A 113,027-nucleotide genomic window follows, 5' to 3' on the forward strand; every position below is an offset into this window, starting at 1 on the left:
ACACGACAACCCGGTGTATCAAATCTGAAGTGCCGATGCCGGCGGAAACTGTATCAATTCCGGAGTGCCGTTGACACAGGGCAGGTCAACGTTAGATTGCGTTGGTTCTTTGGTCCTTCGCGTCTCATGTCAGTCTAGCTTTTCGCGGCGTGTCCCCTCAGAATAGCGCGATATTTTGCGGCAAGAAATGGAACTTAAACCGATGAAGAAAAGCAAGACCGCCAAAAGCATGGCCTCCGACAACGGGGCGTCCGATCTCCCCGCCGATCTCCCCGCCGATCTGCCCTCCGCCCTGCCAAGTTCTTCGACAGTCGAAGAACCTGTTGGTCCTAAAGAGGGCTACATTGTCGATTACGTCAGTGGCCGTCACGTTAAAGACTCACCCGAAGAACGGGAAGCCGTTCAGGTTTTCTCTCGGATGCTGGTGGAAGATTATGGCTACCCTTTGAGCCATATCCAGACCCGCCCGCAATTCAGAGTTAAAGCGCGTCCGAGTGACACCAAAAAGGAATACCCGGTTGACATCGCCGTCTTTACAGGCAAAGAGAAGCAGGACGACCAAGTCTACATTGTGGTCGAATGCAAAAAGAAGGACCGGAAGGACGGGCTAACTCAGTTGCAGGATTACTTGCGATTTTGTGACGCGACGCTGGGCGTATGGTTTAACGGCGCGGAAAGTCTATATCTAAAAAAGATAGAGAAATCCGGAAAAGTTTACTTCGAACAAATTCCAAACATTCCACTTTTTGGTCAACGCGTTGAGGATGTTGGCTTATTCCATAGAAAAGACCTCCGGTCGGCGACCAATCTGAAAAGCATTTTTAAGGTTATCCGGAACTATTTGGCCGCAAATGCAGTTGGAATTACCCGAGACGAAGTATTTGCACAGCAGTTGATCAATCTGATCTTCTGCAAGATATATGACGAAAAGTACACAAAGCCCGAGCAAGTGGTCAGTTTCCGCGCTGGCGTGGGCGAAGATCCTGCCGATGTTTCTACACGCATTAAGGACCTCTTCGAACACGTCAAAAACGCTATAAGGACGTGATCGAGGTTACGGATAACATTCAATTTGACCCGGTGTCCCTTACATACATCGTCGGTGCATTGCAACTATATGCTTTGTCACAATGTGAGCGTGACGCGGTCGGTGAAGCATTCGAAACATTTATCGGCCCTTCTTTGAAAGGTCCGCAAGGTCAATTTTTTACGCCGCGAAATGTCGTGAAAATGGTCGTGGACATGGTAGATCCGGGGCCGGACGATAAGATCATCGATCCGGCGTGCGGATCGGGTGGATTCTTGGTTGAGGCGCTCCGACACGTATGGTTGAAAGTCGAGGAACAGGGAGAAGCATACGAGTGGCCCGAGGCGGCGATTGAGACAGAGAAGCAAAAGGTTGCGATCGACAAATTTCGCGGCATAGATAAAGACGCCTTTCTCTCGAAGGTTGCCAAGGCGTATATGGCAATACTTGGTGACGGTCGTGGTGGCGTCTTTTGCGAAAACAGTCTCGAACAACCAAAGAACTGGAATCGAAAGACCAGGGACGGCGTGCAACTGGGAGCATTCGATGTGGTGCTTACCAATCCGCCTTTCGGCAAGAAACTAGCAATTGAAGCCGAAGAAGTGTTGGGTACCTATAATCTCGGACATGCTTGGAAGGCAGATGAAGAAGGCACTTTCGAGAAAGGCAACGTGCTCGACAAACAAGCACCGCAAATCCTGTTCATCGAACGGTGTCTGGATCTTCTTCGAGATGGGGGCAAGCTTGGCATCGTCCTGTTAGAAAGCATTTTCGGAATGCCAAAATATCGTTATGTCGTTGATTTTATTACGCGGCGAGCGAATATTTTGGCGATTGTCACTCTTCCGGAGGACCTCTTTCAGCCCAATACACACGCAAAAACTTGCGTGGTGATCGTACAGAAAACGTCGAATCCAGCCCCGCATCCAATCTTCATGTGTGATGTGAAGTGGTGCGGACACGATAGCCGTGGTAATCCAACCTGGACCTTGGACAAGGACGGCCAGCGTGTGCCGTTGGATGAAATTCCGCAGGTTGCCGCACTTTACAAGCAGGGTCCCAAGGGGAGCAAGCAAGGGACAAAGGGGAACAAACAAGGTTCAAAGGTGAGCGCATGATTTATTATTGGCAGCAGTCGTCCGCCATCCGCGACTCGATTTACATCCCAAAGTATTACAACCCGCAGTTGGTTGCGGAAGCCAATGCACTCTCGACCACCCACGACTGCGTGGCTATTTCGGAACTTATTGATGCAGGGCTTTTAACTGTCTCTACGGGAGACGAAATCGGAAAGGCCGCATATGGGACCGGAGACATCCCATTTGTACGAACCAGCGATATCGCTAATTGGGAAATCAAGAGTGCCCCAAAGCAGGGAGTGTCGCAGGGCATTTACGAGGAATACGCAGCCACGCAAGACGTCCGTGTAGGCGATATTCTTTTCGTTCGAGATGGCTCTTATTTAATCGGTAATAATTGCTTTATTACGGAAATCGATAAGGATATTCTCTATCAATCGCACGTACTGAAATTGAGACTTAAAGATGATGATTCGATGCATCCTCATCTTTTATTTCTAGCATTGAACAATCCGTTCGTCCAGCGCCAAGTGCGGTCTTTTCAATTCACAGCCGATACAATCGATACAATTGGTCGGCGTTTCTTTGATTTGATCATTCCCATTCCGCGCAACAAAAAGATACGCGAAAAACTAACGATAGAGACAGACAAAGCACTCACTGCAAGAATGGCAGGAAAAGCATTCGTAAAGCATTGTCCTAAAATGATCGAGATCGCCCTCAAAACTGGCAGTCCGTCGGCCATTACGGAATTTACGAAGCTGGAACCGGAAGATGCTGTCCATGAAATTTCCAATGAAACTATTTCTGCGGAGTTTGGCGACTTCACTGCATTTTGGCACGACTCTAATAATATAAAAAACGGTATATTTTTGCCGACATACTACAACGTCAAGATTCCTCGCGAACTCGATTCAATTAAAGAGTATTGCGATCTATACAGCGTTGCAGATCTTAAAAAGGCCGGAATCATCGAATATCACACGGGCGACGAAATCGGTAAAATGGCTTATGGTACGGGAACGATTCCCTTTTTAAGAACGAGCGATTTTTCGAATTGGGAAATAAACCACAATCCCAAACAAGGCGTCTCTGAGGAGATTTACGAAGATTACGCGGCGAAACAGGACGTTCAGGAACATGATATTCTCCTCGTGCGCGATGGTACCTACCTTGTGGGATCGTCGTGTATGATAACGTCCGAGGATCAAAAGAGCCTCTTCTGTGGCGGGTTATTTAAGTTCAGGGTATTAAAATCCCCTCTCGATCCGTTTTTGCTTCTCGGGCTTTTCAATTCTTATATTGTAAAACGCCAAATTCGTACGAAGCAGTTTACACGGGACGTTATCGACACTATCGGTAACAGAATCGACGAAGTGATTCTCCCTATACCGAAGTCTGTACAACTGCGGAACGCCATCTCGGAAAATGTTCGCAACGCTATCGAGACACGAATCTTTGCCAGGCGAGAAATAAGCCGCCTCTCGGCTGCAATTGCCTAAGCTTCATGGCTAGGAAAGCGCACTGTGTGTCGTGCGTCTTGTCTATTAACGTAACGCAAAGCATATGATGGGCGGTTGGCGGCGCCGCCCGGTCACAACAGAAGGACGATTCGCATCAGTGGGACCAACTTTTCACCGACGCTGAGATACCGCATCCGCTGCCTTGTAGTCGACTGGCGATGACAAGAAAGCCTCAATGTCAGCGACGCGCCATGCCACCGAACGCGTTCCGAGGTGCACCTGCTCCGGGAAGGTCCCGGCCTTGATGCGCTGATAGATGGTTGATCGAGACGAGCCCGTTTCGCTTTCGACTTCTGCGCGACGCATAATCGCATTAGGCGCTCGTCGAATCGGTTCCGGTCTCGTTTGTGTCACCGGAGCGGGCAGCGTTGCGCTTTGCGAAACATCGGCTGCAGCGTGCACGCTGCGGCTGGCCGTCAGGCCAAGGTCGACCGGCATCGCTGCAAGCTGATCGCCGGCTGCGCACCATTTCGCGAACGCTTCGCAGTAGCAAGCCAGCGCCGCCTCATCGACGGTGTCCAACACGCCGGGCGTCAGACATCTGCTTAGCCACGGCGGGCCAATGAGCTAGTGCCGAGGGAGATAGTCGTGCCAGTATTTTCCCGCCGGCATACCGGCCACCGTGACCCCGTTGCGTTCGATCATGACGAATGGAAGCGTCTTCATTCGATCAGTCTGCGTCGTTGTCCGCGCATGCCAGCCTCCTTTCGGTTCCGACCTGAAAAAGTTTAAAGTTTGCGGCGGAGAAGCACACGTCGGAAAAATCAAGGCAAAAACTTGCGCGGCGCGAGGGGAACGAACGGCAAGATTGGACGATGAGTCGCGTGGAACGTGCGGCGCCTCATAAACTGCTTCCAAGAATTGATCGTTCGCCTAACACTATGCCATTCTCGGCATCAGGCAGACGAACTGTCTGTCGCCCTGATGTCACCGTGCGGGATGGCGAACCGAACGATGATGGAAGTGCCACCAAATAAAAAACCGGCCTAAGCACCGGTTTTAAAGGAATTTCTTGGTGGAGCGGAGGAGGATCGAACTCCCGACCTTCGCATTGCGAATGTAAAAACATAGTCAATGTTGACAATGGATTTCCAGCATTCTTGCCTTTTATGGCACAATTTTGGCACAGTTAGTTCGAGATGACCATTTCCGTCGATGGCAACCATCACCAAAAGAGGCCCCTACCAGTGGCGTGCGCAGGTACGGCGACTCGGCTACCCGGCACAGAGTAAGACTTTCAATACGAAAGGTGAGGCGGAAGCCTGGGCCAAGATGATCGAGTCAGAAATGGCGCGCGGTATGTGGGTCAGCCGCAGTGAGGCCGAGGCTACTACGCTCTATGAGGCTCTGAGGCGCTATCAAGAGGAAATATCAACAGCCAAGAAGGGAGCGGTCCAAGAATCGTCGGTACTCAAGGTGTGTATGGGGATAGCGCTGGCGAAGCGGCCACTTGCGTCCATTCGCAGCGTCGATCTGGCGAAGCTCCGGGATGATTGGATGAAAGACTACAAACCAGCCACTGTATTGCGGCGGCTGGCTGTCCTGTCGCATGTGTTCAGCGTGGCTCGCAAGGAGTGGGGAATGGAAAGCCTCTCAAACCCCGTGGAACTGCTGCGTAAGCCACAGCCGAACAACGCTCGTACTCGTCGTCTGGTTGAGCATCGACCTCACAACGCTGACACCGTTGACCATGACGTTAGCGACGGTAGAGGCGCACAGGATGGCGAACTCGACCGAGTGGTGGCAGCCAGCGAATCCGCGCTATTGCCGTCCATTGTCTGGCTGGCAGTCGAAACCGCTATGCGTCGTGGCGAGATCGTGTCGTTGCGATGGGAGCACGTGGATCTGAAGCGCAGGGTGGCGCATCTGCCAGCGACAAAAAACGGCACAGCTCGCGACGTCCCCCTTTCCTCTCGCGCGGTTGCGGTGCTCCAAGCCCTTAGCGACAGATGCGACAGGTCCTGGGAGGCGGTCAATGGTGTCGGCGCAGACCGAACCGGCCCGATTTTTGACATTCGGAGCGACGCTGTAACCCGGGCGTTCGAAAGGGCCGTGACGCGCGCGCGGAAGCTCTACGAGGAGGAATGCCAAGAGACACGGCGAACGCCGGGAACGCGATTTCTGGTTGATCTTCGCTTCCACGACCTGCGCCACGAGGCGGCCTCTCGACTGGCGTCCATATTCCCTCTACACGAGTTGACGAAAATCACGGGCCATAAGGACCCTCGCATGTTAATGCGCTACTACCATCCCAGAGCAGAAGACCTTGCAAAGAGACTTTCGTGATGTTCGAGCCAAGGATATAGTCAGAACTGACCTATCCAACGGTGAGTGGCGACCCGCAGCAAATCCGCCACCTCGGCGGCCAGCATGCCTGACAACGTGGTCTAGTATCATGACGGATTGGAGGGTCGAAAATGGCGACAGCTGAGCAAATCAAGGCACTATTGCGTAGTCACGCAGATCGCGATGATCGGCGTTTCTACGCGGCTGCCTTGCAGGTGGCCGCCCAAGAAGCTCGCCAAGGGCACCACAAGCTCGCCTCGGACATCAAGCAGATGGTCGAGAAGTCGCAAAGCGCCGGTGGCCCGGGACTCGCGTTAGCGCGGCCGACACCACTGACGAACCAACCTAGGGGCGACCTCAAGGGACTTCTCGATCTGACGCATGCGCCTGCTCGGTTTTCCGAGCTGGTACTGAGCCATGAGGTACAAGAGCGTCTTAACCGGGTCCTCTTGGAGCAACGGCAAAAGGACAAGCTTGCTCAGTATGGGCTGCATCCTCGGCGAAAGCTGCTGTTTACAGGACCACCCGGTACCGGTAAGACCATGTCGGCTGCGGCGCTGGCAACGGAGCTAAAACTGCCGCTGTATACCATTGTGCTCGATAGTCTGATCACTCGGTTTATGGGCGAGACTGCGGCCAAGCTGCGACTTGTGTTCGACCAGATCAAGCAAACTAGAGCGGTCTATCTCTTCGACGAGTTTGACGCAATAGGAACGCAGCGTGGATCGCAAAATGATGTGGGCGAAATCCGGCGCGTGTTGAATTCATTCCTTCTTTTTGTGGAGCAAGACAGCTCTGAGAGCCTGATTGTCGCTGCGACTAATCATCCTGAGCTTTTGGATAAGGCTCTATATAGACGCTTTGACGATATCATCCGCTTCGAAAAACCGGACGAGAAGCAAACCAAGGCAATTATAGAAAATCGCCTATCAATGTTCGAAATGTCCGATCTGCATTGGGACCAGCTAACCACGGCATCCATTGGCCTGAGTGCGGCCGAGGTTACGAGGGCATGCGAAGACGCGGCGAAAGAGGCCGTACTTCACCATAGCGACCGAATTTCAACAGAACTCTTGCTTAAGGCGATTTCACAACGTCACACTGGCAAAAAATAAGGAGAAGCGATGCCAGATTGGAAGCGGCATATCTTCCTCGATGGGTTCAACTCCAATGAGGAATTTCGATCTCGCCGTACCGGACGAAATCCGGTTATCCCTCCCCAAGATCGCTTTCGGCATGGTGCCGCGCTAACAGAGCGCTACACTGCCATACTTGGTGAGTTCGATCATCGCCGGCAAGACATCGAAAATCCAATCACGGAGGATACGGGCGTATTCATTGAGATTACTTCCGCTCCTGGCGTCAAACTGCCCTTGGACAGCCTCGACACAAGAGACTTTAAACTCCATGCTTGCAAAGAAGTCGGCGATGCCGAGGTTGCCGTAATTTTCGTTCCCGAAACACGACGCGATGTTTTTCTACGCAAGCTCACGCAATACCTCAATCCGGAAAAGGATAGCGGCAGCGGCCCGCGCAACCATAATCTGATCGACAGTATCGCCGAGATGCGCTTGGCTGACCTCCGCGCATTCTGGACCGATGACGCGCGCCTCTTTCCTCAGGACACGAACCGAACCATATGGTGGGAATTGTGGCTGAAAAAGCGCGCGGATGAAAACCCGCAGGACGTCGCACGCCAACTCGCCGAGCGTATTGGCGGCCAGCTAGGAGCAACGTCGCTGAGCTTCTTCGACAGCATGGTCTTTTTGATAAAGGCCTCCGCTTCTCAGCTCGAACGAGCCCCCGAATTGATCGCCTCATTAGAGGAGTTACGCCGAGCAAAAGAGACTCCCAACGCCATCATTGACTCTTCGCCCAAGGAGCAGCAGCAATGGGCTGAGGGTCTTCGTCGTCGTCTGCAAATCGATGACGACGCATCGACAGCAGTAACTATTCTCGACACCGGCGTCAACTACAACCACCCCATTCTGTCAGCAGTGACAACTCGCGACGAAGCTTTGGCATGGGACCCGGCATGGCCTCACTTTGATCCGGCAAACGACCACGGATCGCGACAAGCAGGACTTGCCGCATTTGGTGACTTGCACGATGCACTCGTTAGTGCTGCTCCCATTGTTCTCACGCATCGTGTCGAATCCGGGCGCATTCTTCCCCTGGAAGGCGAAAACGATCCCGAGCTGTACGGTGCGATAACGGTGAATACGGCCGCCGCACTTGAGGAAAGGCGGCCGGACTGGAACCGTGTGTATTCGTTGGCGATTACGGCTGATTCGGATTCCGACGGAGGCCTTCCAACATCCTGGTCCGCAGAAATCGACAAGTTCACGTCGGCAGCAGAGGATGGCAGGCAAAGACTCTTTGTGGTTTCTGCTGGCAACAATCGCGCAATATCACCAGACGTTGGACCGTGGGAGCAGCTTGAGTTAGCCGAGATAGAAGATCCCGCTCAGGCGTGGAATGCGCTAACCGTAGGTGCCTATACGGAAAAGACCACGAACGATGATCCCGACTTCGACGGTTGGTCGCCGTTCGCGAGGGCTGGCGACGCTGCTCCCAGCTCCCGATCCTCAGTGAACTGGGGTTGGAGAAGGCAAGCGCCGTACAAACCCGACGTCGTTGCAGAAGGTGGAAACCGCCTGCTTTCGCCCGATGCGACTGAGGTCACAGACGCAGACGTGGTATCACTATTGACCACCTCAGGGAGGGCAGCCGGCCAACTTTTCGAGGTCACAGCAGACACGAGTGCCGCTTGCGCATTGGTTTCGCGCCAAGCGGCGATGCTAACTGCGGAATATCCGAGCTATTGGCCTGAAACCATCCGTGGCCTTCTCGCTCATTCAGCGGACTGGACTGACCGCATGTGGGAGCGATTCGGTTTACTAAACGCACGTCACAGTCCGAAAGTGGCCAAGGAGACGATGTTACGCTGCGTAGGCTATGGCGTGACGAATTTAGAGAGAGCGCGTTACAGCGCGAACCACGCCTTGACGCTCGTGGCACAGGACACATTGCGGCCCTTTACGAAGGCCGAAGACGCAACTGCGTCCACAGACCCCAAGTTAAATGAGATGCAGCTATATCGGCTACCTTGGCCGGTAGATGCTCTGCGTCAACTTCCACCGGAACTTGAGGTCAACCTTCGGGTCACGCTCTCCTATTTTATTGAGCCAAACCCCGGCAGGCGAGGATATCGCCAGCGTTACAGTTATCAGTCGCATGGCCTACGGTTTGAGGTAATTCGCCCCAATCAATCGCTCGACAATTTCCGTGCGTTCATCAATGCCAAAGCGGAACTGGAAGACTACGATGGTCCTGAAGGTGACGCTGACGGATGGCGGCTAGGCCCTCAACTGCGAACGCGCGGCTCGCTACATTCCGACGTCTGGACGGGGCCGGCTGCGGCGCTAGCGGATATGGATACGATCGCGGTCTACCCTGTCGGAGGGTGGTGGAAATACCGTACTGCTCACGAAAGGTGGCGGAACGACGTACGCTACAGCCTGATTGTGAGTATCGACGTGCCTGATGAGTCCATCGATATTTATACGGTCGTTTCCAACCTAGTAGAAACGGAAATCGAAACTTGACGCGCGTTGACGAGGCCCGCAAACCACTCGATCTGGAAGCGGCATAACGAATTCTCTCAAGCAGCACGCACCTAGCCTTCTTTGGCCTTGCGCGCTACCGCTTGGGCTACCGTCTCGCCGGGACGTAGGCCGAATAGTTCGCGGGCATTGGCCCTGGTAATGAACAGAGGAACGTCAAGGGTAGGGCCTTCGTCGTCCAGGAAGGTTGGCTCTGGCGCATCAGCCAGGTTGGCCAAAACGTTACCGCTTGCGATGGCATCTTGCTCGCTCAAGGCATTCTCCTTGAACGCGCCGGTCGTGTTCTCCGCCTTGTCGCTTGGTTGGGTGGTGGCATTGAGGTTCGATTGTTTTTCGTCGCAACTCATGGTCATGGGCGTCTTGGCTCAGTTGAAGATGGATGTTCACGGGTGCGTGATACGCAGCCACGGCCCAAAAACGTCCTTCAAGCACTGCTGACAGAGATCGATACTGATTTGGCTGCCATCCCCGAAAACGGACGTATAACCGCCCGTGAACGAGAGCGACAATTTTTCGTGCCACTCCATATCGGTGGACGCGAGGCGGCGGCTACAACGATCACAGGTAAAGGAGACGGCTTCGAGGACGGTGATGGGTTGATATTGAAGCATCGGAGCGCTCCAGATCAGTTCAAATGCGATCCGCCGTGTCGCGGTAGTCGGAAAGAAGAATAATATTCTTATTATTCTTACCAGCGTTATGCGCTACGTGCTGGTCAAACGGCTCGCCCTGGCTTGAAGGTCATCCGGCGTGGCTCTCTGTAACGATATGAAGTCACGCTCGGCCATTGTCTCGTAGGTGCCTCGAAAAGGTAGGTAGAGATCCACAACCCATGATTCACCCTCTTTTCGCCCAGCATAAGGGTGAAGAACTTCGCCATCCGGACGCTTGCGATCAAATCGCAGAACTCCTTCGTGCGGGTACGGGTATGCACACCGAGTCGCCATCATCCGTTCGACAACCTCGTGGGGAAAGCGCGGATGCTCGGAAGTATCTGCGGCGTGGATCGCCGCGCGAATCGATTCCTCGACTGTAAGGTGACAACGCGCAAAATCGTCTTCATCGAATACCTCTTCTTTGACGATATAGGGCGGGCCCTCATACCAGTGCGGATCGTCGTGGTCCAACCGGATCGCCAAGATGGTTCGGGCACCGACATCGGTACAACGCCACCACCCCGTGCAATCCATGAAGGTCAGACCGATATGAAAATCTGTGTGTTTCATGGAAGTTCCTTGCGCCGATAGCATGCTGCTTGCAGCTCAATGGCGCCGCAGCGTTTGGCGTACAGCGGTCATTGCTTCATTGAAATCTCGGTGCGTCGCGCGCCCTGTTTCGGCCTGGTAAAAGACGACCATAAACAGGTTCGCAACGGCCTCCGCCATTGTCGATAGCTCCCGAGCGGTGCTCTGGTCCATGAATTCCAAGTCCGCGAGTTGCATTGCGGCGTGATGGATAACTTGCCGCGCTTCGGTATCATGCGTAGTTGCCATGCTTCACCTCTCTAGCAGGTGTTGTTACGTGGAAGTGCCGGCCGGTTGCCGCCAGCCGGTGCGATTCCGGTTTAAGCGTCGTCTTGCACTGGACGTTTGTTGACGAAGGCAGCCACCTCATCATTGACCGGCTCGACCCGATCTGCGTCCGAACCCAGGCTATCGCCGGCGAAGCTCTCTTGACCCGCTCCGGACGCACCGCTATTGCGAATCGCTGATGCGATCTTCCCGCCCGTGGTGCTTGCGATCTGCTCTTTCGCGGACGCGGCGATGCTACTGGCCTTGTTCGCGGCGATCTGGCCCGAGCCCTTGGCGAGGTTCGCCCCCATGTCAGCCGCGAATCGACCGGCCGTGCTCATCGCCGAAGCGAAGCCGCCACTACCGCCCGATGACGACGAGGCGCCACCGACCGAGCCAGATCCACTACCACCGCCTGAGAACATGCCGCTGCCGCTCGACATGTTTTGCTGCGCGGATTGGAACGCGGCCTTGAGGGCGGAAGCGCCGCCCGCCGCACTCGATGCGCCGCCCATCACAGTTGCCCCAGCCGTGGCCGCCGCACTCGCCGTCATGGCGGCAGCAGCCATCACCGAACCAACCCCAGCGCCGCCAATCGAACCCGCACCGCCGACACCAACAACGCCGGCGATCTTCGGGGGTATCTTGCTCGTGAGATACATCAGGACGAACGCAGCGATGAGCATGATCGCCATTTCTTTGAGGTCAACGCCGACTCTCATGCTGGCGTAATACTCGTTGATGAACGTCTTGCCGATACCAATGAGCAACAGCATCACCATGAGCTCCGCCCCGATCGCCAAGACATGCTTGTAGTAGCTGATCGCGATATCTGACGTCCAGCGTGCTCCGCCAAAGCCTAGAAAGAACACCCCGCCATAAATCATGATCCACGCTGACACGAAGACCAGCAGCAGGTTCACGCCGACAATCGCAAGAACGATCATCACGACCAACGCCATGAGAAGACCTACCACGCTGTCCGTGGGCGACCAGACTGACGACTGATCCAGCGACTTGGTAAAAATGTCGTAGCCGATTTGCACGATACCTCCTGGCGTAAAGTCGGTTGACTGGCCGATGGCCTTGGCGCCGATCATCCACATCGACTTGACGATGGAATCGGCAATCGCCGGCCCGTTGGACAGGATCCACCAGAAGAAGCCGAGCACAGCGAAGAAGCGAACGATCTCCGCCAAGGCCTCCGTAATGCCGCCGTTTTTCAACGCTAGCATCCCAAACGTCCATACCATGCTGATGAGCGCCAGGCCCCAGAACAACCACGACGCGTAGCTCACCATCACGCTGCCCCACGCGCTGGCCGCGGCCTGGTATTTCCCCATCACCGAATCGACTACATTCGAATTTATTGGCGCAGCAACTACGGTTGCCGAATAGGCGAGAGCCATCGAGCCAAGCGCGAAGAGCTTGCTGCCTTTGTTGGAAAACATCGTTTTCATAGCACGACTCTCCGTCACTGGTCTTTTTTCTGCGGCTGCGACGACGCGCCGTCCCAGGTCCAGTTCTTCGGAGGTGAACTGACGATGTTGCTGCCATCACGCAATTGCTTCGCGGCCGCCGCATGCTGTGCCTCGATCTGCGCACTCTTGTCACTGCATCCTGCGAGGACACTGATCACGAAGGCCAAGATGGTGAATTTCATCGCCGGCCCTCCTTATTCAAACGTCCAGTTCTTCGGGGTCGAACTGGTGATGTTGCCGCCGTCACGAAGCTGCTGGGCCGCCGCTGCTTGCAAGGCTTCCTTGTCAGCCACATTCTCGGCGCGCGTTGCTTGCGCCGTTGCCTGCGCAGCCAACATGCCCCGGATCTGCAGGAGCTGGTTGTTTTGCGCGCTCGCGAGCTGGTTGGCCGCTTGAAGCGCCTGCATCTGCCCTTGTGCGCCAGTCGCCTGCGATTGCAGCGAACGGAGATTCGCCGCGTCCGTGACCAGCGTCTGCTGTTGCTGATCGACCGCCTTCAGGACGGCATCGTTGGCGCTCTTTTGCGCGGTCGAACCATTCGCCTGCGCATCGAGTAGCGCCTGTCGTTGCGAGTTCGAGCAGCCGCTCGACGCGAAGCACGGCGATGTGCGGTAATAGCTCACGTCCTGGTATCGCAACAGGTAGGCGTCAAGACTGCCAGCCTGATTCTTGTAGTAGCTCAACGTGTCCTGCGCTTGCAGCAGCTTGTTGATCGTCTGATTCGCTTGGTCCCACACCCAAGCGGCCGGAGCGAGCGTGTTTTGCAGCATGTTTTGATACTGCTGTAGCTGCGTCTGGTACTGCTGAATCTGCTTCTCAACAGCCGCGACGTTCTGCATCGCACTGATCGTTGTTTGCACAACGTTCGTAGCATCGATCACGGGGATGCCGGCGCGCGCCGGGACATTGAGTGCCGCTGCGATTGCGACAACCAATACCATCTTGACGGAACCTTTTGCTCTACGCATCTTGCTTCTCCTTCGATTGATTAGAGACCGCCTCATAAGCTGAACATGGGTGGTCCACGAGTCAGCCCGCTTTAGCGGCTAAAAAGCTCATGCACGCACTATCCGCGTCATGACCGCCCGCAATTCGTCCTGTGTGGCCTCGATCTTCGTCAGCAGGACGCGGATGGTGGCCGGCGCAAATCCGGCCGTTCGCGCATCGTTCGTCAGCCAGAGCTTCAGCAGGCCACCGAGGCGCCCCAGGTCGCCATTGACTCGGGCCAAGTCTTGAACGCGGGCGAGATCAAGAATGCCTCGGATCTCGTAGCCCACTCCCACGTTCCGCAAGTAGGCAGCGACGCTCAAGCCGGCCGCCGCCGCATTGCGCTTTATTGCCGCTTCTTCGTCAGGCAAGACGGGCACACGAAGGTGGCGGCCATGCTTGCGCGTCATCGTCTTTGTCTCGGCGTCCATTACTCATCCAATCCGGCCTACGCCGGCATTAAGCGGCGGTAGCCGCTGCCTCGCAGAGCAGGATTCCCGTTGAGCGCCGAAGGCACGAATAAGGGAGAGTGAAGATAGATAACCGGCCCGCCGGTTAGCTAACTTCACCTATCCTGCCCGGCATACCACCCGCTTCCGAAACGAACCGGGACCGTTCCACGATAGGCACGTCGTCGTTGATTTGCCGATTCCCTTTCGATCAATCGAAAGAACAACGCGCAAATGCTGCGTTGGCCGAAAAAAGACATGTTTTGTTCGACTCCAGGAAGGCGATGGCCGAATGCAGCAAGGTCGCTGACCATTACGGAACCGCTTGCTGCTTGCGTGTCAGTTCATTGGCATATCTGCGGAAGGCTTGGTAGCCGTAACGGATATGCCCCTCATCCACCAGCGCCTCCCAGATGCTCATTAGCGAATGCCCGTCATCGATGGCTGCTTGGACTTCGGTGCGCACGAGTAGGAAGGCCGCTCGGTTTCTCGCATTCCGTCCAATGGACTGCTTCAAGGCGCGCTCAGCAATTCGTTCCGACAGGGATTTCATGGCATCAAACCTCGTAGCCGTGCGACAACAGCACCTGAGCCAGATTGGCGCCTTCCCAACTTCCCGGGCGGCTGATCACCATGCCAGCGTCCTCAGCGAGCATTGCGAGCAACTTCGAAGGCGTCAGCTCGCCATGACTGGTGAACCCTTCCCGTAGCCTGTTCGATTGGGTGCAGCGCATCGCAAGCTCACCAAGATTCGCCGCCGTCGCGTCGGATATCTCTATCGAAATTCGCTTCGTCATGTGGCTCTCCTTGTGCTCCGATGCCGGTGTCGAAAAGGCGTGCAACTGCCTCGGTGGGAAAGTACATGCGCCGGCCGATATAGACCTTCTGGGCGTTTAGACACCGTGCCCACTCGCTCTTCGACTTGAGTAGCGCCATTCGCAAGCCTTCTGGTTTCCGGCTCAACGTGGTAGCCAGTTGCTCCAGTGTCATGACCGCGCCGTACCGCTCTTTCAAGATGTCGAACATTGAACTCACACACTTGGCTCGATTCCGATTGATGGATGTTGTTGCGTGAATTCTTGGGCAAGCGGGGATAGAATTGCAGTGCGAATAACCGGGCATTTTTTTACTAGGACTTAAAGACCTATGGCACGGCCTGCACGGAGTGAGTTAGAAAAACGGCAAGGTGGAATGCGCGCGGCCGCGTTGCTGCATGTACTCGCCGCTCGCATGGGAGCGAAGAATCCACACCAGTTCGCAGCATGCTTTGACGACAACGTCGGCACACTCACTCAGCAGTCCGGAAAATGGCGGGCCAACTTCAGCGGCGTAAAACCTCTGTCCGCACAGCAAAGAAAGCTACTGGCACGCCTTGATGCTGACGCCGATGTTCTGCATGAAGACGGGCCGGCTGCGCTATGGAAAGCGATGTGGGGGCCGCTGAACGAGTTGCAGCCGATAGTTTCCGTTGAGCTGGAAAAATGGCAGACCCTCGATATGGTGCTTGCTGAATTTGAGGCCGATCTGCTGTTGGCCGAATGGGAGCACGCGCCCCTCACCCTCGCACATTTGGCAAAAGCTGTCGCCTTGTATCGACTACATCTCGAGGTCGAGGCCATCGTTCCCCTTGGCCTTGACGGCAAGGGAATATGCAGGTGTCTGAGGCTCTGTCTGGATAACGATCAAATACAGCAGGAACTCTCCAGTCTTGGCGTTCAACACGCTGTTGATTCCGAACTGACGAGCTGGATCGTGTCCCGACCTGACATGGAGGTCGCATGGACATCGTCCCGAACGCGATGGGATGCCCTTGCGGAACGGCTGGATTGGGTCAACTGACAGGCCCAGAAATTTTAGCGGCTAAAATTCGGCGGCTTGCGTCCCTCAAATGTCAACGACATGTCTTGGAGGACAACGCTTCGATGCGGTGGAGAGTCGCATGACCGTCTAATTTTGTCCGCCAAGTCAGCGCTTCTTGACAGATGGGGGACGTGCTGAGATCGGCACAGCCGCAGCTTGCCAAAACAACGCTATCAACCTGAGAGGAAACTATGAAACTCAATCGTTCCAAGCTCGTGTACGGATTGCTCGTAATCGCCGCGACTTACAGCCTGACGGCGCACGCCGAAACGGACTACGACGGGCAATACGCTCGGAACATCGGCATCACCTATGACGTGGGCGAGAACAACTCCGTTGTCGGGAAAATCACCAACAACGCGAATCGCACCGTTTATGTCTCGGCGGAATTCAAAGGTTATGCGGCAGACGGGCACGTGAGTCAGGGTGGGGGAATCGCGATCTTTGACCACCTTGATCCCGGTGAGACTGCACGCTTTAAGAGCGGTGGTTTTTTCGAGGCGATCAAGTCGGCCAAGCTAACCAAGCTGCGCACGGTTCCTTGAGCTGTAGATTCCAATGATTGGTGTCGACGGTAACGCTGGTCCAGCCGGCGCGCGAGCTGCGCGTCGCCAACAAGATCGAGCGACGACTCGGCCGCAGCAGCGCACAACTCGGATGTTAAGGTTTATATAAAGTTAAATCGCGCGCGCGCGTTACGGTTCTTGAAACCCTTGCTGCGCAAGGCTTCTCGGGATGAGACCATCCCTAAAAGCACGAAGTAGCTCATACGTAAAAGCACGTGGTAATCCACAGCCCGGCATCCTTAAAGGCACGTGGTAATTCACAGCCGAGACCCGGATATCCACAACGGCGGGCACGCGATGTCAGCATCAGTCGGGTCTGCCGTGCTTTCGAGTATGCGCCTTCTCGCGAGCCTTGGCCGAGGTGTGAGGCAAGCCGTTCATCATGGCTGCGATCTCGGCCCGATACCCCTTCGGGCCGTTAGCGTAGAACGTCACGTTGTCAGCCTTAGGATCGTAGGCCATACGGTAGTCGGGCAACTCGCCGGATGCCGCCAACGCTTTGATGGCCGCCCGGAACTTGAAGAGCTTGTCGGCGCTGCCGCTCTTTTCGTGCAACGTGGCGATACTAGATCTCCAAGTTGGCTGATCGCCGCAGTGCTTTCGGGCCAGCTCGTAGATGCGCCGGTCCAATGGCTTGCGCAAGCGGAAGTAGCTTGGCGAAAGGGTTTTCACTTGCATGGCGTCCACGCTGCGAAACAGCCAATCTGGCAAGGTCACTTCCACGGCTACCATACGGTTGTCTCCGTCCCGCTCGATGACCTTGGCGGAATCGACCAGTCCGAAGAACCCACGTTCGCGTTTGCCTGCCGTCTCGATGTTGGTTTCGATGCGTGTACCGGTGAGGCGAGCCAGCATCTCTCCCATGCGAATATAGGCACGGCCACTGGTGTCGCGATTGGTCGAATGCAGGAAATCGTAAGCCGTGAAACGCACGGTGCGCGTGATCTCGCGACCACGGTTCTTCGCCGCGACCAATTGACTAATGCAGTAGATCCACAGATCTTTGTCGTGGATCGTCGCACAGCCATCAACTCCAGGCTTTACCGTTACCTTGGTCTCTTTTCGTTCGTACACACGTATGCGCCGGTCGCCAGCGCGCAGGGCGAAGAGCGGATGCTCCATGCTTGCCAGGTCGTCCTTCGGCGAAGCATCGAGAATGTCCGCGACGAAGAAATCGCATTGTCGGTGCCTGAGTGGTGCAAGGTGCAAATACGTCGATGCGGACGCATTGCAAGCCTCGCCCGGCGACGCCAGCGGCGTCGCTTCGACGATGAAGGCTTGCATCGCTCACACCTCAGCCGCAGCTTCGGTGGGATGGACGCTGGCTTGCTTGCGATGCTGGCTCCGCTGCCGCGCAACCTGCTCAGCCTTGGTAGGGCGGCCTCGGCGTGGTCGCAGGTCATCGGAGCAAACCGAGGCTACAGGGCGAGACAGTCCCTCGACATGGGCGGCCAACCAGTGCTCTACGTCTTCGAGACGCCAAAGCAACCGCTTGGTACTCGGTAGGCGGCAAATCGGTGGAAGTGATTGCGGATTGCGGGTCGCGTCGCTGCGGATGCTTGCGACGGATTTATGCAGATACTGCGAAAGTTGTTCTACTGTCAGGAGCGATTTCATGGGCGAACGCCTCCGATCCCGACTGGTCGATGACCAGCCAAGTCGGATGAGGTCCGCGGAACCGAGTCTTGGCCTAGACGACCTTGCGTTGCTCGACTGAGCAGCAGAGGGCCGACATCGCATCGGTCTCAAAACTTCGGCGGGGTTGTCCCCCTCGTTCGCTTGCCCGCTCTCCTGGTGCGTATCAACCTTTTGTTGAAACCGTCCTCATCCGGACCGGCGAGATACGCTCCTGGCGATTGCCCAACTGGGCATCCTTTCTTGCTCTCCCACCAATTCCGCTTATGGTGGGTGCTGCTGAATAGTCCGTGGCTCCACGCTTCGTAGATGTGAGCGGCGCTACCCGCATCCATCCTTTGCTTTTGTCTCGTAGCCGTTCTGTACGTCTTCAGCGCGCGGCAAACCCAAATTTCTCGGGCAGCCTGAGTCTACCAGCAGTGTGCGGCAGTGTCATGCAGACGTAGGAAGGCAGGGAGGGGAGGCGTTGGCACAATTTTGGCACACACGATGTGCCAAACCCTGCGGCCGAATGCAAAACAACGCACTACTTCGCAAGAGGTAGTGCGTTGTTTTTGCTGGAATAAGTGGTGGAGCGGAGGAGGATCGAACTCCCGACCTTCGCATTGCGAACGCGACGCTCTCCCAGCTGAGCTACCGCCCCAACGAATCGCGCAATTCTAGCACAAGCTTTTTTAGAATGACCACGGCCGAAACCTTCATTTCAAAGGAGCCCCGGCCAGCACCCAATCGACGACGGTACGAATATCGTCATCGCTCATCGCCGGATGGGCGGGCATTGGAATCGCGCCCCACACGCCGGAGCCGCCGTCTTTCACCTTATGTTCGAGCATCGTTTGCGCCTGCGTGTTGCCTTTGTAGCGGCTCGCAACCTGCTGGAACGACGGACCGACGAGCTTACGATCGATCGCGTGGCAGCCAAGGCATGCATTACGCTGCGCGATCTGCAGACCGCGCGGCGTTTCAGCCGCGTGCGCCGCGCCCGCCGCCGTCAACACCATCAGCGTCGACACAGCAACTACAGCACGCGCCCCAGTCTTCACACTCACGACCACCGCACGCCGCATCGCCTCAATAACGCCCCCCAAGCTTCCCAGACGCCTCACTTCACCGCCTGCGGACTACCCGGCTGCACATTCGAATTCGACACCGGCGCCGGCGGCTGCTGATCAAGCGGCTTCGCCGACACCGACGCATCTGGCACCGCCCCCGTCGTCACGCCCTCGGGCGCGGCCGCCGCCTCGGGCGACGACGCGCTCGGCGCCGATGCCGCCGCGGCCGCCGCCGCCACCGCTTCCGAAGGCTCGATGTACTGGAACACCTTGACGACCTGGCTCACCCCCGGCACGCGGCTCGCGACATTCGCACCCTGCGCGCCTTCGTCCGGCGTCACGAGGCCCATCAGATAGATCGCCCCGCCCTCCGCCACCACCTTGAAATTGTTCGCCGACAGATCCTTCTCGGCGATCAGCGCAGTCTTCACGCGCCCTTCGAGATACGTATCGTTCGTGCGCGCAGAGAAATCGATGGGCTGGCCGATGGTCAGCTCGTTGACGAGCGCATGCACGTTATTGATGCCGCGCACGATCGTCGCCGCCTTCTGCTTCGATGCTTCGTCAGGCACTTCGCCGGTCAACAGCACGCGCCGGTTGAAGACCGCCACGTTGACGTGCGACCCGTCGCCGAGAGCGTCATTGATCTGCGAGATCGCCTTCACCTGGATTTCGCGGTCTTCAGTCTGCGCGCCCAGCGTGCGCCGGTCCGTCGCGACGAGCGCGCCGCCGCCCGCGGCGGCCCCGACCGCCAGCACGCAGCCTTGCAGCGTCGCGGCAAGACCCGCAACCAGCCCCACCACGAGCGTGGTCCTCACAAGCGTACTTTTCACGCGATATGCGCTCATCAACTAGCTCTCCTTCGAAGTCACTCTTCGCCCAGCAACATCGCATCGATGCCGTCGCACAGACAGTGGATGGTCAGCAGATGCACTTCCTGAATGCGCGCGGCCTGTTCAGACGGCGCGCAGATTGAGATATCGATGTCGGTCAGCACGCCGTTCGCGTTCCCGCCGCCGCTGCCCGTCAACGCGACCACGACCATTTCCCGCTCGTGCGCGGCGTCGATCGCCGCAAGCACGTTGGCCGGATTGCCGGACGTCGTGATCGCGAGCAGCACGTCGCCGGGCTGGCCGAGCGCGCGAATCTGCCGCGCGAAGATCTCGTCGTACGCATAATTGCTGGCGAGCGCCGTGAGCACCGATGTGTCGGTTGTCAACGCAACGGCCGGAAGTCCCGGCCGTTCGCGTTGGAAGCGGCCGATCAGTCCGGCCGCGAAATGCTGAGCGGCAGCGGCCGAGCCGCCGTTGCCGCACGCGAGAATACGATTGCCGTTCGCAAGCGCGCCGAACATCGTGTCGACCGCGGCGGCAATCGGCAGCGCGAGGGTGTCCACCGCGGCAAGGTTCACTGCCGCGCTGTCGCGGAAGTGCTGTTGAATACGTTCGACTGACATCGACTCTCTATCTTGTACTGCGCGTTCTGTACTGCGCGTCTCTTGGCACCGTGCATCGGGCGGGCGTCGAGCATCGCGCGGGACCCCATACGGCGAAGTGCGCCGCGATCGCGAATTCGCCTCGCGCGCAGATTGTCGTGCGCACCCTGCGCTTGCGAGCATCAGACCGCTTTCGCGGCGCGGCGTTCGATACCCGATGCGCGTGGCGCAAGTTTAACGTACTCGCGAGGCCTATCGCGCAGCTCAACACCTCGCGCGCAGCAAATGCCTTCGGGCGCGGTGCATGCCGCCCGCGTCATACGATTGACGATTGCAGTTGCGCAGTTCAGCTATCGTCTGCTCGAAACGCATCGCGCAACCAGACAAGACGCCCCGCTTCGAAAGCGACTACGTCGAAACGGCACGCGGCGGCTTCGTGCGGATGCTGCGCGAGGTAGTACTGCGCGGCACGCACGAGCCGCTCGCGCTTATGCCGGCCGACACTCGCGGACGCGCCGCCGTAGCGCGTCCGGGCGCGCGCCCTCACTTCGACGAACACCAGCGTGCCGTCCCCGTCGCGCATCACGAGATCGATCTCGCCGCCGCGGCACATCACGTTGCGCGCGACAAAGCGCAAGCGCTGCCGCTGCAGATAGGCAAGTGCGTGCGCTTCGAATTTCGCGCCAATGCTCGCCGTGGTCGCGTTCGATCGCGCGATGCGTGCGGCGCCCGCGCGCGTGACCGCCGCCTTCCCGCCATCGGCGTGGTGGCACAATGGCGTGCTCCTTCCGTCAGTCTGCGTCTTCAGTCTCATGACCTCTCTCTCCGAACTCGCGCAACAGCAGCACTATCCGCAAGGCGCGCTATACGTGGTCGCCACGCCGATCGGCAACAGCGCCGACATCACGCTGCGCGCGCTCCACGTGCTCGGACTCGCCGATCGCATCGCCGCGGAAGACACGCGCAACACCGGTCAACTGCTCGCGCGCTACGGCATTTCGAAACCGTTGATGGCCGTGCATCAGCACAACGAGCGCGCCGCGGGCTTGCGCATCGTCGAGCATCTGCAAGCGGGCGAGCGCGTGGCATACGTGTCGGACGCGGGCACGCCCGGCATCTCGGACCCCGGCGCGAAGCTCGTCGATGCCGTGCGCGAAGCGAACCTGCCGATCGTGCCGCTGCCTGGCGCAAGCGCGCTCGCGACCGCACTCAGTGCGGCCGGCGACTGGGTCGCGACGTTCTCGTTTCTCGGCTTCCTGCCGTCGAAAACAAAGCAACGCGCGGCGCAGCTTCAGCAATTGGCCGCACACCCGCATGCGATGGTGTTTTACGAAGCGCCGCATCGAATCGTCGAAACGGTCGACGCACTAGCCGATGCATTCGGCGGCGCGCGACGTCTGCTGATTGCACGCGAGCTGACGAAATTACATGAGACGCTGCACGGTTGCACCCTGGCCGAAGGGCCAGCATGGCTCGCGGAAGACGCGAACCGTCAACGCGGCGAATTCGTGCTCGTGGTGGAAGGCGCCGCGCCGCAAGCGGCAGGCGAAAATGAACACGACGCGCTGCTCGGCATCTTGCTCGAAGAGGTATCGGTGAGCAGTGCGGCAAAGATGGCGGCCGCCATTACGGGCGCGCCGCGTAACGCGCTATACGCGCGCGCGCTGCAGCTCAAAAAAGACTAAAGGGCCGCGCGCAGCGGCCCTTCGTGCGGCAACGCGCTCAACCAAGGCGTGAGCGCGAAGACCGTCGCTTACTTCTCGACGCTTGGATTGCCGTTCGCGGCGAGCAGTTCTGCCTGCTCGACCTTGGCCTCGCTCTGCGTCAGACCCGCGATCTGCACACGCGCGGTGCCCGCGTGCTGCAAATGCAGCATCCGCGCCGCGGCAAAAGACAAATCGATCACGCGCCCGCGCACATACGGTCCGCGATCGTTGATCCGGACCACGACCGAATCGTTCGTGGCCGGATTCGTCACGCGCACGTACGAGCCGAGCGGCAGCGTGCGGTGCGCGGCCGTCAGCGCGTTCATATTGAAGCGTTCGCCATTCGCGGTGCGGCGGCCATGAAACAGCTTGCCGTACCACGATGCGCGACCCGTCTGGCGGAAGTTCCGTACATCGGGGCCGTCATCGGTCAGCGCGGACGCGTCGGCGAGCTTGCCCTCAGGGCTCGAAGCGGAGTTCGAATCCGCATCCGAAGCGGGCGCCGGCACGTTGCTGGCAGAACCATAAGCTTGCGGGGCCACGGCGGTCGCATTCTGCGTCGCTTTGGTACTGAGCGGCGCGCTGCCGACCTGATCCCCCGAGCCCGGCGGCATCGCACAGCCCGCCAGGATCGAAAAGGCAAAAAGACCCCCAATACGTCGGGTTAGCCGAGTTTTCATAAGACAAACGATGTTACAAAAGGCGAGCCACATCACGCGATTGACGGCGTGTTGTACTGTGGCCCGGGCGGCAAAGACGAGACCGCGCGCCGCGCCAATGGCACGGAACAATCAAGCCCGTACACGGCCCATTCAGGCCGCTACCGCACGGTTAGCTTTCACGTCTGACACAACCTGTCCCCGCAGGCTTTGGCCAGACCCCACACGCCGCCATCGAACATGGCTACACGTTCTTGCACCCGGACAGCGGTACGTAGGAACGGCGGCGTAGGCCCCATCCAGCGTCACGGCAGCAAGGCCGTAGCAGGCGCATCGCGCCTGGCTGGACAAGACGTGTGCATCGAAGGTTTCGATGCTCGGATTTGCCGTCTGACAACAACGGCACTTACTTGAAGGCAACGTTCATTCCGCTTTCTGACGACCATACTGCAGACGTCGAAACCGGGATTTGGTCAACCGGTGAAGGTGCGATCTTCCGCACGCAATGGGCGCATTATACCCAAAACGAAATCAAGGGTAGCGCAAGCGCACTAATCTTTACAGAATCTTTACCGTCCTTGTAAGAATGCCCGATCGCGCGAGCGCACGGCGGCTGCTCAGCGTCGGTCCGTTACGGCGGCCGATTTCAAATGGCAAGGCGCTGCGCGGCCCAAAGCAGGCCCCGGTACAATCGATTTTTTGCTCTCTGCCACGCACCCGGCGCCTTCATGAAAGTCACTCTTATTCCGGTCACGCCGTTCCGGCAGAACTGCTCACTGCTCGTTTGCGAAGCGACCGGGCGCGCCGCCCTCGTCGATCCGGGCGGCGATCTCGAGGTCATTCAGCGCGAGGTTGCGCGTCAGAACGTCAGTGTCGAAAAGGTTTTGTTGACGCACGGTCATGTCGACCACTGCGCCGGCGCAAAAACACTGGCGTCGCATTACGGCGTGCCGATCGAAGGCCCGCATCCGGACGAGCGGTTCTGGCTGGAGCAGTTGCCCGAGCAGAGCGTGCGCTTCGGCTTCCCGGCCGCCGCAGCATTCGAGCCGGACCGCTGGCTGCGCGATGGCGACTCCGCGCAGGTCGGCGCGCAGACGCTCGAGGTCTATCACTGCCCCGGGCACACGCCTGGCCACGTCGTGTTTTTCAGCCGCGCGCATCGTTTCGCGCTGGTCGGCGACGTGCTGTTTGCGGGTTCGATCGGCCGCACCGATTTTCCGCGCGGCAATCACGACGACCTCGTGAATTCGATCCGCGGCAAGCTCTGGCCGCTCGGCGACGACGTCACGTTCGTGCCCGGCCACGGCGCCACTTCGACGTTCGGCGACGAGCGCCGCACGAATCCCTATGTTGCCGACGGAGTCGGTGTATGAACGATGAGATCTATGTGAGCACCGACGTCGAAGCGGACGGCCCGATTCCGGGACCGCATTCGATGCTGAGCTTTGCGTCCGCCGCATACACAGCGGACAAGCAACTGATCGCCACCTTCTCGGCGAACCTCGAAGTGCTCGAAGGCTCGGCGCCGCACCCGGTGCAGGAAGCATGGTGGAAAACGCAGCCCGAAGCGTGGGAGGCGTGTCGCAAGGACTTGCGCCAGCCAGCCGAAGCGCTGGTCGCCTACGTCGAATGGGTCGAGGCGCTGCCCGGCAAGCCGGTGTTCGTCGCGATGCCCGCAGGCTTCGACTTCACCTTCATGTTCTGGTACATGATGCGGTTCGCGGGCCGCTGTCCTTTCTCGTGGTCCGCGCTCGATATCAAGACGCTCGCGTTCGCGATGACCGGCCTGCCGTATCGAAAGTGCATCAAACCGCGGCTGCCGAAGCACTGGTTCGACGACCTGCCGCATACGCACGTCGCGCTCGACGACGCAATCGAGCAGGGCGCGCTCTTCTGCAACATGCTGGCGGAACTGCGCGAAGCGCGCTCCGTGGCGGCGCTCGACGCCAATGATGGGGACGGCTCAGGACGAAACGCCGCCGACTAACCCGCAAATTAGACAATACGCCTCACAAACCGGCGTTTCGATTGCGTTTCGTTTTCGCGACCTCTACCATGACGGAATACGGCGACGCCAACGGAGGCCGCAGTTGACACTCGATACGTTCTCGCAAAAGATCCTGCGCCTCTTGCAACTGGACGCTCGCCGTTCCGTGCAGGAAATCTCCGACCAGGTGGGTTTGTCCAGCACGCCGTGCTGGCGCCGCATCAAGGATATGGAGCAGTCGGGCATCATTCAGCGCTATACGGCTTTGCTCGACCGGGAAAAACTCGGGCTGCACGTCTGCGCGCTCGCGCATATCCATCTGACGCGCCATACCGAAGGCGGCGTGGAACAGTTCGAACGGGAAATCGCCACGTGCCCCGAAGTGACCGAGTGCTACAGCACGACCGGCGAATCGGACTACATCCTCAAGATCGTCGCGCCCGATATCAAGGCCTACGACACGTTTCTGCACGAACGCATCTTCAAGATTCCGGCCGTCGCGCAGGTTCGTACGAGTGTCGTACTGCGCGAAATCAAGTTCGATACGCAATTGCCGCTTTGAGAATCGCTGCTTCGAGTCGCGACCGAGCGTAGCGTCGCCGGGTCGGGCAAACGCCGCGCGATTCGCGCGATGCGTCGGCCCCGTTCGCGCCCGGTCGGATGGCGTCGTGCGATCTGCCGCGGTTCGCCGCTATCGTTCGATTTCGCGTCGTGCATCGTTTGCGGCAGCATCTGCCACAGGTAAATCCAGCGCGCGTCGCGCATCGACCGTGCGCGCACCGAGCTTGCGTTGCAGATCGGTGAGATCGATGCGCGCGAGGCGGTGCGCCTCGTCTTCATGCGCGTCACCGGTCGACGCAGGCGCCAACGTCACCTCGACATCGAGCCCTGTACTCAGATAGTGAAGGTTCACCGCAACCGCTTTCAAACCGTGTTCGGCAAACGCCGTCTCGACTTGCTCCACGACGCGCTCGCGCGGCGGCAATCCGGTGGGAGGCTGCGCGACGGCGTCGTTTTCCGGATCGACGTGAATCAGCGCATCGAGCACGCGGTTGTCGGTCAGCACGCGTGCGCGCGCCGACTCCGCGATGAAGTGCCCCTCGGACACGGAAATAAACGGATCGACGAGAATATGCGCATCGACGAGTGCGAGGTCGCCCATCTTGCGCGTACGCAGCTGATGCACATCGCGCACACCGGGCGTCGATAACAGCAACGCGCGCACCTCCGCCGCGGCCGGCTCGTCGAGCGCGCGGTCGGACAGGTCCTGAAGCGCATCCCAGCCGAACGACCAGCCCATCCGCGCAACCATGAAGCCGACGATTGCCGCCGCGATCGGATCGAGCAGACGCACGCCGAACAGGCTACCCACGATGCCGAGCGCTACAACGAGCGACGATGCAGCGTCCGAGCGCGCATGCCATGCATTCGCGATCAGCATCGCCGAGCGCACGCGCTGCGCTTCGTGCAGCATGTAACGAAAGAGGCCTTCCTTCGACACCAGCACGACGACCGCGACGACGAGCGCGCTCAGGTGCACGGGTGGAATGTCCTGCAGATCGGTGAGCCGCACGCCGGCGCGCCACAGCATGCCGACGCCGACCGCGATCAGCAGGCCGCCGAGAAAAAGCGACGCGACCGTTTCGTAGCGGCTGTGGCCGTAGTTGTGATCGGCATCCGGCTCTGCGGCGCTATGGCGGTTTGCGAACAGTACGACGAAATCGGAAATCAGATCGGCCAGCGAATGGACGCCGTCGGCGATCAACGCCTGCGAATGGGCAAACACGCCAATCGCAATTTGTGCGGTCATCAATACGGTATTGAGCACGATGCTGGCGAACGTGCTCTTGCGCGCGACCTGTTGTTTCTCCGCGGGAGAGAGGGTAGTGCTCGGCGACATACGAATAGGGCAGGATTCAACCCTTTCATTCTACGCGCCGGCTCGTTCCGCGTCAGTTAAGCCGACAAAAAAATGCTTTTGAATCAGGCGGTTATCTAAACGCGAAGCATTCGTGTCACGATACGCGACGAGCATGGCGCGCGCCGTCTCCACGGCCGAACGCTTTGACAATTACTCCATTTGGATTCGGTTAATACGCGCGTGCAAACTGGCTCGTGCAAACCGGATGGGCAAAGAGATCCGTCAAAGGCGCTCGAACCGCGTGCTCATACTGCACGCGCAAACAAAAACCGCGCCTCGTTCCAACAGCGCGGTTTTGTTGTTCGCGTACCCGACAATTCGGTTACGCAAAGTTTGGCGATTATTTCTGGATCAGAAATTTTTCGCGATCCTGGCCGGCGATCCAACGCGGCGGTTTGCCGCGGCCCGACCATGTATTGCCGCTATCAGGATCGCGATACTTCGGCGCGACGCCCGTGCGCACACGCCCGGCTTTCGCATTCTTCGCACCTCGGCCGCCGCCGAGTTCCGCGAGCGTAATGCCGTAGTCGGACATTTTCTGCTTGATTTCGTTCAGCACTTCGGCATATTCACGCGCCTTCGCCTCTTCGATCTGCTTTTCAAGCTTCTCGCGCTGCGCGAGGAGTTCCTTGTAGGAAGACATAGGTTCCCTTGTCATTTGGAAAATGGACTGGCCGGTCTCGAGCCGATTTAGTCCTTTGAAGGTGATCATGCCTCGGAATTTGCAAGCGAGATTAACACAAAATACAAAGCCGCGAATAGGTGTGCGCCCAAATTATTAATTGCCATTTCCTAAATTTTCAACGAAGTGACGAAAGTAGCTCGGGCAACACCGCAGATTGACTGTTATTTTGTCAGAAAAGTTGCGTCCCAAATGAATAGATTCTGATTTTAACTGTCGAAAAATGAAACGTATTCGACCATACGGCAGGAAATCATTTCATTTTGTGAAAACTTTCCGCGAACAATCAGATCGTTTAAGCATTGCGCCGTAAATCTTCTTAACCGCCGAGGATCGCCTCAGTACAAGCCATGAATGCCGCATCAAGCGTTGCGAGTTCGGTCGCCGGAGACTCGAACGGGTGGCGCGTGCGCGCGCCGTTGATTCGAAAGTCCGCGCCGTAGCGGTCGACGCCAAGCAATGCCACGTCACTCGTGCGACGAGGATGCGCGTCGAAGCGCTCGAGCAGCGCTGCTTCTTCGTCCAATGCGAGCGGTTCGAGCGGGTCGAGTTCGCCGCCGTCTAGCCAGCCCATCATGCCGAAGCCGCCTATATAGCGGAGCCGCTCGATCGACATCGCCCAGAACGCGAAATCGCCTAGCGCGAGGTAGCGTTCGGCATCCGGTTGATAGCGCAGATAGCGGCGCACGAAGAGCGCGGATGCGTCGATCGGCTCGAACGTCCCGAGCAGGGTCACGCGTTGTGCATCGAGCACATTGCCATCCGGCGCATCGGCAACAAGAAAGCCCGCGCGCGCGTCGCCTTCGAGGTTGCGCGTATGCTCGGCAAGACGGCTCACGAGAATGGTCGGTCGATGGCGCGCATCGGGCGCGAAAGGCAGGATGGTCGGATACGGAAAGCCCTGCGGCTGACGCGAATGCGTAGCCAGCGTGCCGACCGCGACACGATGCAGCAAATCGAGCGGAGCGTGAGCGGGAATTTTCAAGGCAACCTCGGATTTTCCTCAAGCATTCGTACGCGCATACCGCGTACGAATAGCGGCTGATACGCGGTCCTCGCGCGAAACGATGTAGACAACCGATCGATATATTAGTGCGGCGATGTGTCAGCGCGGTACGGCTCGCTTCGCTAGAATCGGGACTTTGCTTTCACCGCGCTTTCCCTCCCTTCTACGACGAGACCACCTGTGTCCGACCGACCGCCCGACATCGCGATGCTTCCCGCCGCGCATCGCGATCTGCCCGTGGCCACGCGCAACCGCGCGCGCTACGCGACGATGGCCCTGTTCTTTATCGCCGGCATGATGTACGGCACGTGGGGGATTCATGTGCCCACGGTGCGCGACCGCTTTGATCTGAACCCGGCGTTGCTGTCGCTCGCGCTTTTCGCGGTGGCGGGCGGCTCGATTGCCGCAATGACGGCGAACGGTCCGTGGATCGCCCGCGCCGGCACGCGCCGCGCGTGCCTCGCCGGCGGCCTGACAATGTCGGTCTGCGCTGCGCTGATGCTGCTCGTCCCCGCGTACTGGATGCTGCTCGTCGTGCTCGCCTGCTTCGGCGCCGGCATGGCGACGCTCGATGTTGCGATGAACGCCGAAGCGAGCGCGGTCGAACAGGCGCTCGGCCGTCCGATCATGTCGGCGCTGCACGGCATGTTCAGCGTCGGCGGCATGGCGGGCGCGGCGGCCGGCGGCGCACTGCTCGCGCACGGCATGACGTCGGTCGTCCATATGCTGTTCGCGGCCGCGGTGAGCGCCGCCGTGCTGCTCGTGGCGTGCCCGTCCGTGCTGCCGCACGTGCCGCATGAGGAGCATCCGGATGCACACACCCCGCGTGCGAACCGCTGGCGCTCGCCGGCGCTCTGGGCGCTCGGCATCGTCGCGCTGATCGCATTGATCGCGGAAGGCGCGATGTACGACTGGGCGACTATCTATATGCGCGACGTCGTCGTCGCCACGCCGGCTGTCGCGAGTGCCGCGTACGCGGCGTTTTCCGGCGGCATGGCCGCGGCGCGCTTTGCCGGCGATGCGGTGCGCGCACGGTTCGGCGCGCCGCAACTCGTGATGGCAAGTGCGTCGCTCGCGTGCGTCGGGATGATCGGCGCCTTGCTGCTGCCGCATACGATCACCGCGATGACAGGCTTCACGCTGATGGGACTCGGCCTCGCCAACATGATGCCGGTGCTGTTCGCGGCAGCGGCTCGCGTCAAGGGCATTCACGCGGCCGAAGGACTGGCGCACGTCGCGGGCCTCGCCTACTTCGGCTTGCTGCTCGGGCCGGTGATTATCGGCGGCGTGGCGCAGGCGACCAACCTCACGATCGGTCTTTCAGTCGTCGCGATCTGCGCCGCGCTGATTGCGTTTGCGGGACCGAAGGTGCTGCGGCGCCTCGGTATCTGACGGCGTTGCCCGCCATGTCGCCACCGCGCGCGCGCGGCTCAACAAAAAAGGCACGCGAGCCGGAAGCCGCGTGCCTTGCATACGCCGTTCGCGCAAACGAACTGACGGTTTGACAGATGACGAACCTGCGCAAGCAGATCCGTCATCCGTCTTGTCTCTGCTCTTACATCTTGACGACGTCGAGCAGCGTCTTCTTACCGGACTTGTAGTTGTACAGCGAGATCACGCCGTGCTTGAGGTCGCCCTTCGAGTCGAACGTGGTTTCACCGATCACACCCTTGTAGTCGGTGTTCGGCATCGCGGCGAGGATCTTGGCCGGATCGGTCGAGTTCGCACGCTTCATCGCGTCGACGATGATGTACACGGCGTCATACGTGAACGGCGCATAGATCTGGATCGGCTGGCCGAAACGCTTCTCGTACTTCGCTTCGAATGCCTTGCCGCCTTCCATCTTCTCGAGCGCCATGCCCGCTTCCGAGCACACGATGTTGTCGGTCGCGTCGCCGGCGAGGTCGGCCAGCTTGTCGGTACACACGCCGTCGCCGGCCAGCACCTTCGCACGCAGGCCGAGCTGCTTCGCCTGCTTGGCGAACGGGCCGCCCGTGGCGTCCATGCCGCCGTACATGATCGCGTCGGGGTTCTCACCCTTGATCTTCGTCAGAATCGCGCGGAAATCGACAGCCTTGTCGTTCGTGGCGTCGTGCGACATCACGTTCAGGCCGAGCGACTTCGCCGTCTTCTCGAATTCGTTTGCGAGGCCCTGACCGTAAGCGGTCGAGTCGTCGACGATCGCGACGCTCTTCACCTTCAGGCCCTTCGCTGCATAGTTCGCGAGTGCCGGGCCTTGCTGCGCATCGGTCGCGACCACGCGGTACGTGGTCTTGAAGCCTTGCTGCGTGTAGGCCGGGTTCGTCGACGACGGCGAGATCTGCACGATGCCCGCGTCGCTATAAATTTTCGAAGCCGGGATCGACGTGCCGGAGTTCAGGTGACCCACCACGGCGACGACCTTGTCGTCGACGAGCTTCTGCGCAACCTGCGTGGCCGTACGCGGGTCGGCCGCGTCGTCTTGCGCATCGAGCACCAGCGTGATCTTCTGGCCGCCGATCGTGAGCCCCTTCGCGTTGATTTCCTCGACCGCGAGGCGAGCGCCGTTCTCGTTGTCCTTGCCCAGGTGTGCAATGCCGCCCGTCAACGGAGCGACGTGGCCGATCTTGACGGTCTGGTCCGCCACCGCGCCCGTCGCCAACGTCGCAAACAGCATCGCCGCAGCGCTAATCGGCAACAGCTTTTGAATCTTGATGTTCATGTAAGTCTCCAGTTTCGGTCCCAAATCAACGTAATCGCCCTTGTGCCCCGCGTCCTTCACGTGTCGCTCAAATCCCGTGGACGACTGCGCCGGATGCATCGTTATGCACTTGGCAAGCACGTCAACCAGCCTGTTTGTGGCAGGTGGTCTTCGTACCAGCGCGCAAGTGTAGGCCATCAAATTAATTTGTGGGGTTTTTTTGAGTAAGTGGGATCACTACCAATAGCGTTTATCCCACATCGTCGCCGACGCGCCGCTTTAGTCGCCGCCCAAACGCCTGCCGGCACGCGGTTTCGACTGGCTTTTCTAAAGATGCGCTTCAAAACGCCGTTAATAGACAATCGCCGCAACGTTGCCTGAACCGATGCCGGGGCGCTGCGCCGATGCGCTTAGACACACTCCGAAGCATTTGGCGATTCGTGACCAAAAACAGTGTCGTCTGTCATCCGATAATCGATAACCGGTGCTGTTTCAATCCGCTTACGGGAAAACCCGCTTTACGCGCGCCATTGCCGGCGCGGCTTTAACGGTGCCGCGCTGCCACGCTGCAGTGCGCCTCTTTTGGTGGCAAACTGGGCGCCGTTTTCGGCCAGGTTTTTGGCCCACCGCTTCGTAGAGGAGAATGAACGTGAGCGTCACTTCCCGTTGGATCGATATCCCCGCCGGCTCCGACAGTTTCGGCGCCTTTCTGGCGTTGCCCAAGAGCGGCAAAGGGCCTGCCGTCATCATCATTCAGGAAATCTTCGGCGTGAACGGCCATATTCGCGCCGTCACCGAACAATATGCGCAGGACGGCTACGTCGCCATCGCGCCGGACATTTTCTGGCGCACGCAGCCGCGCGTCGAATTGACCTACGCCGGCGCCGATCGCGACAAGGGTATCGAACTGCTGCAAAAGACGAACGTCGACCTCGCCGTTGCCGACATCGGCGCGACCGCAGCTGCGCTGCGCGCGATGCCCGAAGTGACGGGCAAGGTTGCGGCGATCGGCTACTGCTTCGGCGGCCGGCTCGCGTATCTGGCGGCCGCGCAGGGCACCGTGGACGCCGCGGTTGCGTACTACGGCGGCGGCATCCAGAACCAGCTCGAACTCGCGCCGAAGATCAAGGTGCCGATGCAGTTCCACTATGGCGAACTCGACTCGGGCATTCCGATGTCGGCAGTCGGTGAAGTGAAAGAGCGCTTCGCCGGGCGCGACGACGTGGAATTCCATATCTACCCGAACGCCGATCACGGTTTCAACTGCACCGATCGCGCAAGCTATCACCAGCATTCGGCGGCGCTTGCGCATGGCCGCACGCTTACGTTCCTCGGCGAACGTCTGTAAACACCCTCCTTCCGCTAAGCTTGTCGTCGCGGCGCGCACCACGCGCGCCGCTCATCGGGAGACGATCGAGCCGTGCAATCCGACTATCTTGCCCACGACGCAATCGGCCTTGCCGAGCTCGTCAGAAAACGCGAAGTCAGCGCGCGTGAGCTGATCGACGCCGCGATTGCACGCGCCGAAGCCACGAACCCCGCGATCAATGCGATCGTGCTGAAGGACTACGATGCGGCGCGCCGCCGCGCATCGCGCGAACGCGCCGATGGCGGCAGTCCCGATCACCTCGGCGCGGGACCGCTCGCGGGCGTTCCCTATCTGATCAAAGACCTGTTCTCGCCGGTAGCCGGGCTGCGCATGTCGCTCGGCAGCCGCCATTACCGGCACTTCGTGCCCGCCGAAGATGCGCCGCTGATTGCACGTACGCGCGCGGCCGGCCTCAATATCTTCGGCAAGACGAACACGCCCGAGATCGGGCTGATGCCTTATACGGAGCCCGAACTGTTCGGCCCGTGCCGCAATCCGTGGAGCCTCGATCACACGCCGGGCGGCTCGAGCGGCGGCGCGGCCGCGGCGGTCGCCGCCGGCATCGTGCCGCTCGCGCATGCAAGCGACGGCGGCGGCTCGATCCGCATTCCGGCATCGTGCTGCGGGCTGTTCGGGCTCAAGCCGTCGCGCGGCCGGCAACCGCTGGCGGGCGAACCGTCGCCCGGCGATATGGGCGTCGAGCACGCCGTCTCGCGCAGTGTGCGCGACAGCGCGTTGCTGCTCGATCTGACATCGGGCCGTGCCGATGTGCCGCCCGGCGCGCCGGGCACCTTTCTCGGCGCGCTGGCCGAACCGCACGGCAAGCCGCTGCATATCGCCTACGTGACGGACCCGATGTTCGCGCACACGCTATCGGCCGATGCGCGCGCCGCGCTCGACGATGCCGCGCAGCTCGCGCAGTCGCTCGGACACCGGATCGAACCGGTCTCGCTCGGCATCGACTTCAGCACCGTGCGCAGCGCGTTTCTCGCGATGTATTCCGTCAGCGCCGAGGCCGTTGTGTTCAACGCCGATCGCATCACCGGACGCAAACCGGTGCGCGACGAATTCGAAGTCTCGACGTGGACCATGGCGCACATCGGCCGCAAGTTCGGCGAACGCCTGTTGCCGGACGCGCTCGAAGAACAGCGCAAGCTGACCGCGAAGCTCACCGATCTGCTGAACCGCTTCGACGTGCTGCTGTGCGCGACGCTAGCGGCGGCGCCGATCAAGATCGGCGAAATGCAGCCGACGGCAATCGAACGAATGCAGATGCGCGTGGTGACCACGCTGCGCATCGAAGCGCTGATGAAACGGCTGCTGGCCGAGGCGGCCGACAAAGCGTTCGCATGGGCCGGGTGCACGGAAATCTTCAATATGACGGGGCAACCCGCGATGTCGGTGCCGCTTTACTGGAATGCGCGTGGACTGCCGATCGGCACGCAGTTCGCGACGCGCAGCGGCGGCGAAGCGACCTTGTTCCGGCTGGCCGCCCAACTCGAAGCGGCGCGCCCGTGGTTCAACCGGCGCCCGGCGCTGATGCCGGCCAGCGAGTAGCGCGCGGCGCAACCGCTCGCGTATGGCGTCACGCCGGCTTGCGCATCGCGTCGAGATCCGCGTGACGTCCCGCCGGCACGCACGCGATCGACACGATCGCGATACCGCTCGCGCGCGTTGCCGATGACAGCGGCTTCGACCGCGCGCGTTGTGCGTTCGCAATGCGGCCGCGATCCGAGTCTTTCCAGCCTGCACGTTTCAAACGTGGACTCGAGTGTACGAGCGCCTCATGTGTCTTCAGGCAAAAAAAACGTCCGTCGCGCGGTTCGCAACGGACGTTTTTCGAGCATCGGACGGTGACCCGGTAACCGGGCCGCACGCGCCGAATGCGGCGCTTGCGGCATGAACCGCATTGCTGCGCCGGCGCTCAGGCCTTCTTGTTGTATGCGCTGCACCAGCCTTTCGCGGCGACCTGCTTGCCGGCGAACATCGGGCAGGGCGCGAACGCATCGGTCGGTTTGCCCTGGTAGAAGCTGCAGTTGCCGCAGTCTTCGCCGGCCGTGTATTTCGCGTACTTGGCCTTGTCGACTTGCGTCGCATCGAGCTTGTAGCCAAGCGCCTGGGCAGTCGGGTCGCTTTCGGCGACCTTTGGTGCGTCGGCCAGCGCCTCGCGCGACAACGCGAGCGCCGACACGGCGCCGATACTCGTGATCAGAAACGTACGACGGGATGATTTCATGGGGACTTGCTCCGTTTATGTCTTGATCCTGATTGGTCCGCCGTTCTGTCGACAGCGGTCCCCAAGCATAACAATGAAGCCGGCGCGCGGGCGGCTTCGATGCCGGTCATAAGCGAATTGACAGCGGAGATTGCACGACGCGGAGCACGCCGCGCCGGGTACGGTGAGCGCCGCACGCAGCGTCATCCGAGGAGCACGGCCCCGCGCCCCGGTGCCTGCGACAGATGGACGCAGGCGCCGCGCCGCCTTGCTACGCGCGTCCCAGCAGTTCGCAGACGCGTTGCGCGATTGCGAGGGACGCCGTGAGCCCCGGCGACTCTATGCCGAACAGATTCACGAGGCCGCGCACGCCGTGCGCCGCCGCGCCCTGAATGAGGAAATCGGCAGCCGGCTCGCCGGGTCCGGACAGCTTCGGCCGGATGCCCGCATACGCGGGCTGCAAGGCGTGATCGGGCAGCGCCGGCCAGTACGCGCGAATCGCCGCGTAAAAGGAATCGGCGCGGCGCGGGTCGACGTCGTAGTTGATCGAATCGACCCATTCGACGTCCGGGCCGAAACGCGCCTGCCCACCGAGGTCGATGGTCAGATGCACGCCGAGTCCCGCTTCGTTCGGCATCGGATAGATGAGCCGGCTAAATGGCGCGCGCCCCGACATGCTGAAGTAGTTCCCGCGCGCGAAATAAAGCGGCGGTACATAACGTGGATTCAGGCCGCGAATCTTCCGCGCAAGCGCATTGGCATGGAGGCCCGCGCTGTTGATCACGCAGGCCGCGCCTATTGTCGTCGGCGCGGCGCCGCCGACCGTCACGACAAAGCGCCCGCTCGATGCTTCGATTGATTCGACCGGCGCATGAAATGCGATCACGGCGCCGTCGCGTTCCGCATCGCCCTGAAACGCGAGCATCAACTGATGGCTATCGACGATGCCTGTTTGCGGCGAGAACACGGCATCGACGCATTCGAGCGCGGGCTCGAGTTCCTGCGCTTCCGCACCGCTGATGCGCATGAGGTCGAGCACGCCATTTTCGCGGCCGCGCGTAAGGATGCTTTCGAGCTGCGGAATCTGGTTGCGCGCAGTCGCGACGACAAGCTTGCCGCAGCGCTGATGCGGCACGCCGCGCGCCGCACAGTATTCGTACAGCAGTTCGCGGCCGCGTACGCACAGCGCCGCCTTCTGCGAGCCGCGCGGATAGTAGATGCCCGCGTGAATGACCTCGCTATTGCGCGAGCTCGTTCCGACACCGATCGCCTCGGCCGCTTCGAGCACGATCACCTCGCGGCCACGCGCAGCGAGCGCGCGCGCCACGGCGAGACCGATCGCGCCGGCGCCGATCACCACACATTCGATTTGATCCATATTCGTATTGACGCAGCCAGTCATGCACCGCGTTTTGCCTCGTCCACCCGGTGAAGATGAAGATCGCGTACGGTCACGGCAAATTGTACGACGCCCCAGAGACGCAAAAGCCCGAAGCCGGAAACGGCTGCGGGCATGGCGATCTTCAACGCTCAACCACAACACCAGCGTTGTCGGAGTGTACGCCGTCAACGCCGCGCATGGGTGGCTCGCGTGAAGCGCATGTGTGGTTTAGCGGACCAATCCGATGATTTGCACTTCACGTGCCCGCATGCGATCGACGCATCGCGACGAGAAGCCAATCGTTTGCGCGAACGCGTGCCCGCCAATTTCGTCGATGGCGAACGCGCGACGCCGTCGCGCATGGCTCAGCTATCGCGACTCTCGCCTCAATAAACGGAATTAACCGTAGCCGCGCGAAACTCACACCGGATTCACGCCGGATTCGCCGAATCACGGCGGGTTCACCGTTGCGTCACGCGGAACGCAGCGCCCGGGGACGCTGCCGTGTTCGCCTTTCCGATCGGCGCTTCGCCACGCGAGCGCCTCAATCGCGAGCGCGAAAACCGATCGGCTTGCGCCGCGTCTGATGATCGAGCTGGATGTCGTCCGCGACGATCTCGTCGCGTCCGTCGATACGCGCGGCCCCGAAGCCGTTCAGAATCGCGCGGCGCATCGCACGCGGCGACGCGCGCTGCAACGGTTCGAGCGCCGCATCGGAAAGACACGCGGGAAAGCGCTGACCCCAGCCGTGTGCACTGCGTATCTCGTCGTAAATCGATTGCGCGATACGCCGCGCGCCGTCGCAGTCGGGCGCCGGAATTTCGTAGACGTTCATGCGGTTCAGAATCGGCTCGGGAATCGCGCGCGCGTCGTTCGCAGTAGCGATCCAGATCACGTGCCCCGCATTGATCGGAACTTCCGCGAACTCGTCGATAAAGCTTTGCGCGGTATCGTGCTCGAGCAGCGCATACAGGGCACCGAGCGGATCGTATTGCGAATCGCCGCTTGCCTTGTCGATTTCGTCGACGGCGATCACCGGGTTCGCGTAGCTGCCGTGCACGAGCGCGTCGAACACCTTGCCCGGCTTGGCGTTTTTCCATTGCGAGGACGCGCCGGACAGAATCCACCCCGCCGTGAGTGCGCCCATCGCGACGTAGTGATAAGACGTGCCGAGCATGCGCGCGAGTTGCTTCGCGAAATGCGTCTTGCCGATGCCCGGGTCGCCCAGCAGCAGGATCGGCATCAGCTCGAGCCGGTCCTCGGTTTCGATGCACAGCGCGACCTGCTTGCGCACGTCGTCGAGCGGCTCGGCGAAGTTCGGCAAGGTGCCGATCAGATCGTCGATGGACGGCATCCGGTTCGGCTTCACGCAGAACCGCAGGTTGCCGATTTTCAGCATTTTTTCGTAGGTCGCGCGCAAGGCTTCGTTCGCGCTGTCGTTCAGATCGTTGAGCGCGGCTTCGACCTGCTCGAGGTCGTACACCTTGCTGAAGGACGCTACCGCGATCTCCTGTTTGACCACTGCCGTTGTCATCGCTCACCCCGTCGTGCAAATGTTGCGCGTCAATCTTGCTCGTTGTGCGTACGGCGCCCGCCGGCCCCGTCCCAAAATCAGTGTAACGATGCGCGACCGGCTTGCAAGCCAGCAGCCACGCGGGGTTGCTGCTAATACCGCTTGAATGCGCGGGACTGCGTCACAATTTGCACAATATTGTTGCTGAACCCTGGCCGCGGATCGGGGGTCAGAGAGGTTCCCCCCATCAGGCGTAAGATGATCGGCTGTCGGACAAAGCGCGGCCGCAACGATTCCGGAGACCTCATTCATGTGGAAAACCCGCATCGCCGCCGTAACGATCTGCCTGCCCCTGGCTGCGTTTGCGCAGCAGCCGGCCGCGAGCGCGCCGGTCGTGCAATGGCAGTTGCAGGTGATGCAGAACGGCCAGCAGATCGATTCATTCGACGGCACGACGACCGTCGGCCAGGCGCGCACGGATACGCATCATCATGTCGTGCAGCACAACGTCGGCTGCAAGGATCAGCCGGCCGGCGATATCGACCTGCAGCGCACGCTCACCGTTTCGCCGATCGCGGCGGACGCAAGCGGCGTGACGCTTGCGATCGAGGCGCAGGAAACGCTCGAAGACACGAGCACGCAGCGCACGTCGGCATCGGGATGCAAGATTCCGCCGCAGCCGCGCCAGGTGAGCGCGAGTCATCCGGGCCTCAAGGCAACGGGCAGCGACTGGACCAGCTGGACGCTCGTCGACAAGGACCCGCAGCTCGTTTATCGCGTGCGCGCGAGCGTCGCCGGCAACCCGGCACAGCAATGAACAACGTGGACAACGCGGCATGCGAAACCCCGAAGAACTGATACGCGAACCCGCGCGACAGAACGGTTCCGGCGTCGAAGATCTGGAGCGCGACGCGCCCGGGCCGGACATCGCGCTGCGGGACGAACCGAACCGCGACTTCATCGCGGTGAGCTGGAACCTGCACAAAGGCCGCTCGCCGCTCGGATTCCAGGCTTGGCAGGCGATGCAGCGCTGGGTGCAGTCGACGCACGCCGACGCGTATTTTCTGCAGGAAGCGATGGCGCGCCGCATGCCGGCGCCGGTGCTCGCCAGCAATTTCGGCGCGCCGCTCGGCGAACCGAGCGACGATATCTGGCATTGCCAGGCGACTGAAATCGCGCGCGCGCTCGAGTTGCAGATCGCGCTCGGAACCAATGTGTTCAAACCATCGTGGCGTCACGGCAATGCGATCCTGTCGCCGCATCCGCTCGATCTCGGCGGCCGCTGGGACATTTCGGCGCACCGTTTCGAACGGCGCGGACTGCTCGTCGCGCGCGCGACGTTCGCCGGACGCTCGGTCACGCTGCTGTGCGCGCACCTCGCGCTCACGCGCCAGGCGCGTTTGCGGCAAATGAGCTGGATCGCGCACTGGATCGCGAAGGAAGCGGCCGAAGGACCGCTCGTGCTCGCCGGCGACTTCAATGACTGGCGCAACGACTCGGTGCCGCTCTTCGCCGAACTCGGGATGAACGAGGTGGCGACGCTGCTCGGCGAATCGGGGCGCACATTTCCCGCGTTTTCGCCCGCGCTTGCGCTCGACAAGATGTTCGTGCGCGGCATGCAACCGGTCGAATGGATCCAGCCCGCGCAGGAAACCGCGTGGCTCTCCGATCATTTGCCTTATATGGCGCGCCTGCGAATCGAATAGATGCCGGATCATCTCTATGTTCCGATCCTGCTGCGGAGATTTCGCTGATGTCGGCCGGCTGGTATTGGACCGCGCTTACTGGGCCGCGCTTACTGGGCCGCGCTTGCCGCGCCGCGCGATTATTTTTCGTCTAACGTAAGCGCGGTCCAATAAGCGCGCTGCGGTAAAAACTGCGCCTCCCGTCAGGTTCCAGCTTCGCGAGCAGGGTCAATACTGCGATGCGTTCCGGGTTTCGGTATCATCGCCGGTCTCTGGTTTTCCATCCCGAGCATCGGTGTTGCGCTGTGCGTTATCGCATCGCAGTCGTCCGATGCAGCGGCCGCGCGTTGCAGCATCGAAGCTGCCGCCGCGCCGCACGCCGTGGCCCTGGTCAATGTTGCGTACAACCGCAGCGCAAACGGGTGTGCAAAATCGGGCGGACGCGGCAAGCCGGTTTGCCGCCCACCGGCCTGCGAACCGGTAACGCGGTAAAATAGCGGACTGCGCAGCACTTTTTCGACGCAATCCCGCCCTGTCAGGGTCGCGACAGGAATGGCGCATCGAAGCGCCGGCGGCTGCGAGGCCACGATGCCACCATAAGGCCGTCATCAAAGCCGCCCTTGTTTTCGCCTCATCCAAAGAAGCCATGAGCAACCTGAATTCACAAACCGTCCTGAGCGTCCACCACTGGACCGACACGCTTTTCAGCTTCACGTGCACGCGCGACGCGTCGTTTCGTTTCGAGAATGGCCAGTTCACGATGGTCGGCCTCGAGGTCGACGGCAAGCCGCTGATCCGCGCCTACAGCATGGCGAGCGCGAACTACGAAGAGAACCTCGAATTCCTCAGCATCAAGGTGCAGGACGGCCCGCTCACGTCTCGGCTGCAGCACCTGAAGGTCGGCGACCAGGTTCTGATCGGCAAGAAGCCGACCGGCACGCTCGTGGCCGACAACCTGCTGCCCGGCAAGACGCTATGGCTGCTGTCCACGGGCACGGGTCTCGCGCCGTTCATGTCGATCATCAAGGACCCGGACGTCTACGACCGCTACGAGCGCGTCGTGCTCACGCATACGTGCCGCTTCGTCGATGAACTCGCGTACAAGGAATACATTACGGACCACCTGCCGGCGCACGAGCACATCGGCGAGCTGATCCGCGACAAACTCGTCTACTACCCGACCGTCACGCGCGAAGCATTCCAGAACCGCGGCCGCATTACCGAACTGATCGAGACGCAAAAGCTGTTCGCCGACCTCGATCTGCCGCATTTCTCGAAAGAGAACGATCGCATCATGTTGTGCGGCAGCCCCCACATGCTGCGCGACACGCGCGAACTGCTCGACAGCATGGGCTTCGAAGAAGGCAGCAACAACTCGCCGGGCCACTATGTGATCGAAAAGGCCTTCGTGGGCTGATGACGCCGATGCGGACTGGCCGAAGCCTGGCTCGAAGGCCGCCGCCTCGCGCCATGCAATCGGCGTAAAAACAACAAGACCGGGATACGTCCCGGTCTTTTTTTGTCACTACGATTTTACTTTCATTTTGCCTTCGCCGCGCTTGCCATGCGCAAAGGCCCAGCTGTGCGATGACCCTATGGATCGCCACAGTCGGCTGGACGTTACAAATTGACACACAGAAACGTCCTCAGCCTGTAAGCATTTTTCCTACAAACTTCGCCAGATAAAAAAGTGCACGACAGGTGCGTTTTACGCGCCGAGCCTTACTCCGCCTGCATTATTTTCTTTTTTTAGGATATCATCGCGGCGCAGTACGCCTGCACGGCAGCTGCGACCAAGGTGTCGTTCACTTGTTACCGAATGTAAATTTCGTTACGTCGTCGCGTAGCGATTGTCCGTCACGGCGCCGATCGCGGCAGACACATCTGGAGGCCAAGGGGTTCGCATGCGTTTTTCCGTGATTGCGCTGTCGACGCACAGCCGGTTTGCCGGCCACGCTACTTTCTGACAGGGGCGCAATGGATACGTCGACCGTGGTACCGATCGGCGCGCACGCCGACCAAGCCGAGATCGCGCGCCTGCGCGAACGCGTGCGCGAACTCGCGGCCGAGATCCTGCACGCGCAGGAAGCGGTGCGCCGCCAGCTCGCGCAGGAATTGCACGACAGCACCGGCGCCGAACTGACCGCGGCGCGCTTCGCGCTCGCCAACGTTCACACATGGTTGCCGGCCGATGCGCCGCCGCAATGCGCGGCGTCGCTGGCCGTGGCGAACCGTTCGCTCGACGCGGTCTCCGACGCCACTCGCCATGCGATCGACGAACTGCATGCGCCGTCGTTCGATAGCGGCATTGTGCACGCACTGTCTCAATGGACCGGCAGCTTCGCGGCCCGCACGGGCCTGCGCACGAGCTTCGTCTGTGCGGCCGACGCACGTTTGACGCGCCTGCCAGGCGACGCCGCGCTTGCGGTGTTCCGCGTCGCGCAGGAAGCCTTGAACAACGTCGCGAAGCACGCGCGCGCGTCGAGCGCCGACGTGCGCATCGAGACCGATGCCGAGCATCTGATCCTCATCGTCGCCGACGACGGCATCGGCCTGCCGCGCGCCGTCGGCAAGCTCACGGCCGACCTCGCGGCGAACCGTCGCGAGCGCAGCTTCGGCCTGTCCGGCATGCGCGCGCGCTGCGAAGCATTCGAAGGCGAATTCGCCATTGCGAACACGTCGCGGCCGAAGAAACCCAGGAAAAACTCGCGCGGTACGCTGCCCGGCACCGCGCTGCACGCGCGCTTCGCATGGCGCGCGTTGCTGGCTGCCACTGAACCCGACGCGCGGCGCCACGCCGCACATTCATGACCCGATAGCCGACAAGCACGATGAACCTGCGCATCCTCCTCGCCGAAGATCACGCCGTGGTTCGCCAGGGCGTACGCCAGTTGCTGCTCGACCGCGGCGTCGCCGCGGAAGTGGCGGAAGCCCAGACCGGCGCCGAAGCGCTGATGGAAGCGGGACGGCACTCGTACGACGTGATCCTGCTCGACATCTCGTTGCCGGACCTGAACGGTGTCGAAGTGCTCAAGCGCCTCAAGCGCAAGGTGCCGCGCGTGCCGGTGCTGATGTTCTCGATGTATCGCGAGGACCAGTACGCGGTCCGCACACTCAAAGCGGGGGCGGCCGGCTATCTGTCGAAAACGGTCGACGCCGCGCAGATGATCGCCGCGATCCAGCAGGTCGCCGCAGGCCGCAAATACGTGAGCCCGGCGATGGCCGAGGCGCTCGCGAATTACGTGTCGTTCGACGGCGAGCAGATGCCGCATGAAAAGCTGTCGGACCGCGAATATCAGACGCTTTGCATGCTCGCGTCGGGCAAACGGCTCACCGACATCGCGCACGCCCTGTCGCTATCGGTGAAGACGGTCAGCGTGTACCGCACACGGCTTCTCGAAAAAATGAAGCTGCACAACAATGCGGAACTCACGTTCTATGTGATGACGAACCGGCTCGTCGATCTGAATCCGGCCATGACGGCCTGAGTTGCCACCTGAGTTGCCACCTGACTTTCCGCCGCGAATCGAGGCTTTCAATTCGCGCACTGGTTCGCCCGAACGGCACATTACCGCCACCGGTCCTTGAGCCTGACGGCTACCTTTCGGCGATCGGATAAAATCGAAGGTTTCCCGCACCCGGCGCGCGAGGCACAACGCGCCGCTAATGAGACCTTCTGGCAATGTCTGTATTCCGAAAGAAAAACGTCGAACACATGATCGCCGGCGCGCAAGCCGCCGGCCTCAAGAAAGCGCTCGGCGCGCTCGATCTGACGTTTCTCGGCGTCGGCGCCATCATCGGCACCGGCATTTTCGTTCTGACCGGCACCGGCGCGGTTCAGGCCGGTCCGGCGCTCACCATTTCGTTTGTTATCGCCGCCATTGCGTGCGGCTTCGCGGCGCTCGCCTACGCCGAATTCGCATCGACCATTCCGGTCGCCGGCTCGATTTACACGTACTCGTACGCGACGCTCGGCGAGCTTGCCGCGTGGATCATCGGCTGGGACCTGATGCTCGAATATGGGCTCGCGACGTCGGCGGTATCGGTCGGCTGGTCCGGCTACCTGCAATCGCTGCTCGCGGGTTTCGGCATGTCATTGCCGGTTGCGCTGACCGCGGCGCCAGGCGCGCTGCCGGGCCACACCACGCTCTTCAACCTGCCGGCTTTCCTCGTGATGATGGCGATCACCACGCTGCTGTCGGTCGGCGTGCGCGAGTCGACGCGCGTCAATAATCTGATGGTTGCGATCAAGGTGATCGTCGTGCTGCTCGTGATTGCCGTCGGCGTATTTCACGTGACACCGGCGAACTGGCAGCCGTTCATGCCGAACGGCTGGTCGGGCGTGTTCGGCGCGGCCGCCGTCATGTTCTTTGCGTTTATCGGTTTCGATTCGGTGTCGTCGGCGGCCGAGGAAGTCAAGAATCCGAAGCGCGACCTGCCGATCGGCATCATTGCGTCGCTTGTCGTTTGCGCGGTGCTCTATGTCGCGGTCGCCGCGATCGTGACCGGCATCGTGCCGTATGCGCAATTCGCCCATATCTCGCACCCGGTTTCCTATGCATTGCAGGTAGCGGGGCAGACCTGGGTGGCCGGCCTGATCGATCTCGGCGCCGTGCTCGGCATGCTGACGGTCATTCTCGTGATGGCGTACGGCCAGACGCGCGTGATCTTCGCGATGTCGCGCGACGGCCTGCTACCCGCCGCGTTGTCGCGCGTGCATCCGCGCTTCGCGACGCCGTTTCTCACCACCTGGCTGTGCGGCATCTTCTTCGGCCTGATCGGCGCGCTCGTGCCGCTCGACGTGCTCGCCGAGCTCATCAATATCGGCACGCTCGCCGCGTTCTCGATGGTCTCGATCGCGGTGCTGGTCCTGCGCCGCACGCACCCCGAACTGCCGCGTGCATTCCGTTGTCCCGGCGTGCCCGTGGTGCCGGTGCTCGCGGTCGCATCGTGCCTGTTCCTGATGGTGAATCTCGCGGGCGTCACGTGGATGGCGTTCGTCGTCTGGCTCGCGCTCGGCATGGCGATCTATTTCGGGTACTCGCGCCGGCGCTCGAAGCTCGCGCATGGTGTGCGTCCGCACTGATCACGCATGGCCGCGCACGGCCGCGCAGCAAGGCAACGCGCGGCCGCGACGATTTCCCCCGATAGCCGCCCCCGCCGATTTGTGCTTTACTGTCCGGCACAAATCACAAACAGCACCAACCGAGCCGGACCCTCACAGCAGGCAGGCGGTAGGTAGTGAATGTGGGCCCGAGCCGGTCTCTATCCCCGCACAAAAGCGAAGGAGACAGTTCATGACGATCAGCATCAGCCTGACGGTGAACGGCGCGCCCGTCACCGCTAACGTCGAGCCCAATACGCTACTTGTTCAATTTTTGCGCGATCAGCTGCGCCTGACCGGCACGCATATCGGCTGCGATACCGCGCAGTGCGGCGCATGCACGATCCATCTGAACGGGCGCGCGATCAAGTCGTGCAACATGCTCGCAGTGCAGGCCGATAGCGCGGACATCACCACGATCGAAGGACTGTCTCCGAACGGCGAGCTGCATCCGATGCAAGCCGCGTTCAAGGAGTGCCACGGGCTCCAGTGCGGCTTCTGCACACCGGGCATGGTGATGAGCGCCGCCGCGCTCGTTGCGACTCATCCGCAGCCCAGCGAAGCCGACGTGCGCGCCCAGCTCGACGGCAACCTGTGCCGCTGTACGGGCTATCACAACATCGTCAAGGCGATCGTCGAGGGCGCGGCAGCAATGGCGTCGGGCGCGGGTTCGGCACAAGCACACGCGCAAACGCAAACCGCCGCGAAGGCCACCGCCTGATCGATGCCGAGGAGCCCGACAATGAACGCACCCGAAACGCACCGCATCATTGGCGCTTCCGTCAAACGTAAGGAAGACGCACGCTTCCTCACCGGCACCGGCCAGTACACGGACGACGTGGTCCTGCCCAATCAGTCGTACGCGGTGTTTCTGCGCTCGCCGCATGCGCATGCGCGCATCAAGCGCATCGACACGACGGCGGCGAAGCAGTCGCCTGGCGTCGTCGCGATCTTCACCGGCGCGGACCTCGCGGCGGACAATGTCGGCGGCCTGCCATGCGGCTGGCTGATCCACAGCATCGACGGCACGCCGATGCACGAGCCGCCGCATCCGGTGATCGCGCATACGAAGGTCAGGCACGTCGGCGACCAGGTCGCGCTCGTGATCGCCGACTCGGTCAACGCGGCGAAAAATGCGCTCGAACTGATCGAAGTCGATTACGACGAACTGCCGGCGATCGTCGACACCGCGCATGCAGCCGACGCGGGCCAACCCGCCGTGCACGACGAAGTGCCCAACAATACGTGCTTCACGTGGGGCCACGGCGACAAGGCCGCGACCGACGCCGCCTTCGCCAACGCCGCGCACGTGACGACCCTTGATATCGTCAATAACCGGCTCGTGCCGAACGCAATCGAGCCGCGCGCGGCGAACGCCGCCTGGTCGCCGTACGACGACAGCTACACCGTCTACGTCGCGAATCAGAACCCGCACGTCGAACGGCTGCTGATGGCTGCGTTCGTCCTCGCGCTGCCCGAATCGAAGGTGCGCGTGATCGCACCGGATGTCGGCGGCGGTTTCGGCTCGAAGATCTTTCTGTATGCCGAAGATGTCGCCGTGACGTGGGCGTCGAAGAAGGTGCGGCGCCCCGTCAAATGGACCGCCGAGCGCTCCGAATCGTTCCTCTGCGATGCGCACGGCCGCGACCACGTCACGAAGGCCGAACTTGCGATGGACAAGGACGGCAAGTTCCTCGCGATGCGCGTGCACACGATCGCGAATATGGGCGCGTATCTGTCGACGTTCGCGTCGAGCGTACCGACCGTGCTGTACGCGACGCTGCTCGCCGGCCAGTACGCGACGCCGGCGATCTACGCGGAAGTCAAAGCGGTCTTCACGAACACGGTGCCCGTCGACGCGTATCGCGGCGCTGGGCGCCCCGAAGCGACTTACGTGGTCGAGCGGCTCGTCGAAACCGCGGCGCGCGAGCTCAATGTTCACCCGGCCGAACTGCGCCGCCGCAACTTCATCCGTTCGTTCCCGTACGCGACGCCGGTCGGCCTCACCTACGATACCGGCGACTACGAAACGCTTCTGGCGCGCGCCATCGAACTGGCCGACGTCGAAGGCTTCGCTGCGCGCAGACAGGCCTCGGAACAGAAAGGCAAGCGGCGCGGCCTTGGCTACTCGTGCTACATCGAAGCGTGCGGACTCGCGCCATCGAATGTCGCCGGCGCGCTCGGCGCGCGTGCGGGTCTGTTCGAAGCAGGCGAAATCCGCGTGCATCCGACCGGCTCCGTGACCGTGTTCACAGGCTCGCACAGCCACGGCCAGGGTCACGAGACGACTTTCGCGCAAGTGGTGGCGGACCGGCTCGGCGTGCCGATCGAAAACGTCGAGGTCGTGCACGGCGACACCGGGCGCATTCCGTTCGGCATGGGCACATACGGCTCGCGCTCGATTGCGGTCGGCGGCTCGGCGATCGTCAAGGCGCTCGACAAGATCGAAGCGAAAGCGAAGAAGATCGCCGCGCATCTACTCGAGGCGTCGCCCGACGACATCGAGTTCAAGGACGGCACGTTCCGCGTGGCCGGCACCGATCGCACGAAAACCTTCACGGACATATCGCTCGCCGCCTACGTGCCGCACAACTATCCGCTCGACAAACTCGAACCGGGCCTCGACGAAAGCGCGTTCTACGATCCGACCAACTTCACCTATCCGGCCGGCGCCTATATCTGCGAAGTCGAAGTCGACGTCGATACGGGCGAAACGCGCATCGAACGCTTCACCGCGATCGACGACTTCGGCAACGTGATCAACCCGATGATCGTCGAAGGCCAGGTGCACGGCGGCCTCGGCCAGGGGATCGGCCAGGCGATGCTCGAGCGCTGCGTGTACGACACCGAAAGCGGCCAGCTGCTGTCGGGTTCCTATATGGACTATGCGATGCCGCATGCGTCCGATCTGCCGCAGTTCACGGTCGAAACCGCGAAAGGCACGCCGTGCACGCACAATCCGCTCGGCGTGAAAGGCTGCGGCGAAGCAGGCGCGATCGGCTCGCCGCCGGCGGTGATCAACGCGATCATCGATGCGCTCGCGCCGCTCGGCGTCACCGACCTGCAGATGCCGGCGACGCCGCATCGGATCTGGTCGGCGATGCAAGCCGCGGGAGCATCGCAACGCACGTCGTCCAAACCGGCCTGAGCGGAGGAGCCCACATGTACACATTCGACTATCAACGTGCGGCCGATCCGAAGGCCGCGGTATCGGCGCTCGCCGCGGACGTCGACGCGAAGTTTCTGGCCGGCGGCCAAAGCCTGCTGCCGACCATGCGCTTGCGTCTCGCGCAACCCTCGCAGCTGATCGACGTCACGCGCATTCCCGAGCTCAAGCAGATCCGCGCGGGCGACAAGACGCTGTCGATCGGCGCCACCGTCTGTCACGCAGATGTCGCGGCGAACGAGGACGTGCGCCGCGCGCTGCCCGCGCTTGCCGATCTCGCCGCGCATATCGGCGATCGTCAGGTGCGCGCGCTCGGCACGATCGGCGGCTCGCTCGCGAACGACGACCCGGCTGCCTGCTATCCGGCCGCCGTGCTCGGCCTCGACGCGACGGTCGTGACCGATCGCCGCCGCATTACGGCCGAAGACTTCTTCGTCGGCATGTACGAGACCGCGCTCGCCCCGGACGAACTGATCGTGTCGGTCGAGTTTCCGTTCGCGGAGCGCGCCGCGTACGAGAAGTTCAGGAATCCGGCGTCGCATTTCGCGCTCGTCGGCGTGTTCGTCGCGAAGCAGGCAAGCGGCGTGCGCGTCGCGGTGACGGGCGCGGCACCGTCGGTGTTTCGCGTGCCCGAGCTCGAACAGGCGCTAGCGGCCGACTTCTCGCCGGCGGCGGCGCGCGCCGTGACGGTTTCGGCCGACGGCCTCAATACGGATCTGCACGCGAGCGCGGAATATCGCGCTCATCTGATTCCGATCCTCGCGGCGCGCGCGGTCGAACGCGCGAAGGCATAGCAGCGGGTCGACGCGGCATGCAACCCGCCTCCATCGACGACACGCTCGCGCGACTGACCGAACAGGACTACTTCGCGAGCCGCGAGCTTGCGACGGCGCTCTTTCTCGCCTTGCGGATGGAGCGGCCGCTGTTCGTCGAAGGCGAGCCCGGCGTCGGCAAGACCGAGCTCGCGAAGGCCGCGGCCGGCATGCTCGGCACGTCGCTGCTGCGGCTGCAGTGCTACGAAGGACTCGACACCGCCAGCGCGCTGTACGAGTGGGACTACCCGCGGCAGATCATGGCTCTGCGTGTCGCCGAAGCGTCCGGCGAGAAGCCCGGCAACGACACGCTCTATCGCAGCGAATTCCTGCTCAAGCGCCCGCTGCTGCAGGCGTTGATGCCCGACGAACGGAACCCGGCCGCGCGCCGCGTGCTGCTGATCGATGAAATCGACCGCGCCGACGAGCCGTTCGAAGCGTTCCTGCTCGAACTGCTCTCGGACTTTCAGGTGTCGATTCCCGAGTACGGCACCGTGCGCGCGCAGCAGCGGCCGCTCGTCGTGATGACGTCGAACCGCACGCGCGAAGTACACGATGCGCTGAAGCGGCGCTGTCTCTACCAATGGATCGGCTACCCGGAGCGCGAACGCGAACTCGCGATCGTCGCCGCGCGTGCGCCCGAGACGAGCGAAGCGCTGCAACGGCATGCGGTCGGCTTCGTGCATCAGTTGCGCGGGATGGACCTGTTCAAGGCGCCGGGCATCGCCGAAACGATCGACTGGTGCCGCGCGCTCAACGCGCTCTGCGTGACCGAGCTCGATCCGCAATCGGTGCAGGATACGCTGGGCGTGCTGCTCAAGTATCAGGACGATCTCGCGCGCATGGACGCGCAACAGATCGCCGAGTGCATCGCAGCGGCGGAGTGACGCGCGATGGACGCCACGCCGGATACCGACGAAGCACCGGACGCTTTTCCCGCATTCGCGCGCAACGTCGTGCATTTCGTGCGCCTGCTGCGCGCGGCTGGCCTGCCGATGTCGCCGGCACAGGCCGTCGACGCGCTCGACGCATTGCACCACGTCGGACTCGCGCGCCGCGACGACGTGCAGGCCGCGTTGGCTGCACTGCTCGTGCGTGCGCCCGACGAACGCGAACTGTTCGACGCGGCGTTCGAGCTCTTCTGGCGCGATCCCGATTGGGCCGGCAAGATGCGCGCGCTGCTGCTGCCGAAAGTCGGCAACACGATTCCGCCGCCGAAGCGCAACAACCGCCTCGCCGATGCGCTCGCGGCGCGTCCGCCGGTCACGCTCAACGCACCGCGCGCGCCGCGAATGGAACAGCACGAGTTGCACGCGCACGTCACCTTCAGCGCGGAAGAACGGCTGCGCCACCGCGACTTCGATACGCTGAACGCCGACGAATGGCGCACGCTGCGCCACGTGATCCGCAGCCACCGGCTGCCGCTCGCGATGGAACCGACACGCCGCCTCAAAGCCGCTTCGCGCGGCACGCATGCGGACCTGCGTGCGAGCGCGCGGCACGCGGTGCGCGCGGGCGGCGACTGGACCGTCTGGAAATATCGCGCGGCCGTCGAGCGCAAACCGCCGCTCGTCCTGCTGCTCGACATTTCCGGTTCGATGAGCAGCTATTCGCGCGCGGTGCTGTACTTCTGCCACGCGCTGCTGCAGTCGCGCGAGCGCCTGCAGGTGTTCCTGTTCGGCACGCGACTGACGAATGCAACGCGCGCACTGCGCGAGCGCGACCCCGATGTGGCGATTGCGGCGCTCGCCGAGCAGGTGGTCGACTGGTCCGGCGGCACGCGCATCGGCGCGGCGCTGGCCGACTTCAACCGGCGCTGGGCACGACGCGTGCTGACCGGCAGAGCGACCGTGGTCCTGGTTACCGATGGCCTTGATCATGAAGCGATCGATCTGCTGGCTGCTGAAATGGGCCGCCTGCGGCGCTTCGCGCACCGCATCGTCTGGCTCAATCCGTTGCTGCGCTACAGCGAATTCGCGCCGAAGGCGCGCGGCGTGCAAGCGATCCTGCCGCATGTGGACGCGCACCGGCCGGTCCATAATCTCGACAGCCTCAGCGCGTTCGCCCGCGATCTCGCGCAGCTGGCGCCGCGCGCGCCGCTTGCGCCTGCCGGGCAGCCGGCCCATCGATCGCTGCCCGCCGCGCCAGCCGACCTCGCCGCGCGCACCCCAAAACCCGCAGGAGACACACGATGGACCTGACCGAAACCCATAAGCTTCCCGTTTCGCAACAGCGCGCGTGGGAAGCGTTGAACGACACCGAGATCCTGCGCGCATCGATACCGGGCTGTGAAAGTATCGACGCAGACGGCGAGAATGCGTACGCGATATCGATGAGCGCATCGGTCGGTCCCGTTAAGGCGCGCTTCAAAGGGCGTATGCTGCTGACCGACATCGACGCGCCGCATACGTATACGATTGTGTTTGAGGGCCAGGGCGGCGCGGCGGGCTTCGGCAAGGGCCAGGCGCAGGTCACGCTCGAGCCGGACGGCGACGACGCCACCACGCTCGCGTACACGGCAAGTGCGCAGGTCGGCGGCAAGCTCGCGCAAATCGGCTCGCGGCTCGTCGACGGCGCCGCGCGCAAGATCGCGGGCGAATTTTTCAAGCGCTTCAGCGCGCAGGTAACGGGCGGCGGCGACGGTACGGCCGGCGACGCAAACGTCGATAGCAACACCGCACCTGATGCTGAAAGCCAGGCAGAACAGACGGGCGCAACGGAATCCACCACCGAAGGCGCCGAACCGAAGAGGAAGAAATCATGGACAGCGTGGATCTCGAAGTCCTGAAATCCAGTGCACGCTGGCTCGACGAAGGTCACCGCGCGCTACTGGTCACGGTTGTCAGGACGTGGGGCTCGTCGCCGCGTCCCGAGGGCGCGATGCTCGCAGTGCGCGACGATGGACTCGTGGTCGGCTCGGTATCGGGCGGCTGCATCGAAGACGATCTGATCGAGCGCGTACGCCAACGCGGCATCGAACAGACGCACCCGGAAGCGGTGAAATACGGCATCAGCGCCGAGGAAGCACACCGCTTCGGCCTGCCGTGCGGCGGCACGATCCAGCTCGTGCTCGAACCGCTGAGCAAGCAAAGCGGCATCGCGGAACTGTGCCGGTCGGTGGAAGACGGCAAGCTCGTCGCGCGCACGCTCGATATGGCGAGCGGCGCGGTCCACTATGGCGCGGCGCAAGCAACCGACGGCGTCGATTTCGACGAGCGGCGCCTGCTCACGATCCACGGCCCGCGCTACCGGATGCTCGTGATCGGCGCCGGGCAGTTGTCGCGGTACCTCTGCAATATTGCGGTCGGCCTCGACTATCAGGTCACCGTCTGCGACCCGCGCGAAGAGTACACGGACGAGTGGAACGTGCCGGGCACGAGAATCGTGCGCACGATGCCGGACGACACCGTGCTCGAGATGAAGCTCGACGAGCGCTGCGCGGTGATCGCGCTTACGCACGATCCGAAGCTCGATGACCTCGCGCTGATGGAGGCGCTGAAAACGCCGGCATTCTACGTCGGCGCCCTGGGGTCGCGACGCAACAATGCGGCGCGCCGCGAGCGGCTCAAGGAATTCGATCTGACCGACACGGAGCTCGCACGCCTGCACGGGCCGGTCGGCATCTATATCGGCAGCCGCACGCCGCCTGAGATCGCCGTCTCCATTCTCGCGGAAGTGACGGCGGCTAAAAACGGCGTGTCGCTGCCGACGCTGCTGCAGGTCGAAGGCGCGAAGGCCGCGCGCGAGATCGCCGCAAACGCGGGCACGGCCTGCGGTATTCCTGACGAAGTCAGCGAGCGACGCGCGTAGCGAGCCTCGGTGTCCTGCGAGCGGCCGCACGGTGCCGCTCGCTGTCCGTTTGCATTTCCTCTGCTTTCCTTAGCGTTGGCCGTTTGGCCGACTGTCGCTTCCGTCCCGATCTCCCTAGCATGACCTCTGTGTCGCGGTACTGCCGCGCCCTGACATTCCGGCAACTTATTCCGTTGACGGAATATTCTTTGGAGGTTATATTGCTCATGAACTGGGACGTCGAATACACCAGCGCTTTCGGTGACTGGTGGGAAGTTTTGAACGAGTCCGAACAGGAGTCGGTCGCGGCATCGGTGCGGCTGCTTGAAGAATACGGTCCGTATTTGCGATATCCGCATTCGAGTCATATCCACGGCTCGCGTTGCGGCCACATGCGAGAGTTGCGGGTGCAGCACGAGGGGCAGCCGTATCGGGTGCTGTACGCGTTCGACCCGTCGCGCATTGCCATCTTGCTGCTCGGTGGCAACAAAGGCGGTGACGACCGCTGGTATCAGCGGAACGTCCCGCGCGCAGACACGCTTTACGACGAGCATATCGAGCAATTGAAAGAGGAGGAAACGGTATATGGTCAAGAAGTTCACTGAACTGCGGGCAAGAATGTCGCCCGAGTCCCGGGCTCGCTCCGAAGAGAAAGCCCGCCGTCTGATGGCGGAAATGGCACTACACGAACTGCGCCGGGCTCGCGGCATGTCTCAGGAAGACCTGGCCCTTGTGCTGCATGTGAAGCAGCCGAGCATCGCGAAGTTCGAGCAGCGCGCGGACACGTATGTGTCCACGTTGCGCGATCACATTCGCGGCCTCGGCGGCGAACTGGAAATCATCGCAGTCTTTCCCGAAGGGGATGTGAAGATCACCAACTTCGAGGTGGTGGAAAACGACGCATAGCAAATGGCGCGATGCACGCCAGTTTGTATGGCGCTTCGGCATGCATCGCGCTCATGCGCACGTCGACGTACCGCACGTGCATGGCTCACATCGCTCACTATGTAAGTCGTTTATGTACGGTTCTCGCTTGACAACGCATGCGCGGGCCTTTTAAGTGAGAAGTCCGGCGTAATGTGCCGGATGAAGTCCACTCTGTGAAGTCTGCGGCGTAAAGTCCGCAGTCCGGCTCCGCATTCCGATCCATTTCTACGCTTAATCCGACATCGTGCGCGTGCCCGACCTCATGCGTTCTCTTGTATCCGTCTTCATCGCGACTGCGTGCTGGTCCGGCCACGTCAGGGCTGCAAGCACCGTGGCAGCCGACGCTCCGGCCATCGCAAACGACCCGGCGCCCGGTTCTACCGTCAGCCCGGCTCGTCCCGTCGAACCATACGTGAACGAACAGGAGACGCAAACTTTCACTGTCAACGCGGACGGCTCGTTCACGAAGCTCGACGACATGACGTTGCGCGTGAACACCGAGGCCGGCGTCGCGCGCGTGGCGCAGCACTACATCTGGTTCAATCGCAATATGGCGAAGGTCGACGTGATCGAGGCATATACGACCGGTGCCGATGGCGTGCGGCATGACGTGCAGCCCGACGAGATTCGCAACGTACAGGAAGCGCGTTCGTTCGACGCGCCGATGTTCCAGGACATCCTCGAAAAAGTCATCGTGTTTCCCGCAGTGGAACCGGGCGCGCGCATTCATTTGAAGTACCGGAAAACACAGCAGGTCCCGATCGTACCCGGCTATTTCAGCGATTTCACGCCGCCCGATCTCGCGCCGACGCACAACTTCCGCCTTATCTACGATTTACCGGCCGATATGCCGCTCTACGCGGACGCACGCGGTTTCAGTGCAGCGGCGCCGGTCACGCAGAACGGCCGCACGCGCTACGAATTCCGCTACGACAAGGCGCGCTTCGGGCGCCTCGAATACGGTTCGATCTCGTACGTGAGCTATGGCGACCGGCTGATGGTGTCGACGTATCGCGACTATGCGGCGTTTGCGGCGACGTACAAGGCATCGGCGGTCGACCCGAGCGTATCGGACCCGGCAATCGTCCGTCTCGCGCGCACGCTGACCGAAGCCGACAGCACGCCGCGCGAGAAAGCGAAAACGCTCTACGACTGGGTCCGCAAGAACATCCGCTACGTCGCGGTCAACGTCGGGCGCGGCGCGGTCGTGCCGCATCGCGCGGCCGAGATTCTCGCGTTGCGCTACGGCGACTGCAAGGATCACGTCGCGCTTTACGGCGCGCTGCTCGGCGCCGTCGGCATACGCAACGAACCCGCGTTGATCAACAGCGGTACGGTCTATTCATTGCCGTCGGTGCCCGGATTCGGCGTGTTGAATCACGTCATCACCTATCTGCCCGATCTGCAGATGTACGCGGATTCCACCGCGGCGAACGTCGAGTTCGGCTATCTGCCGTCAACCGACATGGACCGGCCGACCGTCCTCGTCGACGAGGGCGTACTCGGCCGCACGCCGGCCACCGCATCGATGGCGCGCAGCAGCGACCTCACGATCTCCGTCGCGCCGGACGGCTCCGCGAACTTCGTCTACCGCCTGCAGGCAACGGGCTGGGCCGCCGAGCAGGGCCGCGCGATGCTGCGGCTGCAAACGCCCGCGCAGCGCGAAGAAGCGATTCAAGGCGAGTTGCGCGCGGCCAACCTGACCGGCAACGCGATGCTCTCGACGAACGCACTCGATGCTTCCGCAGGCCCGCTGATCGTCACGATGAAGGGCACACTCGAAGATTTCGTGCTGCCGGGCGCGGCCGCATCGATTCCCGCCTTGACGAGCTTCGTCGGCGGCTTCCAGTCGGATGCGCGCTACTGGCTCGGCGAACGGCAGCGCACGCAACCGTTTGTCTGCCGCAACGTCGAGTTGCACGAGCGCGCGCGCATCGTTCTGCCTGCGAATTTCCGCGTGCTCGATATGCCGGAGGCCGCGCATACCGAAGACCGCTTTATCGATTTCCGCTCGACATATCAGTACGATCCGAAAACCAACGTCGTTACGATGGCACGCGACGGCAGCACGCGGTTCAGCAGCGAAGTGTGCTCGCCGGACGAGTTTGCGCAAATGCGCGCGGGCATCGAAACGATCGGGCGCGACGTGCGCGCCCAGGTGATCGTCAGATCGACGCTGCCCGGCGTGGCGCGCGAGGGCGCAAGTGCAAGTACGGAGAAGCGCGCGAACAGTGCGTCCCGATCCACGCAGAAGGTCATTGCCGAAACGCCCTAAGCGGGTCCGTCACCCAATAGACGCGTCAAGCAAATCCATCGATCACCGGGGTCCACGCGCTCGAACCACCATCAAACGGGCCACAGCGGACCTTCCTGCATCGCGCCGATCTGTTCACGCAACTCGAGAATGCGATCTTCCCAATAACGCTGCGTGTTGAACCATGGAAACGCGACCGGAAACGCAGGGTCGTCCCAGCGACGCGCGAGCCATGCCGAATAGTGAATGAGCCGCAGCGTGCGAAGCGCCTCGATCAGGTGCAGCTCGCGCGGCTCGAATTCGCAGAAGTCCTCGTAACCGGCCAGCAGATCCGTCAATGCGCGCGAAGCATCGCCGCGTTCGCCTGGCAACAGCAGCCACAAATCCTGCACCGCGGGCCCCATGCGACTGTCGTCGAAATCGACGAAATGCGGGCCTCGATCGGTCCACAGCACGTTGCTCGGATGGCAGTCGCCGTGCATGCGCAACGCTGCGATGTCGCCCGCGCGCTCGAACGCGCGTTCGACGCCTTCGAGCGCGAGATTCACGACCGTGAGCCACGCCTCGCGCACGTCGCCGGGCACGAAGCCTTGCGCCAAAAGAAAATCGCGCGGCTCGTAGCCGAACGTGCCGATGTCGAGCGTCGGCCGCTCCGTGTAGCGTTGCGTTCGGCCGACGGCGTGAATGCGCCCGATAAAGCGCCCGAGCCATTCCAGCGTGTCGCGCTGCTCGAGTTCGGGCGCACGGCCGCCACGCCGCTCGAACAGCGCGAACCGGAAGCCTTCGAACGCATGCAGCGTGCGGCCTTCGAATGCGCGCGCCGGCACTGCGGGAATTTCGCGCGCGGCGAGTTCGGCAACGAACGCATGTTCTTCGAGAATCGCCGCATCGGACCAGCGCTGCGGCCGATAGAACTTCGCGACGATAGGCGCACCGTCTTCGACGCCGATCTGATAGACGCGGTTCTCGTAGCTGTTGAGCGGCAGCATGCGTCCGTCGGTACGCGCGCCGGCGCCTGCCAGTACGCTGTCGATCGCGTCGAGCACGCGTTCCGGCGTGAGCCGGGCGAAGGGGACGGCGGCGCCGTCCCCGATGTCCTCAGTGTCTTCGTTCATGCCGGCATTGTGCGCCGTGCCGCCGTCAAAGACGAGCGTTTGCGGTGCAGCATGCAGGCATGAGAAACGCGAAGATGCACCGGGGCGCACCGGGACGCGCCGGAGTTCCGCAAAAAAACCGCGCCGTGGATTCAGTGCAGCGGTGCGCCTGCCGGACGCACGAGTTCGCCCGTGTCGATCAGATCTTCAAGGAAAAAGGGTTCCGTATTGAGCTGCTGCGTCGTGCCGGGCTCACCCGCGTACCACGCCACCATGGCCATGTCGCCCAGAATGCGCATGACGATCCCGCGTGCGCCCGCGGGCACAGCGATATGAACGGATCGGACAATAGAACCGACTTGCATGATATTTCCCCGTTCTGCGTCTGCCGGCTTGGGAGGATTGCGCCGGTCAATGTGACGATTGAAAAACGTCGCTTCGACAGAAAAAGTTGCGCGCGCACCGATTGTTAAAGGCAGCGACACACGCATGACTACCACGCCATTGTTACCACATCGAGTGCCGCCGCGATAGCGGCAAAAGCGGCACATGTAACGTTGCTTCTGTCGATTTGACTTACGAAACGCTAACTGTAACGTGCAGTAAACAGCCCATCATAAACCGTTCGGCGACGAACCCTCCAAATTGGACATGTAGACTACGATACGCGTTATATTCCTGTCGCGCGCGACACTCACCATTCTGGTTTCGATCGGGTTTCGGTCGGGTTTCGCTCGTCACGCATGCGCACACGCCCGCTGCTTCGGCGGCGCCGTCCCCCTTCGGCCCTCACCGGACCGCACCGTACATGTGGATTGTTCGCCTCGCGCTGCGGCGCCCATACACGTTTGTCGTTTTGGCCCTGCTGCTGCTGATCGTCGGGCCGCTTACGATCCTGCGCACTCCGACAGATATCTTCCCGAACATCGATATTCCGGTGCTGTCGGTCATCTGGACCTTCCAGGGTTTGCCGGCCGACGAGATGGAAAAACGCGTCGTGCTCAACTACGAGCGCGGCCTGTCGACGGCGGTCAACGATATCGAGCACATCGAATCGACTTCGCTGTACGGCGTAGCGGTGGTCAAGATTTTTTTCCAGCCGCACGCGAACATTCAGGAAGCGCTCGCGCAGGTCACCGCGCTCTCGCAATCGCAATTGCGCTCGCTGCCGCCCAGCATCACGCCGCCGTTCATCCTGCGCTACAACGCATCGACGGTGCCGATCCTGCGGCTCGCGCTGTCGTCGCCGTCGCTGACCGAACAGGAACTGTACGACTTCGGTAATAACTTCCTGAAGACGCAGCTCGCGACGGTGCCCGGCGCATCGGTGCCGCTGCCGTATGGCGGCAAGCAGCGCCAGATCATGATCGACATCGATACGCGCAAGCTGCAGGAGCGCAATCTGTCGCCGACCGACGTGGTGAACGCGATCACCGCGCAAAACCTGATCGTGCCGACCGGCACCGCGAAAATCGGCTCGACCGAATATGCGGTGGAAATGAACGCGAGCCCCGATTCGCTTGCAGGCCTGAACAACATTCCGGTCAAGACCACCGCGAACGGCACGATCTATATTCGCGACGTCGCGCACGTGCGCGACGGCTTCCAGCCGCAGACCAACATCGTGCGCGTCAACGGCCAGCGCGCATCGCTGCTCACCATCAACAAGAGCGGCAATACGTCGACGCTCGAGATCGTCAACGACATCGAGAACATGATGCCGACGCTGCGCAATCTCGTGCCCGCGTCGCTGAAAATCGATCCCGTCGCAGACCAGTCGCTGTTCGTGCGCGCCTCCGTGCAGGGCGTGCTGCGCGAAGCGCTGATCGCCGCCTGCCTGACGGGCCTCATGATCCTGCTCTTTCTCGGCAACTGGCGCGCCACGCTGATCATCGCGGTGTCGATTCCGCTTTCGATGATTACGTCGATCATCGCGTTATCGGCGCTCGGCGAGACGATCAACATCATGACGCTCGGCGGCCTCGCGCTCGCGGTCGGCATACTGGTCGACGATGCGACGGTCGCGATCGAAAACATCAGCCATCAGCTCGAGCAGGGCAAGAATCTCGAACAGGCGATTCTCGACGGCGCACACCAGATTGCCGTGCCGACGCTCGTGTCGACGCTGTCGATCTGTATCGTGTTCGTGCCGATGTTCCTGCTTTCCGGCGTCGCGCACTATCTGTTCATTCCGCTCGCCGAAGCAGTCGTGTTCGCGATGCTCGCGTCGTATTTCTTCTCGCGTACGCTTGTCCCGACGCTCGCGAAATATCTGCTGCGCCATCACCATCAGGCAGGCAGTTCGCATCACACGCAAACGCGCAATCCGTTCATGCGCGTGCACTACGCGTTCGAACGCGGCTTTGCGGGCCTGCGCGAGCGCTATCGCCGCTTCCTCGTCGCGCGCGTGGCCAAACCCGGCCTGTTCTCGGCCGGGTTTCTCGTCTGCTGCCTGCTGTCGCTGCTGTTGATCCCGTTTCTCGGACGCGACTTTTTCCCGACGGTCGACGCGGGCACGATCGCACTGCATCTGCGCGCGAAAACGGGCACGCGCGTCGAGGAAACCGCGGTCATCACCGATCGCGTCGATTCGAGGATTCGCCAGCTGATTCCACCGGGCGAACTGCATTCGATCATCGACAACATCGGCCTGCCGGTATCGGGTATCAACCTGTCGTACAGCAACACCGGCACGATCGGCACCTCGGATGCGGACGTTCTGATCACGCTCAACGAAGACCATCATCCGACGGCCGACTATGTGCGCACACTGCGGCGCGCGCTCACGGACGAATTCCCCGGCGTTCAGTTCTCGTTCCTGCCCGCCGATATCGTGAGTCAGACGCTGAACTTCGGCATGCCGTCGCCAATCGACATTCAAGTGGTCGGGCGCAACGTGCAGGCGAACCGCGTCTACGCGGCCAAGCTGCTGAGCAGGCTGCGCAGCGTGCCGGGACTCGCCGATGCGCGCATCCAGCAGCCGGCGGACCTGCCGCGTATCTTTATCGACGTCGACCGCACGCGCGCGCAGCAGGCGGGCTTCACGCAAAGCGACGTCGCGTGCAACCTGCTGATCACGCTGTCGGGCAGCCAGCAGACGACGCCGACGTTCTGGCTCAATCCGCGCAACGGCGTGAGCTACAACGTGATCACCGAAGCGCCGCAGTACACGATGGACTCGCTGCAGTCGCTCGCCAATATTCCGCTCAATGCGAACGGCCATACGAACATTCTCGGCGCGCTCTCGACGATGCACCGCGAAGCCGGCAACGCGGTGCTCACGCACTACAACGCGCAAACCACGATCGATATCTACGGTACGGCCGACGGCCGCGATCTCGGCGCCGTTTCCGACGACATCAACAGGATCATCGAGGAATCGAAGGCCGATCTGCCGCAGACATCGACGGTCAAGGTGCGCGGCCAGGTGCAGACGATGAACGACTCGTTCAGCGGCCTGCTCGCCGGCCTGATCTTTGCGATCGTGCTCGTATACCTGTTGATTGTCGTGAACTTCCAGTCATGGCTCGATCCGTTCATCATCATCACCGCGCTGCCCGGTGCGCTCGCCGGCATCGTCTGGATACTGTTCCTCACGCATACGACGCTGTCGATTCCAGCGCTGACGGGCGCGATCATGTGTATCGGCATTGCGACCGCGAACTCGATTCTCGTGGTCAGCTTCGCGCGCGAACAGTTGCTCGAGCACGGCGACCCGGTGCGCGCAGCGATCGAAGCGGGCTTCACGCGTTTCCGCCCGGTGCTGATGACGGCGCTGGCGATGGTGATCGGCATGGTGCCGATGGCGATCGGCCTCGGCGAAGGCGGCGAACAGAACGCGCCGCTCGGTCGCGCGGTGATCGGCGGCCTCACGATCGGCACGCTCGCCACGCTCGTATTCGTGCCGGTGCTGTTCTCGATGATTTACCGGCGGCTTGCCGACCGGCGGCATAGAGCCGCCGAACATGTCGTGCAGAGGCCGCAGTGACAGGAAGCGCGTTGAGCGCGAGGTCGTTCGATATGGAGCGTTGATGGAAGGGAAGCCACTTGATGAATCCGCGGTCAACCGCGGCGCCCCGCCCGCGGCAGCCACGAAGCGCGGACGCTGGATTGCCGTGCTCGCGGTCGTCGTCGTGCTGGCGCTGGCGGCGCAGGGCATCTGGTCGCGCCGCGAAGCGCATGCGACGCTCGAGCGCGAGGCCGCGCACACGGCACAGCTCAGCGTCGAGGTCGTGCATCCGCAAAAGTCGAATGCCGCGCTCGACCTCGTGCTGCCCGGCAACGTGCAGGCTTACCTCGATACGCCGATCTACGCGCGCACGAACGGCTACCTGAAGAAGTGGTACGCCGATATTGGCAGTCATGTGAAGGCCGGACAGCTGCTCGCCGAAATCGATACGCCGGAAGTGGACGACCAGCTACGTGCGGCGCGCGCCGACGTGACCAATGCCCTGGCGAATTACGAGCTCGCGAAAACGACCGCCGACCGCTGGACCGACATGCTGAAGAACAAGTCGGTATCGAAGCAGGAAACCGACGAGAAGGTCGGCGACATGCTCGCGAAGAAGGGCACGCTCGATGCAGCGCGTTTCAACGTCGCGCGGCTCGAAAAGACGCAGTCGTTCCAGAAGGTCTATGCGCCGTTCGACGGCATCGTGACGGCGCGCAATGTGGACGTCGGCGCGCTGATCGATGCGGGCAGCTCGGGCGGCCCCGCGAAGGAACTGTTCCACGTCGCGCAGGCGGACCGGCTGCGCGTCTACGTGAATGTGCCGCAAGCGTACTCGCAGCAGATTCACGCGAACGAAGCCGCTTATCTGACGCTGACCGAAACGCCGGGCAAGCACTATCCGGGCACCGTTGCACGCACGTCGGGCGCCGTCGATCCGACGCAGCGCACGATGCTCGTGGAAGTCGCAGTCGACAATCGCAACGGCGCGCTGCTGCCGGGCGCCTATGCGCAAGTGCATTTTGCGCTGAGCGCGCAAGGCGCGCCGTACACGCTGCCCGGCAACGCGCTGCTATTCCGTCCGAACGGCGTGAACGTCGCGACCGTCGACAACCAGCAACGCGTGAAGCTGATCAAGGTGCAGCTCGGCACCGACTACGGCACGCGCGTCGCGATTGCGTCGGGCCTTACGGGCAGTGAACGGGTCATTCTGAATCCGCAGGATTCGATCGTCGATGGCGCGCCGGTACGCATCGTGCAAACGAAGGCGGATGCGGCGCAGCCCGCCAGCGGCGCGAGCGCGGCAAGCGGCGCCGCGAACGCGCAAGCGGCGGCAGGGTAGCGCCGATGCGTGATTACCCTCGTACGCGCCGGCGCACGCTTGCCACAGCGCATTCCGTGATTGCGGCAGCGACCGCGACGGCGCTCCTCGCCGCGTGCACGGTCGGGCCCGACTACGTGCGCCCCGCCGCGCCGACGCCCGCGACCTACAAGGAACTCGAAGGCACGGGCTGGAAGACCGCGCAACCCGCCGACGCGGCATTGCGCGGTGCGTGGTGGGAGGTATATCAGGATCCCGCACTGAATGCGCTCGAAGAGCAGGTCGCGACGGCAAACCAGAACGTGAAGGCAGCCGAAGCGCGCTTCCGTTCGGCGCGCGCGGCCGTTGCGCAGTTCCGCTCGCAGTTCTTCCCGCTCATCGCGTACTCGGGCAGCTACTCGCGCGCGCGCTCGTCGCGCAACATCGAATTCCGCTCGGCCGCGGGCAGGACGCTGAGCGACTATTCGATCGGTGCGGACGCGTCGTGGGAGCCCGACCTGTGGGGCCGCATATCGCGGACCGTCGAGGGCGCGAAGGCCAACGCGCAGGCCAGCGCCGCCGACGAGCAAAGCGTGCTGCTGTCGATGCAGGCCGAACTCGCCACCGATTACTTCGAACTGCGCGGCATCGATCGCGAACAGCAACTGCTCGACGATACGATTCGCGCATACAAGGATGCTGTCGAGCTCACGCAGAACCGGCTCAACGGCGGTATCGCAACCGATGCCGATGTTGCGCAGGCACAAACGCAATTGCGCACGACCGAGGCGCAGCAGATCGATCTCGGCGTGCAGCGCGCGCAACTCGAACACGCGATCGCGATCCTCACGGGCCAGCCGCCCGCGGGCTTCTCGCTGCCGGTCATCCCGCTGAACGCGGTGGCGGTCGTCGCGCCGGCCGGCGTGCCGTCGGCGCTGCTCGAGCGACGCCCCGATATCGCGTCGGCCGAGCGGCAAATGGTCAATACGAATGCGCAGATCGGCGTCGCGACAGCGGCGTTCTTCCCGGATCTGATCCTGTCCGTGACGGGCGGCCTCGAAGCGACCAACTACAGCCAGTGGCTGCTCGCGCCGAGCCGTTTCTGGTCGCTCGGACCGTCGCTCGCGGGCACGCTGCTCGACTTCGGCGGACGCTCGGCGCAGAAGGAACAGGCGCAGGCGAACTACGACGAAAGCGTCGCGCAGTATCGGCAAACGGTGCTGGACGCATTCGGCCAGGTCGAAGACAACCTCGCCGCGCTGCGCGTGCTCGAACATGAGGCGAAGGCGCAGGATGAAGCGGTGTCCGCCGCCGAGCGCTCGCTCGCCATCCTGAACGACCGGTACAAGAACGGCGCAATCACGTATCTCGACGTCGTCGTCGCGCAGACCACGGCATTGAACAACGAAGTGCAGGCGGTGTCGATCGCGCGCCGCCGGATGGCCGCGAGCGTTGCGCTGATCAAGGCGCTTGGCGGCGGCTGGGATGTTTCGCAACTGCCGACCGGCGACCAGATCGTTCATCCTCCGGAAGGCGACGACAAACCGGCGAGCGCGGTGCAAGCGCCGCGCGGTTAGCCGCGGTCAGTATCGTTAGCGGCTGACTCGGCGTATCGTTTTCCTCCAGCCGGATTTGAGGGAGATCCCGTTCGTGACCGTACTGCCGGAATGCAAGCGGGGCGCAGCTTCGGCTGTTCCTTCTTCGTCTGCATCATCGACCGCATCCGCTGCCACATCCGAGATTCCGTTCCTCGAACGCGGCACACGCGCTTACGGGCGAGCCAGCCTCGCGTTGCTGTTCGCCGGCTACGCCACGTTTTCCCTGCTCTATTGCGTGCAACCGCTGCTGCCGGCGTTTTCGGCGAGCTACGGCGTGAGCCCCGCGCAGAGCAGTCTGTCGCTATCGCTTTGCACGGCCGCGCTCGCATTCGCGATTTTCGCAGCGGGCTTCGTCTCCGAAGGGTGGAACCGTCACAAGCTGATGACGGCATCGCTCACGGCGTGACATGGCCGGGCGCGTGATTACCGGCATCGTTGCGGACCTGTTCTCGTGGCGCGTGTCGATCGGCACGAGCGGCGTGCTCGGCATGCTGTCGATGCTCGCATTCCGCTCGCTTCTGCCGCGGTCGCGCCATTTCGTGCCGCGCCGCGGCCTGAGACTTGCGCATCATCGTGGCGCGGATCGAGCATCATCGGCTCGTACGGCGGGCGTGTCTGGACCGCGCACGCATGGAACGGCGTCGCCGGACTCGTTGCGGCGCTGCTGCTGATCGGCATCGCAGGTGCAACATGGCTGCAACGGCGCGAGCGTGCCGGCGCGGCGTAAAGCCAGTTGGCCTAAGCGTTGGGCCGGCGGTCTGCGATACGCATATCCGGAAAGGTCTGCGTAAGCAAGCAACCCATTTTTCAAAAGTTGCCTACAACCGCCGGAAATCGCGGAAAGCCCCGTGCTGTGGGGCTCGGACCGTGACGCCACGATGCCTTCAGTGCGAAAACGCCAGCTTCGGCATCCGCATCGTCACCTATACTCAAATCGAGCGTCGCAGCCGCATCATGAGAACCAGAACGACCGCGCGGCCGCTCGACACAAGTAATAGAGAAGGAGACGAACATGGGCTACTTCACCATCAGCGACTTCATCCTGGTGATTCCGATGGCGCTGGCCGGCGCGCTTTTTCTTAGCGCCCTGCCGTGCAACAGCGCGCTGAAGCGCAACTCGCTACGCGTGATGGGCGCACTGCTAGGCGTTGTGTTCGCGGTGGCGCTCGTCGAGGGACTGCCCGCGCTCGTGTAGCGCAGCAAACGTTCGCGGTCCACAGCAATCGAAAAAAAGCCGCCGTGCATCGCAATGCATGACGGCGGCTTCGATGATGCGATCGACGGGTCTTGCGACAGGGTATCGCTCAGACTTGCTGATCCGTCGACGGCTTCTCCCACAGATTGACCCCGCCTTCGGTCGCATGGCGATCGATTTCCGCCAGTTCATCTTTCGTGAACGACAGATTGCGCAGCGCGCCGACGTTTTCGCGCACCTGCTCGGGCTTGCTGGCCCCGATCAGCACCGACGTCACGCGCGGATCGCGCAGCGCCCACGCAAGCGCCATCTGCGCGAGGCTCTGACCGCGGCGCTGCGCGATGTCGTTGAGCTTGCGTACGTGCTCGATGTTTTGCGCGCTCAGATGCTGCTGCGTGAACGAATCGCCACCGGCCTTGTTCATGCGCGCATCCGCCGGGACGCCGTTCAGATACTTGCCGGTTAGCAGTCCTTGCGCGAGCGGCGTGAACGCGATCGTGCCGGCGCCCGCTTCTTCGAGCGCATCGAGCAATTCATGTTCGATCCAGCGGTTCAGCATGTTGTACGCCGGTTGGTGAATCAGGAGCGGCACCTTGTATTCGCGCAGCAGCGCGACCATCTCGCGCGTCTTCCCTGCCGAATACGACGAGATGCCGATATAAAGCGCCTTGCCCTGTTGCACGGCGGTCGCAAGCGCGCCGGCCGTTTCTTCCAGCGGCGTATCCGGGTCGAAGCGATGCGAGTAGAAGATGTCGACGTAGTCGAGGCCCATGCGCTTGAGGCTCTGATCGAGACTCGCGAGCACGTATTTGCGCGAACCGCCGCCCTGGCCGTAGGGACCCGGCCACATGTCGTAGCCGGCCTTCGACGAGATCAGCAGCTCGTCGCGATACGGCTTGAAGTCTTCCTTGAAGAGGCGGCCGAAGTTGGTTTCGGCGCTACCGTACGGCGGCCCATAGTTGTTCGCGAGGTCGAAGTGCGTGATGCCCAGGTCGAACGCCGTGCGCAGAATTTCACGTTGCGTGGAGAGCGGCGTCGTGTCGCCGAAGTTGTGCCACAGACCGAGCGACAGCGCCGGTAGCTTGAGGCCGGTCTTGCCGCAAACGCGGTACTGCATGTCGGAATAACGTGCTGAAGCTGCTTCGTAAGCCATGGCTCGAATCCTTGGTTCTCGATGGAAACCGCGGGGGAAACTGCTGGAAAGAGAACGCGGCATCGCATTTGCGACGCGCTACAGGTATTCGTACGAAGGTTCGTACGACGAATACGTTATGGTAGCCAATCGGCCGGTACGCTGCACGGGCATCCTGCGATGGCCCAGACTGCGGGATCGGGCAAAATAGCGCGTCCATTGGACCACGGGCGCCGATCTGGACGCGTCGCCGCGCCTTACACGCAGGCGCCCGTCAGATACACCTCAGGGAGGATTGGGAAATGACGAAGGCGGTTTCGATTGCATTGCTCGTCGGCGGCGTTCTGCTGCTGTACTTCGGCGGACAGTCGTTTCACTCGTTCAGCAACGACGTATCGCGCGTGTTCACTGGCGCGCCGACGAACAAGACCATCTATCTGCTCGCCGGGGGCGCGATTGCGACGATTGCCGGATTGATCGGACTGACGCTCGGCGGCAGACGCTAGGCCGCGCGAACCGCATGCTCGCCGTCGCGTCCGAATGCCGCTTTGAAACGTCGCGTCAAATCGCAACGTCAAGAGAACGCAACGTCTCAAATCGCACGTTCAAAACGCAACCTCGGGCTTCGACGCAGAACGCGAACCCGGCAGCGGCACATTGCTCGCGCCGTGATACGTGAACACGAGCGAGAATTTCACGTCGTTCGTCAGATTCTTGCCGGCCGAATGCAGCGTGTTGCAGTGAAAAAAGACGACGTCGCCGACATTCAACTCCGGCGACACCGCGGTTTGAATCAACGCCTGGTTTTCCGGCAAGTCCGAGCGGAAGAATTTTGCGTCGTCGAAACGCCCGGACGTGAGCGCCGCCGTATGCGAGCCCGGCACTAACCACAGCGCGCCGTTATCGACGGTCTCGCGTCCGAGCGCAAACCATACGGAAACGAGATCGTCGCGCTCGAAGGACCAGTAGCGCACGTCGCGATGCCACCCTGTCAGGCTGCCGTACGCGGGGTGCTTGGTCATCATGCAGTTGTGGTGTGCACGCGAAAGGCGCGGCTCCTCGCCGAAGTACAGCTCCATCCAGCTGCGAATGTCGGACGATGTGGCCGCTTCGCGAAACAGCGCATGACGCGCGTAGGCATCGAGCAGGCGCCGCACCGTATGCCCACCGGGCGCATGCTTCGAATCGGGCGCGCCCGGATAGCGCAAGTCTGCTTCGAACTCGAGCGGCGCGGCCGCTTCGTTCAGTTGCTGTTGCGCGACCTGCTTCAGTTCGCCGCAGCGCGCGGGCGACATCAAACCCGGAACGATGACGAAGCCCTGCTCGCGCAGCAGTTCTACCTGTTCCTTCTTCGAATGGACGGACATGGACATTTCCGATGGCGTTCGACTGCTAAATCACGATTGTAAAACGCGGCCGATCACATGGGGCAGTATCGGATGAGGGCACGCCGCACGCTGCGGATGCAACAATGCACATCGTTCGAACCCGACGCGGAACCTGACGGACGTAAGGGACGCCATCGATATGCAGCACGCCGTACCAACCGCCGCTTTCGCATCGTACAAACGATGACTGCAAGGGTAAAAACCCGACTTCCTCGCGTCATCGATCGCGTGTAGCCTGCATCCATGTCGATTGCGACCATCCGCTCTTTCTTGCGCGCACGGCCTTTCGCGGCCCTCTGCGCGGTCTTTCATTATTCATCAGGCTTATCAGGCATTTACGGGCAGGGCACCGGTGCCGTTTTCACTGGCCAAGGCCATGCACCGCCTTTTTTCGCGCACGCTTACACGCCTGTTCGTAAGCGCACCGGCCGGTCCAATTTCGGATCGAAGCTGGCACGGTTACTGCACTTGCCCTGCGCGCATCATATCGCCTGAAAAACACACGCCATGCACACCTTGCTGAACTCTGGACTCACACGCGCCGCATTCAACGCAGCGCGCCCCGCGCGCCGCCGCGTCGTGCGCGCACTGCGTCATCATTCGGCGCGCACGCGCGCGCTCGCCGAACAGTGGCGCGACGCTCGCCCTGTCGATGGCGTCCGCATGTGGTTTCGCACATTCTTCTCGACGCTGAAAATGCAGCGCACATCGCGTCGTTTTTCGCTGCGCACGCTGCTCTCGCGCCGTCCGACGCCATTGCGCGTCGCGGGCATCGCCGGCGGACTCAACGTCGTGCGCGGATTCAATGCGGCAGCGCGCGCAACGAGCAGCCCGAGCCGTCGTCCGCGCCGTATGTCGACGACGAGCACAGGCTGGTTCGTGTTCGCCCACTAGTACGCACGCCGCCGATTCCGCCCGTAAACGAAAGCACCCTGCCAGCGCGTTGCGCTGGCAGGGTGCGTGAAACTCGCTCTTTACCGAACGGTTTACGTCAGGCGATGGCCGCCACCGGCTCCGTGCCGGCCGCTTCGGCGAGTGCGAGCGCCTTGTCCGTTGCTTCCCACGTGAATTCCGGCTCTTCGCGGCCGAAGTGGCCATATGCAGCCGTCTTCTCGTAGATCGGACGCAGCAGATCGAGCATCTGCACGATGCCCTTCGGACGCAGGTCGAAGTGCTCGAGCACGAGACGCTGGATCGTCGCATCGGACACGCGGCCCGTGCCGTACGTGTTGACCATCACGGAAGTGGGTTGAGCCACGCCGATCGCGTAGGAAACCTGAATCAGCGCACGCGAGGCGAGGCCGGCCGCGACGATATTCTTCGCCACATAACGGCCCGCATAAGCAGCCGAACGGTCGACCTTCGACGGATCCTTGCCCGAGAACGCGCCGCCACCGTGCGGAGCCGCGCCGCCGTAGGTATCGACGATGATCTTGCGGCCCGTCAGACCGCAATCGCCCTGCGGACCGCCGATTACGAAACGGCCGGTCGGGTTCACGAGGAACTTGATGTCGCCTTTGATCAGATCGGCCGGCAGCGTCGGCTTGATGATCTCTTCGATCACGGCTTCGCGCAGCGTCGACAGTTCGATTTCCGGCGCATGCTGCGTGGACAGCACGACGGTGTCGATCGAATGCGGCTTGCCGTCGACGTAGCGAATGGTGACCTGCGACTTCGCGTCGGGACGCAGCCACGGCAGGCGGCCATCGCGGCGCAGATTCGCCTGGCGCTCGACGAGACGGTGCGACAGGTGGATCGGCAGCGGCATCAGTTCCGGCGTTTCGTCGCAGGCATAGCCGAACATCAGGCCCTGGTCGCCCGCGCCCTGATCGAGGTTGTTGTCGTGTGCGCGATCGACGCCTTGTGCGATGTCGGGCGACTGCTTGTCGTACGCGACAAGCACCGCGCAGCCGCGATAGTCGATACCGTAATCGGTGTTGTCGTAGCCGATGCGCTTGATGGTTTCGCGCGCGACCTGGATGTAGTCGACGTTGGCCGTGGTTGTAATTTCACCCGCCAGCACGACGAGACCCGTATTGCACAGCGTTTCAGCCGCTACGCGCGAGTATTTGTCCTGCGTGAAGATCGCATCGAGAATCGCGTCGGAAATCTGATCCGCGACTTTGTCCGGATGACCTTCGGAAACGGATTCGGAGGTGAAAAGAAAATCGTTTGCCACGTTGCAGACTCCTTGTTATGTGGTTACGGGTTTGAGTTTCACGTAGCCAACTTCCAGAGCCTGAAGCGGCGACGCTTTAGCGGATTTCCTTACCGGCCGCGCTCTTCGAAAACCATGCATGGCCTTGTTGAGCCAGATGGTTGACGAAAACAGAACGCTTTCGGCTTCGCCCCGCAAGTTGTCTATTAACTCGGCGAAGCCCTTATTATAGCGACTTCTTCTAATCGTCACAGAGTAACCACGCGTGCCGCATTCCTATCCGCCCCTGGTCCCCCCGGTCGATCCGCGCATTCTGTTTTGCGCAGCGCCGCGCCGCGCGCGTTTCTCCGCGAATCTGCCCCGAGTGTCTGCATGCTGAGCCGCTTCGGGCCGAAGCTGGCCATCGGGCTCCTCAAGTTCTTTGCGATCCTGCCTTACGGCTTCGTGGCACGGCTCGGCGACGGCCTCGGCTGGCTGCTCTACCAGATTCCGAGCCGGCGCCGCCGCATTGTCCATATCAACCTGAAGCTGTGCTTTCCCGAGTGGAGCGACGAGGTTCGCGAAGACGTCGCGCAAAAGCACTTCCGGCATGCGATCCGCAGTTATCTGGAGCGCAGCGTCCAGTGGTTCGGCTCGGCGAAAAAGCTCGAAAAGCTCGTGCAGCTCGAGAGCGACATCGATCTGACGGACCCGAACCTGCCGCCCACGCTGTTTCTCGGCTTTCATTTCGTCGGCATCGAGGCGGGTTCGATCTTCCTCAATTACTCGCTGCGGCGGCCGTGCGGGTCGCTGTATCAGCCGATGTCGAATCCGGAACTCGAAGCCGTCGCGAAACAGGCGCGCGGCCGCTTCGACGCCGAAATGGCGAGCCGCGCGGACAGCGCGCGCATCGTGCTGCGCTGGCTGCGCGATCGCAAGCCCGTCATGCTCGGCGCCGATATGGACTACGGCATGCGCAATTCGACCTTCGTGCCGTTTTTCGGCGTGCCGACGTGCACGCTGACGGCCGTCGGACGTCTCGCGAAGGTCGGGCATGCGCAGGTCGTGCCGTTTATCGGCGAAGTGCTGCCGAACTACAAAGGTTACAAGCTGCGCGTCTTCAAGCCGTGGGACAACTACCCGACCGGCGACGACGAAGCCGACGCGCGCCGCATGAACGCGTTTCTCGAAGAGCAGATTCCGCGCATTCCCGAGCAGTATTACTGGGTGCACAAACGGTTCAAGACGCGCCCGCCGGGGCAACCGGGATTCTATTGACGCGAGGCCGCCCGCGCACGCCGCACGGCAGCGGTTCCGCGTCACTTACAATAGCGCCATGAAACTCAAATTCACCAAGATGCACGGCGCAGGCAACGACTTCGTCGTGCTCGACGGCTTTACGCGGCCCGTGGAGCTGACGGCCGCGCGCGTGCGCGCGCTCGCGAACCGGCATTTCGGCATTGGCGCGGACCAGTTGCTGCTCGTCGAAAAGCCGACCATCGACGGCGTGGACTTCCGCTATCGCATCTTCAACTGCGACGGCGGCGAGGTCGAGCATTGCGGCAACGGCGCGCGCTGTTTCGTCAAGTTCGTGCGCGACACGGGCCTTACCGACGCGCGCAGCGTGCGCGTGCAGGTGCCGAACGGCGTCATCACGCTGACGATGCAGGAAAACGGCGAAGTGACCGTCGATATGGGTACGCCGGTATTCGAGCCGGCCCGCGTGCCGTTCGATGCACGCGGCCTCGAGGGACGCCGCGAGGGCGCCGACACGCTCTGGCCGCTCGACATCAACGGCACGACACGCTGGATCTCGGCGGTCACGATGGGCAATCCGCATGCGGTTCAGGTGGTCGACGATGTCGAAGCCTTCCCGGTGACCACCGACGGTCCGGTCATCGAATCGCATCCGCGCTTTCCGCAGCGCGTGAACGCGGGTTTCATGCAGATCGTCTCGCGCAACGAGATCCGGCTGCGCGTCTACGAGCGCGGCGCCGGCGAGACGCTCGCGTGCGGCACAGGCGCCTGCGCGGCGGTCGCGGCGGGCGTGCGGCGCGGCTTGCTCGACTCGCCGGTCGCCGTGCACACTCACGGCGGCGTGCTGACGATCTCGTGGGCGGGCGGCGCAGCGCCGCTGCTGATGGCCGGCCCGGCTGCCACCGTGTTCGAGGGCGAGATCGAGCTCGCCGACTGATTCTTGACCGCCGCGCGGCGCGACCGCCCGCGGCTTTATGGCTGAAAACATGAACGATCGCGAAGTCGCCGACTACCTGCTCGCCAACCCCGAATTCTTCGCGGACCACGCGGAACTGCTCGCGACCATCCGGCTTGCGAACCCGCACGGCAAGGCCGCGGTGTCGCTGCAGGAACGGCAGATGGAAATGCTGCGCGACAAGAACAAGCTGCTCGAGCGGCGCCTTGCCGAACTGCTGCGCTATGGCCACGAGAACGACAGCATCTCGGCGAAGTTCAACCGCTGGACCGCCCGTGTGATGGCCGAACGCGATCCGTATGCGCTGCCGCGCACGATCTCGCACGGCTTGCGCGAGGTGTTCGACGTGCCGCAGGCGGCGCTGCGCGTGTGGGATGTCGCCGAGCCGTATCTGCAAGCCGATTTCACGCGCCAGGTCGGCGAGGAAGTGCGCATCTTCGCAGGCAGCCTCGCCACACCGTACTGCGGGGCGAACACCGGGTTCGAGGCTGCGCAATGGCTCGCGTCGACCGTGTCGGCCGTATCGGCCGCGCCGCCGGGCGAAGGGTCCGGTGCGTCCGAAGCGGCGAACGGGGCAAACGGGGCAAACGGTGCGAACGGTGCGAACGGTGCGAACGGGGCAAACGGACCGCATGGCGCAAACGGCAGCGAAGCGATCGAATCGATCTCGCTGATCGCGCTGCGCGATCCGGAGCGCGACGAAACCGGCAACGTATTCGGCCTGCTCGTGATGGGCTCGGCCGATCCGCGGCGCTTTCACGACGGCATGGCGACCGACTTTCTCACGCAGATCGGCACGCTCGCCAGCGCCGCATTGAGCCGGCTGCTGCCGCGCTGATCATGCGCCGCCGCTCCGTTCGACGGGCACGGACAGCCCGCGGCTCGCACGCTGACGGAACGTTGCCATCGTGACGCCCGCCGATCCGATCGCCGCCTATCTGGCAGGTCTCGAACACGAGCGGCGGTTGTCCGCGCATACGTTGCGCGGCTACACGCACGAACTCGACGAGCTGAAGAAGCTCGCGAACGGCCGCGCGCTGGAAAGCCTGACGGCGACCGACATTCGCGGCGCCGTCGCGCGCGCGCATGCGGGCGGCCTCACGGCGCGCTCGATCGCGCACCGGCTGTCGGCATGGCGCGCGTTCTATCGCTGGCTTGCAGGGCGTGTCGAACTGCCGGCCAACCCGGTCGCGACGGTGCGAGCGCCGAAGCAGGCGAAAACGCTGCCGAAAGCGCTCTCGGTCGACGACACCCACAGGCTCATGGAAGCGCCGGTCGCCGGCAACACCGAAAGCCTGCGCGATCACGCGATGCTCGAACTGTTCTATTCGTCAGGCTTGCGGCTCGCGGAACTGGTCGGTCTCGACGTCCATTTCGCCGAGGCCGACGGCTATCGCTCGGCGGGCTGGCTCAAGCTCGATGCGGCGGAAGTCGAAGTGCTCGGCAAGGGCAACCGCCGACGCGTCGTGCCGGTCGGCAGCAAGGCGCTCGTTGCGTTGCGCGCCTGGCTCGCCGTGCGCGGCGAGTTCGTCAAGCTCGATCCGCATCCGCTTTTTCTGAGCGCGCGCGGCAAGCGGATGTCGCCCAATGTCGTGCGCGAGCGCGTCAAGCGCGCGGCGATGCTGGCCGGCATTCCGGCCAACGTGCACCCGCACGTGCTGCGCCATTCGTTCGCGACGCACGTGCTGCAGTCGAGCGGCGACCTGCGCGCGGTGCAGGAACTGCTCGGCCACGCGAGCATCACGGCGACGCAGGTCTATACGGCGCTCGATTTTCAACACCTCGCACGGGTCTACGATCAGGCGCATCCGCGAGCGAAGAAACGCGGATAGCGCCGGTCACGCGAATCGCGCAAGGAAGCGCTACGAGGCGCGATCTGCGGCCAACGGCCGTGGACTTGCTTCGATCAGGCGAGGCAGGCAGCAGGCGCAGCGCTTCCCGTCTTCCGCCCCGAACGCACCCCGAAACGCACATTATTCTGCTGAAAACACGACATTCATGAATACCGTCACGCTGAAACCGTCGAAGGAAAAATCGCTGCTGCGCCGCCACCCGTGGGTCTACGCGAACGCGATCGACCGGGTCGACGGCAAACCCGGCGCCGGCGCCACCGTGCTCGTGCGCGCGCATGACGGCCGCTTTCTCGCACGCGCCGCGTGGAGCCCGCATTCGCAGATCCGCGCACGCGTCTGGAGCTTCGACGAAGCCGAACCGATCGACCACGCGTTCTTCAAGCGCCGCGTGCAGCGCGCGCTCGCGCACCGGCAGGCCATGGTGCGCGACACGGGCGCCGTGCGGCTGATCTTCGGCGAAGCGGACGGCCTGCCGGGTCTGATCGTCGACTCCTACGTCGCCGACGATGAAGCCGCGCGCGGCCAGCTCGTCTGCCAGTTCATGGCGGCGGGCGTCGAGGCGTGGAAAGACGCGATCGTCGCCGCGCTGACGGGCGCGACCGGCTGCCCGAACGTGTATGAGCGCTCCGACGTATCGATTCGCGACAAGGAAGGACTCGAGCCGATCACCGGCGTGATGGCCGGCGACGCGCCGCCCGCGACGCTGATCGCGAGCGAAAACGGCGTGCGCTACCACGTCGATGTGCGTAACGGCCACAAGACAGGCTTTTATATCGATCAACGCGACAACCGCGCGCTCGTCCAGCAGTATGCGCACGATCGCGACGTGCTGAACTGTTTCTGCTATACGGGCGGATTTTCGCTGGCGGCGCTCAAAGGCGGCGCGAAGCGCGTCGTCTCGATCGATTCGTCGGGCGAAGCCCTCGCGCTCGCGCAGCAGAACGTCGCCGCAAACGGTTTCGACGCCGCGCGTGCGACGTGGCTCGACGCCGATGCGTTCAGGACGCTGCGGCGCCTCGCCGACGACGGCGAGCGCTTCGACCTCATCGTGCTGGACCCGCCTAAGTTCGCGCCGTCGCGCGAGCACGTCGACCGGGCGGCGCGCGCGTACAAGGACATCAACCTGAGCGGCTTCAGGCTGCTGCGCCCGGGCGGCCTGCTGTTCACGTATTCGTGCTCGGGCGCGATCGATGCTGAGCTGTTTCAGAAGATCGTCGCCGGGGCGGCCGCCGATGCGCGTGTCGATGCGCGTATCCTCAAGCGCCTCGGGGCCGGCGTCGACCATCCGCTGCTCACGGCCTTTCCAGAAGGCGAATATCTGAAAGGCCTATTGTTGCAAATCGCGTGATCGCCCATAGTTCTGACTGTTTCCCATGGGCGAACGGCGCCGGTGTAAGGGTCCGGGACCTGCGTCCGGCAGCGCCCCAGCAGATATGTTTCAATAACCGGCTTGATCCGCCCGGCTCGAGGCTTACAAGGCTCGAAAACCGGCGGTTCCCGCCCCCGATTCACGCGTGGGTCTTATTGGTCCGCTCATTGAGTCTCTTCATTGAGTCTGCTCATTGAGTCCGACCGGATTCACCACATACAGCACAGGCGACACGATATGGCGACCAACATGATTCCCGTGACCATTCTCACCGGCTTTCTGGGCAGCGGCAAAACCACGCTGCTCAAGCGCATCCTGAACGAGCAGCACGGCATGAAGATCGCCGTGATCGAAAACGAGTTCGGCGAAGAGAACATCGACAACGAGATCCTCGTGCAGGAGTCCGACGAGCAGATCATCCAGATGAGCAACGGCTGCATCTGCTGCACGATCCGCGGCGACCTCGCGCGCGTGCTGGCCGATCTCGCCGCGCAGAAGCAGGCGGGCAAGCTCGATTTCGACCGCGTCGTGATCGAGACGACGGGCCTCGCGAATCCGGGCCCGGTCGCGCAGACGTTCTTCATGGACGACAGCATCGCCGACGAATTCCTGCTCGACGCGATCATCACGCTCGTCGATGCGAAGCACGCGAACCATCAGCTCGACGAACACGAGGTCGTGCAGCGCCAGGTCGGCTTCGCGGACCGTCTGTTCGTCACCAAATCGGATCTCGTCGACGAAGCGGCGCTCGGCGACCTGCGGCACCGTCTGCTGCACATGAACCCGAAGGCGGCGATCAGGGTCGTGAATTTCGGCGATGCCGACATCAAGGAAATTTTCGATCTGCGCGGCTTCAACCTCAATGCGAAGCTCGAGATCGACCCCGACTTCCTCGCCGAAGACGAGCACGACCACGCGCACGATCACGCGCATCACGATCATGACCACGATCATGATCACGCGAACTGCGATCACGAGCACGGCCATTGCAATCACGAAGGCCACGACCACGCGCATCACAACCACCATCACGCGCATCACGACGACAAGATCAAATCGTTCGTGTATCGCAGCGATAGACCGTTCGATCCGAACAGGCTCGAAGACTTCCTCGGCGGTATTCTGCAGATCTACGGCGAGCGGCTGTTGCGCTATAAGGGCGTGCTGTATATGAAGGGTGTCGATCGCAAGGTGGTGTTCCAGGGCGTTCATCAGATGATGGGCAGCGATCTCGCGGCCAAGTGGCTGCCGGCCGAGAAGAAGACCAGCAAGATGGTCTTTATCGGCATCGAGCTGCCGCAAGATCTGATCACCGACGGCCTCGACGCGTGTCTGGTGTGAACAAGCCGCCCGAATTCGCAGGCTGAATTCGGCGGCCTGGCGTCTACATCATATTTCGATCAGGCTGTATGAGCCCGCTTGCCCGCCTCGCGTCGCGGCCGTGAGCAACGGGCCGTTGCGATCGCGCGAAACACAGGCAATTCCTGCGGTCTAACGCACGTAGAACCATCGCTTTTTGACAGTTGCCGCGTTATATTTTGTCGATATCCGGGGGCGTGACAGGGATTGCCCCCGATTGCGGGGCTGCAGTGTGATTCAGTTACAATACAGCCCCGCTGGAGAATGAGAACGAATCGCCCGGTCAGCGCGCAATCGTGCCGGGCAAGCAACGGCGCCGGAAGACCTTATCCGGGCAATACGCCGATATGCCGGCAGGCACGCCGGCTCATAGCGCGCTGCCAGGGAAGCATTGCCTCGGGAGTAGCTGTATCGGTAGATCGGTTTCCAGAGGAGTTCGGCCCCGCACCGGCGCTTCGGCGTCACGACAGCCCACCGTCCGTGTTCGCCGGCGCGAGAATTGAGCGTCTTCAAGCGCCTTGAAGCGAGCGCCTTTGCGGGCAACACGAAAGTGCGGGCAAATCTCACCGTTTGCCTCACATTGAAGAAGCAAGCCAGATGACGACGAAACGACTCTTGACTGAAGCCGAAATCCTGAAGATGAGCGACAAGGATTACATGAACGAGGATCAGCTCGCTTTCTTCAAGAACCGGCTCGAGCAGTTGCAGGCGGAGATTCTCCGCAATGCCGGCCAGACCACTGAGAATCTGCGCGAAACCGTGATCGTGCCGGACCCGGCCGATCGCGCCACGATCGAGGAAGAGCATGCGCTCGAATTGCGCACGCGCGATCGCGAACGCAAGCTGCTGAAGAAAGTGCAGCAGTCGCTCGCGCGGATCGAATCGGGTGACTACGGCTGGTGCGAAGAAACGGGCGAACCGATCGGTATTCCGCGCCTCATCGCGCGACCGACCGCTACGCTGTCGCTCGAAGCGCAGGAGCGCCGCGAGTTGCGCCAGAAGCTGTTCGGCGACTGAACGTCTGTCACGGGCGCGGCGCGGGGTCCGCGTCTTTATCGCTGCTTCCTTGAGAGGCGCACGGGTTCGTGCGCCTCTTTTCTTTTGCGCTTGCATCGCACTTTCGCCGCGGTCTCGCCGGCGTTTCGTCCCAGCTGCGTGCGGGTCGTGCAATTGCCATCGCACTACAGCCGCCACGACAGACCACAGCCGCCACGACAGGTAAGCTTCACCGGCATCGTTGCAAAACCGCGCACGATTTACCGGCTAATCGCGATTCTTCTGTCGAAATTCGTAGCGATTGCGCACGGCATTTGTGGTGCGTCTCGTCGCCACGGCCCCTTGATATGGGCTCGTAAGCCCTAAAATAAACCGGATGCGTAGAACGCGCGCGTCGTCGAGGCGTCGCGTGCTGTCCGCTGTCACGGATTTTCGCGGTGACGCAGCGCGAGCACCGCGCACCACCTGTTTTGCACAAGGAAGGAACGCACATGGAGCAATTTCACGGCACGACGATCGTCTCCGTGCGCCGAGGCGATAAGGTCGCGCTCGGCGGAGACGGCCAGGTCACCCTCGGCAACATCGTCATGAAAGGCGGCGCCAAAAAGGTCCGGCGCATCTATAACGGCAAGGTGCTGGTCGGATTCGCCGGCGGCACGGCCGACGCCTTCTCGCTGCTCGATCGCTTCGAAGCGAAACTGGAAAAGCACCAGGGCAATCTCACCCGGGCCGCCGTCGAACTCGCGAAGGACTGGCGCACCGATCGCATGCTGCGCCGTCTCGAAGCGATGCTGATCGCCGCCGACGCACAGGCCACGCTCGTCATCACGGGCAACGGGGACGTGCTCGATCCCGAAGGCGGCATCTGCGCGATCGGCTCCGGCGGCGCGTATGCGCAAGCCGCGGCAAAGGCGCTGGCGGACAACACCGGGCTGTCGCCGCGCGAGATCGTCGAAAAGTCGCTCGAGATCGCCGGCGACATGTGCATCTATACGAACCACAATCGCGTCATCGAGACGATCGAGTAAGGACCCACGATGAGCACCATGACTCCCGCCGAGATCGTCTCGGAACTCGACAAACACATCATCGGTCAGGATCGCGCGAAAAAGGCCGTCGCCGTCGCGCTGCGCAATCGCTGGCGCCGTCAGCAGGTCGCCGAGCCGCTCAGGCAGGAAATCACGCCGAAGAACATTCTGATGATCGGACCGACCGGCGTCGGCAAAACCGAAATCGCACGACGTCTCGCGAAGCTCGCGGACGCACCGTTCATCAAGATCGAAGCCACCAAGTTCACCGAAGTCGGTTACGTGGGCCGCGACGTCGACAGCATCGTGCGCGATTTGATGGAGATCTCGGTCAAGCAGACGCGCGAGACCGAAATGCGCAAGGTGCGCTCCAAAGCGCAGGACCAGGCCGAAGACCGCATCCTCGATATCCTGTTGCCGGGCGCACGCCCCGTCGGTTTCGGTTCGGGCGGCTCAGAATCGCACGACGAACCGAGCTCGACGCGTCAGACGTTCCGCAAGCGTCTGCGCGAAGGCCAGCTCGACGACAAGGAAATCGAACTCGACATCGAAGCGCCTGCGACCGGCATGGACATCATGGGCCCGCCCGGAATGGAAGACATGACCGAGCAGATCCGGTCGATGTTCGCGAATCTGGGCGGCGGCAAGAAATCGCGCCGCAAGCTCAAGGTGAAGGAAGCGCTGAAGCTGCTGACGGACGAGGAAGCGGCGAAGATGCTCAACGACGAGGAAATCAAGACACGCTCGGTGCAGAACGTCGAGCAGAACGGCATCGTGTTCCTCGACGAAATCGACAAGATCGCATCGCGCAACGAAGCGGGCGGCGGCGAGGTATCGCGCCAGGGTGTGCAGCGCGATTTGCTGCCGCTCGTCGAAGGCACGACGATCAACACGAAGTACGGGATGGTGAAAACCGATCACATCCTGTTTATCGCGAGCGGCGCGTTCCATCTGGCCAAGCCGAGCGATCTGATTCCCGAACTGCAAGGGCGCTTTCCGATTCGCGTCGAACTCGATTCGCTGTCGGTGAAGGACTTCGAAGCGATTCTCGTCGCCACCGATGCGAGCCTCGTCAAGCAATACCAGGCATTGCTCGAAACCGAAGACGTGCACCTCGACTTCGCCGACGACGGCATCCGGCGTCTCGCGGAGATCGCATTCTCGGTGAACGAGAAGACCGAGAATATCGGCGCCCGCCGGCTTTATACGGTGATCGAAAAACTGCTCGAGGAAGTGTCGTTCTCGGCTGGCAACCATGCGGGCACGAACGTCGTGATCGATGGCGCGTATGTCGACCGCGCGCTGAACGAAGTCGCCGACGACGAAGATCTGTCGCGCTACGTGCTGTAATCGCCGGCGCGCTTGCGCGTCGCGCAGCGAGGCGAAATCGAAACGGGCGGCTTCCTGCGAGGCCGCCCGCTTTTTGCGAAGCTCCCCGTTTTCTTTGCCACGCGTGCCCCGTAACCGGCCGCGCCACTGCCTCCCGCTACGGCCCCGGTGCTGCCTCGTTACTCCCTGACTACTGCTTGACCGGCCGTTTCGCGAGCTTGCGCTGCAAGGTGCGCCGATGCATGTTCAGCGCGCGCGCGGTCGCCGAGATGTTGCCGTTGTTCTCGGCCAGCACGCGCTGGATATGTTCCCACTCGAGACGCGCGACCGAAAGCGGCGTCGGGTGCTCGATCGCTTCTTCGGCCTGCACCGCGCTCGCTTCGCTTTGCAGCGCCGCAAGTATCGTCTCGACATTCGCCGGCTTCGCCAGATAGTTGTCCGCCCCGTCCTTCACCGCCTGCACCGCGGTCGCAATGCTCGCGTAACCGGTCAGCACGAGCATGCGTGCATTCGGCTGCAGTTCGCGCAATGGTGCGACCAGATTGAGCCCCGAGTCCTTGCCCAGATGCAGGTCGACCGTGATCTGGCCGAACTTCTGCTGGTTCGCGAGGCGGATCGCGTCGTCGGCGTTGTGCGCCTCGGCCACCGTGTAGCCGCGCCGCGTCAGACCGCGCGCGAGAATGCCGGAGAATACCTCGTCATCGTCGATGACGAGGAAATTCATGTCGCTCATGCTTGTTTCTCCTTGTTGGACGACGCGAGGCCTTTATCGGCCGCGCCGGATGAATCGTAAGCGGCGACCGGCAGCCGCAGCACCGCGCGCGTGCCGCGCGGCGCCACTTCGCGCGGCCGCGTGTCGCGCGCGTCGGTCAGCTCGATCGAGCCGCCCAGGCGCGCCGCCGCCGAAAATGCAAGATAGAGGCCGACACCGTGGCCGCCCTGCGTGCTGTCGACGGGCGCCGTACCGAGCGACGCGCGCAACGACGCGGGAATGCCGGGACCGGCGTCGCACACCTCGAATTCGATCGCGCTGCCGTGCTCGACGAGCGACGCCTTCAACGTGACGTGATCGCGGCTCGCACGCGCCGCGTTGTCGAGCAGGATGGTGAGAATCTGGCTCACCGCGACCGTATCGTCGACCACCGCGCCGGCCGGCGCCGCGGCGAGCGTATCGAGTTCGACATGCGGATGCCGCAGCCGCCATTGCTGGACGAACGAATCGAGCCACTCGCCGACCGTCTGGCGGCTGCCCGGCGCCGATGCCCGGCTGCGCAGGCGCGCGAGTGCCGAGGTGCACATCGACATCTGCTGCTCGAGCAGATCGAGGTCGGCCGCGTACGGTTTGAGCCCCGTATCGGTGCGCGCCGCATCGCGCAATTCTTCGGTGAGCATGGCAATGGTGGACAGCGGCGTGCCGATTTCGTGCGCGACGGTCGCCGCCTGCACGCCGAGCGCGACCGCGCGCTCGTCTCGCAACAACCGCTGCTGCGCGTCGCCGAGCGCCGCATCGCGCTGGCGCAACGCCTTGGACATGCGCGCGACGAACCACGCAATCAACCCGACGCTGACCGTGAAGTTCACCCACATGCCGGCGCGGTAGTAATCGAAGAGGTTCGCGGGATTATCGAGGTTGAGCGGCACCGATTCGAAACCGAGCACTGCGTAGCATGCGACCGCGAACGCGGCGAGCCAGATCATCAGGTGCCACGGCAGCACGGCCGCCGCGATTGCAAGCGATGGCAGGTAGAGCGAAACGAATGGGTTGGTCGTGCCGCCCGACAGAAACAGCAGCGCCGACAGCGCACCGAGATCGACCCAGAGCTGCCCGAACAGCTCGAGATTCGATTCGGGCCGCTGTAGCGAGACGCGCAGCCATGTAAAGCCGTTGAAAATCACTTCGAGGCCGATCACGAGCAGCATCGCGGGCAGCGGCAGCGTAACGCCGACGAAAGTCTGGACGAACGCGATGGTCAGCAACTGGCCGATGATGGCGAGGCTGCGCAGCCAGAAAAGATGCTCGAGGTTGACCCGGCCGGTGTTCGTGATGCGGTGCATCGTGTCAGTTTAACCGCTGAAAGGGCCGGTTCGGGCCACTGAGGATGCGCCGCGTCATTGTGTCACTGGCGCAACACGTATGGCTGGCACGGGTCGGGCGGCAGCGTTCGCTTCGCTCAGTCGTCCGCGGCGGCGGCCGCCGCCGGATCGTTCTGCGCGCGGGCGATTTCCTCCGCGAGGCACTCGGGGCACAGGCAGCGGCTGCCCGCTTTGAGCCTGTCGGCCGGCAGCGGCGGCATCGCGCGGCACCAGCAGTCGGCGGTTCGTGCCTCCTGCCCGCAATCGAACGCGCGGCCGCAGCGCGGACAGCGCGCGCTTTTCGGGCCACGCGATTCGGCTGCGCGGGGCGAGGCAGGCGATCGGGGAACGGGCGGATTCATAAACGGCGAGATGAAACCGGTCAGGAGACGAGGAAATGATGCCACGTCTGGCCGGTCAGCAGAACCGGCGGCGAAGTCATGCCGCCGATTTCGTATTGAGCGTGCGACGGTGAAGGCGCGCGTGTTTTTGCGCTGCAACCGGTGCGCGCGGCGGCATGGCAAAACGACCGCCGGATCGCACGTCGCGCGGCACCTCGCGCGCCATGAAACCTGCGCTGCCGGCATGCTGCGCGTGGCATGACAGCCCCTGCCAAAAACGCTGTTGCAGCGCGCCACTCCTGTACAATTCGCCCTTGTTTTCACTTGTCCCCGCCGAGCCGCCGCCATGTCCGAGCTTTCCGACCTGTCCCAGATCGCGCCCACGCTGAAGGCCGAGATTCTGGCCGAAGCGTTGCCGTACATCCGCCAGTACCACGGCAAGACCGTGGTCATCAAATACGGCGGCAATGCGATGACCGAGGAACGTCTGAAGCAGGGCTTCGCGCGCGACGTGATTCTGCTGAAGCTGGTCGGCATCAACCCGGTGATCGTGCACGGCGGCGGCCCGCAGATCGACCAGGCGTTGAAGAAAATCGGCAAGCAGGGCACCTTCATCCAGGGCATGCGCGTCACCGACGAAGAAACCATGGAAGTCGTCGAATGGGTGCTCGGCGGCGAAGTGCAGCAGGACATCGTCACGCTGATCAACCACTTCGGCGGCCACGCGGTGGGCCTCACAGGCAAGGACGGCGGCCTCATCCATGCGCGCAAGCTGATGATGCCCGATCGGGACAACCCGGGGCAGTACCTCGACATCGGCCAGGTCGGCGAAGTGGAAGCGATCAATCCGGCCGTCGTCAAGGCATTGCAGGACGACGCGTTCATTCCGGTCATCTCGCCGATCGGCTTCGGCGAAGACGGCCTGTCGTACAACATCAACGCGGATCTCGTCGCGGGCAAGCTCGCCGTCGTGCTGAACGCCGAGAAGCTCGTCATGATGACGAATATCCCGGGCGTGATGGACAAGGAAGGCACGCTGCTCACCGATCTTTCCGCGCGCGAAATCGACGCGCTGTTTGCGGACGGCACGATTTCTGGCGGCATGCTGCCGAAAATCTCGTCGGCGCTCGACGCGGCGAAGAGCGGCGTGCGCTCGGTGCACATCATCGACGGGCGCATCGAGCACTCGGTGTTGCTCGAAATTCTGACCGAGCAGCCATTCGGCACGATGATCCGCTCGCATTGAACGACGGCTGCACGTCCCGGCGCCCGGCCGGCGCCGACCGCCCGCCCCACCGATTCCAACAATGCGCCACGCTCAAAAGAGACGCCGCCCAAAGATCGAAGCCGGCAGCCCGGTCTGGCTGTTCGACCTCGACAACACCTTGCATCGCGCGTCGCACGCGATCTTCCCCGCGATCAACACCGCGATGACGCAGTACATCATCGATGCGCTGCAAGTCGAACACGAGGAGGCCGACCGGCTGCGCGTCGGCTACACGCAACGTTACGGCGCGACGCTGCTCGGCCTTGCGCGCCATCATCCGATCGATCCTCACGATTTTCTGAAAGTCGTCCACACGTTTCCCGGTGATCTGCGCTCGATGCTGCGCAGCGAACGCGGCCTCGCGCGCATGATTGCCGCGCTGCCGGGCCGCAAGATCGTGCTGACGAACGGCCCCCAGGCCTATGCGCGCGCGGTGCTCGCCGAACTACGCATCGAGCGCCTGTTCGAGCGCGTGATCGCCGTCGAGCATATGCGCGACCGCCGCGGCTGGCGCGCGAAACCGGACCCCGCCATGCTGCGCAAGGCGATGCGCGACGCACATGTGAGCGCGGCCGATGCGATCCTCGTCGAAGACACGCGCGGCCACCTGAAAAGCTACAAGCGGCTCGGCTTGCGCACCGTATGGATCGTTGGACATCTGCCGCGCCGCATGGGCGCAAACGGCATTCCGGCGCGGTTGCCGGGCACGGGGCGCCCGCATTATGTCGACCGCCGCATTCGTTCGTTAAAATCGCTACGACTGGGCAACCGCTCGGCGCGACTGAAGGGACGACAGACATGCAGCCGATCCGCAAGCATGACGAGGCCGTAACCGAAGACCAGCCGGACCAACCTGGAAAACACAGCATCGCCGCCCATGGCGGCAACGGCGACACCGTCGGCAACGGCGGCCGCGCGACGCGCCTGAAGCCGGGCGAGCGCCGCGTGCACATTCTGCAAACGCTCGCGGCGATGCTCGAAGCGCCGAAAAACGAAAAAATCACCACCGCCGCGCTGGCCGCCCGGCTAGGTGTGTCCGAAGCGGCGCTGTATCGGCACTTCGCGAGCAAGGCGCAGATGTTCGAGGGGTTGATCGAATTTATCGAGCAGACGCTCTTTGGCCTTATCAACCAGATTGTCGCGAAGGAGCCGAACGGCGTGCTGCAGGCGCGCGCGATCGCGCTCACGCTGCTCAATTTCTCGGCGAAGAACCCCGGCATGACGCGCGTGCTGACCTGCGAGGCGCTCGTCGGCGAGCATGAGCGGCTCACCGAGCGCGTGAACCAGATACTGGAGCGCATCGAGACGTCGCTGAAGCAATGCCTGCGCATCGGTTTGACGGAGGCGCACGCGCAGCAGAACGGCGACAGCGTGCGCGCGGTAGAGGCCGCCGGCGCGATAGGCGTAGTCAAAGTAGACGGCGAAGCAGACGGTCTCGATGGCGCGGACAGCGAGCACCGCGCCGCGCAGCTCGGGACGCACGCCGCTCGAAGCGATGCCGCGGTGCCCGACATCGCCGTCCCGCTTCCGGCCAGCTACGATCCGGCCGTGCGCGCCAATCTGCTGCTCAGCTATATCATCGGCCGCTGGCACCGCTATGTGCGAAGCGGCTTCGCGCGCACACCCGGCGAACACGCGGACGCCCAACTGCTGCTGATTCTGCAATGACCCGCATGCGGCGCTGCCGTGCCGCGGCGGCCGACGCTACGGCCTGCCGGCGCTGCCGCTACCAGTTTTCCGCTATACTCGTCGTCTGATTGACGCGGCGGCAGACGTATCGTCGCTGCGACAAAGCCTTCTGCACTACCCTGAATAGATGTTGTAGCGCGCCGATTTGCTGACTCGATTGCGGGCGCGCGAACCTGCCGGACCCACGGTCCCCGGTTCACATAAATGCGGCTAAAGAGGTCGTCAGCGCGAAATCGCCTCTTGCGCGTCGCCGACACCGTTTAGCCGCCCAGCAATCGTCACAGGCGGACATAAATGGAATCGATCGGGATCGTCGCTCCACAGAAAATGCATTTCTCCGAGCCGCTGCAGCTGCAAAGCGGCAGCTCGCTCGCCGACTACGACCTGATGGTCGAAACCTACGGCACGCTCAATAGCGAACGCAGCAACGCAGTGCTCGTCTGCCATGCGCTCAACGCGTCGCATCATGTGGCCGGCGTCTATGCCGACAATCCGAAGGACGTCGGCTGGTGGGACAACATGGTCGGCCCCGGCAAGCCGCTCGATACGAACCGCTTCTTCGTGATCGGCGTGAACAACCTCGGTTCGTGCTTCGGGTCGACGGGGCCGATGAGCATCGATCCGTCGACCGGCCGCCCGTACGGCGCGAGCTTTCCCGTGGTTACCGTCGAAGACTGGGTGAACGCGCAGGCGCGCGTCGCGGACGCGTTCGGCATCGAGCGCTTCGCCGCGGTCATGGGCGGCAGCCTCGGCGGCATGCAGGCGCTCGCGTGGAGCACGATGTATCCCGACCGCGTCGCGCACTGCATCGTGGTCGCGTCCACCCCGAAACTGTCCGCACAGAACATCGCGTTCAACGAAGTCGCGCGTTCGGCGATCCTGTCGGACCCGGACTTCCACGGCGGCGACTACTATGCGCACGGCGTGAAGCCGAAACGCGGCTTGCGTGTCGCGCGCATGATCGGCCACATCACCTATCTGTCGGACGACGACATGGCCGCAAAATTCGGCCGTGCGCTGCGCCGCGCCGAAGGAGCGCTCGACGTCTACAACTTCAGCTTCGACGTCGAATTCGAAGTGGAGTCCTATCTGCGCTACCAGGGCGACAAGTTCGCAGAGTATTTCGACGCGAATACGTATCTGCTGATCACGCGTGCGCTCGACTACTTCGACCCGGCCAAGGCTTTCGACGGCGATCTGACCGCGGCGCTCGCGCACACCACGGCGAAGTATCTGATCGCGAGCTTCACGACCGACTGGCGCTTCGCGCCGGCGCGTTCGCGCGAACTCGTGAAAGCGCTGCTCGATCACAAGCGCCATGTGACATATGGCGAAATCGACGCGCCGCACGGCCACGACGCGTTTCTGCTCGACGACGCGCGTTATCACAACCTGATGCGCGTCTACTACGAACGCATCGCGCTCGAGGTGAACGCATGAACCCGCAAGCCTTCGAACTCCTGTCGACACGCGCCGACTTCCGCGCGATCGCGCGCTGGGTCGAGCCGCGCGCCACGGTGCTGGACCTCGGCTGCGGCGACGGCTCGCTGCTGTCGCTCCTGACCGAAGAACTCGAGGTGCAGGGCTACGGCATCGAGATCAACGACGCGGGCGTGCTGGCCGCGACGAAGAACGGCGTCGACGTGATCCAGCAGAATCTCGAAGACGGCCTGCGTCTTTTCGAAGACGGCAGCTTCGATTTCGCGATCCTCTCGCAGACGCTGCAGACCATTCACCAGACCGCGGCGATCCTGCGCGAGACGGTGCGCGTCGGCAAGCAGTGCATCGTGTCATTCCCGAATTTCGGCTACTGGCCGCATCGGCTGGCCGTCGCACAGGGCCGGATGCCGGTATCGAAGTCGCTGCCTTATCAATGGCACAACACGCCGAACGTGCGCGTGCTGACCATCAAGGACTTCGAGGCGCTCGCGCCCGAAGTCGGCATTGAAATTCTCGATCGCGTCGTGCTGCACGGCGGCCAGACCGTGCGTTGGGGCGTGAACTGGCGTGGTAGTCTTGCGGTCTATCGCGTCAAGAAAATCTAACGCCATCCGCTCATGTCGAACCCGCCACACGAGGCGCCCGCACTAAACGCTCACGAAGAACATCCCGGCTGGCGCGCGTTCCTGAACACGCGCATGCTGATCTGCGTCTTTCTCGGCTTTACGTCGGGTCTGCCGCTTTTCACGCTCGTCTATCTGGTGCAGGCCTGGCTGCGCTCCGAAGGCGTCAATCTGAAGGAAATCGGCCTCTTTGCGCTGATCCAGTTTCCCTATACGTGGAAATTCGTCTGGGCGCCGCTGATGGACCGCTTCATCCCGCGTCTGCCTGGCTGGCGACCGGGGCGGCGGCGCGGCTGGATGCTCGTCACGCAGATTCTCGTGGCCGGTGCGATTGCCTCGCTCGGCATCGTGTCGCCGCGCGATTCGATCTGGACCGTCGCCGCGCTGACTGCGCTCGTTGCGTTCTTCGGCGCGAGCCAGGACATCGTGATCGACGCGTACCGGCGCGAACTGCTGCACGACACCGAACAGGGGCTCGGCAACGCCGTGCATGTGAACGCCTACAAGATCGCGGCGCTCGTGCCCGGGTCGCTTGCGCTGATTCTGTCGGACCATTTGCCGTGGGCGACCGTGTTTGCATTCACCGCGGCATTCATGCTGCCGGGCATGATCATGACGCTCGTCGTGCGCGAGCCCGAAGTGCACGGCGCGCCGCCGAAGAACCTGCGCGAGGCGATCGTCGAGCCGTTCCGCGAGTTCATTCTGCGCGACGGCTGGATCGGCGCGCTGTTCGTGCTCGGCTTTATCTTTCTTTATAAACTCGGCGACGTGATGGCGACCACGCTGTCCACTTCGTTCTTCCTCGACATCGGTTTCTCGCGCACCGAAATCGGCGTGATCGCAAAGACGACCGCCTTCGGCGCAAGCCTCGCGGGCGGCATTATCGGCGGCATCTGGCTCATGAAGATCGGCATCGGCCGCGGGCTGTGGATCTTCGGATTCCTACAGATGGTGTCGACGCTCGGCTTTGCGTGGCTTGCGCAGTTCGGCCACGGCGGCCCCGATGCACCCACTTATCATCTCGCGGCGTCGATCAGCCATACTGTGACGCAGTTGATGTCGTGGCTTGGGGCCAACTGGAGCGTGCAACTCGATCCGAAGCTCTTTGCGCTCGCCATCGTCTACGGGTTCGAAACTTTCGCGACAGGGCTGACGCTCGCGGCATTCACCGCGTATATCGCGAGCACCACGGACCCACGCTATACGGCCACGCAGTTCGCGCTTTTCACGAGCCTCGCCTCGGTGCCGCGCACACTCGCGTCGGCCGCAAGCGGTTACGTCGTCGCGCAGTTCGGCTGGTTCCATTACTTCATTGCATGCACGCTTCTCGCCGTGCCCGGTATGCTACTTTTGTTCCGGATTGCGCCGTGGAGGAGACCGTCGTGACGGAAAAGGTTCGGCGATGCGTGAGGGGCCGACTGGATCGGCTGGATGGGCTGCAAGGATGGTTGAAGCCCTGGACTGACGCGCGCCGGAGCCGTTTTCGTCTGATGCATCGGGCGCGTTTGCTGCTCGCGCTCGTGTGCGCTGGCGCCTTTGCGGTATCGACGGGTGCGGTCGCGGCGGAAGCGGGCGGTGCGGGTTCCGCCGCCGGCGCGGGTGCGAGTTCGGGCGCCGGCGCGGCGCCTGCCAATGTTGCTCCGAATGCGGCGTCGCCAGGCAATCCGGCAGCCGGCGCCGCGGGCGGATCGACGTCGAATGCGACTTCAGCGTCGCCCACCGCGAAGCCCGCGAATGCGCCGAACAATCCCTCCGCAAATGCCGCGGGCAACGCGACGGGTAACGCTTCGAATGCCGCGCCCGCGAATGCATCGAACGGCGCTGCTACCGGGGCGGCAGGCGGCGCTAACACTCCCGCCCCACCGAAGTCCGAAGCCGCTGCAGCGTCCTCAGGCGCTGCGGCGCCCGCGAGCGCCGCTTCGGCCGCAGCGGCGTCCGGCGCGCTCGCCATGTCGACGCCCTTCCAGCCGAGCCAGCAACTGCGCTATGGCAATTTCGCGGCATTTCGCAATCTGATTCCATCGTCGATGCTCGAAGGCCAGGCCGCCGACGAGTTCAATGAGATCGTGCGCGGCGCCAATCACGCGCATCGCCTGTATCCGCCGACCGACCCGCGCGTGGAACGCGTCCGCACGATCACCGACAAGCTCATCCCCTATTCGCTCAAGTGGAGCGACCGCACGAAACACTGGAAGTGGGACATCGCGGTGATCCGCTCGCCCGATATCCGGATGTACTGTCTGCCGGGTGGCAAGCTCGTCGTGTATGGCGGGATGCTCGATCGCGTCAAACTCAACGACAACGAGCTCGCCATGCTGATCGGCCATGAAATCGCGCACGCGCTGCGCGAGCATGCGCGCGAACGGCTTGGCGAGCAGCAGGCCGCGCAACTGGGCTCGGGCCCGATTCCGCAGCTGTTCGGACTCGCGGATCTCGGCGAGTCGCCGCTTGGCATCGGCTCGCAACTGCTCGAGATGAAATACGAACGCGCCGACGAAACCGAAGCGGATGTGATCGGCAGCGAGATCGCGTCGCGTAGCGGATACGATCCGCGTGCAGCCGTCACGCTGTGGGACAAGCTCGCCGTCGCGACACGCAACAACCGCGACCAGGGCTTTATCTATGTACACCCGTACACGACCGCACGGCGCCAGGACATCGTGAAACGGCTGTCCGACATGCTGCCGCTGTACGCGAAGGCGATCGGCAAGACCGTCGATACGTTGCCGGAGTACCAGGGCGTCGGCCGTTCGCGGCGGACCGCGGCGCGCGATTGACAAGCCCCCGCGCCCGGTGCGGAACCACGCGCGCGCACGCGCCCATCGTCAGCTCGCGAGCGTGTGATCGTAGTCGATCGTCAGCGGCGCATGATCGCTGAACTTGATGTCGCGGAAAATATCGACGCGCTTCGCCTTCGACGCAATGCCCGGCGTCGCGATCTGATAATCGATGCGCCACCCGACGTTCTTCGCATACGCCTGTCCGCGATTGCTCCACCATGTGTACTGCTCGGGCCGCTGGTCGAGCGTGCGAAACACGTCGACGTAGCCGACTTCGTCGAAGAGCTTCGAGAGCCACGCGCGCTCTTCGGGCAGGCAGCCCGAGTTCTTCTGGTTGCTCTTCCAGTTCTTGATGTCGATCTCTTTGTGCACGATATTCACGTCGCCGCACAAAATCACTTCGCGCTCTTTGCGCAGCGCCGCGAGATGCGGCATGAAGAGGTCCATGAAGCGGTACTTCGCCTGCTGCCGGTCTTCGCCGCTCGACCCGGACGGCACATAGACGGACACCACGGATAGCTTGCCGAACCGCAATTCGACGTAACGCCCCTCGGCGTCGAACTCTTCGCTGCCGAAGCCGATGACCACTTCGTCGGGCTTGTGCCGCGTATAGACGCCCGCGCCGCTGTAACCTTTCTTCACCGCATGCTGGAAATAACCGGTGAAATCGTGCGGCGCGAGAAACTCGGGCGTCATATCGTCCTGCGAGCATTTGATTTCCTGCACGCACAGCACGTCGGCGTTCTGCTCGCCAACCCAGTTGAAAAAGCCTTTGCTGGACGCAGAGCGGATGCCGTTCAGATTGGCCGTGATCACGCGCAACATGTCATTCCTTTATTGTCGATTCGATCGGTTGTTTTTCGTGCAGCAGCGACGCGAACGCCGCCGCGAAATTCGTCGCTCATTCGACTATCACGCCCTTCAACGATTCCTTCGCCGGCGGATATTCGAGCTTCAGCGACTCCATCATGCGCACCAGTAGCGCGGCGACCATCAAGTTGCGATGGGACTTCGAATTCGCGGGAATGATGTACCAGGGCGCGCAGTCGGTCGACGTCGCAGCGAGCGCGTCGCTATAGGCATCCTGATATTTGTCCCAGAGTTTGCGCGCATCGAGATCGGACAGCTCGAACTTCCAGTGCTTCGTCGGATCGTCGATGCGCGCCTGCAACCGTTCGCGCTGCTCCTCCTTCGAAATGTGCAGCATGCATTTGACGATCGTCGTGCCGCTGTCCGCGAGCATCGCTTCGAAGTCGCGGATATGGCGGTAACGGCGTTCGCGCTGCGCCTTGCTCAATTGCCCGAGCACGGTCGGCACGAGCACGTCTTCATAGTGACTGCGGTTGAAGATCGTCAGCTCGCCCGCCATCGGCGCCTGCGCGTGCACGCGCCAGAGAAAATCGTGGGCCGCTTCAGTGGGCGTCGGCGCCTTGAACGGCACGATGCGAAGCCCGAGCGGATCGACTTCATGGAACACTGCGCGAATCGTGCCGTCCTTGCCGCTCGTGTCCATGCCTTGCAGCACGAGCAGCACGCGGTGGCGGCGTTGCGCATGCAAACGCTCCTGTTGCGCGTCGAGCTTCGTGCCCAGCTCGAGCAGAGTCTCGCGATCGGACTCTTTCGTGCCGCTCGAGAATGGCTTCGTGCCCGGATCGAAATCGGATAGCTTGAACGCGCCGCTCTTCTTGCCTTCTTCGAAGAACGGTACGCGGAAATCGTCGAGTTCCGGTTTCTTTGCCATTGGGTCCGTCTCCTTCCTGATGTGACGATGCACGCTCAAATGCAAAAGGGCTGTTGTCCGGTCCTTTCGATCCGGCAACAGCCCATCATGACCGAAGCGCGCCCTTTGTGCAGTACATGCAGTACATGCAGCACACCGGCATTGGCGAAATCCCGCTGCTTCAGGCGCGTCAGGACAGCTTCTTCTTCAGCAGTTCGTTGACCTGCTGCGGATTTGCCTTGCCTTTGGTCGCCTTCATCGCCTGGCCGATCAGCGCGTTGAACGCCTTCTCCTTGCCCGCGCGATATTCGTCGACCGACTTCTGGTTTGCCGCGAGCACTTCGTCGATGATCGCTTCGAGCGCGCCGGTATCCGAAATCTGCTTCAGCCCCTTCGCTTCGATGATGCGATCGGCCGCGGCGTCGTCGGTCGCTTTCTCTTCCCAGATCGCAACGAAGATTTCCTTCGCGATCTTGTTCGAGATCGTGCCGTCGGCAATGCGCAGCAGGATCAGCGCGAGTTGAGCCGCGCTGACCGGGCTCGCATCGATGGCAAGGTCTTCGCGGTTCAGTTGCGACGATACTTCGCCCATCAGCCAGTTTGCCGCGACCTTCGCCTGCGTGGCGCCCGTTTTCGCGACCACCGCTTCGTAATACGCGGCCATCGCCTTGCTCGATGCGACCACGCCCGCGTCATAGCGCGTGAGTCCGTACTGCTCGACGAACCGCTGCTGCATCGCTTCGGGCAGCTCGGGCATCTCGCTCTTCACGCGCTCGATCCACGCGGATTCGATGACGAGCGGCATCAGGTCCGGATCGGGGAAATAGCGGTAGTCGTGCGCGTCTTCCTTCGAGCGCATCGAACGCGTTTCGCGCTTGTCCGGATCGTACAGACGCGTTTCCTGCACGACCGTGCCGCCGTCTTCGATCAGTTCGATCTGGCGACGCACTTCGTACTGGATCGCCTCTTCGAGGAAGCGGAACGAGTTCAGGTTCTTGATCTCGGCGCGCGTGCCGAATTCCTTCTGCCCGACCGGCCGCACCGATACGTTCGCGTCGCAGCGGAACGAGCCTTCCTGCATGTTGCCGTCGCAGATGCCGAGCCACACGACGAGACCATGCAGTGCCTTCGCATACGCGACCGCTTCGGCGGCGCTGCGCATTTCCGGCTCCGTAACGATTTCGAGAAGCGGCGTGCCGGCGCGATTCAGGTCGATGCCGGTCATGCCCGCGAAGTCTTCGTGCAGCGACTTGCCCGCGTCTTCTTCGAGGTGCGCGCGCGTCAGGTTGATCGTCTTTTCGTACGCGTCCTTGCCGGCCTTTTCATTGGCGGGCACCTGAATCGTGACCTTGCCGCCCTGCACGACCGGAATCTCGTACTGGCTGATCTGGTAGCCCTTCGGCAAATCCGGATAGAAGTAGTTCTTGCGCGCGAAGATGCTGCGCGGCGCGATCGTTGCGCCGATCGCGAGGCCGAAGCGGATCGCGCGCTCGACTGCGCCGCGGTTCGCGACCGGCAGCACACCGGGCAACGCGAGGTCGACGGGGCACGCTTGCGTGTTCGGTTCCGCGCCGAATTGCGTCGCGGCGCCCGAGAAAATCTTCGAGACCGTCGACAGTTGCGCGTGTGTCTCGAGACCGATTACGACTTCCCATTCTTTGCTCATGATCATGCTTCCGAGACTCCCGCCGGCGACTTGCGATGCCAGTCGGTCACGCGCTGGAACGCGTCCGCAACCTGCAGCATGCGTGCTTCGTTGAAATAGTTGCCGACAATCTGCAAGCCGACCGGCCGCTTCGCATTCGCGCCCGCGCCGAAGCCGCACGGCACGCTCATGCCGGGCAGACCCGCGAGGCTCACCGACAGCGTGTAGATATCGGCGAGATACATCTGCACCGGATCGTCGCCCTTCGCGCCGATATCCCACGCGACCGTCGGCGAAACTGGCCCCATGATCACGTCGCACTGCCTGAACGCCTCCTGGAAGTCTTGCGCGATGATGCGGCGGATTTTCTGCGCCTGCAGGTAGTACGCGTCGTAATAGCCGTGCGACAGCACATACGTGCCGACCAGAATGCGGCGCTTCACTTCGGGCCCGAAGCCTTCGGCGCGCGATTTCTTGTACATGTCGAGCAGATCGCGGTAGTCCGCTGCGCGATGCCCGTAGCGCACGCCGTCGAAACGCGACAGGTTCGACGAGGCTTCGGCCGGCGCGATCACGTAATAGACCGGAATCGACAGCTCGGTTTTCGGCAGCGAGACGCTGACGAGCGTCGCGCCGAGCGACTCGTAGGTCTTCAGCGCGGCGTCGATCGACGCGCGTACATCGTCGGCAAGACCGTCGCCGAAGTATTCCTTCGGCAAGCCGATGCGCAGGCCGGCGAGCGGCTTCTCATGACCGCTCGCGGCGCCTTGCCAGGCCTGTCCAACATAACGCGTGAAGTCTTCGTCGTCGCGCGTGAGACTCGTCGAATCGCGTTCGTCGAAACCGGCCATTGCGTTGAGCAGCAGCGCGCAATCGGCCGCGCTTTGCGCAAACGGACCGCCCTGGTCGAGCGAAGACGCGAACGCGATCATCCCGTAACGCGACACGCGGCCGTACGTCGGCTTGATGCCGGTGATGCCCGAAAACGACGCGGGCTGACGGATCGAGCCGCCGGTGTCCGTGCCCGTTGCAGCGGGCGCGAGGCGCGCGGCCACCGCCGCGGCCGAACCGCCCGACGAGCCGCCCGGCACCGCCGCCGTGTCCCACGGGTTGTGCACGGGACCGAAATGGGAGTTCTCATTGGACGAACCCATCGCGAACTCGTCCATATTCGTTTTTCCGACACACACCATGCCCGCGCGCGCCAGACGGTCGACGACCGTCGCGTCGAACGGGCTCGTGTAATTCTCGAGCATCTTCGAGCCGGCGGTCGCGCGCCAGCCGCGCGTGACGAATACGTCCTTGTGCGCGATCGGCAGGCCCGTCAGCGGGCCCGCATCGCCGCCTGCGAGGCGCGCGTCCGCGGCCTTCGCTTCTTCGAGCGTGCGCGCTTCGTCGACGTGGACGAACGCATTGAGGCTCTTGCTTGCCGCGATACGCTTCAGGTACAGGTCCGCGAGTTCGACCGCGGAGCATTGCTTCGCGGCGAGTGCGGCACGCAGTTCTGTCAGGCTTTTCTCATGCATTGCGGTGTTCCTGTACGGACAATTACTCGATAACCTTCGGCACCAGATACAGGCCGTCCTGCACCGCGGGCGCGACGCGCTGGAAGTCTTCGCGGCGTACCGTTTCGGTTACCGCGTCGGCGCGCAGACGCAACGCGACGTCTTCGATCTGCTCGATCGGGTGCGCAAGCGGCGCGACGCCGGCGGTGTCCACCGCCTGCATCTGCTCGACGAGACCGAAGAATTCATTGAGTTGCGCAAGCGTATGTTCGGCATCGGCATCGGCCAGTTCGAGTCGCGCAAGATGGGCGATGCGTTTCACATCGGTCAGGGTCAAAGCCATTGTTTCACCGGAATGGGACCCGGACTGCCGCAACGAGGAAAAACGATGCTGCGACAGCGGGTTAAATCATTGGAGCGGCCCGTCGAAAAAGGGCCGCGGGGCGGCAAAAAGTGCCGCTCGTTTCCTTCAAATCCAGCAAAATTATAAGGTATCATTACGCGTTCGACCCAAACCCGGACCGACTTACCAAGGCCTTTCTGGGCATGCGCTGAAGCAAAGCGCAGAAGTGAAGCTGAAACAGCCTTGTGATCAGTTCTCCGGCAGTTGCCGGTTCGTTGCACAGTAGATTCTCCAGCAGCTTCAGTTTTCCGCGTGATTTCCAGTGGTTTCCGTACGTCCGATGTCCCGCGTCTGTCGGCGTTCATGCGAAGCCCGGTTGTATCACCCCGAATGTGAAGCTGTTTAATTTTTCCGCTGCCGCCCTCCCGCATACGGTGCGAGGCCCGGCCCCAAGCGAGACAGGATTTTGAATGTTTGGTTTTTTGCGCAGCTATTTCTCCAACGATCTGGCCATTGACCTCGGCACCGCCAACACGCTGATCTACATGCGTGGCAAAGGCATCGTTCTCGACGAACCCTCCGTTGTCTCGATCCGCCAGGAAGGCGGACCGAACGGCAAGAAAACCATCCAGGCCGTCGGCCGCGAAGCGAAGCAGATGCTCGGCAAGGTGCCGGGCAACATCGAAGCGATCCGCCCGATGAAGGACGGCGTGATCGCCGACTTCACCGTCACCGAGCAGATGATCAAGCAGTTCATCAAGACTGCACACGAATCGCGGATGTTCTCGCCGTCGCCGCGCATCATCATCTGCGTGCCGTGCGGTTCGACCCAGGTCGAGCGCCGCGCGATCAAGGAAGCCGCGCACGGCGCGGGCGCCTCGCAGGTGTACCTGATCGAAGAACCGATGGCCGCCGCGATCGGCGCCGGCCTGCCGGTGTCGGAAGCCACGGGCTCGATGGTCGTCGATATCGGCGGCGGCACGACCGAAGTCGGCGTGATCTCGCTGGGCGGCATCGTCTACAAGGGCTCGGTGCGCGTCGGCGGCGACAAGTTCGATGAAGCGATCGTCAACTACATCCGCCGTAACTACGGCATGTTGATCGGCGAGCAGACGGCCGAAGCGATCAAGAAAGAAATCGGTTCCGCGTTCCCGGGCTCCGAAGTCAAGGAAATGGAAGTGAAGGGCCGTAACCTGTCGGAGGGCATCCCGCGCAGCTTCACGATCTCGAGCAACGAAATCCTCGAAGCCCTGACCGATCCGCTGAACCAGATCGTGTCGTCGGTGAAAATCGCACTCGAGCAAACGCCGCCGGAACTCGGCGCCGACATCGCGGAACGCGGCATGATGCTCACGGGCGGCGGCGCGCTGCTGCGCGATCTCGACCGTCTGCTCGCGGAAGAAACCGGCCTGCCGGTGCTCGTCGCCGAAGACCCGCTCACGTGCGTCGTGCGCGGGTCGGGTATGGCGCTCGAGCGCATGGACAAGCTCGGCAGCATCTTCTCTTACGAGTAAGCGGGTCGGCCTCCATGTCAGTGGCGCGGATCGTACGGCTGGCTTCCCCAGCCGCCGCGCGCTGGGTGCGCGACATTTTTCGCCGCACCACGCGCCCTGTCGTGCGTCAAAGTTTCATCTAACCGCTCACGTCCACGGCGCCGACCATGGAATACAGTCCGCCGCCCCTGTTCAAGCAAGGCCCGTCGGCGCTTGCACGGCTGATCTTTTTCGTCGTGCTCGCGCTCGCACTGCTGATTTCCGACGCGCGCTTCAGAACGCTCGAAATCGTTCGCGGCGTGCTCGGCGCGGGGCTTTATCCGCTGCAGCGCGCGGCCCTCGTGCCGCGCGACCTCTTCATGGGCGCGGCCGATCTCGCCGTGACGAGCGCCACGTTGCGCGCCGACAACGCGCAATTGCGCGCACGCAACTTGCGGCTTTCGCAGCAGGCCAACGAATCGGCCCAACTCGCGGCGGAAAACGCGCATCTGCGTGCGCTGCTGCAACTGTCGCAACGCTCGCCCATTCAGTCGACGCCCGCCGAAGTCCAGTACGACACGCGCGATCCGTTCACGCAAAAAGTCGTGATCGGCCGCGGCTCGCAGCAAAACATCCAGGACGGCTCGCCTGTCGTCAACGAAGATGGCGTGGTCGGTCAGGTCACGCGCGTATTCCCGATGCAGGCGGAAGTCACGCTGCTTACCGATAAAGACCAGGCCGTGCCCGTGCAGATCGTGCGTACCGGCTTGCGCAGCGTGATCTACGGCACGCCGAAGGGCGATACGCTCGATTTGCGCTTCGTGCCGATCAGCGCCGACGTGCTCGCGGGCGACGAACTCGTCACGAGCGGCCTCGATGGCGTCTATCCGCCGGGTCTGCCGGTCGCGAAGGTGGTGCGCGTCGACAAGCAGGCCGATACCGCGTTCGCGCATGTCGTCTGTCTGCCGATCGCGCAGGTGCGCGGTGCACGGCAACTGCTCGTGCTCCACTATCAGAACGACGTGCCGCCGCGGCCCGCCGACGAACCCGATGCGGCCAGCGCCGCAAAAGACGCGAAGAAGAAGGGCGCGAAGGCAACGGACAAGACGGCAGCGCCCGACAAGGACAAGGGCGGCGCGAAAGCCGACGACCGGGATGCGGCGGGCAGCGCGGCTCCGGGAGCGCCGGCGGCGGCAGAACCCACCACAAAGCCGGCGGCGAAATCGGCCGCAAAGCCGCAAGCGGCTCGAGAAACGCCGCAAACGGCTCGGGGGACCCGACAGTGAACCGTCCGCAATACATCCTGCAGCCGGTCAACCCGTACTTCATCGCGTTTAGCCTCGCGGCCGCGTTCCTGCTGAACATGATGCCGTGGGGGCGCCTCGCCGGGGTGCCCGACTTCGTCGCGCTCGTGCTGCTGTTCTGGAACGTGCATCAGCCGCGCAAGGTCGGCATGGGCATCGCATTCATGCTCGGCCTGCTGATGGACGTGCACAATGCAAGCCTGCTCGGCGAGCACGCGCTCGCTTATACGCTGCTGTCGTACGGTGCGATCACGATTCACCGCCGCGTGCTGTGGATGACGCTGCCCGTGCAGATTTTCGCGGTCATGCCGCTGCTCGTCGTCGCACAGGTCGTGCCGTTCGTGATCCGCCTGCTGACCGGCGCGGCGTTTCCAGGCTGGGGCTATCTGATCGACGGTTTCGTCGAAGCCGCGCTGTGGCCGCTCGCGAGCGTGCTGCTGCTGATGCCGCAGCGCCGTCCGGCCGATCCGGACGACACCCGGCCTATCTGATGTCGAGGCCGCCGGCATGAACCGGAGCCGACGCAAAACCGCATGACCGAATTCAAAGACACCCAGCAGCAACTGAACAGGTTCCGTTTGCGCGTCGCCGCGGCGGGGCTGTTCGTGTTCGTCTGCTTCGGGCTGATCGCGTTCCGCTTCCTGTTCCTGCAGGTCTGGCACTACAGCAAGTATTCGCTGCAAGCGGACGAAAACCGCATCTCGGTCGCGCCGATCGTGCCGAATCGCGGCATCATCACCGATCGCAACGGCGTCGTGCTCGCGAAGAACTATTCGGCGTACACGCTCGAAATCACGCCGTCGAAGCTCAACGACACGCTCGAAAACGTCATCGACAAGCTCTCGACCGTGATCGCGATCGATGCGCGCGACCGGCGCCGCTTCAAGAAGCTGCAGGAAGACTCGAAGAACTTCGAAAGCCTGCCGATCCGCACGCGTTTGACCGATGACGAAGTCGCGCGCTTCACCGCGCAGCGCTTCCGCTTCCCCGGCGTCGAAGTGCGCGCGCGCCTGTTCCGCCAATATCCGCTCGGGCCGACGGCCGCGCACGTGATCGGCTATATCGGCCGCATTTCTCAGCGCGACCAGGAACGCATCGACGACATTTCCGACCAGAACGATAGCGACCCCGATCACTACGATCCGCGCCTCGACGCGAACAACTACAAGGGCACGGACTACATCGGCAAGATCGGCGTCGAACAGAGCTACGAAACCGAGCTGCACGGCCTGACCGGCTTCGAGGAAGTCGAGGTCACGGCGGGCGGGCGGCCCGTGCGCACACTGTCGCGCACGCAGGCGACGCCGGGCAACAACCTCGTGCTGTCGATCGATATCGGCTTGCAGCAGGTCGCCGAGCAGGCGTTCGCGGGCAAGCGCGGCGCGCTCGTCGCGATCGAACCGTCGACCGGCGACGTGCTCGCCTTCGTGTCCGCGCCGAGCTTCGACCCGAATTCGTTTGTCGACGGCATCGACCAGCAGACGTGGGACGAGCTCAACAATTCGCCCGATCACCCGCTGCTGAACCGGCCGCTGCACGGCACGTATCCGCCGGGCTCGACCTACAAGCCGTTCATGGCGCTCGCCGCGCTGACGCTGCACAAGCGCACGCCGCAATGGGGCTTCCAGGATCCGGGCTCGTACACGTTCGGCGGCCACACGTTCCGCAACGACGTGCCGCAGGGTCAGGGCTGGATCGACATGAACCGCGCGATCATGGTGTCGAACGACACGTACTTCTATATGCTTGCGCACGACCTCGGCGTGAACGCGATCGCTAATTTCATGAGGCCGTGGGGCTTCGGCCAGATTACCGGCATCGATATCGCCGGCGAGGCGCGCGGCATCCTGCCGTCGACCGAATGGAAACGCAAGGCGTATCGCAAGCCCGAGCAGCAGAAGTGGTACGAAGGCGAGACGATCAGCCTCGGCATCGGCCAGGGCTACAACTCGTTCACGATCTTGCAGCTCGCGCACGCGACCGCAACGCTCGCCAACAACGGCGTGCTGATGAAGCCGCACCTCGTGAAGGAAATCGAAAATCCGATCTCGCATCAGATGCGGCTGACCGTGCCGCGCGACGAAGGACGCATCAACGTCTCGCAGACCGACATCGACGTGGTCAAGCGCGGCATGGAAAACGTCACGTCGAATCCGTCGGGCACCGCGTATCAGGTGTTCCGCAACTCGACGTATCTCGTCGCGGGCAAGACCGGCACTGCGCAGGTGTTTTCGCTGCAGGGGCAGAAGTACCGCGGTCATGCGCTCGCCGAGAAACTGCGCGACCACGCGCTCTTTATCGCGTTCGCGCCGGCGGAAAACCCGAAGATCGCGGTCGCCGTGATCGTCGAAAACGGCGGTTGGGGCGCGCAGGCGGCCGGCCCGATTGCGAAGCGCGTGCTCGACTATTATCTGATCGACCGGCTCAAGCCCGGCGCTCAGGAAGCAGCGGTGAGCGCGGCGGCATCGGCAACCGAAGGGGCATCGGAGCCGGTGATCGGCGACGCGGCATCGGCACCGGCGCCGGCCCTGGCTCCGTTTGGCGCAAGCGCGACCGATGCCGTGCAGCCGGTGACCATCGCGGCCGGTTATACGCCGTTGCCGCCGCCGCCTGGCGCCGCGAAGACGGCTTCCGCGCCGGCAGCGGCATCGGACGCGCAGGCGGCGAGCGAAGCGGTGGGCGCGTCGGCCGTCGCGCCTCGAGCGCCTGCAGGCGCTTCGGGTGCGCGCGCAGCCGCCGCGGCCTCCGTCCCGGCCAGGACCTCGCGTCCCACCGGCCCGCATCGGCGGCGTCCGGCCAGCGACGCCGTACCGGCCGCCGTGGCGCCATCGCGTGAAGAAGGCGCATCGCCCGCGCCTACGCCCGCGCGCGCTAGCGGCGGCATCGACGAATAAAGGAGAGAGGCATGCAATTCGACAAGCGCGCCTGGCTCGATCGCATCAAGAAAATGTTCGCGGGCTTCGACAAGCCGCTCGCGCTGATCGTGTTCCTGCTGCTGTGCGTCGGCATCGTCACGCTGTACAGCGCGAGCCTCGACGTGCCCGGACGTGTCGAGGATCAACTGCGCAACATCATGCTGACGTTCGTGCTGATGTGGATTCTCGCGAACGTGCCGCCGAATACGCTGATGCGCTTCGCGGTGCCGGCCTATACGTTTGGCGTCGCGTTGCTGATCGCGGTCGCGCTATTCGGGCTCACGCGCAAGGGGGCGAAGCGCTGGATCAACGTCGGCGTCGTGATCCAGCCGTCCGAGATTCTGAAGATCGCGACGCCGCTGATGCTCGCGTGGTACTACCAGCGGCGCGAAGGCGTGATGCGCTGGTATGACTACCTCGTCGGGCTCGTGATTCTCGCCATACCGGTCGGGCTGATCGCGAAGCAGCCCGATCTCGGCACTGCCGTGCTCGTCTTCGCGTCGGGCCTGTTCGTCATCTATTTTGCGGGCCTGAGCTTCAGGCTGATCGTGCCGGTGCTGATCGCCGGCGTGATCGCGGTCGCGTCGATCGCGACGTTTCAGGACAAGATTTGCCAGCCTGACGTGCAGTGGCCGTTGATGCACGACTATCAGAAACACCGTATCTGCACGCTGCTCGACCCGACATCCGACCCGCTCGGCAAGGGCTTCCACACGATTCAGGCGGTCATCGCGATCGGTTCGGGCGGACCGCTCGGCAAAGGCTGGCTGAAGGGCACGCAGGCGCACCTCGAGTTCATCCCGGAAAAGCACACGGACTTTATCTTCGCGGTGTACGCCGAGGAATTCGGCCTCGCGGGCGGGCTCGTGCTGCTCACGCTTTATATGGCGCTGATCGCGCGCGGGCTCTTTATCGCGGCGAACGGTGCGACGCTGTTCGGTCGCTTGCTGGCCGGCTCGTTGACGATGGCGTTCTTCACGTACGCCTTCGTCAACATCGGCATGGTGAGCGGGATTCTGCCCGTGGTCGGCGTGCCGCTGCCGTTCATGAGCTATGGCGGCACCGCGCTGACGACGCTCGGCGTCGCGATCGGGCTGATCATGAGCGTATCGCGGCAGAAGCGCTTGATGCAGAGCTAGGCGCGCGGGGCGCTTACTGCGGCTTCGCTTCGTGCGACTCGCGCAACTGCGTGCTCAGTTGCTGGTACTTGAGCCGCGCCGCCGGGTCGCCCTGCGCCGCCGCGGCCGCATAGTATGCGCGCGCGACGTTCAGGTTCTGCTTGACGCCGTCGCCGCCGCGTTCATAGAACGAGCCCGTCACATATTGCGCGGTCATGTCGCCGCCTTCGGCCGCCTTCTTGTACCAGACGAACGCCTGCTGGTTGTCGCGCGTCGTGCCGCGGCCGTCGAGAAACTGGTTGGCCAGCGCGAGTTCCGCCTGGACATGCCCTTGCTTCGCGGCCTTCATGAACCACTGATGCGCTTCCGCGGGATCGCGGCCCACGAATTCGCCGTCGTCGTACATCTTGCCGTACACGTATTGCGCATGCGACATGTTCGCGTCCGCGGCCTTGCGCAGCCACTTCTTCCCTTCGTCGACATTGGCCGGGCCGCCTTCGCCGTTCAGCAGCATCATCGCGTAGTTGAATTCGGCGAGACGGTTGCCGCGCTGCGCGGCCTTGCGGAATTCGGCAAGCGCCGAGGTCAGATTGCCGGCGTTGTAGTCGGCGACCGCGGTCTGCGTTTCCGCTTCCGCGGCGGGCTTCTGACTGAACGCCTGGGCGTCGGCCGCGCGTGCACCGCTTGCCGTCAGGCCAGTCGCTGCTGCGAGCGCCACCGACACGCTCAGCGCAAACAGGGCACCGGTACGCGACGCTGCGCGCGCCCCGTGCGGCGAAATCTTCTTCATGACCTGACCTCCTGCAACGACTGCCGCGTCACGCGCAACAGCCACATCACGTCCGCGGCGAGCGAGATAAAGCGAAAGCCCGCCTCGCGAGACTGCCGCGCATTGACGACGTCCATCGCGAAGATGCCTGCGGCGATATGTGCATTCTTCGCAACTTGCACGATATGTGCCATTGCTTCCTGAACTTCCGGATGCTTCGAATCGCCAAGGTGTCCGAGGCTTGCCGCGAGATCGGCCGGCCCGACGAACAGGCAATCGATGCCCGGCACCGCCGCAATCTGCTCGACCTGCGCAAGCGCGCGCGCCGATTCGATCTGAACGATCGTCGCGATCTGCGCGTTCGCATTCTGCAGATAATCGCGGCGCATGCCATAAGCGGCCGCGCGCACCGCGCCGGCCACGCCGCGCAACCCGTCCGGCGATTCCGCCGTCGGATAATGCGTGAGCCGCACCGCGTACGCGGCTTCTTCGGCGGATTCGATATTCGGGAACATCAGCGTGCGCGCGCCCGCATCGAGCACGCGCTTGACGAGCCACGGCTCGGCCGCCGGCACGCGCACGACCGGCTCGCTCGGCAAGTGCGCAGCGGCGATCGCGCGCAACTGGTCGGTGACGTCGACGCTATCGTTCGGCGAATGCTCCATGTCGATCAGCAGCCAGTCGAAGCCGGCATGCGCAAGCGCTTCGGCAGCGCTCGCGCTGCCTAGCGACAGCCACAGTCCATACAACGGATCGGGGTCCTTGAGGCGCAGTTTGAGCGGATTCGTAAACGTGCTCATGAGCGCGTCTCCACGCGGCACGTTGCGCCGCAAGATGGTCGGGAAACGGCGCCGGGAAGGCGCGAGCGGCGTGCGTCGCGTTGCGTCTGCTGCGCGACGAAGGGTTCTGCGGACAGCGCGATGGTGGGCGTCGTGGCGGCCGGCATGGTCTCGCTCCGGTGGCTACTGCAACGTGATGGCATTTAATGAGGCGCACATGATGAAGCGTACGTCCCCGGCACGTGGCTAGCACGTGCCGGCACGATCATACCGTGACAATAACGCTTGTATCGGCTACGAAGCGCACGCTATTCGCGTACGAAATCGGCCCAGCAATTCGGCGTTTCGTACAGGCGTACGCGCTGCAGCCGCAGGTTCACGCCGTAGTGCGCATCGTAGACGTTCGCGAGTATGCCGAACGCAACCGCCGCAAGATTTTCGACGGTCGGAATGCGGTCGAGCACGACCGTCTTGTGGCCCGGCATCGAATCGAGAAAGCGGCGCAGTTGCGTGTCGCCTTCGTAGACGATGAACGCGTGGTCCCACTTTTCGACGAGATGCTCCATCGCGAGCGACTTCACGTCGGCGAAATCCATCACCATGCCGCGGTCCGGCGCGCCTTCCGTTTCGACCAGATCGCCCTGCAGCGTGATCTCGAGCACATAGCGGTGCCCATGCAGATTTCGGCACTGGCTGCGATGGTCGGGAATGCGGTGGCCCGCGTCGAATTCGAGTTTTCGGGTAATGGTCAGCACGGCGATCAGGGGATGTTCAGGTACTTATGGGTTTGCATCGACAGACGCCAGCGCGGATGGCGCTTGCACCAGTCGATGGCGAGCTTCGTATTGATATCGCGCGACGGGCCGTCCATCGGCTGGACGAGGAAGTGATCGAAGTCGAGCTTCTCGTAGTCGGACAGACGCTGATTATCCTGCGGGATCACCACCTTGAGCTCGTTGCCCTTCGTCACGACGAGCGGCGCATCGGCCTTCGGACTCACGCAGATCCAGTCGATCGTATCGAGCACCGGCAGCGAGCCGTTGGTTTCGATCGCGATCTCGAAACCGGCCGCATGCAATGCATCGACGAACGGCTGATCGATCTGCAGCATCGGCTCGCCGCCCGTGCAGACGACGAAGCGCTGGCCTTCGCCTTCCGGCCACAGCGACGCGATCATCGCGACGAGTTCGCCGGCGCTGCGATACTTGCCGCCGTTTTCGCCATCGGTGCCGACGAAGTCGGTGTCGCAGAAGCGGCAGACCGCATCGGCGCGGTCTTCTTCGCGGCCCGACCACAGATTGCAGCCGGCGAACCGGCAGAACACGGCCGGGCGCCCGGCGTTCGCGCCCTCGCCTTGCAACGTGTAGAAGATTTCCTTGACCGCGTACGTCATGCTGGTTCTGCCTGATGCGCTCTAATGAATGTTGCCGCCGAAGCCCCGCTCACACCGGCTCGCTGACCTGTTCGCCCGCGAGATACGCCTCGTATCCGCGCTTGCGCAAACGGCATGCGGGGCATTCGCCGCAACCGAAGCCCCAGTCGTGCAGTTGCGCGCGCTCGCCGACGTAACACGTATGCGTCTCGACGCGAATCAGTTCGACGAGCGCGTCGCCGCCGAGCTCATGCGCAAGACGCCACGTATCGGCCTTGTCGAGCCACATCAACGGCGTCTCGACGACGAAGCGGCTGTCCATGCCGAGATTCAGCGCAGCCTGCAGCGCCTTCATCGTATCGTCGCGGCAATCGGGGTAACCGGAGAAATCGGTCTCGCACATGCCGCCCACGAGCACCTGCAGACCGCGCCGATACGCGATCGCCGCGGCAATCGTCATGAACATCAGATTGCGGCCCGGCACGAACGTGTTCGGCAATCCGCTCGCGGCCGTTTCGATTTCGATTGCACGCGTCATCGCGGTATCGCTGATCGAGCCGAGCACCGACAGATCGACCAGATGATCGCGGCCGAGCCGCGCGCCCCACTGCGGGAATGCGCCGGCAATCGCCGTGCGAAACGCGTCGCGGCATTCGAGTTCGACGCGGTGACGCTGTCCGTAATCGAAGCCGAGCGTTTCGACCGTTTCATAACGGTCGAGCGCCCAGGCAAGGCACGTGGCCGAATCCTGGCCGCCGGAAAACAGCACCAGCGCGCTGCGCTTCGCGTGTCGACGGGTCACCGTGTTACTCCGTGAGGGCTCAAATGATCAACTTCGGCCTGACTCGTACCAGCGGGGCGCCGGCTCAAGCAGTATAGGCAAGGGCCCGCTGCGTGGAGCAGGCCTGCCCGATGGCAACGATCGGCCGACGATCGCTGCACTGAGCCCCGCATCAAAACAAAAAAGGACTTGCGACCGGACAGTGCAAGTCCTTGAATATTTGAAATTTTATCATGCGGCACCGTGCACTGCCGACGGTGCCAGGCCCGGCGGCGGGCATGGCCTTGGCGTACGAAAAGTCACGCGACGCCGCAAGGAGCGGCAGATAGAACAAGCCCCAGGAATCTTGCGATGTCCTGGGGCCGAATTCTGGTGGCCTGGGGCGGAATCGAACCACCGACACGCGGATTTTCAATCCGCTGCTCTACCAACTGAGCTACCGGGCCAACGAAGAAGCGAGAGTATAACAAAGCATGCCGTACGCCTCAAGCCCCCTCCCTGAATTTGCCGTCATTCGCTTTTGTTCTTGCCGAGGTCGACGCCGAGCTGCTTGAGCTTGCGGTAGAGGTGGGTGCGTTCGAGCCCGGTCTTTTCGGCAACACGCGTCATGCTGCCGTTCTCGCGCGCGAGGTGGTACTCGAAGTACGCGCGCTCGAACGCATCGCGTGCGTCGCGCAGCGGGATGTCGAACGAGATCGACGTGGTCTGCTGCGCAGGCAATGTGCCGCCGCCGGCGTTATCGGCCGCAAGCATCGGCAATGCTGCAGCCGACGCCACCGCCGATGCATTCGCGGGCAATGCGGGCTTCGCCGCGGCACCGCCTGGCGCTGGCGCCGCGCTGCCGCGCGCAAGCCCCTGTTCGACGGCCTTGAGCAGCTTCTGCAGCGCAATCGGCTTTTCGAGGAAGTTCAGCGCGCCGATCTTCGTCGCTTCGACCGCGGTGTCGATCGTCGCGTGGCCCGACATCATGATGACGGGCATCGTCAGTTGCCCTTGCGCGGCCCACTCTTTCAGCAAGGTGACGCCGTCGGTATCGGGCATCCAGATGTCGAGCAGTACCAGGTCAGGCGCCTGGCGTAAGCGGGATTCGCGCGCGTCCTGCGCGTTCTCCGCGGTTTCGACAACATGCCCTTCGTCGCTGAGGATCTCCGAGAGCAATTCCCGGATGCCCATTTCATCATCTACCACCAGGATGGTTGCCATTTACGCTGCCCTTGTCTGCACTGTTGCTTTTGTCGTTCCCTGCGACGCGCCGTTGCGCGCCGTCTGCGATCCGGCTGCAGGTCCCGCATGGGTTCCATCGCCGGGCGCCGCATTGTCCGCGAGTTGAAGGAAGAGAATCGAGATCTGCGCGCCTTCGATCACATCGCCCGCTTTGAGGCGGTTACGAATGTCGATACGCGCGCCGTGTTCGTCGACGATCTTCTTGACCATCGCCAGGCCAAGCCCTGTTCCTTTGGCTTTGGTCGTCACATAAGGTTCGAACGCACGCGTGAGGATGCGCGCGGGAAAGCCGGGTCCATTGTCCGATACAGTGAGGCGCACGGCGATGCGTGTTTTACCGTCCGCATCGGGATCGCCATATTCTACTGTCCGCGTCTCGAGCACCACGCGCGGATGCGGTGCTTCCGATACCGCATCCTGCGCATTCTGCAGCAGGTTGTGGATCACCTGGCGAAGTTGCGTCGCGTCGCCGCGGATCACGGGCAATTCGCCCATCTCGACGGCGATCGCACTCTTGCCTTCCTCGATGCCGTACAGCGTCAGCACTTCGCTTACGAGTTCATTAAGCTGCAAATTGGCGAGCACCGCGGGCGGCGTGCGCGCATAGTCGCGGAAATTGTCGACCATCTGCTTCATCGCCGCGACCTGATTGACGATGGTCGTCGCGCCGCGTTTCAGCACATCGGCATCGTGCGGCGCGAGCTTGTCGGCGAGCTTCATCTGCAAGCGCTCGGCGGAGAGCTGGATGGGCGTGAGCGGATTCTTGATCTCGTGCGCGAGGCGCCGTGCGACTTCGCCCCATGCGATCGAACGCTGCGCGGAGATCACATCGGAGATATCGTCGAACACGACGACGTAGCCGGCCGTCTGCCGGTCTTCCGCCTCGTCGGCCGCTGACGCACTCGCGGACAACAGCCGCGCGCCTCGCACGAGCAGCGTCAGCGGGTCCGATTCGCCGGGCACCTGCATCGAGAATTGCTGCTGCCAGTGGCCGTCGTCATGCTCGTTGTCACTGCTTGCCGCCTCGCGGTCGGCAAACGCCTTGCGGATCATCGCGCCGAATTCGCTCAATACGGCGATCCGGTCGAGCGGCGAACCGAGCACCGTCGCGAACGGCTGACGGAAGATGCGCTCGGCGCCGCGGTTCGCGGTGGTGAGCCTGAACTGCCGGTCGAACACGAACACGCCCGCGGTCAGGTTCGCGAGAATGCTCTCGAGATAGGTCTTCGAATGCTCGAGCGCAATGCGGTTGTTTTCGACGGCCGCGCGCGCTTCCGAAAGCTGCCGCGTCATCGCATTGAACGACTGCGTGAGAAAGCCCAGTTCGTCACGCGACTTGATTTCGCGCTTCGGCGTGTAGTCGCCTTCGGTCACCTCTTTCGTGCCCTGCGCAAGCAGGAACAGCGGGCGCGCGAGCTGGTTGCCGAGCGCGAGCGCAAGCATCATCGCGATAAACGTAGCGAGGAACAGCGCGAGCGTCAGCGTGCCGATGTACATCTTGCGCAAGCCGGTACGCCCGAGCGACTTTTCCTGATATTCGCGATACGCGCGCTGCACTGCGTCGGCATTGCGCGCGAGCGACGCCGACACCGGTTGGGTGAGCTGCAGGAAGCGGTCGGTCGGTTGCAGCTGCGTCGCGTTGGCGTCGGGAATGCGCTGCACGATGCGCAGGCGCAGCACGCCCTTGCTGCCCTGCGCGCGCGGATCGCCGTCCACTTCGCCTTCGATCGCCGCAAAGCCGCGGCCGCGCGCCTGTTCGATCATCAGCGGCGTGGGCAGGTCGGTCGGCACGAGCGATGCGTAATTGCCGGTGGCCTGCGCCACCACGTGCATCTCCGGCGATGCGCCCGACATGCTGCGCACGGGCTCGACGATCGTCGCGTCCTGCACGCCGAACTGATCGCGCAGACGCAAGAGCGTGAGCGTCGTACCGGCCGAGTCCGCATTCGCGAGCTGCTCGGCCATGAGCCGCCCCTTCGTCTGCAAATCGGACAGCGACGCATCGAGCATGCCGCGGCCGAGGCTCAGGCCCGACGTCAGCGCGGTTTCCACGTTCACGTCGAACCACGATTCGATACTGCGCGACACGAACTGATACGACACGATGTAAATGATGCCGCCCGGCACCACGCCGACGAGCGCAAAGAAGAACGCGAGCTTCGCGAGCAGCCGCGTGCCGAACTTGCCCTTGCGCAAGCGCGTGACGATCACGACGACGAGCACCGCCACGATGCCCATGAAGATCAACGCGACCGCGATATTGGCCGTGTAGAGCCACTGGTAATAGCGGTCGAAGAATTCGGTATTCGCGCTCGCGGCTGCAAGCAGCACGAGCAGCAGGACGGCCGTGACCGCCACCGTCGACACCAGCAAACGAACGACGATGCTGCTGACACTGGTGGCGCGGCGCACTCTATTTAGCACGATCGCTCACCGTGAAGGTAAAACGCTTCCAGTCGGAAGCAAGATTCCAGTCGCGGTTATTCACCGCGTCGATCTGGAACGGCTTGGGCATCAGTGCGATATCGAGCTGCATGCGCACCGATGCGGTGTACGTCTCCCCGGTGTGAACCTGATTGCGATCGATCACATGCCATGACGTCACATGCTTGATCACCGACAGCGCCTCGTTCAGCGAGCTGAAACCGAGCTGCAGGCCGCCTGTCGACACGCGGTATTCGCGCGTGAGCGGCTGGAACGACAGGCGAATGCTCTGCGACACGCTGACCGGCTGCTCGTCGAACCAGTACCAGCGCGGACGGCTCAGCTCGAAGTCGGTCGTGAAGTAGAGCGGAATGCCTTTATTGACCGCGTCCTCCAGGTTGCTGTTGAGCTCGAATTCGAATCGCGCATCGAGGCTCCATCCATTGCTGTCCGACTGCAGCGACGCGCGCTGCACCGCGATCGAATCGGCGCGCGCCGGCCCGGCTGCGGTCAGGCAAAGGGCCAGCGCCATCCAGAGCGCGACCGCGAGCCGTAGCGGAAATAGGCGTTTGATGATCACCGTTTCTGGAAGCGCGCGTAGAAAAATCCGTCGTGGTCTGGGTTCGCGCCGGTGGTCCCTCCGGCGCGAGAACCGGCCGACGTGTCGGCGGGCGCGCGAGCGACTGCGGGCAGCAGTTGCCCCGGCGCGTCCAATCGTACCGCATCCTGATGGTTGTTTCCAAACCACAGTGCCTGCAACTCGCCCTCATCGGGCAAGATCGAGCATGTGACATACAGCAACTCGCCGCCAGGTTTCACGAGCGGCCACAGCGCGGCAAGAATGCGCCGCTGCTCGGCGACGAGTGCGGCGATGTCGGCCGCGCGGCGCAGCCAGCGGATGTCGGGATGGCGGCGCACGATGCCCGATGCGGAGCACGGCACATCGGCCAGGATCCGGTCGAACAGCGGCTCGGCCGCGTCGTGCCACGCGGATGGGTTGCCTGCATCGCCGATGCGGATGTCCGCGCTGAGCCCTAGCCGCTGCAGGTTTTCGCCGATGCGTTGCGCGCGGAAACGGTCGCTTTCGAGCGCGACGAGGTCGATATCGGCAAGCTCGAGCAGGTGCCCAGTTTTACCGCCGGGCGCCGCACATGCGTCGAGCACGCGCATGCCGTTCTCGACGCCAAGCGATTGCGCGGCAAGTTGCGCACCGGCGTCCTGCACCGAGACGATGCCATCGCGAAAGCCGGGGATGCGGTCGACGTGCATCGGCGTATCGAACCGCACTGCTTGCGGGCCGATCTGCGTCGCGGCGATCTGGCGCTCGTGTAACGTTTGCACGTAGGCGCCGACGTTCGAGCGGCGCGCATTCACGCGCAACGTCAGCGGGCCTTGCGTGTTGCCCGCTTCGAGGATGACTTGCCATGTGTCGGGCCACGCTCTTCGCACGGCATCGATCCACCATGTCGGGTAGTTCCAGCGTGCGACTTCGTCGCGCTTCGACTCGGCCAGCAGCGCGCTGCGTTCACGCAGGAACGTGCGCAATACGGCGTTGGTGAGCCCCTTCGCAAATTCGAACTCGTGACGCGCACCGATCGCGCCGACGGCCTGGTCGACGACGGTGAAAGGCGTATAGGCCGCCGACTCTTCGTCGTCGACCAGCAGCGCGAATGCGCATGCGAGCAGATGCGCGACATGCGGGGGAGGCGGCTTGCGCACCAGCTTCGCGACGAGCCACTCGGCGAGCCCCAGACGCCGCATCGTTCGATACGCGATGTCCTGAACCGCGCCGTGCGATGCCGCAGCGCTCGCTTCGGGCAAGGATGCGAAGACCGTGCCGAGCGCCGCGGGCAACGCAGCGCCAAGACGCACTGCGCCGACCGCCTGCGCAGCACAGTCGAGCGCGAAACCGAGCGACTCGGGGGCAAGCGGCAGCGTGGAAAGGCGCGGCTCATGAGCGCGCGCTGCGGGTTGAGCGGCGCGCGGGGACGGCTTTCGGATCATGAACAGGGGCTGGGTAGCACGTGGCGTGCACGCGGTCTAAACGGCACATTGTAGCGTGGCACGGTCGGCGGACTGACCGCTGGCAGCGCATGTGTGCGCGATCAGCAACAGTGGTGCTGTGCGGCTTCGCTTGTGCTTGAGGGGCTGAAGGCGGGCTCGCGGGCGCCTGGGCTTGAGTTGACGGCAAGCGAGGCGGAGCCGGGCGCGGGCGCCAGTTGCAAATCGGGCGAGCTTTGGCGGGACTCGCGCGATGTCGTTCGCGCCGGCATCGGCGCTAGCATCGACCGGCATCGGCGCTAGCATCGACCGACAGCGGCGCTGGCATCGACCGACAGCGGTTACAGCAAGGCCGACACGATCGCGAAACGCCGATTCCGCGCGAACGCTGTATTAATCGAAGCGGCCCGTGCGAGCCATCTCCATCAGGCGCGCGATGCGCTCTTCGGTCGACGGGTGAGTCGAGAACAGATTCGCGATGCCGCCGCCGGACAGCGGATTCATGATCATCATTTGCGCGGTGGACGGATGCGCTTCCGCGGTTGGGAACGGAATGCCGCTCGCGTAACGATGGATCTTGTCCAGTGCCGACGCGAGCGCTTGCGGGTCGCCGGAAATCTGCGCACCGCCGCGGTCCGCTTCGAATTCCCGCGCGCGCGAAATGGCCATCTGGATCAACGCGCCAGCGATCGGCGCGAGCAGCGCGACCGCTATGCCGGCAATCGGATTCGCCGGCCGGCCATTTTCGTCACGGCCGCCAAAGAACATCGCAAAGTTCGCCAGCGCGGAAATCGCGCCTGCCATGGTTGCCGAGATGGTCGAGATCAGAATGTCGCGATGCTTCACGTGTGCGAGTTCATGCGCCATCACGCCGCGCATTTCGCGCTCCGACAGCGCTCGCAGAATGCCGGTGGTAGCCGCGACCGCCGCGTGCTCCGGATTGCGGCCCGTCGCGAACGCATTCGGCTGGTCTTCGTCGATCAGATAGACGCGCGGCATCGGCAGGCTCGCGCGCGTGGCGAGTTCGCGCACCATCCGGTAGAACTGCGGCGCGGTGGTCTCGTCGACTTCCTGCGCGTTGTACATGCGCAGAACCATCTTGTCCGAGAACCAATATGAAAAGAAGTTCATGCCGAGCGCGAACAGCAGCGCGATCATCATGCCGCGCTGCCCGCCGATCATGCCCCCGATCACGATGAAGAGCGCCGTGATCGCGGCCATCAACATCGCGGTTTTAACCCAGTTGAACATATCCAGTACTCCTTGCCCGGAACGCGGGATCTTGCGAGACCCCATTTCATGCCATCAATAACGGCGAATGATTGTAAGCTAACTGTTAGATTTGGGCATACCGGAAAAATTCAATCAGCGCGACGCCGTGGCGAGTTTCACGCCGAGTCCGACAAACGCACTGCCCACCACACGGTCGAGCCACTTCTTGACGCCCGGTTTGCCGGAGAAACGGCGCGTGACGCTGCCGGCCACCCACGCGACGAAGCTGTTCCACACGGTACTCATCAGCACGAAAACGACACCGAGCGCGAGGAAGGCGATGACCTTGCGATCGGTGCCCGCGCTGACGAATTGCGGAAAGAAAGACACGAAGAACAGCACGACCTTCGGATTCAGCACATTGGTCATGAAGCCTTGCAGGAACAACTGGCGCATCGACTTCGGTGCAGCGGCCGACGTGCGCGACGCGACGGTGGCATCCGCCGCGCCGCGCGCCGGTGTGCTTGCCGCCTGCTTCGCGAACACAAGCCGCACGCCGAGATAGATCAGATAGATCGCGCCCACGAACTTGATCACCGTGAACGCGGTGGCCGACGCAGCAAGCACGGCCGTCAGGCCGAACGCGCAAGCGAGCGCGTGCACGCAGCAACCGGCGGAAATACCGAGCGCCGACATCAGTCCCGCCGCGCGCCCCTGCGCGACACTGCGGCCGACGATGTACGCGGTGTCGGGACCCGGCGTGACATTCAGCAGGAAAACGGCGACGAGAAAGAATCCGAAGTGGGTAATGCCGAACATGAAGGCCTCGAAAAATGGCATGTTGCGTCGACGATTCTAACGCGCGGCTATAGCGCCGCGCGAGTCGGCCAAACGGACGATGGCGGCGCGCGCCGCAGC

General features: G+C 62.7%; 107 protein-coding genes, 2 tRNA genes and 1 pseudogene. 59 read left to right on the plus strand and 51 right to left on the minus strand.

Annotation, left to right across the window (positions count from 1 at the left end):
* Nucleotides 1-202: 202 nt before the first annotated feature.
* Genes QYH69_RS17935 through QYH69_RS17945 form a run of 3 tightly spaced genes read left to right on the plus strand, consistent with a single transcriptional unit; the run spans nucleotide 203 to nucleotide 3,608 of the window.
* Nucleotides 203-1,048: a type I restriction enzyme HsdR N-terminal domain-containing protein gene (locus QYH69_RS17935; protein ID WP_308833184.1), complete on the plus strand. Its 846-nt coding sequence runs from the start codon at nucleotides 203-205 to the stop codon at nucleotides 1,046-1,048.
* Nucleotides 1,045-2,145 carry an N-6 DNA methylase gene (locus QYH69_RS17940; protein WP_308833185.1) on the plus strand — a complete coding sequence of 367 codons (1,101 nt, stop codon included), beginning with the start codon at nucleotides 1,045-1,047 and terminating at the stop codon, nucleotides 2,143-2,145. The genes QYH69_RS17935 and QYH69_RS17940 overlap by 4 nt, the downstream gene beginning before the upstream one ends.
* Nucleotides 2,142-3,608: a hypothetical protein gene (locus QYH69_RS17945; protein ID WP_308833186.1), complete on the plus strand. Its 1,467-nt coding sequence runs from the start codon at nucleotides 2,142-2,144 to the stop codon at nucleotides 3,606-3,608. The genes QYH69_RS17940 and QYH69_RS17945 overlap by 4 nt, the downstream gene beginning before the upstream one ends.
* 132 nt (nucleotides 3,609-3,740) lie before the next feature.
* On the opposite strand, the gene QYH69_RS17950 is transcribed toward QYH69_RS17945, so the two are convergent.
* Nucleotides 3,741-4,151 carry an AlpA family phage regulatory protein gene (locus QYH69_RS17950; protein WP_308833187.1) on the minus strand — a complete coding sequence of 137 codons (411 nt, stop codon included), beginning with the start codon at nucleotides 4,149-4,151 and terminating at the stop codon, nucleotides 3,741-3,743.
* A gap of 633 nt (nucleotides 4,152-4,784) precedes the next feature.
* On the opposite strand from QYH69_RS17950, the gene QYH69_RS17955 reads away from it, so the two are divergent.
* The 3 genes from QYH69_RS17955 to QYH69_RS17965 all read left to right on the plus strand — a co-directional run bounded on the left by QYH69_RS17955 (nucleotide 4,785) and on the right by QYH69_RS17965 (nucleotide 9,523).
* Entirely contained in the window at nucleotides 4,785-5,915 is a 1,131-nt protein-coding gene (locus QYH69_RS17955) for a site-specific integrase (RefSeq protein ID WP_308833188.1), read from the plus strand.
* Nucleotides 5,916-6,046: 131 nt separating this feature from the next.
* A complete protein-coding gene (locus QYH69_RS17960) occupies nucleotides 6,047-7,030 on the plus strand; it encodes an ATP-binding protein (RefSeq protein ID WP_308833189.1) in 984 nt (327 codons plus the stop codon).
* A 9-nt stretch (nucleotides 7,031-7,039) separates the two neighbouring features.
* Nucleotides 7,040-9,523 (plus strand): S8 family peptidase, encoded by a 2,484-nt coding sequence (locus tag QYH69_RS17965; RefSeq protein WP_308833190.1) that lies wholly within the window; start codon nucleotides 7,040-7,042, stop codon nucleotides 9,521-9,523.
* 71 nt (nucleotides 9,524-9,594) lie between these two features.
* On the opposite strand, the gene QYH69_RS17970 is transcribed toward QYH69_RS17965, so the two are convergent.
* The 10 genes from QYH69_RS17970 to QYH69_RS18015 form a co-directional block, all read right to left on the minus strand.
* The gene (locus QYH69_RS17970; protein ID WP_308833191.1) at nucleotides 9,595-9,888 is read right to left on the minus strand and encodes a hypothetical protein; all 294 of its coding nucleotides are present in this window, start codon (nucleotides 9,886-9,888) and stop codon (nucleotides 9,595-9,597) included.
* Between the two features lie 36 nt (nucleotides 9,889-9,924).
* Complete coding sequence (locus QYH69_RS17975) at nucleotides 9,925-10,152, minus strand: hypothetical protein (RefSeq protein ID WP_308833192.1); 228 nt, start codon at nucleotides 10,150-10,152, stop codon at nucleotides 9,925-9,927.
* 93 nt (nucleotides 10,153-10,245) lie between these two features.
* Entirely contained in the window at nucleotides 10,246-10,767 is a 522-nt protein-coding gene (locus tag QYH69_RS17980; protein WP_308833193.1) for a hypothetical protein, read from the minus strand.
* A gap of 36 nt (nucleotides 10,768-10,803) precedes the next feature.
* Nucleotides 10,804-11,034 (minus strand): type I toxin-antitoxin system ptaRNA1 family toxin, encoded by a 231-nt coding sequence (locus QYH69_RS17985; protein WP_308833194.1) that lies wholly within the window; start codon nucleotides 11,032-11,034, stop codon nucleotides 10,804-10,806.
* 71 nt (nucleotides 11,035-11,105) lie between these two features.
* Nucleotides 11,106-12,503 (minus strand): P-type conjugative transfer protein TrbL, encoded by a 1,398-nt coding sequence (gene trbL, locus QYH69_RS17990; protein ID WP_374992445.1) that lies wholly within the window; start codon nucleotides 12,501-12,503, stop codon nucleotides 11,106-11,108.
* 23 nt (nucleotides 12,504-12,526) lie between these two features.
* Nucleotides 12,527-12,715, minus strand: coding sequence for a hypothetical protein (locus tag QYH69_RS17995; protein ID WP_308833196.1), 189 nt, complete (start codon nucleotides 12,713-12,715; stop codon nucleotides 12,527-12,529).
* Nucleotides 12,716-12,727: 12 nt separating this feature from the next.
* The gene (trbJ, locus tag QYH69_RS18000; protein WP_308833197.1) at nucleotides 12,728-13,501 is read right to left on the minus strand and encodes a P-type conjugative transfer protein TrbJ; all 774 of its coding nucleotides are present in this window, start codon (nucleotides 13,499-13,501) and stop codon (nucleotides 12,728-12,730) included.
* A gap of 87 nt (nucleotides 13,502-13,588) precedes the next feature.
* A complete protein-coding gene (traJ, locus tag QYH69_RS18005) occupies nucleotides 13,589-13,951 on the minus strand; it encodes a conjugal transfer transcriptional regulator TraJ (protein WP_308833198.1) in 363 nt (120 codons plus the stop codon).
* Between the two features lie 331 nt (nucleotides 13,952-14,282).
* Nucleotides 14,283-14,522, minus strand: a complete 240-nt coding sequence (locus QYH69_RS18010) for a TraK family protein (protein WP_175888281.1) — start codon at nucleotides 14,520-14,522, stop codon at nucleotides 14,283-14,285.
* Nucleotides 14,523-14,526: 4 nt separating this feature from the next.
* On the minus strand, nucleotides 14,527-14,766 hold the full coding sequence (locus QYH69_RS18015; protein ID WP_308833199.1) for a hypothetical protein: 240 nt from the start codon (nucleotides 14,764-14,766) through the stop codon (nucleotides 14,527-14,529).
* A 349-nt stretch (nucleotides 14,767-15,115) separates the two neighbouring features.
* Here QYH69_RS18015 and QYH69_RS18020 point away from each other — a divergent pair, with 349 nt between their 5' ends.
* A complete protein-coding gene (locus QYH69_RS18020) occupies nucleotides 15,116-15,808 on the plus strand; it encodes a hypothetical protein (protein ID WP_308833200.1) in 693 nt (230 codons plus the stop codon).
* Between the two features lie 212 nt (nucleotides 15,809-16,020).
* On the plus strand, nucleotides 16,021-16,374 hold the full coding sequence (locus QYH69_RS18025) for an FxLYD domain-containing protein (protein ID WP_308833201.1): 354 nt from the start codon (nucleotides 16,021-16,023) through the stop codon (nucleotides 16,372-16,374).
* Between the two features lie 327 nt (nucleotides 16,375-16,701).
* Here the strand turns inward: QYH69_RS18025 and QYH69_RS18030 are convergent, their stop codons facing one another.
* The 6 genes from QYH69_RS18030 to QYH69_RS18055 form a co-directional block, all read right to left on the minus strand.
* Complete coding sequence (locus QYH69_RS18030) at nucleotides 16,702-17,679, minus strand: replication initiator protein A (RefSeq protein WP_308833202.1); 978 nt, start codon at nucleotides 17,677-17,679, stop codon at nucleotides 16,702-16,704.
* A 918-nt stretch (nucleotides 17,680-18,597) separates the two neighbouring features.
* Nucleotides 18,598-18,673 (minus strand) — tRNA-Ala (locus QYH69_RS18035).
* Between the two features lie 55 nt (nucleotides 18,674-18,728).
* Complete coding sequence (locus QYH69_RS18040; RefSeq protein WP_374992446.1) at nucleotides 18,729-19,097, minus strand: c-type cytochrome; 369 nt, start codon at nucleotides 19,095-19,097, stop codon at nucleotides 18,729-18,731.
* A gap of 35 nt (nucleotides 19,098-19,132) precedes the next feature.
* Nucleotides 19,133-19,930: a BON domain-containing protein gene (locus QYH69_RS18045; RefSeq protein WP_308833203.1), complete on the minus strand. Its 798-nt coding sequence runs from the start codon at nucleotides 19,928-19,930 to the stop codon at nucleotides 19,133-19,135.
* A 20-nt stretch (nucleotides 19,931-19,950) separates the two neighbouring features.
* Nucleotides 19,951-20,538, minus strand: a complete 588-nt coding sequence (locus tag QYH69_RS18050; protein ID WP_308833204.1) for a phosphoheptose isomerase — start codon at nucleotides 20,536-20,538, stop codon at nucleotides 19,951-19,953.
* Between the two features lie 325 nt (nucleotides 20,539-20,863).
* On the minus strand, nucleotides 20,864-21,331 hold the full coding sequence (locus QYH69_RS18055) for a YraN family protein (RefSeq protein WP_308833205.1): 468 nt from the start codon (nucleotides 21,329-21,331) through the stop codon (nucleotides 20,864-20,866).
* On the opposite strand from QYH69_RS18055, the gene rsmI reads away from it, so the two are divergent.
* Nucleotides 21,330-22,202, plus strand: a complete 873-nt coding sequence (gene rsmI, locus QYH69_RS18060; RefSeq protein WP_308833206.1) for a 16S rRNA (cytidine(1402)-2'-O)-methyltransferase — start codon at nucleotides 21,330-21,332, stop codon at nucleotides 22,200-22,202. The genes QYH69_RS18055 and rsmI overlap by 2 nt on opposite strands.
* 68 nt (nucleotides 22,203-22,270) lie before the next feature.
* Here the strand turns inward: rsmI and QYH69_RS18065 are convergent, their stop codons facing one another.
* Complete coding sequence (locus tag QYH69_RS18065) at nucleotides 22,271-22,903, minus strand: septal ring lytic transglycosylase RlpA family protein (RefSeq protein WP_308833207.1); 633 nt, start codon at nucleotides 22,901-22,903, stop codon at nucleotides 22,271-22,273.
* Between the two features lie 707 nt (nucleotides 22,904-23,610).
* Between QYH69_RS18065 and QYH69_RS18070 the strand changes: the two genes are divergently transcribed.
* The 3 genes from QYH69_RS18070 (at nucleotide 23,611) to QYH69_RS18080 (ending at nucleotide 25,431) form a co-directional block, all read left to right on the plus strand.
* The gene (locus QYH69_RS18070; protein WP_308833208.1) at nucleotides 23,611-24,255 is read left to right on the plus strand and encodes an MBL fold metallo-hydrolase; all 645 of its coding nucleotides are present in this window, start codon (nucleotides 23,611-23,613) and stop codon (nucleotides 24,253-24,255) included.
* Nucleotides 24,252-24,869, plus strand: a complete 618-nt coding sequence (locus QYH69_RS18075; RefSeq protein WP_308833209.1) for an exonuclease — start codon at nucleotides 24,252-24,254, stop codon at nucleotides 24,867-24,869. Before QYH69_RS18070 ends, QYH69_RS18075 begins: the two co-directional genes overlap by 4 nt.
* Nucleotides 24,870-24,972: 103 nt before the next feature.
* Nucleotides 24,973-25,431: an Lrp/AsnC family transcriptional regulator gene (locus tag QYH69_RS18080; protein WP_075155524.1), complete on the plus strand. Its 459-nt coding sequence runs from the start codon at nucleotides 24,973-24,975 to the stop codon at nucleotides 25,429-25,431.
* A gap of 129 nt (nucleotides 25,432-25,560) precedes the next feature.
* On the opposite strand, the gene QYH69_RS18085 is transcribed toward QYH69_RS18080, so the two are convergent.
* From QYH69_RS18085 to QYH69_RS18095, 3 genes are all read right to left on the minus strand, one after another.
* Nucleotides 25,561-26,769 (minus strand): cation diffusion facilitator family transporter, encoded by a 1,209-nt coding sequence (locus QYH69_RS18085; RefSeq protein ID WP_308833210.1) that lies wholly within the window; start codon nucleotides 26,767-26,769, stop codon nucleotides 25,561-25,563.
* A gap of 361 nt (nucleotides 26,770-27,130) precedes the next feature.
* Complete coding sequence (locus QYH69_RS18090) at nucleotides 27,131-27,433, minus strand: H-NS family nucleoid-associated regulatory protein (protein ID WP_075155522.1); 303 nt, start codon at nucleotides 27,431-27,433, stop codon at nucleotides 27,131-27,133.
* Nucleotides 27,434-27,791: 358 nt separating this feature from the next.
* Nucleotides 27,792-28,457, minus strand: a complete 666-nt coding sequence (locus tag QYH69_RS18095; RefSeq protein ID WP_308833211.1) for a pyridoxamine 5'-phosphate oxidase family protein — start codon at nucleotides 28,455-28,457, stop codon at nucleotides 27,792-27,794.
* Nucleotides 28,458-28,685: 228 nt separating this feature from the next.
* Here QYH69_RS18095 and QYH69_RS18100 point away from each other — a divergent pair, with 228 nt between their 5' ends.
* Nucleotides 28,686-29,870: an MFS transporter gene (locus QYH69_RS18100; RefSeq protein WP_374992447.1), complete on the plus strand. Its 1,185-nt coding sequence runs from the start codon at nucleotides 28,686-28,688 to the stop codon at nucleotides 29,868-29,870.
* 163 nt (nucleotides 29,871-30,033) lie between these two features.
* Here QYH69_RS18100 and QYH69_RS18105 read toward each other — a convergent pair whose 3' ends face one another.
* Entirely contained in the window at nucleotides 30,034-31,179 is a 1,146-nt protein-coding gene (locus QYH69_RS18105; protein ID WP_075155519.1) for a branched-chain amino acid ABC transporter substrate-binding protein, read from the minus strand.
* A gap of 628 nt (nucleotides 31,180-31,807) precedes the next feature.
* Between QYH69_RS18105 and QYH69_RS18110 the strand changes: the two genes are divergently transcribed.
* Both QYH69_RS18110 and QYH69_RS18115 read left to right on the plus strand, forming a co-directional pair.
* The gene (locus QYH69_RS18110) at nucleotides 31,808-32,506 is read left to right on the plus strand and encodes a dienelactone hydrolase family protein (RefSeq protein ID WP_308833213.1); all 699 of its coding nucleotides are present in this window, start codon (nucleotides 31,808-31,810) and stop codon (nucleotides 32,504-32,506) included.
* A gap of 72 nt (nucleotides 32,507-32,578) precedes the next feature.
* A complete protein-coding gene (locus QYH69_RS18115; RefSeq protein ID WP_308833214.1) occupies nucleotides 32,579-34,084 on the plus strand; it encodes an amidase in 1,506 nt (501 codons plus the stop codon).
* A gap of 28 nt (nucleotides 34,085-34,112) precedes the next feature.
* Here the strand turns inward: QYH69_RS18115 and QYH69_RS18120 are convergent, their stop codons facing one another.
* The 4 genes from QYH69_RS18120 to QYH69_RS18135 form a co-directional block, all read right to left on the minus strand.
* On the minus strand, nucleotides 34,113-34,286 hold the full coding sequence (locus QYH69_RS18120; protein WP_308833215.1) for a hypothetical protein: 174 nt from the start codon (nucleotides 34,284-34,286) through the stop codon (nucleotides 34,113-34,115).
* 165 nt (nucleotides 34,287-34,451) lie between these two features.
* Nucleotides 34,452-34,763, minus strand: a complete 312-nt coding sequence (locus QYH69_RS18125) for a high-potential iron-sulfur protein (protein WP_308833216.1) — start codon at nucleotides 34,761-34,763, stop codon at nucleotides 34,452-34,454.
* 250 nt (nucleotides 34,764-35,013) lie between these two features.
* On the minus strand, nucleotides 35,014-36,120 hold the full coding sequence (locus tag QYH69_RS18130) for an NAD(P)/FAD-dependent oxidoreductase (protein WP_308833217.1): 1,107 nt from the start codon (nucleotides 36,118-36,120) through the stop codon (nucleotides 35,014-35,016).
* 547 nt (nucleotides 36,121-36,667) lie between these two features.
* Nucleotides 36,668-37,657, minus strand: coding sequence for an AAA family ATPase (locus tag QYH69_RS18135; protein WP_308833218.1), 990 nt, complete (start codon nucleotides 37,655-37,657; stop codon nucleotides 36,668-36,670).
* Between the two features lie 289 nt (nucleotides 37,658-37,946).
* On the opposite strand from QYH69_RS18135, the gene QYH69_RS18140 reads away from it, so the two are divergent.
* The 16 genes from QYH69_RS18140 (at nucleotide 37,947) to QYH69_RS18215 (ending at nucleotide 55,394) form a co-directional block, all read left to right on the plus strand.
* Entirely contained in the window at nucleotides 37,947-38,453 is a 507-nt protein-coding gene (locus tag QYH69_RS18140) for a hypothetical protein (protein WP_308833219.1), read from the plus strand.
* A 19-nt stretch (nucleotides 38,454-38,472) separates the two neighbouring features.
* Entirely contained in the window at nucleotides 38,473-39,342 is an 870-nt protein-coding gene (locus QYH69_RS18145; RefSeq protein ID WP_308833220.1) for an endonuclease/exonuclease/phosphatase family protein, read from the plus strand.
* A 625-nt stretch (nucleotides 39,343-39,967) separates the two neighbouring features.
* Nucleotides 39,968-40,738, plus strand: a complete 771-nt coding sequence (locus QYH69_RS18150) for a ferredoxin--NADP reductase (RefSeq protein WP_075155514.1) — start codon at nucleotides 39,968-39,970, stop codon at nucleotides 40,736-40,738.
* Between the two features lie 560 nt (nucleotides 40,739-41,298).
* Nucleotides 41,299-42,132: an ATP-binding protein gene (locus QYH69_RS18155; protein ID WP_308833221.1), complete on the plus strand. Its 834-nt coding sequence runs from the start codon at nucleotides 41,299-41,301 to the stop codon at nucleotides 42,130-42,132.
* 20 nt (nucleotides 42,133-42,152) lie between these two features.
* Nucleotides 42,153-42,809 (plus strand): response regulator transcription factor RqpR, encoded by a 657-nt coding sequence (gene rqpR / locus QYH69_RS18160; protein WP_308833222.1) that lies wholly within the window; start codon nucleotides 42,153-42,155, stop codon nucleotides 42,807-42,809.
* Nucleotides 42,810-43,003: 194 nt separating this feature from the next.
* A complete protein-coding gene (locus QYH69_RS18165; protein ID WP_308833223.1) occupies nucleotides 43,004-44,407 on the plus strand; it encodes an amino acid permease in 1,404 nt (467 codons plus the stop codon).
* Between the two features lie 211 nt (nucleotides 44,408-44,618).
* Nucleotides 44,619-45,146, plus strand: a complete 528-nt coding sequence (locus QYH69_RS18170) for a 2Fe-2S iron-sulfur cluster-binding protein (protein ID WP_308833224.1) — start codon at nucleotides 44,619-44,621, stop codon at nucleotides 45,144-45,146.
* A 21-nt stretch (nucleotides 45,147-45,167) separates the two neighbouring features.
* Nucleotides 45,168-47,573: a xanthine dehydrogenase family protein molybdopterin-binding subunit gene (locus QYH69_RS18175; protein ID WP_308833225.1), complete on the plus strand. Its 2,406-nt coding sequence runs from the start codon at nucleotides 45,168-45,170 to the stop codon at nucleotides 47,571-47,573.
* A gap of 14 nt (nucleotides 47,574-47,587) precedes the next feature.
* Complete coding sequence (locus tag QYH69_RS18180; RefSeq protein WP_308833226.1) at nucleotides 47,588-48,385, plus strand: xanthine dehydrogenase family protein subunit M; 798 nt, start codon at nucleotides 47,588-47,590, stop codon at nucleotides 48,383-48,385.
* A gap of 17 nt (nucleotides 48,386-48,402) precedes the next feature.
* The gene (locus QYH69_RS18185) at nucleotides 48,403-49,290 is read left to right on the plus strand and encodes a MoxR family ATPase (protein WP_308833227.1); all 888 of its coding nucleotides are present in this window, start codon (nucleotides 48,403-48,405) and stop codon (nucleotides 49,288-49,290) included.
* 6 nt (nucleotides 49,291-49,296) lie between these two features.
* On the plus strand, nucleotides 49,297-50,604 hold the full coding sequence (locus QYH69_RS18190) for a VWA domain-containing protein (protein ID WP_308833228.1): 1,308 nt from the start codon (nucleotides 49,297-49,299) through the stop codon (nucleotides 50,602-50,604).
* A complete protein-coding gene (locus tag QYH69_RS18195) occupies nucleotides 50,595-51,191 on the plus strand; it encodes a carbon monoxide dehydrogenase subunit G (protein ID WP_308833229.1) in 597 nt (198 codons plus the stop codon). The genes QYH69_RS18190 and QYH69_RS18195 overlap by 10 nt, the downstream gene beginning before the upstream one ends.
* The gene (locus QYH69_RS18200; protein ID WP_308833230.1) at nucleotides 51,164-52,213 is read left to right on the plus strand and encodes an XdhC family protein; all 1,050 of its coding nucleotides are present in this window, start codon (nucleotides 51,164-51,166) and stop codon (nucleotides 52,211-52,213) included. Before QYH69_RS18195 ends, QYH69_RS18200 begins: the two co-directional genes overlap by 28 nt.
* A 206-nt stretch (nucleotides 52,214-52,419) precedes the next feature.
* Nucleotides 52,420-52,797 carry a type II toxin-antitoxin system RelE/ParE family toxin gene (locus tag QYH69_RS18205; RefSeq protein ID WP_308833231.1) on the plus strand — a complete coding sequence of 126 codons (378 nt, stop codon included), beginning with the start codon at nucleotides 52,420-52,422 and terminating at the stop codon, nucleotides 52,795-52,797.
* Nucleotides 52,778-53,098, plus strand: a complete 321-nt coding sequence (locus QYH69_RS18210; RefSeq protein ID WP_308833232.1) for a helix-turn-helix domain-containing protein — start codon at nucleotides 52,778-52,780, stop codon at nucleotides 53,096-53,098. Before QYH69_RS18205 ends, QYH69_RS18210 begins: the two co-directional genes overlap by 20 nt.
* A gap of 283 nt (nucleotides 53,099-53,381) precedes the next feature.
* Nucleotides 53,382-55,394, plus strand: a complete 2,013-nt coding sequence (locus tag QYH69_RS18215) for a DUF3857 domain-containing transglutaminase family protein (RefSeq protein WP_374992444.1) — start codon at nucleotides 53,382-53,384, stop codon at nucleotides 55,392-55,394.
* A 71-nt stretch (nucleotides 55,395-55,465) separates the two neighbouring features.
* Here QYH69_RS18215 and QYH69_RS18220 read toward each other — a convergent pair whose 3' ends face one another.
* Nucleotides 55,466-56,488 (minus strand): serine/threonine protein kinase, encoded by a 1,023-nt coding sequence (locus QYH69_RS18220; RefSeq protein WP_308833234.1) that lies wholly within the window; start codon nucleotides 56,486-56,488, stop codon nucleotides 55,466-55,468.
* 131 nt (nucleotides 56,489-56,619) lie between these two features.
* Nucleotides 56,620-56,832 (minus strand): hypothetical protein, encoded by a 213-nt coding sequence (locus QYH69_RS18225; RefSeq protein ID WP_075158512.1) that lies wholly within the window; start codon nucleotides 56,830-56,832, stop codon nucleotides 56,620-56,622.
* Between the two features lie 443 nt (nucleotides 56,833-57,275).
* Here QYH69_RS18225 and QYH69_RS18230 point away from each other — a divergent pair, with 443 nt between their 5' ends.
* From QYH69_RS18230 to QYH69_RS18250, 5 genes and pseudogenes are all read left to right on the plus strand, one after another.
* Nucleotides 57,276-60,455 (plus strand): efflux RND transporter permease subunit, encoded by a 3,180-nt coding sequence (locus QYH69_RS18230; RefSeq protein WP_308833235.1) that lies wholly within the window; start codon nucleotides 57,276-57,278, stop codon nucleotides 60,453-60,455.
* A gap of 43 nt (nucleotides 60,456-60,498) precedes the next feature.
* The gene (locus QYH69_RS18235) at nucleotides 60,499-61,758 is read left to right on the plus strand and encodes an efflux RND transporter periplasmic adaptor subunit (RefSeq protein ID WP_308833236.1); all 1,260 of its coding nucleotides are present in this window, start codon (nucleotides 60,499-60,501) and stop codon (nucleotides 61,756-61,758) included.
* Between the two features lie 5 nt (nucleotides 61,759-61,763).
* Nucleotides 61,764-63,293, plus strand: a complete 1,530-nt coding sequence (locus QYH69_RS18240) for an efflux transporter outer membrane subunit (RefSeq protein ID WP_308833237.1) — start codon at nucleotides 61,764-61,766, stop codon at nucleotides 63,291-63,293.
* A 73-nt stretch (nucleotides 63,294-63,366) separates the two neighbouring features.
* Nucleotides 63,367-63,895: pseudogene (locus QYH69_RS18245) on the plus strand (MFS transporter); the annotation flags it as partial.
* A gap of 431 nt (nucleotides 63,896-64,326) precedes the next feature.
* Nucleotides 64,327-64,509, plus strand: a complete 183-nt coding sequence (locus QYH69_RS18250; RefSeq protein ID WP_075155499.1) for a hypothetical protein — start codon at nucleotides 64,327-64,329, stop codon at nucleotides 64,507-64,509.
* A 109-nt stretch (nucleotides 64,510-64,618) separates the two neighbouring features.
* Here the strand turns inward: QYH69_RS18250 and mgrA are convergent, their stop codons facing one another.
* Entirely contained in the window at nucleotides 64,619-65,662 is a 1,044-nt protein-coding gene (mgrA, locus tag QYH69_RS18255) for an L-glyceraldehyde 3-phosphate reductase (RefSeq protein ID WP_308833238.1), read from the minus strand.
* Between the two features lie 281 nt (nucleotides 65,663-65,943).
* On the opposite strand from mgrA, the gene QYH69_RS18260 reads away from it, so the two are divergent.
* Nucleotides 65,944-66,147, plus strand: a complete 204-nt coding sequence (locus tag QYH69_RS18260) for a DUF3185 family protein (RefSeq protein ID WP_075158510.1) — start codon at nucleotides 65,944-65,946, stop codon at nucleotides 66,145-66,147.
* A gap of 99 nt (nucleotides 66,148-66,246) precedes the next feature.
* Here QYH69_RS18260 and QYH69_RS18265 read toward each other — a convergent pair whose 3' ends face one another.
* Complete coding sequence (locus QYH69_RS18265; protein WP_075155497.1) at nucleotides 66,247-67,008, minus strand: phytanoyl-CoA dioxygenase family protein; 762 nt, start codon at nucleotides 67,006-67,008, stop codon at nucleotides 66,247-66,249.
* Between the two features lie 528 nt (nucleotides 67,009-67,536).
* Between QYH69_RS18265 and QYH69_RS18270 the strand changes: the two genes are divergently transcribed.
* Nucleotides 67,537-67,923 (plus strand): hypothetical protein, encoded by a 387-nt coding sequence (locus tag QYH69_RS18270; protein WP_308833239.1) that lies wholly within the window; start codon nucleotides 67,537-67,539, stop codon nucleotides 67,921-67,923.
* Between the two features lie 97 nt (nucleotides 67,924-68,020).
* On the opposite strand, the gene metK is transcribed toward QYH69_RS18270, so the two are convergent.
* The gene (gene metK / locus QYH69_RS18275) at nucleotides 68,021-69,208 is read right to left on the minus strand and encodes a methionine adenosyltransferase (protein ID WP_308833240.1); all 1,188 of its coding nucleotides are present in this window, start codon (nucleotides 69,206-69,208) and stop codon (nucleotides 68,021-68,023) included.
* 351 nt (nucleotides 69,209-69,559) lie between these two features.
* Between metK and QYH69_RS18280 the strand changes: the two genes are divergently transcribed.
* From QYH69_RS18280 to hslU, 9 genes are all read left to right on the plus strand, one after another.
* Nucleotides 69,560-70,444, plus strand: a complete 885-nt coding sequence (locus QYH69_RS18280; RefSeq protein ID WP_075155494.1) for a lipid A biosynthesis lauroyl acyltransferase — start codon at nucleotides 69,560-69,562, stop codon at nucleotides 70,442-70,444.
* A 58-nt stretch (nucleotides 70,445-70,502) separates the two neighbouring features.
* Nucleotides 70,503-71,360 (plus strand): diaminopimelate epimerase, encoded by an 858-nt coding sequence (gene dapF, locus QYH69_RS18285; protein ID WP_308833241.1) that lies wholly within the window; start codon nucleotides 70,503-70,505, stop codon nucleotides 71,358-71,360.
* Between the two features lie 49 nt (nucleotides 71,361-71,409).
* Nucleotides 71,410-72,216 carry a DUF484 family protein gene (locus QYH69_RS18290; RefSeq protein ID WP_308833242.1) on the plus strand — a complete coding sequence of 269 codons (807 nt, stop codon included), beginning with the start codon at nucleotides 71,410-71,412 and terminating at the stop codon, nucleotides 72,214-72,216.
* 70 nt (nucleotides 72,217-72,286) lie between these two features.
* Nucleotides 72,287-73,210, plus strand: a complete 924-nt coding sequence (gene xerC / locus QYH69_RS18295; protein WP_308833243.1) for a tyrosine recombinase XerC — start codon at nucleotides 72,287-72,289, stop codon at nucleotides 73,208-73,210.
* Nucleotides 73,211-73,376: 166 nt separating this feature from the next.
* Nucleotides 73,377-74,579 carry a class I SAM-dependent rRNA methyltransferase gene (locus QYH69_RS18300; RefSeq protein WP_308833244.1) on the plus strand — a complete coding sequence of 401 codons (1,203 nt, stop codon included), beginning with the start codon at nucleotides 73,377-73,379 and terminating at the stop codon, nucleotides 74,577-74,579.
* Nucleotides 74,580-74,849: 270 nt separating this feature from the next.
* Nucleotides 74,850-75,941 carry a GTP-binding protein gene (locus QYH69_RS18305; RefSeq protein ID WP_308833331.1) on the plus strand — a complete coding sequence of 364 codons (1,092 nt, stop codon included), beginning with the start codon at nucleotides 74,850-74,852 and terminating at the stop codon, nucleotides 75,939-75,941.
* Between the two features lie 615 nt (nucleotides 75,942-76,556).
* The gene (dksA, locus tag QYH69_RS18310; protein ID WP_075155489.1) at nucleotides 76,557-76,976 is read left to right on the plus strand and encodes an RNA polymerase-binding protein DksA; all 420 of its coding nucleotides are present in this window, start codon (nucleotides 76,557-76,559) and stop codon (nucleotides 76,974-76,976) included.
* Between the two features lie 470 nt (nucleotides 76,977-77,446).
* On the plus strand, nucleotides 77,447-77,983 hold the full coding sequence (gene hslV, locus QYH69_RS18315; protein WP_308833245.1) for an ATP-dependent protease subunit HslV: 537 nt from the start codon (nucleotides 77,447-77,449) through the stop codon (nucleotides 77,981-77,983).
* 9 nt (nucleotides 77,984-77,992) lie between these two features.
* Entirely contained in the window at nucleotides 77,993-79,333 is a 1,341-nt protein-coding gene (gene hslU / locus QYH69_RS18320; RefSeq protein WP_075155487.1) for an ATP-dependent protease ATPase subunit HslU, read from the plus strand.
* Nucleotides 79,334-79,502: 169 nt separating this feature from the next.
* Here the strand turns inward: hslU and QYH69_RS18325 are convergent, their stop codons facing one another.
* The 3 genes from QYH69_RS18325 to QYH69_RS18335 form a co-directional block, all read right to left on the minus strand.
* Nucleotides 79,503-80,045 carry a response regulator transcription factor gene (locus QYH69_RS18325; RefSeq protein WP_075155486.1) on the minus strand — a complete coding sequence of 181 codons (543 nt, stop codon included), beginning with the start codon at nucleotides 80,043-80,045 and terminating at the stop codon, nucleotides 79,503-79,505.
* Nucleotides 80,042-81,367, minus strand: coding sequence for an ATP-binding protein (locus QYH69_RS18330; protein WP_308833246.1), 1,326 nt, complete (start codon nucleotides 81,365-81,367; stop codon nucleotides 80,042-80,044). The genes QYH69_RS18325 and QYH69_RS18330 overlap by 4 nt, the downstream gene beginning before the upstream one ends.
* 116 nt (nucleotides 81,368-81,483) lie before the next feature.
* Nucleotides 81,484-81,747 carry a cysteine-rich CWC family protein gene (locus QYH69_RS18335; RefSeq protein WP_308833332.1) on the minus strand — a complete coding sequence of 88 codons (264 nt, stop codon included), beginning with the start codon at nucleotides 81,745-81,747 and terminating at the stop codon, nucleotides 81,484-81,486.
* A gap of 325 nt (nucleotides 81,748-82,072) precedes the next feature.
* On the opposite strand from QYH69_RS18335, the gene argB reads away from it, so the two are divergent.
* From argB to QYH69_RS18370, 7 genes are all read left to right on the plus strand, one after another.
* Nucleotides 82,073-82,972 (plus strand): acetylglutamate kinase, encoded by a 900-nt coding sequence (argB, locus tag QYH69_RS18340; RefSeq protein ID WP_308833247.1) that lies wholly within the window; start codon nucleotides 82,073-82,075, stop codon nucleotides 82,970-82,972.
* Between the two features lie 61 nt (nucleotides 82,973-83,033).
* Nucleotides 83,034-83,825, plus strand: a complete 792-nt coding sequence (locus QYH69_RS18345; RefSeq protein ID WP_308833248.1) for a pyrimidine 5'-nucleotidase — start codon at nucleotides 83,034-83,036, stop codon at nucleotides 83,823-83,825.
* The gene (slmA, locus tag QYH69_RS18350; protein WP_308833249.1) at nucleotides 83,792-84,661 is read left to right on the plus strand and encodes a nucleoid occlusion factor SlmA; all 870 of its coding nucleotides are present in this window, start codon (nucleotides 83,792-83,794) and stop codon (nucleotides 84,659-84,661) included. Before QYH69_RS18345 ends, slmA begins: the two co-directional genes overlap by 34 nt.
* Before the next feature lie 315 nt (nucleotides 84,662-84,976).
* Nucleotides 84,977-86,122 (plus strand): homoserine O-acetyltransferase, encoded by a 1,146-nt coding sequence (locus QYH69_RS18355; protein ID WP_308833250.1) that lies wholly within the window; start codon nucleotides 84,977-84,979, stop codon nucleotides 86,120-86,122.
* Nucleotides 86,119-86,727 (plus strand): methionine biosynthesis protein MetW, encoded by a 609-nt coding sequence (gene metW, locus QYH69_RS18360; RefSeq protein ID WP_308833251.1) that lies wholly within the window; start codon nucleotides 86,119-86,121, stop codon nucleotides 86,725-86,727. The genes QYH69_RS18355 and metW overlap by 4 nt, the downstream gene beginning before the upstream one ends.
* Before the next feature lie 12 nt (nucleotides 86,728-86,739).
* On the plus strand, nucleotides 86,740-88,131 hold the full coding sequence (locus QYH69_RS18365; protein WP_308833252.1) for an AmpG family muropeptide MFS transporter: 1,392 nt from the start codon (nucleotides 86,740-86,742) through the stop codon (nucleotides 88,129-88,131).
* 104 nt (nucleotides 88,132-88,235) lie between these two features.
* On the plus strand, nucleotides 88,236-89,522 hold the full coding sequence (locus QYH69_RS18370) for a M48 family metallopeptidase (RefSeq protein ID WP_374992448.1): 1,287 nt from the start codon (nucleotides 88,236-88,238) through the stop codon (nucleotides 89,520-89,522).
* 48 nt (nucleotides 89,523-89,570) lie between these two features.
* On the opposite strand, the gene QYH69_RS18375 is transcribed toward QYH69_RS18370, so the two are convergent.
* The 5 genes from QYH69_RS18375 to gatC form a co-directional block, all read right to left on the minus strand.
* A complete protein-coding gene (locus tag QYH69_RS18375) occupies nucleotides 89,571-90,350 on the minus strand; it encodes an exodeoxyribonuclease III (protein ID WP_308833254.1) in 780 nt (259 codons plus the stop codon).
* Between the two features lie 76 nt (nucleotides 90,351-90,426).
* On the minus strand, nucleotides 90,427-91,266 hold the full coding sequence (locus QYH69_RS18380; protein ID WP_308833255.1) for a PPK2 family polyphosphate kinase: 840 nt from the start codon (nucleotides 91,264-91,266) through the stop codon (nucleotides 90,427-90,429).
* Nucleotides 91,267-91,435: 169 nt separating this feature from the next.
* On the minus strand, nucleotides 91,436-92,911 hold the full coding sequence (gatB, locus tag QYH69_RS18385) for an Asp-tRNA(Asn)/Glu-tRNA(Gln) amidotransferase subunit GatB (protein WP_308833256.1): 1,476 nt from the start codon (nucleotides 92,909-92,911) through the stop codon (nucleotides 91,436-91,438).
* A 2-nt stretch (nucleotides 92,912-92,913) separates the two neighbouring features.
* Nucleotides 92,914-94,416, minus strand: coding sequence for an Asp-tRNA(Asn)/Glu-tRNA(Gln) amidotransferase subunit GatA (gene gatA / locus QYH69_RS18390; protein WP_308833257.1), 1,503 nt, complete (start codon nucleotides 94,414-94,416; stop codon nucleotides 92,914-92,916).
* A gap of 22 nt (nucleotides 94,417-94,438) precedes the next feature.
* Nucleotides 94,439-94,738, minus strand: a complete 300-nt coding sequence (gene gatC, locus QYH69_RS18395; protein WP_308833258.1) for an Asp-tRNA(Asn)/Glu-tRNA(Gln) amidotransferase subunit GatC — start codon at nucleotides 94,736-94,738, stop codon at nucleotides 94,439-94,441.
* A gap of 470 nt (nucleotides 94,739-95,208) precedes the next feature.
* Between gatC and QYH69_RS18400 the strand changes: the two genes are divergently transcribed.
* From QYH69_RS18400 to rodA, 5 genes are all read left to right on the plus strand, one after another.
* The gene (locus QYH69_RS18400) at nucleotides 95,209-96,252 is read left to right on the plus strand and encodes a rod shape-determining protein (protein WP_017772379.1); all 1,044 of its coding nucleotides are present in this window, start codon (nucleotides 95,209-95,211) and stop codon (nucleotides 96,250-96,252) included.
* A gap of 146 nt (nucleotides 96,253-96,398) precedes the next feature.
* Nucleotides 96,399-97,496 (plus strand): rod shape-determining protein MreC, encoded by a 1,098-nt coding sequence (gene mreC, locus QYH69_RS18405; RefSeq protein WP_308833259.1) that lies wholly within the window; start codon nucleotides 96,399-96,401, stop codon nucleotides 97,494-97,496.
* Nucleotides 97,493-98,005, plus strand: coding sequence for a rod shape-determining protein MreD (mreD, locus tag QYH69_RS18410; protein ID WP_219798327.1), 513 nt, complete (start codon nucleotides 97,493-97,495; stop codon nucleotides 98,003-98,005). Before mreC ends, mreD begins: the two co-directional genes overlap by 4 nt.
* Before the next feature lie 42 nt (nucleotides 98,006-98,047).
* The gene (mrdA, locus tag QYH69_RS18415; RefSeq protein WP_308833260.1) at nucleotides 98,048-100,408 is read left to right on the plus strand and encodes a penicillin-binding protein 2; all 2,361 of its coding nucleotides are present in this window, start codon (nucleotides 98,048-98,050) and stop codon (nucleotides 100,406-100,408) included.
* A gap of 11 nt (nucleotides 100,409-100,419) precedes the next feature.
* Complete coding sequence (gene rodA, locus QYH69_RS18420; RefSeq protein WP_308833261.1) at nucleotides 100,420-101,568, plus strand: rod shape-determining protein RodA; 1,149 nt, start codon at nucleotides 100,420-100,422, stop codon at nucleotides 101,566-101,568.
* Nucleotides 101,569-101,581: 13 nt separating this feature from the next.
* On the opposite strand, the gene QYH69_RS18425 is transcribed toward rodA, so the two are convergent.
* The 12 genes from QYH69_RS18425 to QYH69_RS18480 form a co-directional block, all read right to left on the minus strand.
* Nucleotides 101,582-102,337 carry a tetratricopeptide repeat protein gene (locus QYH69_RS18425; protein ID WP_308833262.1) on the minus strand — a complete coding sequence of 252 codons (756 nt, stop codon included), beginning with the start codon at nucleotides 102,335-102,337 and terminating at the stop codon, nucleotides 101,582-101,584.
* Nucleotides 102,334-103,116, minus strand: a complete 783-nt coding sequence (locus tag QYH69_RS18430) for an aldolase/citrate lyase family protein (protein ID WP_308833263.1) — start codon at nucleotides 103,114-103,116, stop codon at nucleotides 102,334-102,336. Before QYH69_RS18430 ends, QYH69_RS18425 begins: the two co-directional genes overlap by 4 nt.
* Before the next feature lie 287 nt (nucleotides 103,117-103,403).
* Nucleotides 103,404-103,850 carry a 6-carboxytetrahydropterin synthase QueD gene (gene queD, locus QYH69_RS18435; protein ID WP_308833264.1) on the minus strand — a complete coding sequence of 149 codons (447 nt, stop codon included), beginning with the start codon at nucleotides 103,848-103,850 and terminating at the stop codon, nucleotides 103,404-103,406.
* 5 nt (nucleotides 103,851-103,855) lie between these two features.
* On the minus strand, nucleotides 103,856-104,488 hold the full coding sequence (gene queE / locus QYH69_RS18440) for a 7-carboxy-7-deazaguanine synthase (RefSeq protein WP_308833265.1): 633 nt from the start codon (nucleotides 104,486-104,488) through the stop codon (nucleotides 103,856-103,858).
* A 49-nt stretch (nucleotides 104,489-104,537) separates the two neighbouring features.
* On the minus strand, nucleotides 104,538-105,269 hold the full coding sequence (gene queC / locus QYH69_RS18445) for a 7-cyano-7-deazaguanine synthase QueC (RefSeq protein WP_308833266.1): 732 nt from the start codon (nucleotides 105,267-105,269) through the stop codon (nucleotides 104,538-104,540).
* Nucleotides 105,270-105,618: 349 nt separating this feature from the next.
* Nucleotides 105,619-105,694 (minus strand) — tRNA-Phe (locus QYH69_RS18450).
* Between the two features lie 64 nt (nucleotides 105,695-105,758).
* Entirely contained in the window at nucleotides 105,759-106,451 is a 693-nt protein-coding gene (gene esaR / locus QYH69_RS18455) for a response regulator transcription factor EsaR (protein ID WP_308833267.1), read from the minus strand.
* Entirely contained in the window at nucleotides 106,452-108,896 is a 2,445-nt protein-coding gene (locus QYH69_RS18460; RefSeq protein WP_308833268.1) for a PAS domain-containing sensor histidine kinase, read from the minus strand.
* Nucleotides 108,886-109,476: a DUF4390 domain-containing protein gene (locus QYH69_RS18465; protein WP_308833269.1), complete on the minus strand. Its 591-nt coding sequence runs from the start codon at nucleotides 109,474-109,476 to the stop codon at nucleotides 108,886-108,888. The genes QYH69_RS18460 and QYH69_RS18465 overlap by 11 nt, the downstream gene beginning before the upstream one ends.
* On the minus strand, nucleotides 109,473-110,900 hold the full coding sequence (rsmB, locus tag QYH69_RS18470; protein WP_308833271.1) for a 16S rRNA (cytosine(967)-C(5))-methyltransferase RsmB: 1,428 nt from the start codon (nucleotides 110,898-110,900) through the stop codon (nucleotides 109,473-109,475). The genes QYH69_RS18465 and rsmB overlap by 4 nt, the downstream gene beginning before the upstream one ends.
* Before the next feature lie 390 nt (nucleotides 110,901-111,290).
* Complete coding sequence (gene htpX / locus QYH69_RS18475; protein WP_075155460.1) at nucleotides 111,291-112,148, minus strand: zinc metalloprotease HtpX; 858 nt, start codon at nucleotides 112,146-112,148, stop codon at nucleotides 111,291-111,293.
* Between the two features lie 114 nt (nucleotides 112,149-112,262).
* On the minus strand, nucleotides 112,263-112,928 hold the full coding sequence (locus QYH69_RS18480; protein ID WP_308833272.1) for a LysE family translocator: 666 nt from the start codon (nucleotides 112,926-112,928) through the stop codon (nucleotides 112,263-112,265).
* Nucleotides 112,929-113,027: the final 99 nt, after the last annotated feature.

The organism is Paraburkholderia sp. SARCC-3016 (assembly GCF_031119615.1).
In the GTDB taxonomy this organism is placed as follows: domain Bacteria; phylum Pseudomonadota; class Gammaproteobacteria; order Burkholderiales; family Burkholderiaceae; genus Paraburkholderia.

What these genes read in the sequence shown, in the direction of transcription:
- QYH69_RS18260 (WP_075158510.1), top strand. Translation starts at nt 65,944, where the DNA reads ATGACGAAGGCGGTTTCGATTGCATTGCTCGTCGGCGGCGTTCTGCTG.
- QYH69_RS18105 (WP_075155519.1), bottom strand. Translation starts at nt 31,179, where the DNA reads ATGAACATCAAGATTCAAAAGCTGTTGCCGATTAGCGCTGCGGCGATG.
- QYH69_RS18055 (WP_308833205.1), bottom strand. Translation starts at nt 21,331, where the DNA reads ATGAGACTGAAGACGCAGACTGACGGAAGGAGCACGCCATTGTGCCAC.
- QYH69_RS18180 (WP_308833226.1), top strand. Translation starts at nt 47,588, where the DNA reads ATGTACACATTCGACTATCAACGTGCGGCCGATCCGAAGGCCGCGGTA.
- QYH69_RS18070 (WP_308833208.1), top strand. Translation starts at nt 23,611, where the DNA reads ATGAAAGTCACTCTTATTCCGGTCACGCCGTTCCGGCAGAACTGCTCA.
- QYH69_RS18375 (WP_308833254.1), bottom strand. Translation starts at nt 90,350, where the DNA reads ATGTTGCGCGTGATCACGGCCAATCTGAACGGCATCCGCTCTGCGTCC.
- QYH69_RS18215 (WP_374992444.1), top strand. Translation starts at nt 53,382, where the DNA reads ATGCGTTCTCTTGTATCCGTCTTCATCGCGACTGCGTGCTGGTCCGGC.
- QYH69_RS18155 (WP_308833221.1), top strand. Translation starts at nt 41,299, where the DNA reads ATGGATACGTCGACCGTGGTACCGATCGGCGCGCACGCCGACCAAGCC.
- QYH69_RS18065 (WP_308833207.1), bottom strand. Translation starts at nt 22,903, where the DNA reads ATGAAAACTCGGCTAACCCGACGTATTGGGGGTCTTTTTGCCTTTTCG.
- QYH69_RS18235 (WP_308833236.1), top strand. Translation starts at nt 60,499, where the DNA reads ATGGAAGGGAAGCCACTTGATGAATCCGCGGTCAACCGCGGCGCCCCG.
- QYH69_RS18200 (WP_308833230.1), top strand. Translation starts at nt 51,164, where the DNA reads ATGGACAGCGTGGATCTCGAAGTCCTGAAATCCAGTGCACGCTGGCTC.
- QYH69_RS18480 (WP_308833272.1), bottom strand. Translation starts at nt 112,928, where the DNA reads ATGTTCGGCATTACCCACTTCGGATTCTTTCTCGTCGCCGTTTTCCTG.
- QYH69_RS17965 (WP_308833190.1), top strand. Translation starts at nt 7,040, where the DNA reads ATGCCAGATTGGAAGCGGCATATCTTCCTCGATGGGTTCAACTCCAAT.
- slmA (WP_308833249.1), top strand. Translation starts at nt 83,792, where the DNA reads ATGCAGCCGATCCGCAAGCATGACGAGGCCGTAACCGAAGACCAGCCG.
- QYH69_RS18210 (WP_308833232.1), top strand. Translation starts at nt 52,778, where the DNA reads ATGGTCAAGAAGTTCACTGAACTGCGGGCAAGAATGTCGCCCGAGTCC.
- QYH69_RS18135 (WP_308833218.1), bottom strand. Translation starts at nt 37,657, where the DNA reads ATGACAACGGCAGTGGTCAAACAGGAGATCGCGGTAGCGTCCTTCAGC.
- QYH69_RS18145 (WP_308833220.1), top strand. Translation starts at nt 38,473, where the DNA reads ATGCGAAACCCCGAAGAACTGATACGCGAACCCGCGCGACAGAACGGT.
- rsmB (WP_308833271.1), bottom strand. Translation starts at nt 110,900, where the DNA reads ATGATCCGAAAGCCGTCCCCGCGCGCCGCTCAACCCGCAGCGCGCGCT.
- htpX (WP_075155460.1), bottom strand. Translation starts at nt 112,148, where the DNA reads ATGTTCAACTGGGTTAAAACCGCGATGTTGATGGCCGCGATCACGGCG.
- QYH69_RS18400 (WP_017772379.1), top strand. Translation starts at nt 95,209, where the DNA reads ATGTTTGGTTTTTTGCGCAGCTATTTCTCCAACGATCTGGCCATTGAC.
- QYH69_RS18205 (WP_308833231.1), top strand. Translation starts at nt 52,420, where the DNA reads ATGAACTGGGACGTCGAATACACCAGCGCTTTCGGTGACTGGTGGGAA.
- mrdA (WP_308833260.1), top strand. Translation starts at nt 98,048, where the DNA reads ATGACCGAATTCAAAGACACCCAGCAGCAACTGAACAGGTTCCGTTTG.
- QYH69_RS18290 (WP_308833242.1), top strand. Translation starts at nt 71,410, where the DNA reads ATGAACGATCGCGAAGTCGCCGACTACCTGCTCGCCAACCCCGAATTC.
- mgrA (WP_308833238.1), bottom strand. Translation starts at nt 65,662, where the DNA reads ATGGCTTACGAAGCAGCTTCAGCACGTTATTCCGACATGCAGTACCGC.
- QYH69_RS17935 (WP_308833184.1), top strand. Translation starts at nt 203, where the DNA reads ATGAAGAAAAGCAAGACCGCCAAAAGCATGGCCTCCGACAACGGGGCG.
- metW (WP_308833251.1), top strand. Translation starts at nt 86,119, where the DNA reads ATGAACCCGCAAGCCTTCGAACTCCTGTCGACACGCGCCGACTTCCGC.
- hslV (WP_308833245.1), top strand. Translation starts at nt 77,447, where the DNA reads ATGGAGCAATTTCACGGCACGACGATCGTCTCCGTGCGCCGAGGCGAT.
- QYH69_RS18040 (WP_374992446.1), bottom strand. Translation starts at nt 19,097, where the DNA reads ATGCGGCGTGCGGTGGTCGTGAGTGTGAAGACTGGGGCGCGTGCTGTA.
- QYH69_RS18195 (WP_308833229.1), top strand. Translation starts at nt 50,595, where the DNA reads ATGGACCTGACCGAAACCCATAAGCTTCCCGTTTCGCAACAGCGCGCG.
- trbL (WP_374992445.1), bottom strand. Translation starts at nt 12,503, where the DNA reads ATGTTTTCCAACAAAGGCAGCAAGCTCTTCGCGCTTGGCTCGATGGCT.
- QYH69_RS18050 (WP_308833204.1), bottom strand. Translation starts at nt 20,538, where the DNA reads ATGTCAGTCGAACGTATTCAACAGCACTTCCGCGACAGCGCGGCAGTG.
- hslU (WP_075155487.1), top strand. Translation starts at nt 77,993, where the DNA reads ATGAGCACCATGACTCCCGCCGAGATCGTCTCGGAACTCGACAAACAC.
- QYH69_RS18365 (WP_308833252.1), top strand. Translation starts at nt 86,740, where the DNA reads ATGTCGAACCCGCCACACGAGGCGCCCGCACTAAACGCTCACGAAGAA.
- QYH69_RS17970 (WP_308833191.1), bottom strand. Translation starts at nt 9,888, where the DNA reads ATGAGTTGCGACGAAAAACAATCGAACCTCAATGCCACCACCCAACCA.
- QYH69_RS18165 (WP_308833223.1), top strand. Translation starts at nt 43,004, where the DNA reads ATGTCTGTATTCCGAAAGAAAAACGTCGAACACATGATCGCCGGCGCG.
- QYH69_RS18240 (WP_308833237.1), top strand. Translation starts at nt 61,764, where the DNA reads ATGCGTGATTACCCTCGTACGCGCCGGCGCACGCTTGCCACAGCGCAT.
- QYH69_RS17995 (WP_308833196.1), bottom strand. Translation starts at nt 12,715, where the DNA reads ATGAAATTCACCATCTTGGCCTTCGTGATCAGTGTCCTCGCAGGATGC.
- QYH69_RS18175 (WP_308833225.1), top strand. Translation starts at nt 45,168, where the DNA reads ATGAACGCACCCGAAACGCACCGCATCATTGGCGCTTCCGTCAAACGT.
- trbJ (WP_308833197.1), bottom strand. Translation starts at nt 13,501, where the DNA reads ATGCGTAGAGCAAAAGGTTCCGTCAAGATGGTATTGGTTGTCGCAATC.
- QYH69_RS18270 (WP_308833239.1), top strand. Translation starts at nt 67,537, where the DNA reads ATGCACACCTTGCTGAACTCTGGACTCACACGCGCCGCATTCAACGCA.
- QYH69_RS18230 (WP_308833235.1), top strand. Translation starts at nt 57,276, where the DNA reads ATGTGGATTGTTCGCCTCGCGCTGCGGCGCCCATACACGTTTGTCGTT.
- QYH69_RS18335 (WP_308833332.1), bottom strand. Translation starts at nt 81,747, where the DNA reads ATGAATCCGCCCGTTCCCCGATCGCCTGCCTCGCCCCGCGCAGCCGAA.
- QYH69_RS18355 (WP_308833250.1), top strand. Translation starts at nt 84,977, where the DNA reads ATGGAATCGATCGGGATCGTCGCTCCACAGAAAATGCATTTCTCCGAG.
- QYH69_RS18030 (WP_308833202.1), bottom strand. Translation starts at nt 17,679, where the DNA reads ATGCAAGCCTTCATCGTCGAAGCGACGCCGCTGGCGTCGCCGGGCGAG.
- gatA (WP_308833257.1), bottom strand. Translation starts at nt 94,416, where the DNA reads ATGCATGAGAAAAGCCTGACAGAACTGCGTGCCGCACTCGCCGCGAAG.
- QYH69_RS18150 (WP_075155514.1), top strand. Translation starts at nt 39,968, where the DNA reads ATGAGCAACCTGAATTCACAAACCGTCCTGAGCGTCCACCACTGGACC.
- QYH69_RS18305 (WP_308833331.1), top strand. Translation starts at nt 74,850, where the DNA reads ATGATTCCCGTGACCATTCTCACCGGCTTTCTGGGCAGCGGCAAAACC.
- QYH69_RS18140 (WP_308833219.1), top strand. Translation starts at nt 37,947, where the DNA reads ATGTGGAAAACCCGCATCGCCGCCGTAACGATCTGCCTGCCCCTGGCT.
- mreC (WP_308833259.1), top strand. Translation starts at nt 96,399, where the DNA reads ATGGAATACAGTCCGCCGCCCCTGTTCAAGCAAGGCCCGTCGGCGCTT.
- QYH69_RS18430 (WP_308833263.1), bottom strand. Translation starts at nt 103,116, where the DNA reads ATGAGCACGTTTACGAATCCGCTCAAACTGCGCCTCAAGGACCCCGAT.
- QYH69_RS18010 (WP_175888281.1), bottom strand. Translation starts at nt 14,522, where the DNA reads ATGAAATCCCTGTCGGAACGAATTGCTGAGCGCGCCTTGAAGCAGTCC.
- QYH69_RS17960 (WP_308833189.1), top strand. Translation starts at nt 6,047, where the DNA reads ATGGCGACAGCTGAGCAAATCAAGGCACTATTGCGTAGTCACGCAGAT.
- QYH69_RS18075 (WP_308833209.1), top strand. Translation starts at nt 24,252, where the DNA reads ATGAACGATGAGATCTATGTGAGCACCGACGTCGAAGCGGACGGCCCG.
- QYH69_RS18370 (WP_374992448.1), top strand. Translation starts at nt 88,236, where the DNA reads ATGCATCGGGCGCGTTTGCTGCTCGCGCTCGTGTGCGCTGGCGCCTTT.
- QYH69_RS18380 (WP_308833255.1), bottom strand. Translation starts at nt 91,266, where the DNA reads ATGGCAAAGAAACCGGAACTCGACGATTTCCGCGTACCGTTCTTCGAA.
- QYH69_RS18170 (WP_308833224.1), top strand. Translation starts at nt 44,619, where the DNA reads ATGACGATCAGCATCAGCCTGACGGTGAACGGCGCGCCCGTCACCGCT.
- dapF (WP_308833241.1), top strand. Translation starts at nt 70,503, where the DNA reads ATGAAACTCAAATTCACCAAGATGCACGGCGCAGGCAACGACTTCGTC.
- QYH69_RS18025 (WP_308833201.1), top strand. Translation starts at nt 16,021, where the DNA reads ATGAAACTCAATCGTTCCAAGCTCGTGTACGGATTGCTCGTAATCGCC.
- QYH69_RS18185 (WP_308833227.1), top strand. Translation starts at nt 48,403, where the DNA reads ATGCAACCCGCCTCCATCGACGACACGCTCGCGCGACTGACCGAACAG.
- QYH69_RS18015 (WP_308833199.1), bottom strand. Translation starts at nt 14,766, where the DNA reads ATGACGAAGCGAATTTCGATAGAGATATCCGACGCGACGGCGGCGAAT.
- QYH69_RS18130 (WP_308833217.1), bottom strand. Translation starts at nt 36,120, where the DNA reads ATGGATCAAATCGAATGTGTGGTGATCGGCGCCGGCGCGATCGGTCTC.
- QYH69_RS17955 (WP_308833188.1), top strand. Translation starts at nt 4,785, where the DNA reads ATGGCAACCATCACCAAAAGAGGCCCCTACCAGTGGCGTGCGCAGGTA.
- QYH69_RS17975 (WP_308833192.1), bottom strand. Translation starts at nt 10,152, where the DNA reads ATGCTTCAATATCAACCCATCACCGTCCTCGAAGCCGTCTCCTTTACC.
- QYH69_RS18220 (WP_308833234.1), bottom strand. Translation starts at nt 56,488, where the DNA reads ATGAACGAAGACACTGAGGACATCGGGGACGGCGCCGCCGTCCCCTTC.
- QYH69_RS18020 (WP_308833200.1), top strand. Translation starts at nt 15,116, where the DNA reads ATGGCACGGCCTGCACGGAGTGAGTTAGAAAAACGGCAAGGTGGAATG.
- QYH69_RS18045 (WP_308833203.1), bottom strand. Translation starts at nt 19,930, where the DNA reads ATGAGCGCATATCGCGTGAAAAGTACGCTTGTGAGGACCACGCTCGTG.
- QYH69_RS18125 (WP_308833216.1), bottom strand. Translation starts at nt 34,763, where the DNA reads ATGAAATCATCCCGTCGTACGTTTCTGATCACGAGTATCGGCGCCGTG.
- QYH69_RS17945 (WP_308833186.1), top strand. Translation starts at nt 2,142, where the DNA reads ATGATTTATTATTGGCAGCAGTCGTCCGCCATCCGCGACTCGATTTAC.
- QYH69_RS18100 (WP_374992447.1), top strand. Translation starts at nt 28,686, where the DNA reads ATGCTTCCCGCCGCGCATCGCGATCTGCCCGTGGCCACGCGCAACCGC.
- QYH69_RS18225 (WP_075158512.1), bottom strand. Translation starts at nt 56,832, where the DNA reads ATGCAAGTCGGTTCTATTGTCCGATCCGTTCATATCGCTGTGCCCGCG.
- QYH69_RS17985 (WP_308833194.1), bottom strand. Translation starts at nt 11,034, where the DNA reads ATGGCAACTACGCATGATACCGAAGCGCGGCAAGTTATCCATCACGCC.
- QYH69_RS18330 (WP_308833246.1), bottom strand. Translation starts at nt 81,367, where the DNA reads ATGCACCGCATCACGAACACCGGCCGGGTCAACCTCGAGCATCTTTTC.
- QYH69_RS18325 (WP_075155486.1), bottom strand. Translation starts at nt 80,045, where the DNA reads ATGAGCGACATGAATTTCCTCGTCATCGACGATGACGAGGTATTCTCC.
- rodA (WP_308833261.1), top strand. Translation starts at nt 100,420, where the DNA reads ATGCAATTCGACAAGCGCGCCTGGCTCGATCGCATCAAGAAAATGTTC.
- rqpR (WP_308833222.1), top strand. Translation starts at nt 42,153, where the DNA reads ATGAACCTGCGCATCCTCCTCGCCGAAGATCACGCCGTGGTTCGCCAG.
- gatC (WP_308833258.1), bottom strand. Translation starts at nt 94,738, where the DNA reads ATGGCTTTGACCCTGACCGATGTGAAACGCATCGCCCATCTTGCGCGA.
- esaR (WP_308833267.1), bottom strand. Translation starts at nt 106,451, where the DNA reads ATGGCAACCATCCTGGTGGTAGATGATGAAATGGGCATCCGGGAATTG.
- QYH69_RS18300 (WP_308833244.1), top strand. Translation starts at nt 73,377, where the DNA reads ATGAATACCGTCACGCTGAAACCGTCGAAGGAAAAATCGCTGCTGCGC.
- dksA (WP_075155489.1), top strand. Translation starts at nt 76,557, where the DNA reads ATGACGACGAAACGACTCTTGACTGAAGCCGAAATCCTGAAGATGAGC.
- QYH69_RS18090 (WP_075155522.1), bottom strand. Translation starts at nt 27,433, where the DNA reads ATGTCTTCCTACAAGGAACTCCTCGCGCAGCGCGAGAAGCTTGAAAAG.
- gatB (WP_308833256.1), bottom strand. Translation starts at nt 92,911, where the DNA reads ATGAGCAAAGAATGGGAAGTCGTAATCGGTCTCGAGACACACGCGCAA.
- QYH69_RS17980 (WP_308833193.1), bottom strand. Translation starts at nt 10,767, where the DNA reads ATGAAACACACAGATTTTCATATCGGTCTGACCTTCATGGATTGCACG.
- QYH69_RS18085 (WP_308833210.1), bottom strand. Translation starts at nt 26,769, where the DNA reads ATGTCGCCGAGCACTACCCTCTCTCCCGCGGAGAAACAACAGGTCGCG.
- QYH69_RS18265 (WP_075155497.1), bottom strand. Translation starts at nt 67,008, where the DNA reads ATGTCCGTCCATTCGAAGAAGGAACAGGTAGAACTGCTGCGCGAGCAG.
- QYH69_RS18345 (WP_308833248.1), top strand. Translation starts at nt 83,034, where the DNA reads ATGCGCCACGCTCAAAAGAGACGCCGCCCAAAGATCGAAGCCGGCAGC.
- QYH69_RS18280 (WP_075155494.1), top strand. Translation starts at nt 69,560, where the DNA reads ATGCTGAGCCGCTTCGGGCCGAAGCTGGCCATCGGGCTCCTCAAGTTC.
- QYH69_RS18425 (WP_308833262.1), bottom strand. Translation starts at nt 102,337, where the DNA reads ATGAAGAAGATTTCGCCGCACGGGGCGCGCGCAGCGTCGCGTACCGGT.
- argB (WP_308833247.1), top strand. Translation starts at nt 82,073, where the DNA reads ATGTCCGAGCTTTCCGACCTGTCCCAGATCGCGCCCACGCTGAAGGCC.
- queE (WP_308833265.1), bottom strand. Translation starts at nt 104,488, where the DNA reads ATGACGTACGCGGTCAAGGAAATCTTCTACACGTTGCAAGGCGAGGGC.
- traJ (WP_308833198.1), bottom strand. Translation starts at nt 13,951, where the DNA reads ATGGACGCCGAGACAAAGACGATGACGCGCAAGCATGGCCGCCACCTT.
- rsmI (WP_308833206.1), top strand. Translation starts at nt 21,330, where the DNA reads ATGACCTCTCTCTCCGAACTCGCGCAACAGCAGCACTATCCGCAAGGC.
- QYH69_RS18190 (WP_308833228.1), top strand. Translation starts at nt 49,297, where the DNA reads ATGGACGCCACGCCGGATACCGACGAAGCACCGGACGCTTTTCCCGCA.
- QYH69_RS18250 (WP_075155499.1), top strand. Translation starts at nt 64,327, where the DNA reads ATGGGCTACTTCACCATCAGCGACTTCATCCTGGTGATTCCGATGGCG.